This window comes from Rhizobium sp. 42MFCr.1, assembly GCF_000377185.1.
GTDB lineage: Bacteria > Pseudomonadota > Alphaproteobacteria > Rhizobiales > Rhizobiaceae > Rhizobium > Rhizobium altiplani.
Genome location: NZ_KB897829.1, coordinates 56,612 through 144,247 on the forward strand (window position 1 = coordinate 56,612; position 87,636 = coordinate 144,247).

General features: G+C 60.3%; 77 protein-coding genes and 3 pseudogenes (1 of these 80 running past the window's edge). 43 read left to right on the forward strand and 37 right to left on the reverse strand.

The annotated features are described in order from the left end of the window. The 3 genes in view from C934_RS0113970 to C934_RS35150 are tightly spaced (at most 59 nt apart) and all read right to left on the reverse strand, a layout consistent with a single transcriptional unit that may run on beyond the window. Nucleotide 1 carries a 1-nt sliver of a hypothetical protein gene (locus tag C934_RS0113970; RefSeq protein ID WP_018117188.1) on the reverse strand. 194 nt of this gene lie to the left of the window's left edge, so just 1 of its 195 coding nucleotides falls inside the window; the start codon is cut by the window's left edge — 1 of its three bases falls inside, at nt 1; its stop codon lies beyond the left edge, outside the window. 59 nt (nt 2–60) lie between these two features. After that, nucleotides 61–297, reverse strand: a complete 237-nt coding sequence (rpsU, locus tag C934_RS0113975; protein WP_018857293.1) for a 30S ribosomal protein S21 — start codon at nt 295–297, stop codon at nt 61–63. A 33-nt stretch (nt 298–330) separates the two neighbouring features. Next, the gene (locus tag C934_RS35150; RefSeq protein ID WP_167354905.1) at nt 331–480 is read right to left on the reverse strand and encodes a hypothetical protein; all 150 of its coding nucleotides are present in this window, start codon (nt 478–480) and stop codon (nt 331–333) included. A gap of 782 nt (nt 481–1,262) precedes the next feature. Here C934_RS35150 and C934_RS0113980 point away from each other — a divergent pair. Further along, nucleotides 1,263–2,342 (forward strand): DUF3095 family protein, encoded by a 1,080-nt coding sequence (locus tag C934_RS0113980; protein ID WP_018857295.1) that lies wholly within the window; start codon nt 1,263–1,265, stop codon nt 2,340–2,342. Nucleotides 2,343–2,472: 130 nt separating this feature from the next. Here the strand turns inward: C934_RS0113980 and C934_RS0113985 are convergent, their stop codons facing one another. After that, the gene (locus C934_RS0113985) at nt 2,473–2,946 is read right to left on the reverse strand and encodes a VOC family protein (protein ID WP_018857296.1); all 474 of its coding nucleotides are present in this window, start codon (nt 2,944–2,946) and stop codon (nt 2,473–2,475) included. A gap of 202 nt (nt 2,947–3,148) precedes the next feature. Continuing rightward, entirely contained in the window at nt 3,149–3,655 is a 507-nt protein-coding gene (locus C934_RS0113990; RefSeq protein ID WP_018857297.1) for a MarR family winged helix-turn-helix transcriptional regulator, read from the reverse strand. A 153-nt stretch (nt 3,656–3,808) separates the two neighbouring features. Between C934_RS0113990 and C934_RS0113995 the strand changes: the two genes are divergently transcribed. From C934_RS0113995 to fabI, 7 genes are all read left to right on the forward strand, one after another. After that, complete coding sequence (locus tag C934_RS0113995; protein ID WP_018857298.1) at nt 3,809–4,204, forward strand: organic hydroperoxide resistance protein; 396 nt, start codon at nt 3,809–3,811, stop codon at nt 4,202–4,204. A gap of 107 nt (nt 4,205–4,311) precedes the next feature. Next, nucleotides 4,312–4,794, forward strand: a complete 483-nt coding sequence (gene msrB / locus C934_RS0114000) for a peptide-methionine (R)-S-oxide reductase MsrB (RefSeq protein ID WP_018857299.1) — start codon at nt 4,312–4,314, stop codon at nt 4,792–4,794. Between the two features lie 182 nt (nt 4,795–4,976). Next, entirely contained in the window at nt 4,977–5,309 is a 333-nt protein-coding gene (locus tag C934_RS0114005; protein ID WP_018117196.1) for a hypothetical protein, read from the forward strand. Nucleotides 5,310–5,689: 380 nt separating this feature from the next. Continuing rightward, nucleotides 5,690–7,939, forward strand: coding sequence for a DUF3141 domain-containing protein (locus C934_RS0114010; protein WP_018857300.1), 2,250 nt, complete (start codon nt 5,690–5,692; stop codon nt 7,937–7,939). 31 nt (nt 7,940–7,970) lie between these two features. Then, nucleotides 7,971–8,939 carry a phosphate acetyltransferase gene (locus C934_RS0114015; protein WP_245267953.1) on the forward strand — a complete coding sequence of 323 codons (969 nt, stop codon included), beginning with the start codon at nt 7,971–7,973 and terminating at the stop codon, nt 8,937–8,939. 4 nt (nt 8,940–8,943) lie between these two features. Beyond that, complete coding sequence (locus C934_RS0114020) at nt 8,944–10,116, forward strand: acetate/propionate family kinase (protein ID WP_018857302.1); 1,173 nt, start codon at nt 8,944–8,946, stop codon at nt 10,114–10,116. Between the two features lie 38 nt (nt 10,117–10,154). Beyond that, nucleotides 10,155–10,937 carry an enoyl-ACP reductase FabI gene (gene fabI / locus C934_RS0114025; RefSeq protein WP_018857303.1) on the forward strand — a complete coding sequence of 261 codons (783 nt, stop codon included), beginning with the start codon at nt 10,155–10,157 and terminating at the stop codon, nt 10,935–10,937. 101 nt (nt 10,938–11,038) lie between these two features. On the opposite strand, the gene C934_RS0114030 is transcribed toward fabI, so the two are convergent. The 3 genes from C934_RS0114030 to C934_RS0114040 all read right to left on the reverse strand — a co-directional run bounded on the left by C934_RS0114030 (nt 11,039) and on the right by C934_RS0114040 (nt 13,145). Then, nucleotides 11,039–11,278, reverse strand: coding sequence for a tautomerase family protein (locus C934_RS0114030; protein WP_018117200.1), 240 nt, complete (start codon nt 11,276–11,278; stop codon nt 11,039–11,041). A gap of 80 nt (nt 11,279–11,358) precedes the next feature. Beyond that, nucleotides 11,359–12,072, reverse strand: coding sequence for an SDR family NAD(P)-dependent oxidoreductase (locus C934_RS0114035; RefSeq protein ID WP_018857304.1), 714 nt, complete (start codon nt 12,070–12,072; stop codon nt 11,359–11,361). Between the two features lie 140 nt (nt 12,073–12,212). Then, nucleotides 12,213–13,145, reverse strand: coding sequence for a LysR family transcriptional regulator (locus tag C934_RS0114040; protein ID WP_018117202.1), 933 nt, complete (start codon nt 13,143–13,145; stop codon nt 12,213–12,215). Between the two features lie 336 nt (nt 13,146–13,481). Between C934_RS0114040 and C934_RS0114045 the strand changes: the two genes are divergently transcribed. From C934_RS0114045 to C934_RS0114070, 6 genes are all read left to right on the forward strand, one after another. Beyond that, nucleotides 13,482–15,248 (forward strand): cytochrome c biogenesis protein DipZ, encoded by a 1,767-nt coding sequence (locus tag C934_RS0114045; protein WP_018857305.1) that lies wholly within the window; start codon nt 13,482–13,484, stop codon nt 15,246–15,248. Nucleotides 15,249–15,260: 12 nt separating this feature from the next. After that, nucleotides 15,261–16,001: a peptide-methionine (S)-S-oxide reductase MsrA gene (gene msrA / locus C934_RS0114050; protein WP_018857306.1), complete on the forward strand. Its 741-nt coding sequence runs from the start codon at nt 15,261–15,263 to the stop codon at nt 15,999–16,001. 217 nt (nt 16,002–16,218) lie between these two features. Further along, on the forward strand, nt 16,219–16,428 hold the full coding sequence (locus tag C934_RS0114055) for a hypothetical protein (protein WP_018857307.1): 210 nt from the start codon (nt 16,219–16,221) through the stop codon (nt 16,426–16,428). 11 nt (nt 16,429–16,439) lie between these two features. Beyond that, on the forward strand, nt 16,440–17,072 hold the full coding sequence (maiA, locus tag C934_RS0114060; protein WP_018857308.1) for a maleylacetoacetate isomerase: 633 nt from the start codon (nt 16,440–16,442) through the stop codon (nt 17,070–17,072). Nucleotides 17,073–17,436: 364 nt separating this feature from the next. Then, nucleotides 17,437–18,489, forward strand: a complete 1,053-nt coding sequence (locus tag C934_RS0114065; RefSeq protein ID WP_018857309.1) for an alpha/beta fold hydrolase — start codon at nt 17,437–17,439, stop codon at nt 18,487–18,489. A 336-nt stretch (nt 18,490–18,825) separates the two neighbouring features. Beyond that, nucleotides 18,826–19,242, forward strand: coding sequence for an organic hydroperoxide resistance protein (locus C934_RS0114070; protein WP_018117208.1), 417 nt, complete (start codon nt 18,826–18,828; stop codon nt 19,240–19,242). 107 nt (nt 19,243–19,349) lie between these two features. Here the strand turns inward: C934_RS0114070 and C934_RS0114075 are convergent, their stop codons facing one another. Both C934_RS0114075 and C934_RS0114080 read right to left on the reverse strand, forming a co-directional pair. Continuing rightward, nucleotides 19,350–20,684, reverse strand: a complete 1,335-nt coding sequence (locus C934_RS0114075) for a sensor histidine kinase (protein WP_018857310.1) — start codon at nt 20,682–20,684, stop codon at nt 19,350–19,352. Next, nucleotides 20,684–21,421 (reverse strand): response regulator, encoded by a 738-nt coding sequence (locus tag C934_RS0114080; protein WP_018117210.1) that lies wholly within the window; start codon nt 21,419–21,421, stop codon nt 20,684–20,686. Before C934_RS0114080 ends, C934_RS0114075 begins: the two co-directional genes overlap by 1 nt. 474 nt (nt 21,422–21,895) lie before the next feature. Between C934_RS0114080 and C934_RS0114090 the strand changes: the two genes are divergently transcribed. The 3 genes from C934_RS0114090 to C934_RS0114100 all read left to right on the forward strand — a co-directional run bounded on the left by C934_RS0114090 (nt 21,896) and on the right by C934_RS0114100 (nt 25,141). Next, nucleotides 21,896–22,159 (forward strand): hypothetical protein, encoded by a 264-nt coding sequence (locus C934_RS0114090; RefSeq protein WP_409564072.1) that lies wholly within the window; start codon nt 21,896–21,898, stop codon nt 22,157–22,159. A gap of 354 nt (nt 22,160–22,513) precedes the next feature. Then, entirely contained in the window at nt 22,514–23,482 is a 969-nt protein-coding gene (locus C934_RS0114095) for a DMT family transporter (protein ID WP_018857311.1), read from the forward strand. Between the two features lie 324 nt (nt 23,483–23,806). Beyond that, nucleotides 23,807–25,141, forward strand: coding sequence for a solute carrier family 23 protein (locus tag C934_RS0114100; RefSeq protein ID WP_018857312.1), 1,335 nt, complete (start codon nt 23,807–23,809; stop codon nt 25,139–25,141). Nucleotides 25,142–25,334: 193 nt separating this feature from the next. Here the strand turns inward: C934_RS0114100 and C934_RS0114110 are convergent, their stop codons facing one another. From C934_RS0114110 to C934_RS0114120, 3 genes are all read right to left on the reverse strand, one after another. Next, on the reverse strand, nt 25,335–26,126 hold the full coding sequence (locus C934_RS0114110) for an SDR family NAD(P)-dependent oxidoreductase (RefSeq protein ID WP_018857314.1): 792 nt from the start codon (nt 26,124–26,126) through the stop codon (nt 25,335–25,337). 332 nt (nt 26,127–26,458) lie between these two features. Beyond that, entirely contained in the window at nt 26,459–27,964 is a 1,506-nt protein-coding gene (locus C934_RS0114115; RefSeq protein WP_018857315.1) for an acetyl-CoA hydrolase/transferase family protein, read from the reverse strand. A 104-nt stretch (nt 27,965–28,068) separates the two neighbouring features. Beyond that, nucleotides 28,069–28,974 (reverse strand): universal stress protein, encoded by a 906-nt coding sequence (locus tag C934_RS0114120; protein WP_018857316.1) that lies wholly within the window; start codon nt 28,972–28,974, stop codon nt 28,069–28,071. A 242-nt stretch (nt 28,975–29,216) separates the two neighbouring features. Here C934_RS0114120 and C934_RS0114125 point away from each other — a divergent pair, with 242 nt between their 5' ends. Continuing rightward, on the forward strand, nt 29,217–30,245 hold the full coding sequence (locus tag C934_RS0114125; protein ID WP_025660036.1) for a CorA family divalent cation transporter: 1,029 nt from the start codon (nt 29,217–29,219) through the stop codon (nt 30,243–30,245). Between the two features lie 52 nt (nt 30,246–30,297). Here C934_RS0114125 and C934_RS0114130 read toward each other — a convergent pair whose 3' ends face one another. Next, nucleotides 30,298–30,924 carry a hypothetical protein gene (locus C934_RS0114130; protein ID WP_018857318.1) on the reverse strand — a complete coding sequence of 209 codons (627 nt, stop codon included), beginning with the start codon at nt 30,922–30,924 and terminating at the stop codon, nt 30,298–30,300. Nucleotides 30,925–31,208: 284 nt separating this feature from the next. Between C934_RS0114130 and C934_RS0114135 the strand changes: the two genes are divergently transcribed. Beyond that, the gene (locus tag C934_RS0114135; RefSeq protein ID WP_018117220.1) at nt 31,209–31,703 is read left to right on the forward strand and encodes an RrF2 family transcriptional regulator; all 495 of its coding nucleotides are present in this window, start codon (nt 31,209–31,211) and stop codon (nt 31,701–31,703) included. 165 nt (nt 31,704–31,868) lie between these two features. Here the strand turns inward: C934_RS0114135 and C934_RS0114140 are convergent, their stop codons facing one another. Together C934_RS0114140 and C934_RS0114145 are read right to left on the reverse strand one after the other, a co-directional pair. Next, nucleotides 31,869–32,909, reverse strand: coding sequence for a porin (locus C934_RS0114140; protein ID WP_018857319.1), 1,041 nt, complete (start codon nt 32,907–32,909; stop codon nt 31,869–31,871). Nucleotides 32,910–33,270: 361 nt separating this feature from the next. Beyond that, nucleotides 33,271–34,368, reverse strand: coding sequence for an NAD/NADP transhydrogenase subunit alpha (locus C934_RS0114145; protein WP_018857320.1), 1,098 nt, complete (start codon nt 34,366–34,368; stop codon nt 33,271–33,273). Between the two features lie 275 nt (nt 34,369–34,643). On the opposite strand from C934_RS0114145, the gene C934_RS0114150 reads away from it, so the two are divergent. The 3 genes from C934_RS0114150 to C934_RS0114160 all read left to right on the forward strand — a co-directional run bounded on the left by C934_RS0114150 (nt 34,644) and on the right by C934_RS0114160 (nt 37,288). Next, on the forward strand, nt 34,644–36,695 hold the full coding sequence (locus C934_RS0114150; RefSeq protein WP_018857321.1) for an NAD(+) synthase: 2,052 nt from the start codon (nt 34,644–34,646) through the stop codon (nt 36,693–36,695). 73 nt (nt 36,696–36,768) lie between these two features. Continuing rightward, nucleotides 36,769–36,978, forward strand: a complete 210-nt coding sequence (locus C934_RS0114155; RefSeq protein ID WP_018857322.1) for a hypothetical protein — start codon at nt 36,769–36,771, stop codon at nt 36,976–36,978. Between the two features lie 52 nt (nt 36,979–37,030). After that, nucleotides 37,031–37,288, forward strand: coding sequence for a hypothetical protein (locus C934_RS0114160; protein ID WP_245267954.1), 258 nt, complete (start codon nt 37,031–37,033; stop codon nt 37,286–37,288). A gap of 9 nt (nt 37,289–37,297) precedes the next feature. Here the strand turns inward: C934_RS0114160 and C934_RS0114165 are convergent, their stop codons facing one another. Next, nucleotides 37,298–38,200 (reverse strand): LysR family transcriptional regulator, encoded by a 903-nt coding sequence (locus tag C934_RS0114165; RefSeq protein ID WP_018857324.1) that lies wholly within the window; start codon nt 38,198–38,200, stop codon nt 37,298–37,300. Between the two features lie 136 nt (nt 38,201–38,336). Between C934_RS0114165 and C934_RS0114170 the strand changes: the two genes are divergently transcribed. The 4 genes from C934_RS0114170 (at nt 38,337) to C934_RS0114185 (ending at nt 43,057) form a co-directional block, all read left to right on the forward strand. After that, entirely contained in the window at nt 38,337–39,503 is a 1,167-nt protein-coding gene (locus C934_RS0114170) for an HlyD family secretion protein (protein ID WP_018857325.1), read from the forward strand. A 113-nt stretch (nt 39,504–39,616) separates the two neighbouring features. Then, the gene (locus C934_RS0114175) at nt 39,617–41,236 is read left to right on the forward strand and encodes an MDR family MFS transporter (protein ID WP_018857326.1); all 1,620 of its coding nucleotides are present in this window, start codon (nt 39,617–39,619) and stop codon (nt 41,234–41,236) included. Nucleotides 41,237–41,266: 30 nt separating this feature from the next. Continuing rightward, a complete protein-coding gene (locus C934_RS0114180; RefSeq protein WP_018117229.1) occupies nt 41,267–42,508 on the forward strand; it encodes an adenylate/guanylate cyclase domain-containing protein in 1,242 nt (413 codons plus the stop codon). Between the two features lie 84 nt (nt 42,509–42,592). After that, nucleotides 42,593–43,057, forward strand: a complete 465-nt coding sequence (locus C934_RS0114185; protein ID WP_018117230.1) for an RrF2 family transcriptional regulator — start codon at nt 42,593–42,595, stop codon at nt 43,055–43,057. Nucleotides 43,058–43,063: 6 nt separating this feature from the next. Here C934_RS0114185 and C934_RS0114190 read toward each other — a convergent pair whose 3' ends face one another. Then, a complete protein-coding gene (locus C934_RS0114190) occupies nt 43,064–44,164 on the reverse strand; it encodes a monooxygenase (RefSeq protein ID WP_018857327.1) in 1,101 nt (366 codons plus the stop codon). A 158-nt stretch (nt 44,165–44,322) separates the two neighbouring features. On the opposite strand from C934_RS0114190, the gene C934_RS0114195 reads away from it, so the two are divergent. Next, on the forward strand, nt 44,323–45,060 hold the full coding sequence (locus C934_RS0114195) for a metallophosphoesterase (protein WP_018857328.1): 738 nt from the start codon (nt 44,323–44,325) through the stop codon (nt 45,058–45,060). On the opposite strand, the gene C934_RS0114200 is transcribed toward C934_RS0114195, so the two are convergent. The 7 genes and pseudogenes from C934_RS0114200 to C934_RS0114230 all read right to left on the reverse strand — a co-directional run bounded on the left by C934_RS0114200 (nt 45,061) and on the right by C934_RS0114230 (nt 53,467). Further along, on the reverse strand, nt 45,061–47,412 hold the full coding sequence (locus tag C934_RS0114200) for a polysaccharide biosynthesis tyrosine autokinase (RefSeq protein ID WP_018857329.1): 2,352 nt from the start codon (nt 47,410–47,412) through the stop codon (nt 45,061–45,063). 4 nt (nt 47,413–47,416) lie between these two features. Then, nucleotides 47,417–48,424 carry a glycosyltransferase family 2 protein gene (locus C934_RS0114205; RefSeq protein WP_018857330.1) on the reverse strand — a complete coding sequence of 336 codons (1,008 nt, stop codon included), beginning with the start codon at nt 48,422–48,424 and terminating at the stop codon, nt 47,417–47,419. Beyond that, nucleotides 48,421–49,347, reverse strand: coding sequence for a glycosyltransferase (locus tag C934_RS0114210; RefSeq protein ID WP_018857331.1), 927 nt, complete (start codon nt 49,345–49,347; stop codon nt 48,421–48,423). Before C934_RS0114210 ends, C934_RS0114205 begins: the two co-directional genes overlap by 4 nt. Beyond that, a complete protein-coding gene (locus C934_RS35155; protein ID WP_026371804.1) occupies nt 49,344–50,342 on the reverse strand; it encodes a glycosyltransferase family 2 protein in 999 nt (332 codons plus the stop codon). Before C934_RS35155 ends, C934_RS0114210 begins: the two co-directional genes overlap by 4 nt. Before the next feature lie 60 nt (nt 50,343–50,402). Continuing rightward, nucleotides 50,403–51,551, reverse strand: a pseudogene (locus C934_RS36450) (glycosyltransferase); the annotation flags it as partial. A gap of 38 nt (nt 51,552–51,589) precedes the next feature. Continuing rightward, complete coding sequence (locus tag C934_RS0114225; RefSeq protein WP_018857333.1) at nt 51,590–52,384, reverse strand: glycoside hydrolase family 16 protein; 795 nt, start codon at nt 52,382–52,384, stop codon at nt 51,590–51,592. 3 nt (nt 52,385–52,387) lie between these two features. Continuing rightward, nucleotides 52,388–53,467: an acyltransferase family protein gene (locus C934_RS0114230; protein ID WP_245267955.1), complete on the reverse strand. Its 1,080-nt coding sequence runs from the start codon at nt 53,465–53,467 to the stop codon at nt 52,388–52,390. Nucleotides 53,468–54,056: 589 nt separating this feature from the next. Here C934_RS0114230 and C934_RS0114235 point away from each other — a divergent pair. After that, the gene (locus C934_RS0114235; protein ID WP_018857335.1) at nt 54,057–55,016 is read left to right on the forward strand and encodes a glycosyltransferase family 2 protein; all 960 of its coding nucleotides are present in this window, start codon (nt 54,057–54,059) and stop codon (nt 55,014–55,016) included. Nucleotides 55,017–55,026: 10 nt separating this feature from the next. Here the strand turns inward: C934_RS0114235 and C934_RS0114240 are convergent, their stop codons facing one another. Together C934_RS0114240 and C934_RS0114245 are read right to left on the reverse strand one after the other, a co-directional pair. After that, a complete protein-coding gene (locus C934_RS0114240; protein ID WP_018857336.1) occupies nt 55,027–56,028 on the reverse strand; it encodes a glycosyltransferase family 2 protein in 1,002 nt (333 codons plus the stop codon). A gap of 136 nt (nt 56,029–56,164) precedes the next feature. Further along, on the reverse strand, nt 56,165–56,431 hold the full coding sequence (locus C934_RS0114245; protein ID WP_018117241.1) for an exopolysaccharide production repressor protein: 267 nt from the start codon (nt 56,429–56,431) through the stop codon (nt 56,165–56,167). Nucleotides 56,432–57,205: 774 nt separating this feature from the next. Here C934_RS0114245 and C934_RS0114250 point away from each other — a divergent pair. The 4 genes from C934_RS0114250 to C934_RS0114265 all read left to right on the forward strand — a co-directional run bounded on the left by C934_RS0114250 (nt 57,206) and on the right by C934_RS0114265 (nt 61,566). Continuing rightward, complete coding sequence (locus C934_RS0114250; protein WP_018857337.1) at nt 57,206–57,886, forward strand: sugar transferase; 681 nt, start codon at nt 57,206–57,208, stop codon at nt 57,884–57,886. A 76-nt stretch (nt 57,887–57,962) separates the two neighbouring features. After that, nucleotides 57,963–59,234, forward strand: coding sequence for a polysaccharide biosynthesis/export family protein (locus tag C934_RS0114255; RefSeq protein WP_018857338.1), 1,272 nt, complete (start codon nt 57,963–57,965; stop codon nt 59,232–59,234). A 10-nt stretch (nt 59,235–59,244) separates the two neighbouring features. Further along, the gene (locus tag C934_RS0114260; RefSeq protein ID WP_018857339.1) at nt 59,245–60,510 is read left to right on the forward strand and encodes an O-antigen ligase family protein; all 1,266 of its coding nucleotides are present in this window, start codon (nt 59,245–59,247) and stop codon (nt 60,508–60,510) included. Nucleotides 60,511–60,558: 48 nt separating this feature from the next. Further along, nucleotides 60,559–61,566 carry an acyltransferase family protein gene (locus C934_RS0114265; RefSeq protein ID WP_018857340.1) on the forward strand — a complete coding sequence of 336 codons (1,008 nt, stop codon included), beginning with the start codon at nt 60,559–60,561 and terminating at the stop codon, nt 61,564–61,566. On the opposite strand, the gene C934_RS0114270 is transcribed toward C934_RS0114265, so the two are convergent. Together C934_RS0114270 and C934_RS0114275 are read right to left on the reverse strand one after the other, a co-directional pair. Beyond that, complete coding sequence (locus tag C934_RS0114270; RefSeq protein ID WP_018857341.1) at nt 61,561–64,755, reverse strand: efflux RND transporter permease subunit; 3,195 nt, start codon at nt 64,753–64,755, stop codon at nt 61,561–61,563. The two genes, C934_RS0114265 and C934_RS0114270, sit on opposite strands and share 6 nt — an antisense overlap. Next, nucleotides 64,752–65,927 (reverse strand): efflux RND transporter periplasmic adaptor subunit, encoded by a 1,176-nt coding sequence (locus tag C934_RS0114275; RefSeq protein ID WP_018857342.1) that lies wholly within the window; start codon nt 65,925–65,927, stop codon nt 64,752–64,754. Before C934_RS0114275 ends, C934_RS0114270 begins: the two co-directional genes overlap by 4 nt. A gap of 400 nt (nt 65,928–66,327) precedes the next feature. On the opposite strand from C934_RS0114275, the gene C934_RS0114280 reads away from it, so the two are divergent. The 3 genes from C934_RS0114280 to C934_RS0114290 are packed head-to-tail and all read left to right on the forward strand — an operon-like array spanning nt 66,328 to nt 69,545. Next, nucleotides 66,328–66,792, forward strand: a complete 465-nt coding sequence (locus C934_RS0114280; RefSeq protein WP_018857343.1) for a MarR family winged helix-turn-helix transcriptional regulator — start codon at nt 66,328–66,330, stop codon at nt 66,790–66,792. Beyond that, entirely contained in the window at nt 66,785–68,011 is a 1,227-nt protein-coding gene (locus tag C934_RS0114285) for an HlyD family secretion protein (protein WP_018857344.1), read from the forward strand. Before C934_RS0114280 ends, C934_RS0114285 begins: the two co-directional genes overlap by 8 nt. Further along, nucleotides 68,004–69,545, forward strand: a complete 1,542-nt coding sequence (locus tag C934_RS0114290; RefSeq protein WP_018857345.1) for a DHA2 family efflux MFS transporter permease subunit — start codon at nt 68,004–68,006, stop codon at nt 69,543–69,545. The genes C934_RS0114285 and C934_RS0114290 overlap by 8 nt, the downstream gene beginning before the upstream one ends. Before the next feature lie 3 nt (nt 69,546–69,548). On the opposite strand, the gene C934_RS0114295 is transcribed toward C934_RS0114290, so the two are convergent. The 3 genes from C934_RS0114295 to C934_RS0114305 are packed head-to-tail and all read right to left on the reverse strand — an operon-like array spanning nt 69,549 to nt 71,425. Next, complete coding sequence (locus C934_RS0114295; RefSeq protein WP_018857346.1) at nt 69,549–70,139, reverse strand: DNA-3-methyladenine glycosylase; 591 nt, start codon at nt 70,137–70,139, stop codon at nt 69,549–69,551. Between the two features lie 28 nt (nt 70,140–70,167). Further along, nucleotides 70,168–70,488, reverse strand: a complete 321-nt coding sequence (locus C934_RS0114300; RefSeq protein WP_018857347.1) for a hypothetical protein — start codon at nt 70,486–70,488, stop codon at nt 70,168–70,170. A 46-nt stretch (nt 70,489–70,534) separates the two neighbouring features. Continuing rightward, nucleotides 70,535–71,425, reverse strand: a complete 891-nt coding sequence (locus tag C934_RS0114305) for a LysR family transcriptional regulator (protein ID WP_018857348.1) — start codon at nt 71,423–71,425, stop codon at nt 70,535–70,537. A gap of 121 nt (nt 71,426–71,546) precedes the next feature. Here C934_RS0114305 and C934_RS0114310 point away from each other — a divergent pair, with 121 nt between their 5' ends. Together C934_RS0114310 and C934_RS33665 are read left to right on the forward strand one after the other, a co-directional pair. Continuing rightward, a complete protein-coding gene (locus C934_RS0114310; RefSeq protein ID WP_018857349.1) occupies nt 71,547–72,284 on the forward strand; it encodes an SDR family oxidoreductase in 738 nt (245 codons plus the stop codon). A 34-nt stretch (nt 72,285–72,318) separates the two neighbouring features. Beyond that, nucleotides 72,319–72,515: pseudogene (locus C934_RS33665) on the forward strand (oxidoreductase); the annotation flags it as partial. 239 nt (nt 72,516–72,754) lie between these two features. Here the strand turns inward: C934_RS33665 and C934_RS0114320 are convergent. Beyond that, complete coding sequence (locus C934_RS0114320; protein WP_018857351.1) at nt 72,755–73,666, reverse strand: LysR family transcriptional regulator; 912 nt, start codon at nt 73,664–73,666, stop codon at nt 72,755–72,757. Between the two features lie 168 nt (nt 73,667–73,834). Between C934_RS0114320 and C934_RS0114325 the strand changes: the two genes are divergently transcribed. The 6 genes from C934_RS0114325 (at nt 73,835) to C934_RS0114350 (ending at nt 83,195) form a co-directional block, all read left to right on the forward strand. Next, a complete protein-coding gene (locus C934_RS0114325) occupies nt 73,835–74,656 on the forward strand; it encodes an alpha/beta hydrolase fold domain-containing protein (protein WP_018857352.1) in 822 nt (273 codons plus the stop codon). Nucleotides 74,657–74,697: 41 nt separating this feature from the next. Continuing rightward, the gene (locus C934_RS0114330; RefSeq protein WP_018857353.1) at nt 74,698–75,888 is read left to right on the forward strand and encodes an efflux RND transporter periplasmic adaptor subunit; all 1,191 of its coding nucleotides are present in this window, start codon (nt 74,698–74,700) and stop codon (nt 75,886–75,888) included. A 123-nt stretch (nt 75,889–76,011) separates the two neighbouring features. After that, on the forward strand, nt 76,012–79,212 hold the full coding sequence (locus C934_RS0114335; protein WP_018857354.1) for an efflux RND transporter permease subunit: 3,201 nt from the start codon (nt 76,012–76,014) through the stop codon (nt 79,210–79,212). 141 nt (nt 79,213–79,353) lie between these two features. Beyond that, a complete protein-coding gene (gene denD / locus C934_RS0114340) occupies nt 79,354–80,337 on the forward strand; it encodes a D-erythronate dehydrogenase (RefSeq protein ID WP_018857355.1) in 984 nt (327 codons plus the stop codon). After that, entirely contained in the window at nt 80,334–81,230 is an 897-nt protein-coding gene (locus tag C934_RS0114345) for an NAD(P)-dependent oxidoreductase (RefSeq protein WP_018857356.1), read from the forward strand. Before denD ends, C934_RS0114345 begins: the two co-directional genes overlap by 4 nt. Nucleotides 81,231–81,413: 183 nt before the next feature. Continuing rightward, the gene (locus C934_RS0114350; protein ID WP_018857357.1) at nt 81,414–83,195 is read left to right on the forward strand and encodes a putative bifunctional diguanylate cyclase/phosphodiesterase; all 1,782 of its coding nucleotides are present in this window, start codon (nt 81,414–81,416) and stop codon (nt 83,193–83,195) included. Nucleotides 83,196–83,212: 17 nt separating this feature from the next. Here the strand turns inward: C934_RS0114350 and C934_RS0114355 are convergent, their stop codons facing one another. From C934_RS0114355 to C934_RS0114370, 4 genes and pseudogenes are all read right to left on the reverse strand, one after another. Further along, on the reverse strand, nt 83,213–84,229 hold the full coding sequence (locus C934_RS0114355; protein ID WP_018857358.1) for an NAD-dependent epimerase/dehydratase family protein: 1,017 nt from the start codon (nt 84,227–84,229) through the stop codon (nt 83,213–83,215). 2 nt (nt 84,230–84,231) lie between these two features. Next, the gene (locus C934_RS0114360) at nt 84,232–85,548 is read right to left on the reverse strand and encodes a UDP-glucose dehydrogenase family protein (protein ID WP_018857359.1); all 1,317 of its coding nucleotides are present in this window, start codon (nt 85,546–85,548) and stop codon (nt 84,232–84,234) included. Between the two features lie 95 nt (nt 85,549–85,643). After that, nucleotides 85,644–87,071 carry a mannose-1-phosphate guanylyltransferase/mannose-6-phosphate isomerase gene (locus tag C934_RS0114365; protein WP_018857360.1) on the reverse strand — a complete coding sequence of 476 codons (1,428 nt, stop codon included), beginning with the start codon at nt 87,069–87,071 and terminating at the stop codon, nt 85,644–85,646. 37 nt (nt 87,072–87,108) lie between these two features. Beyond that, nucleotides 87,109–87,636, reverse strand: a pseudogene (locus tag C934_RS0114370) (phosphomannomutase); the annotation flags it as partial.

Here is an 87,636-nt window from a genome sequence, read left to right on the forward strand (position 1 = left end):
TAATCGACCCTTTCTTGGGGTGGAATGCCGCCGAGGACTCCCGGCGGTCATCTTATAAAGTTATCGGCCCGATGAGCGGCGCTTGGGCGAGGCCAGGAGACCTTCGCGCTGCAACTTCTTGCGGTTGGCCTTGCGTTGTCTGGCGATCGCCTGTGCTCGTTCGCGCACGCGTCGCTCCGATGGCTTCTCGTAAGCCCGGCGTTCCTTCATTTCGCGGAAAACACCCTCGCGCTGCATCTTCTTTTTCAATGCGCGCATGGCCTGTTCGACGTTGTTGTCTCTGACAATGACCTGCATCTTTTTCTCCTTGTTGTTGCGATTGAGTGCCTCTCAGCCAAGCTGCTCGGCGATCAGCTCCTGCAGCTCACGACGGGTGAGAAGGCAGGGGTAAGGTTTCCAGTTCTTGTCCGGGCGGCGAGCGGCGTCATCGCGCTCGCGCGGACTCGCCGCTGGGGCGGCGGCGGTAATGGGTTTGTTCAATTGAAGTCCTTTGCCGCACTGGCGGCATGCTCGACATGGCGACCTTTGTTTCCATCACGCAGACCGGAGGAAACGCAGTGAGATGGGACGCACGATGCGTCGACCATGTCAGGTTCGAATTTTTCGGGTGACCGCCATAAGATGGGAACGCGAGCGATGCGTTGCAAGGCTTCGTTGCGTCATACGCCCGTCGCCTACGCCGTCGACGCTGCTTGCTCTATGTTGCGGGCGACATTGCGGCCAAACTCTGAGAGGGCGTCTCTAAGCGTCGGTCCGCTGAGATTTTGGTTGGGATTTTGGCGAGGTCACCGCAAAACAGACGATGTGAGTTTTGCAGTGACCTCTTGATGACTAGGAAATGTAATCATCCAAGCACATGCTACCTGAAGTATGGAAATAGGGAATTTATCACATACGGTAATCCACATGAACTTTGGGAGCTGTCACCTGTTTCGCGGATGTCCGCTATGAACCTTTCGGGGAATGCCGGGCTCGAATGGTGATCCGCCGTTCGTAGCCGACCCCAATTCGGATGATGCTCTTTCCGCTGCGGGTCAGGATGTCCCAGGTCCGAATTTTCGAAGAAAGCCGCGGCGACTGTCTCGGTCCTACTGGCGCCGAGTGATCTTCGCAATTTTCCGCGACGCATACATCGCATCCGATTAAATCGCAAATGTATTGACCTCGCGATCCTGTTTGTGTACTTAAAGCGCATCCGAGTTATTCGTGTACGAAGTAAATCAACAGAAAGGGACTTTGCTATGAGGCAAGGGAAAAGGTTCATGGAGCCAGCCGTCGATGCCGTGCAAACCGATGAACGCGCGATGGGCGGCCAACACCCAAACGCGCCCCAGGCCTATAGTGAGTTTTCGCGAGTGCTTGACCCGTCTATCTATGAGGCGCTGCCCGACGATTGGCTGGTCGGCATAACAGACGTCGTCGGTTCGACGTCCGCGATCAAGTCCGGGCGCTATGAAGACGTCAACTATGCCGGCGCATCGGTGATTGCCGCGGTTGGGAATGCCTGGGGCGACTTTGATTTCCCCTTTGTGTTTCGCGGAGACGGTGCGGCATTCGCGCTGCCACCGCAGGGGATCATGACCGCGACATCAGCGTTGCGGCAGGTTGTCGCCTTTGCCAAGACCAATCTCAACCTTGCTCTCCGGGCCGGCCACCTGTCCGTGGGCGAGATACGTGCCAACGGACGCGACGTGCGCGTCGCGCGCTACGCCGCCTCTGAAGACGCGACTTACGCGATGTTTGCCGGCGGCGGTCTCAAGTGGGCAGAGCGGCAAATCAAGAACGGCCGATATCTGGTGAAGCCAGGCAGCTACACAACCGAGCCCGATCTGACCGGCCTGAGCTGCGATTGGGAGCCGTTTCCGAGCCAGAGGGGCGAGATCCTGTCGCTACTGGTCGAGCCATCCGAGGGCCGGAGCCCCGAAGCCTTCGCGGCATTGGCGAAGTGCGTGCTTTCCGTTCTCGACGCCGGCACGCGGCAAGCCCATCCCCTGTCGCGGGATACCGCCATCACCAAGGACAGGGCGAGGTCGGTCAACCTCGAAACCTGGTTGGCGGTCGCCTCCAACTCAGACTTCCGCAAATTTGACGATGGCCTGCGTCTAACGTTGGATTGCACACGCGAACAGATTGAAGCGGTCGAAGCCATCCTGGTTGCAGCAAAGGCGCGGGGTGAGGTCAACTTCGGACTGCATCGCCAATCTCACGCGCTCATGACCTGCTTCGTGCCTTCGGGCAAACCAGATTCGCATCTGCACTTTCTGGACGGCAGGGGTGGCGGATACGCCAAGGCGGCCGAGATGATGGAGGCAAATGAGCTTCCGATGGTGTCAGCTCGCTAGGGTAAACGCTGCCCGACGCGCGTCCCATTCAGGAGAATTGCCGGCGTACTGCCACTGCAGCCCCTAACCGTGGCTGCGCGCTAGATGGACGTTCGGGCGGAGAGAGGATGTGGCGCGCCGCGCTGGCACCTCAACCACGCCGGGCGGCTTCGATCACCGCAACGTCAATCTTCTTCATGGTCATCATCGCATCAAAAGCACGCTTTGCCTGATCACCGCCTGCCGCAAGCGCGTCGGTCAGGATGCGCGGTATGATCTGCCAGGACACACCCCACTTGTCCTTGCACCAGCCACACTCGCTCTCTTGACCGCCATTGCCGACAATGGCGTTCCAATAGCGGTCGGTCTCCGCCTGATCCTCCGTTGCGATCTGAAATGAGAAGGCTTCGGTCTGCTTGAATACTGGACCGCCATTCAAGGCGATGCACGGAATGCCCGCAACCGTGAATTCGACAACCAATACATCTCCCTGCTTGCCGTCTGGATAGTCTCCAGGTGCGCGAATGACGGCGTCCACTGCGCTATCGGGAAAAGTTTCGGCGTAAAACCGGGCGGCAGCCTCACCATCTTTGTCGTACCACAGGCAGATCGTGTTCTTTGCCATTGCGCGGGTCCTTTCGGTCTCCGTTTCGGATCTCCTTCCTCAGATAAGGGGCAACCCGTCTTTCTCCACCCTATGCAGGCGATTTCACGCGCGCAGTTGCCAAGCGCCATGCCAATCGCCGGGATGGAAGTTCTCCTTGGTGGCATCTGCACCTGAGGCGGCGGAGCGCCGAATACATCGACGCTCACGGGCGCAGTAGAGATCAATCCTTTGCCGATCCGTCCTGCGTTGCCTTCAGGAGGTTGTTGCGCAGGCGTACCACGGATTTCTGCACGACTGGGAAGTCCTCTCCGAGGCCGGTCGCATCGACCAATGGCGCGCCGGGATCCGCAGCGACAAGGTCGCGTCCAGCCGCCGTCAGGCTCAATCGTACCTGCCGCTCATCAGCGGGATCGCGTTTGCGGCGGATATAGCCCAGAGATTCAAGTTTTTTGAGCATGGGGGTCAGCGTGTTCGATTCCAGGAATAGCTTTTCGCCCAGTGTTCCGACCGTCTGGTCGTCTTTATCGGAGAGGGCAACCAGCGCGATGTATTGAGTGTAGGTCAGGTTCAGCTGGTCCAGGATCGGCTTGTACGCACGGCCGAAGGCCAGGTTTGCGGAATAGACCGCGAAGCATAGGAAGTTCGAAAGCTTGTTGTTCTTGCTGTCGGCCTCGCCGGAAACGGGCGCCTCTGTCTCCAGGGTTTTGGCGGTTTTGGATGCGGACATGGGAGATCCTACTCGGTTGCTTTTCGCTTCTCTCTATATAAATCGCATCCGATTAAATCGCAATGGTATTGACGACACCTTTCGAGCAACATATTTAGATCGTATTCGATTAAAGCGGATGCGAATGAAAAGCTGACCCGAAAGGATTTTACGATGACTGAGAAGCTCCTCTTTACCGGCAAGACCCATAACAAGGGTGGTCGCGACGGTTTCACACGCAGCAGCGATGGCGAGCTGGATCTTCGCCTGTCGCAGCCGCACCCGGCTGCCGAACGCCTTTTTGGCGCCGCATGGTCTGCTTGTTTCATTGGCGCCATCGAGCTCGCTGCAGCCCAGAGAAAGATCAAGCTGCCCGTCGAGCCCGAGATCGACACGGAAATCGATCTGAACGCCGACGGCGGATCCTTTTTTCTGCGCGCGCGGCTCAACGTCAGCCTGCAGGGCATCGACCGAGATGTCGCAGAGGAACTGATCCACGCAGCGCACGAGATCTGCCCGTACTCCAAGGCAACGCGCGGCAATATCGACGTGGCGCTCAATCTCATCTGAACGGATGAAGAACGCGCCCGGCGCAGCGCTACATCGGCGCCGGCCCTGCTGAGGTAAACTCATGTGACGTTCCGGCAATCCGCCGGAGCACCCAAGGAGAAACAGGAATGCGTGATGTCGTCGAATTGCAGTTCGATCTCACCCCTCCCACACAAGAACAGATGCAGCAGCTTGTGGCGGATCTCAGTGAGGACGACCGTCATCTGCTCTTGGAGCATGGCGAGGAGGCGCCGTTTTGTGGCGTCTTCCTCCACGAGCGACGCGAGGGGCTCTATACTTGCCGCCTCTGCGGTCTTCCCCTGTTCAAGGCCGTTTCCAAATTCGAAAGCGGGACAGGCTGGCCGAGCTTCACTGCGCCTGCCGCCAAGGATCACCTGCGGCGCATTCGCGATACCCGCTACGGCATGGTCAGAACAGAGATCGTTTGCGCACGCTGCGGCGCGCATCAGGGGCACGTCTTTCTCGACGGCCCGCCTCCGACAGGCGAGCGCTTCTGCATAAATTCAGGGTCGCTCGAGTTCACGCCGAAAGGGCAGCCGCTCCCTGACAAGCTTGGACGCGGTCGTCCCGAGGGCGAGCTTGCGCGGTAGTTGCGGGTTCGATAACTCAGACGATCGGCGCCAGCGTTAGGCGGTTATTAACGCTGGCGCACGACTTCACCTTCATTTGCGAGCAAATGGAGCGCGGGTCCGCCCACTGGTGATTGCGCTATGCGCAGGTCCGTCTATCTTGGCCCTGAGTGCTCAAGCGCAGTGCAACCGGGGCAGGGATCATGAAAGCCGCCTTCCACAAGACCTTGATGATCCTCGTCGCTTTAGCGCCGTCGGTGGCCTCAGCTCAGTCAGGCGGCTGGCAATCCGACGGCAGAGGGACGAGCACCTGGCAAGTGTCGCCATCGGAAGGCACCTGCAACGTCAGCCAAGCGCAAAACAGGGCACGGCGAGCAGGTATCCGTCGGACTGACCTGGTCTATCGCGACGAGAACGTCGTGACGCTGAGAGGGCTGACCGAGTGGGGTGAACGCCGCGATATCACCTTTGCCAACATTCGAGGATGTCCTGAGATCGGCTTTCAGGATCTGCAACCGAGCCAACCCAGGCGCTGAGGTTAACCACGACCGTTGACCGGACGCCGGTCCCTCGAGGTAATTGAGCGCGACGGTTCCTCAGGCTGGGTAACGCTGTAGCCATGCTGCCAGCCTATAAAATGCTTGTGACCTGATGTTGGGGCAGCAAATAATCTTCGTGACGCGCTGCGGTCGTTTTGCACGTCGCTCCATCGCGGTCTCGCCCGACCTGCGTCGAATTCCGTATGCTACCGTAAAATACGTTGGTGCCGTGGACCGAATGGACTTATGCTGCATGTGCGAACAAAGCGCATGAATGACGGTGCGGTTAACTATTCACAGTGCAGACGCAGATCGCGAATACACTCCGAGCATAAGTCTTTGACCTCTCGCCGAGAGGGTGAACGAGGAGATTTGGCATGCGGTACCCTTCGTATCTTCCGACAGCTGATTTCGCCACTCACTTCGGTCCTGCGGGCTTCTTTTTCGACTATGCCATGGATGCCACGCAGCGCAGCGTGCTGTTCTGGGATGTCATGCGAAAGCGCGGCAACCAATATCGGGCTCACGCCGAAGCGACGGCGCCGCATGTACTGAGCTTCACGCCGGAGATCGTCATTGATGGACGTTCCCTCCCGAGACCCGTCAACTACGCGCTGGTTCGGATCGTCCCGCCCAAGGGGATCGAGGTTGACGACACGCGCCGGCCGTTCGTTGTCGTCGATCCGAGAGCCGGACACGGGCCCGGCATCGGCGGCTTCAAGGCGGACAGCGAGATCGGTGTCGCGCTCAAGGCTGGGCATCCTTGCTATTTCATCGGCTTCCTCCCACAGCCAGTGCCGGGGCAGACGATCGAAGACATTGCGCAGGCCGAGGCTGCTTTTCTTGTAAAGGTGATTTCCCTGCATCCTCAGGCGGACGCCAAGCCCTGTGTGATTGGAAATTGCCAGGCCGGATGGGCCGTCATGATGCTGGCCGCCATGCGCCCGGAACTGTTCGGCTCGGTCATCATTGCCGGCGCGCCGCTGTCCTATTGGGCCGGCGAACGCGGCAAATACCCGATGCGCTACTCGGGTGGGTTGCTCGGCGGCAGCTGGCTGACGGCGCTTACCAGCGACCTCGGACACGGGCAGTTCGACGGCGTATGGCTGGTGCAGAATTTCGAGAACCAGAACCCGGCCAACACGCTCTGGACCAAGCAGTACAACCTCTACTCCAAGATCGACACCGAGGCGCCGCGCTATCTCGGCTTCGAAGAGTGGTGGGGCGGGCACGTCAGCCTGAATGCCGAAGAGATCCAATTCATCGTGGACGAGCTCTTCGTCGGCAATAATCTGGCGGCGGGCCGCATAAAGACATCGAATGGCGAGGCGATCGACCTACGCAATATTCGCGCGCCGATCGTCGTCTTCTGCTCGAAAGGGGACAACATCACGCCGCCCGCGCAGGCGCTCGGCTGGGTGCTGGACCTCTACGACGATGTGAACGAGATACGTTCGCACGGGCAGACGATCGTCTACACGGTACATGAAACGATCGGCCATCTCGGGATCTTCGTGTCTGCGAGCGTTGCCCGCAAGGAGCACGGCGAGTTCTCCAGCAATATCGACCTGATCGATGCGCTGCCGCCCGGTCTCTACGAAGCGACCTTCGAAGCAAGGACAGACGAGACCATCGGCGGAGACCTGGTCGAGGGCGATTGGATCATGCGATGCGAGGCAAGAACGCTCGACGATATCCGTGAGCTCGGTTGCAATGACGCCGAGGACGATCGCCGCTTTGCGACCGTCGCAAAGGTCTCGGACATCAACCTGTCGCTCTACAAGACGTTCCTCCAGCCTTTCGTCCGCGCCATGGTGCCCGACTGGGCGGCGGAACAATTGCGGGCAACGCACCCGCTGCGGCTGCAATATGAGCTCTTCTCCGACGTTAATCCCTGGATGGCGCCGATTGCGGATCTCGCTGTCGAGGTGGCGGACGAACGTCGTCCGGTTCCTGCGGACAATCCGTTTCTGGCCATGGAGCAGGCCGTCTCGCGCCAGATGGTAGCGGGGCTGGACGCCTGGCGCGAGGGGATGGAGGCGCTGAGTGAGGCGACCTTTCTCACTGTTTATGGGTCTCCGCTGCTGCAGGCGGCTGTCGGTATCGATCCGTCCGATGCAACGCCACATCGGCGCGCGGCCAAGACCGGCATGCATGTCCAGATGCTCAAGGCGAGGATCGAGGAACTCAAGGCGCAAATCGGCAACGGCGGGCTTCGGGAGGGCATGGCGCGCAGCCTGCTTTACGTCGCGATGGCGAGTGGCGCAGCCGATGAGCGTGGCTTTGCCGCCATCCGCCGGATGCGGCGCGCCGAGGACGGAATGCCGGCAATGACGCTCAGCGAATTCAAGGCGTTAATCCGCGATCAGTTCTTCATGCTGCTGATCGATGAGGAAGACGCCGTGAACGCGATCCCCCGCCTGCTGCCGGCGGAGGAGGGCGTTCGCCGCCAAGCATTGGATTCGCTTCGGCAGGTTCTGAATGCGCGGGGTCCGCTTTCGGAAGAAGCCGAGAAGCGGTGGCAGAGGATCATCGGGCTCTTCGACGTTGGCAGCGAGACCGTCGCCGAGCCCGTAACGCCGCCGATGAAGCCCACCCCGGTCAAGGCTGTCAGACGCGGGGCTTGAACCCGGTCTTTTCAACATGGAGCAGACGCAGATGCCGGATCTGAACAACGCCAGGGAAGAAGCCGAGAGTCATGAGAAATACGAGCGGCTGATCGCTAAAGCAAAGCAGGTTCCGCGGATGCGAACGGTCGTCGTCCATCCTTGCGATGAGACGTCGCTGCGCGGCGCTGTCGAAGCAGCCGAGGTCGGGCTGATGCATCCGATCCTTGTCGGGCCGGTGGAAAAGGTGCGTGCGGTCGCAAAGTCGCACGGCCTCGATATCTCGCCGTTCGAACTGATCGACACGCCGCACAGCGACGCGGCCGCGGCAAAGGCAGTGGAAATCATCCGCGAAGGCGGTGCTGAACTGCTGATGAAGGGCAGCCTGCACACGGACGAGCTCATGCGGGCCGTGACCTCATCAGCCACAGGACTGAGGACAGCGCGGCGGATCAGCCATGTCTTCGTCATGGACGTCCCGCATCATGCGGAAACGCTCTTCATCACCGACGCAGCCATCAACATCGCGCCGGATCTCGACGCCAAGCGGGACATTATCCAGAACGCCATCGACCTTTTCACGCAGATCGGCCTTGGCACGCCGCGGGTGGCGATCCTTTCGGCCGTCGAGACGGTCACGTCGAAGATCCCTTCGACAATCGACGCCGCCGCGCTCTGCAAGATGGCCGAGCGCGGACAGATTACCGGCGGTATTCTCGACGGACCGCTTGCCTTCGACAATGCAATCGACCCGGAAGCGGCGAGGATAAAGGGTATCCACTCTCCGGTTGCCGGCCACGCCGAAATCCTCGTCGTTCCCAATCTGGAAGCCGGCAACATGTTGGCGAAGAACCTCACCTTCCTGGCAAGGGCAGATGCAGCTGGCATCGTGCTCGGTGCGCGCGTGCCGATCATCCTGACATCGCGGGCAGATTCGGTGCGGGCCCGTCTTGCCTCTTGCGCCGTCGGCGTCTTGCTTGCCGATGCGCGCCGCCGCACGGCACCGATACAGGGTGGTTGAGGCCATGGACACCATCCTCGTCGTGAATGCCGGTTCGTCCAGCCTGAAGTTCGAGGTATTTTCGGTCGCGGACTCGTTGGAGCGGCTGATCAAGGGGCAGATGGAGGGGATCGGCACCGCGCCGCACCTGACCGTCAAGAGCGCCGGCGGCGAGCGGCTGGAGAACGAAAATCATCCACCCGAAACCGTTCCCGATCTGCCGGCGGCGATGCGGCTGGTGGGGGAGTGGTTGCGTCAGAGGCAGCAGGGCCGGTTGGTTGCTGTCGGCCACCGGGTTGTTCATGGCGGTCCGAACCATTCACGTCCAGCGCGCATCAATGAGGAGTTGCTCCGCGAATTGGAGCAATACACGCCGCTGGCGCCCTTGCACCAGCCCAACAACCTCGCGCCGATCCGTGTGTTGCTGGAACGCCAGCCGCAGCTTGCACAGGTCGCCTGCTTCGACACCGCCTTTCATCGCGGCCATGACCCAATGACGGACCACTATGCCATTCCGGCGCACTATTTCGACGAGGGTATCCGGCGCTATGGTTTTCACGGGCTGTCCTACGAATATGTGGCCGGACGCCTGGCCGAGATCGCGCCTGACGTTGGCAACGGACGGGTCATCGTCGCGCATCTCGGGAGCGGCGCATCCATGTGCGCGCTGTATAAGGGGCTAAGCGTCGAGAGCACGCTCGGATTCACGGCGCTCGACGGGTTGCCGATGGGCACGCGATGCGGGCAGATCGATCCTGGTGTACTTCTCTACCTGCTCCAGCAGCATGGAATGACGGCACCGCAGTTGCAGGATCTCCTCTACAAGGAGTCGGGCTTCAAGGGGCTTTCCGGCATCAGCAACGACGTGCGCGACCTGCTTGCCAGCGACGACGCCGGCGCGAGGCTCGCGCTCGACCATTTCGTGCATCGCATCGGCCTCAATGCCGGCGCGCTGGTTGCGGCCCTCGGCGGGCTGGACGCCTTCGTGTTTACGGCGGGTGTCGGTGAAAATTCAGCGGTGATGCGCGCCCGGATTGCCAAAAAACTTGGCTGGCTTGGAGCGTCGCTCGACCCAGCACGAAACGAGGCCAGTGAGTTGCTCGTCTCGAGCGACGACAGCAAGGTCGCTCTTTATGTGGTGCCGACCGACGAGGAACTGATGATCGCACGGCATACGTTCGCGCTTATCGCTGCATAGGCGCCTGCCACACCTATTGAGCTGAAGAGAGGGCTGACATGATTCCCGAGGTAAAGGCCAAGCTTCTCGAAGGAAAGCGCGGACTGGTGGTCGGCATTGCCAATGACCAGTCGATTGCCTGGGGTTGCGCAAGGTCATTTCGCGCCTTGGGCGCGGAGCTTGCAGTGACCTATCTCAACGACAAGGCCAGGCCTCATGTCGAGCCACTGGCCGAGGCGCTGAAAGCGCCGATCTTCATGCCGCTCGACGTCGCGGTCCCGGGACAATTGGAGGCGGTGTTCGACCGCGTCGCGGAGCAATGGGGCGAACTCGATTTTCTCGTGCATTCGATCGCCTTTTCGCCGAAGGATACGCTGCAGGGACGCGTCGTGGATGTGCCGCAGGAGGGGTTTTTGAAGACGATGGACATTTCCTGCTGGTCGTTCATTCGCATGGCGCATCTTGCCGAACCGCTGATGAAACGCGGCGGCAGCCTGTTCACGATGACCTACTACGGCAGCCAGATGGTCGTGAAGAACTACAACGTCATGGGGGTCGCCAAGGCGGCGCTGGAAAGCGCCGTTCGGTACATTGCCGCGGAACTCGGACCCAAAGGCATCCGCGTGCATGCGATCTCGCCGGGCCCGCTGGCAACGCGGGCAGCCTCGGGCATTCCCGAGTTCGACGAACTCCTGAACAAGGCCCAGGAAACGGCCCCGGCGCGCAGCCTCGTATCGATTGACGATGTCGGCATGGCGACTGCCTTCTTGGCGCATGACGCGGCGCGATTGATGACGGGCGATACCATCTACATCGATGGCGGCTATCACATCATAGATTGATCCCGACAAGGGGTGGCGCCATCGGAAGTATCGTCGCTAAAACAAGCCGAACCCGACGCTCAGAGTGCGAGCGACGGGTTCGGTCGAGGTTTCGGAGAGTGTCAGGATTTGGCTGCCGCGGCGCGCTGTTTGCGGTATTGCACGGTCGGCAGACCGCCCCAGCCCCAATTGTCGAGATCGACTTCTTCGATCACCACATAGGTCGATTCAAGCGGCTTGTTGAGGACGTCGAGCAGAACCTGGCTGACGCCCTCGATGATTGCGGCCTTCTCTTCGGCCGTGACCGAATTGCGATCAGGCGTGGTTCCTTCGCGGGTAACCTGTACAGTGACGATAGGCATTTCCGTCTCCAATGAAAGAGGGTTGGTTGCGTCATTGACGGCAGTCGCGCTGTTGCAGCGCAGCCGCTCCATAGTGCTGGCTACCAGCGGCCTGCGTTCGAGCCGCCGTCGACATGGAGAATCTCGCCGGTGATGAAGCCCGCGGTCTCCAGATAGAGAACGGCGTCGACGACATCGCGAATGTCGCCCATGCGGCCGACCGGATTCAGCCCGGCCAGTGCCGAGTGCTTTTCAACCGCATGCATCGGCGTCTTGATAATCCCTGGAGAAACCGCGTTTACACGAATGCCGCTCTTCGAGAACTCCATCGCCAGCGACCGGGTGGCCGCGTTCAGACCGCCCTTGGTCAGGGAAGCAAGCACAGAGGGCACGCCAGCGATTGGCTGGTCGACGAGGCTGGTGGTAATGTTGACGATGTGCCCCGAACCGTGCTTCAGCATCTCCGTGGCGGCGCGCTGGGTGATGTGGAAGAAACCAGCCACATTGACACCGAGGTTATGGTCGTAGTCTTCCTGGGTCATTTCGACGAACGGCTTGGCCAGGAAAACGCCTGCATTGTTCACCAGTGTGTCGATGCGGCCGAAGCGCTCGAGCGTTTCGCGCACGATCCGCTCCGCGGTCTCCGGTTTGCCGATATCGCCTGCGACGTCAATAATGTCCGCATCGACGCTGGGCTTGATCGACCGGGAGGTGGCGACGACGCGATAGTTCCGGTCGCGGTAGGCCCGCACCAATTCTGCGCCGATGCCTTGCGATGCGCCGGTGATGATGGCGACCTTCTGTTGCGTGCTCATGATGTGATCCTTTCAATTGCCGCGGCCGTTTCAGGTGAGGCCGCCCTCCGCCCTCGGCGTTGGTGCAATTTATTTAGATCCATTCGACATTTGAGAGAATTGTCGCTGTTCGGACAACAATCAACCGAATGTCGGCATAATCAGGCGAGAGTGCCTGCTGCCGCTGCCATATTCGCGAATTCGGAACGGAGGCGAGGTGTCGCGAAATCGACAAAGGCGCGAACCTTCGGCACCGACATCCGGCCCTGCGGCGCGAGCAGGTGCACCGGAAGTGGCGGGTGTTCGGCGTCGGCGAGCACGATCTTCAGGCGTTCATCGCGCACATAAGATGCCACATGGTAGGAGTAGAGCCTCGTCAAGCCGCCGCCTGCAGCAGCGGATGCCGCTGCTGCACGAACGCTGTTGACGATGCAGCGCGGTGTGAAGTGAACCGTGCGCGGAATGGACGAGCCCTTCGCCGGCGTGAAGCTCCAGGAATCCAGGCCGAAGTTGCTGAACGCGACAATCTGATGTTTCGCCAGGTCGGCGGGTTCGACGATACGAGGATGGTTGGCCAGATAGCGAGGGGAGGCGACGACGACGCGTCGCACGTCGCCACCGAGACGGGTGGAGACATGCGAGGAGTCCGGCAGGTGACCAATGCGCACGGTAAGGTCGACGCCCTCATCAACCAGGTTCACCAACCGATCCAGCATAAGAAACCGGACAGAGACCGTCGGGTGAAGTTCGAGGAAGTCGTCCACTATGGGGCGCAACACCTCTTCTCCCAGGATCGGCGGCGCCGAAATTGTCAGCGTTCCGCGCGGTGCCGCGCGCTCGCCGCCGGCAAGCATGTCGGCTTCCTCGAGATCCACCAGCACACGCCGACAGGCCGCCGCATACCGTTGACCTGCCTCGCTCAGCTTCAGCGTCCGGGTCGTCCGGTGGAGCAGTTCGACACCGACATGCGCCTCCAGGAAGCTCAGAGCGCGGCTGACTGCCGTTGGCGATCGTTTGAGATTACGGGCGGCTCCGGCGAGACTGCCCTCGTCAATTGCCGTCACAAACACCTTCATTGCGTCGATGCGATCCATTCTGCCGCCTCGCGGAATAGTGATTGTTCGGCGGCGAGTATTCACCCGAAGTCGGTGGGAAGTAAATACGCATGGGCCGGGAGCAACTGCCTTCTGGTAAGTATACCAATCCAAGTGGCGCAAGGAGATTGGCAGCGGGAAGTGACTACCGCCATTTGGCAATTGGCGCGGGCCAAGTTGGGCGGCTTTCGCCGTTGATCGGCGGCTGCTGAGGTCGCTTGCATTCTGATACAATTCGGGGGGAATGCGACACATCCGGGATACTTCGGACCGGTCCTATGCAGGCACCATCAACGACCAGTGTGTGAGCATCGGTCAACTGCAGGGGATGACGACATGATCCTATTCCTGATTGCTTATCTCGCAGGGGCGCTGACCATCGTCAGCCCTTGCATTCTCCCGGTCCTGCCATTCGTCCTGTCGCGGGCAGGTCAGCCGTTTACACGAAGCATCCTGCCGATGTTACTCGGTATGATCGTGACCTTTGCCGGCGTGGCAACGCTTGCTGCGGTCGGCGGAAGCTGGGCTGTGCATGCCAACGAAATTGGTCGATACGCTGCCGTCGCCCTGATCGCCGGCTTTGGCGTGACGCTGCTTTCGCCGCGTATCGCCGCGGTGGTAACGCGGCCCGCGGTGGCCCTGGGCAGCCGCCTGTCACAGCAGGCGAGCGGCAAGAAGGGGAGCGTGGGCACGTCCTTCCTTCTCGGCGTCGCAACCGGCCTTCTCTGGGCGCCCTGCGCCGGTCCGATCCTCGGGCTCGTCCTGACTGGCGCCGCACTGCAAGGGGCAAACGTTCAGACGACGCTCCTGCTGACGGCCTACGCTGCGGGTGCTGCTACCTCGCTAGCAATGGCTGTCCTTGCCGGGGAGAAGGTCTTTGCCGCGATGAAGCGATCGCTCGGCATTGGGGAACGTCTGCGGCAGGCGCTTGGCATCGCCGTGCTGGCCGGTGTCACGGCAATTGCGCTCGGGCTCGATACCGGCCTGTTGTCGCGCCTTTCCTATGCGAGTAGTACCCGCATCGAGCAGTCGTTGCTCGACAGGCTGCATAACGCAAGCGATACGGCCGGAAAGCCGTCGGGCAGTGCGATGCAGCTCGCCGCGAACGATGCGCGCAAGGGATACCAAAGCGATCTGCCTGTGCTCGGCCGCTTCGTGTCGCTTGACGGTGCCGTGGAATGGTTGAATTCGAAGCCGCTTACGGCTGAAGAATTGCGCGGCAAGGTCGTTCTGGTCGATTTCTGGACCTACTCCTGCATCAACTGCATCCGGACGATCCCCTACGTTCGGGCCTGGGCAGAGAAGTACCGGGATCAGGGCCTCGTCGTGATCGGAGTCCATTCGCCCGAATTTGCCTTCGAGAAGCGTGTTGATAACGTCCGTCAGGCGATCGACAAGTTCCAGATTGGCTATCCCGTTGCGATCGACAACGACTTCAAGATCTGGCGGTCATTCGCCAACAACTACTGGCCCGCCCACTACTTCATCGATGCCAAGGGCCAGATCCGGCACACCCAGTTCGGCGAGGGAGACTACGAACAGTCCGAACGGGTGATCCAGGACTTGCTGGCGGAAGCCGCTGGAAGCAAGAAGGTCGACGCAGCTACCGTCACGCTCGATGCCAAGGGCGCCGAGGCGGCGCCCGACTTCGCGCAGCTGCAATCCGGCGAATCCTATATCGGCTACCTCCGCGCCGCCAACTTCATCTCACCGGAAGGCGTCGGAGCAGACGCTGCACGCGACTATACGGTGGGAAAGCCCGATCTCAACGAATGGGGTCTGACAGGCAAGTGGACCGTGGGCGGTGAGCAGGCCTCGCTGGATCAGGCCGGCGGCGGCATCACCTATCGGTTCAGCGCACGGGATTTGCACCTCGTGCTTGGGCCAGGCGCTGACGGCAAGAAGATCCGCTTTCAGGTGAAGGTGGATGGCGTGGCGCCCGGCGCGGACCACGGTTCGGATATCGACGCTGAGGGAAACGGTACCGTTTCGGAAACCCGGCTCTATCAACTGGTGCGACAATCGGGAGAGGTTCGGGAACGGACGTTCGAGATCCGCTTCCTCGATCCTGGTGTCGAGGCATTCGTCTTTACCTTCGGATGAAAGGGCAGAACAATGAAAAATCGACGGAAAGACCCTTCGGCCTCATTCCGCGCCATTGCACGCCTCGGCCTTGTGGCGCTGGCGGTGATCGGTGGCGGCGGCGTGGCGCTGAGTTTGAATGGCGGTTCGAAGCCCGAGGAAGCCAAGCACGTTCCTCCGGCTCTGCATGACGTGGCAGCGACGCCCGGAAAGCAATCGCTGGTGCTTGCCGGCGGTTGCTTCTGGGGCGTCCAAGGTGCGTTTCAGCACGTTGCCGGCGTCGTGAGTGCCACGGCGGGGTATGCCGGCGGAAGTGCCTCGACCGCAACCTACGAGATGACCGAGACAGGGCAGACCGGTCATGCTGAAGCCGTGGAGATCGTCTACAATCCGAAGCAAGTCACCTACGGCCAGTTGCTGCAGATCTTCTTCTCTGTGGTTCACGATCCGACACAGGTGGATCAGCAAGGGCCTGACGTCGGCAAGCAATATAGGTCGGCGATCTTTCCGCTGAACGACGAGCAGGCCAAGGTCGCCTCCGACTACATCGCGCAACTCGGCAAGGAAGGCGCGTTCGGTCGCCCGATTGCGACGTCGATCGAAGTTGGGAAAACGTTCTATCGCGCCGAGGCCTTTCATCAGGACTACGTCTACAACAATCCCAGCCAGCCCTATGTCTACATCTACGAGCAGCCGAAGATCGAAGCTCTGAAGCGGCTTTTCCCGGAGCAGTATCGCGAGCGACCAGTGCTCGTCGCGGACCAGTCACGCTGACGCTAGCCGCGCGACGCGGCGCGTGGCCAGGAATGGTCAATACAGATCGGATCGGGTTCCGCCCGATCCCGAGCCTTACACAGAGGTACAGTTCTCAGCACATTCGAACACATTCACGATACGCGCTGCCGTCACGCTGAATTCAACCCGCTGACGAGCAATCTGAGTTTTTCGGCCGCTGGCCCGAACAGACCGAGCAATCGAGGAGAAAGAAAAAATGCGCATACTGGTCATCACTTATGCCGTGCTTGCGTTGGCAGCTGTGCCATGCGCCTGGGATAGCGCTCCGGGCGAGCCGCCCCCGATCGCGGCACTGTTCTCGCTGTTGTCGCCGGCGGCGGATGCCGGCTCGCAGGAGCCCGCGCAGATTGCAAAGGCTTCCTTCGTGACGTCTGATAACCTATTGCTCCAACACGCGAACTATTGAGGAAATCAACAATGAAACTCTTCCAGGACAAGATCTCGTCGGCTGCGTCCCGTGTCAGGATCGCACTTGCGCTGAAGGGTCTGGACGTCGAGCGCGAGGCGATCGGAATTCTTGGGCCGGATGCACTCAACCGGAAGCCGGAGTATCTGCAACTCAATCCGCAGGGGCTCGTTCCGGCTTTGCTGACGGATGAAGGCGTATTGCTGACGCAGTCTCTCGCCATCATCGAATATCTCGACGAGCGTTACCCCGAACCTCCACTCCTGCCCGGCAAGCTTGAAGATCGCGCCTTTGCGCGGACCGTCGCCCTGGCGATCGCCGCGGATATCCATCCGCTTCTTCCGCCCCGGGTGGCCGCGCACCTGGGAACGATCGGCGTCAAGGCCGAGGACATCGCGGAATGGAGCCGCCACTGGATCCGTGTCGGCCTGACGGCAGTGGAAGAATTGCTCGCGCGGCGGCAGACAGGTCAGTATGTAGCCGGCGATGCGCCGTCGATGGCCGACATCTGCCTCTTCCCACAGGCGATCAATGCGGAGCGGACTGGGCTTCCGCTCGACCAGTGGCCCCGAATTGCAGCGGTTGTCGCCAGGCTTCGAGAGATCCCCGCCTTTGCCGACAATGGTCCGGCGCCCCGAAGCTGAGATTCTTGCTGTTCAACCAGTACCGCTGCCGGATTCTTAGCCTTGATGGCTCGCAGTGCGGCCGAATGCCGCGCCGCTTGATTGTCGCCACATCGGGTCGTCCGCACAGGGAATCTAGGATATTCAACCGCTGGGTGCTTCAGCCCTCGAGGTCGGGTCACGCGTTGGCCCGGCCTTGCTGATTTTCGCGCGCGTGAGTTGTTGTAGGTTGTGCTGGGAGCGGACAAAAGCAGTGCAATGTATACCAATGTATCTCTCAACAAACGTATCTACATTGGGTTTCAATTCCAGCCAGCGGACACACAAACGATACACATCGATCATGCTTAATATCGGTGTCTTTAACAAAGTCTGGAGAGTAGCGATGGCAGAGGAAGTCAATCAACAACGGCGGCGGTTCATGGGCGTGGCGGCACTGACCGTCGCAGCCGCACAATTAGGGGGCATCGGGACGAGCCTTGCCCAGGCGGCGACGCCGGCTGCTGCCCGCATTCCTGCCATCGCGCCAGGCACCAACACGTCGTTCGGCACAATCAAGCAGATCGATGCAGGCATGCTTAACGTCGGCTACGCCGAACTTGGAGCGAGCGACGCGCCTCCGGTCATTCTCCTGCATGGCTGGCCCTATGACATCCACACCTATGTCGACGTCGCGCCACTGCTGGCCGCCGCCGGCTATCGCGTCATCGTGCCTTATCTGCGTGGCTACGGCACTACGCGTTTCCTCTCCGACAAGACGATGCGCAACGGTCAGCAGGCTGCGATTGCTGCCGATATCGTGGCGTTCATGGATGTCCTGAAGATCGAGAAGGCGCTGATCGCCGGTTGCGACTGGGGCGCTCGGACGGCCGACATCATCGCGGCGCTTTGGCCGCAGCGCTGCAAGGCCCTGGTTTCCGTCAGCGGTTACCTCATTGGCAGCCAGGAAGCCAACAAGGCGCCGCTACCGCCGAAGGCGGAGCTAGCCTGGTGGTATCAGTTCTACTTCGCGACCGAACGCGGTCGCAAAGGCTATGAGCAATACCGGAGCGAGTTTGCCAAGCTCATCTGGCAACTCGCGTCCCCCAAGTGGAATTTCGACGACGCAACCTTCAACCGCAGCGCCGCCGCCTTTGAAAATCCCGATCACGTCGACATCACCATTCACAACTACCGCTGGCGTATCAGTGCGGCCAAGGGCGAGCGGAAGTATGACAAGTTCGAAGCACAGCTTGCCAAGTTCCCGTTTATCGGCGTGCCGACAATTACGTTAGAAGGTGACGCCAATGGTGCGCCTCATCCGCAGCCGGAGGCCTATGCCAAGAAGTTCTCGGGCAAGTATGAGCATCGGCTGATCACCGGCGGCATTGGTCACAATCTGCCGCAAGAAGCGCCTCAAGCCTTTGCACAGGCCGTGGTCGACGTCGACCGGTTCTGATCGCTCTACCGGTGGATAGCCGCGGCTTTTCCGGTTTGGCCTTTGGAATTCTGAACCTGGCGGAGAGCGTTTTCGGCGTTCACGCCGGGTTTTTTCATGGGTACGCGTGTGAAGCGATCTCATCAGTCGCAATCTGCGTCCGGCAATTGGTTGAGATATCGGCCTTTCGCCTGTGGTTCGTATCGCAGTGTATCGGCCCCACGTCTGTGGGGGAGTTGGTTACATTTCAGCGTGACGGCGAAACATTCCAGACACGTGCGGAGCGCCATCTGTGTTCGACCGCAAGCGAGGCAATCGGGCCTCGGCGGCGTCCATTTCGTCGAAAGGAAGAACAGTATGAGTGAGAACCAGAAAGTCATCTACACTGGTAAGACACACACGACCGGCGGCCGCGATGGAGCATCGCACAGCTCCGACGGTCGCCTTGACGTCAAGCTGTCCTCGCCGGGCAGCACGGGGCAGGGGACGAACCCCGAGCAGCTTTTTGCCGCCGGCTGGTCGGCCTGCTTCATTGGCGCAATGGGCTTTGCCGCCGGCAGCCTGAAGGTCGCGCTTCCGGCCAACCTTGCGGTTGATACCGAGGTGGACCTTTGCAGCAGCACCGGCGGCTACTCTCTTCAGGCACGCCTCAACGTCAGCCTGCCGGGCATTGATCAGGAAACTGCGCGGGCCATTGTCGACGCGGCACACCAGACCTGCCCGTATTCCAAGGCAACACGCGGCAATATCAACGTCACCATAAACCTCGTCTGACGAGATAAGAAAAACGGTCCTCCCCGTCAGATCGGGTGTGTGATGTTGAGGAGCGGCAGCCGTCACGGCTGCCGCTCTTTTTATTGGAGAGTGTGCCCGGCGGCGGGTTAAGCCGCGGTTTTGTTGATGGCGATTTCCGCCACGAGGCCACCGCCGTCGCGGTTGCGCAGCGTCAGCGACCCACCGATTGCCGCGGCCAGCTGCACGGCAATAGCAAGGCCAAGTCCGGTTCCGCCGGTGTCGCGATTGCGCGACTGTTCCAGCCGGAAGAAAGGCTTGAGGACGGCTTCCAACTGATCATCCGGAATGCCGGGGCCGTGATCGAGCACGCTGATCACGATGCCCTCATCGGAGCGGCGTTTCACCTCGATCTCGGCGCTGCCGCCGAACTTCAGTGCATTGTCGATGAGGTTGGTCAAAACGCGCCTCAAGGCATGCGGCCGCGTCATGATCGCGCCGCCGCTCATCTCCTTGATAGCAACGGCCTTGCCGGTGTCCTGGTAGTCGTAGACAAGGCTCTCGATGAACGAGGACAAGTCGATGCGCGAAGGTTTTTCGACATTGCCGTGGGCGCTACGAGCATAGGCGACGCCTTCCTTGATGAGACGTTCGATCTCGCCGAGATCCTGCATCAACTTGTCCCGATCGCCGAAATCCTCGGCCATTTCTGCCCGGAGCTTCATGCGCGTGATCGGCGTCTGCAGATCATGCGATATGGCTGCAAGTATCTGGACGCGCTCCTCTAGATATTGAGCGATGCGCTCGCGCATTGCGTTGAAGGCGGTTGCGGCATAGGCGACTTCGCTTGGTCCCGTCTCACTCAGGCGAAGGGCCTTCACGTTCGGATCAAGTGTGTCAGCCGCTTTTGCGAGATTGACGAGAGGACGAATGGCCTGACGCACGGCAAACCAGCTGCAGAGGACCAACAAAGCCAGTTGCGCGGCGAGTACATAGGGCAGCCAGTCGGCGAGGGGCATAATGCCCGCGGGATTGACGTCTATCGTCAGGGGCGTTCCATCGCTGAGGGCGAGATGCGCCTGAAGGCGGAAATTCGGACCGGGGATGGTTTCGACCGTGATCGGAAATTTCGGCCCGATCGCCGCCCGTACCTTGGCGGCAAATTCGGTGCCGCGTGCATCGAGCGCCGGTTTTCCTGGCAGGCCCGGCCCCAGAACAAACCTGTAGCTTCCCCGGTCAAGGCGATCGAGCCAGTCGGCGCGCTCGTCTGGCGGGAGGCGATCGAGGATGGCGATCGAGGTCGAAACATCGTTTTCGAGGGTGTTGAACATCACCGATCTGGCGGCCGTGTAGCGCTCGAAAAACAGCACGGTGAACGACATGGCATGGGCGACCGCCAGGCCCGCAAGCAGAATAAGAAATAGCCGCGCTCCGAGGGTGCGCGGCCACAGACGAAATCCATTCAGAAGGGCGTGCGTCGCCATCAGCGGGCCTCGGTGATCTCGATCGGCATGGAGAAGACATAGCCTTCGCTGCGGACGGTCTTGATGTAGGTCGGTTCGCGGGCATCGTCGCCAAGCCGCTGGCGGACACGGCTGACCAGAAGGTCGATCGAGCGGTCGAAAAGCTCGGCGTCGCGGCCCTGTGTCAGGTTGAGAAGCTGATCGCGGTTCAGCACCCGTTGGGGGTGGTCGATAAAGACGCGCAGAAGGCGATATTCGGCGCCGCTGAGTGCGATGACCGTTCCGTCGGAATCGACAAGATGGCGTGCTGTCGTATCGAGCTTCCACTTGCCGAAGCTCAGCAGTTGGCCGGCTTCCGACACCTGCAGATTGGGCGGCAGCATGCGGGTACGCCGGAGCACGGCCTTGATGCGCGCCAACAATTCGCGTGCCGAAAATGGTTTGGCCAGGTAGTCGTCTGCGCCCATCTCGAGACCGATGATGCGATCCATCTCGTCGGTGCGCGCTGTCAGCATGACGATCGGAACGGCCTTGTGTCGTCCGGCCCGCAACTCGCGGCTCAGAACGAGGCCATCGTCGCCGGGCATCATGACATCGAGGATGATGAGATCGACCGAGTTCGCGTCGAGGAATGCGCGCATTTGCCGGCCGTCGGCGACGGCGGTGACACGCAGGCCGTTTTTCTTCAGGTAGCTCGACACGAGCTCCCTGATTTCGCGATCGTCATCGACGATCAGGATGTGGTCGATGTGCTCCATCGCGCGATCTCCATTATTGCACTGCTAGCGACGCCCCTGATGTATCCGCCGTATGTTTACGGCCTGCGGGCTTGCATGTCTCTGTATCCAACGGATCTTTGGATACATTGCGATACAATGTCCACACCTTGAATTCCTCCGATAAGTCATGGAAATCGTTTTGTTCATTCCGATGGCATTGGGCCGGCAGCTGTCCGGTGACAAGCTGCTCGCGGCGCGCCGTTCGCATTGAGATGGCGGTCACGCCAGGGCGAACATTTCCGCGGTTCTGGGTGCGAGGGGCGCATTGCGCCTATGCAGCAGCAGAGCAAACAATCTGGATCGCTCAGGCCTTAGGCAGCCTCAAGCGTCCGATCGCTTTCTGCGACAAACACATCGAGAAATAAGGTACACCATTGATCGGCGGTGACTACATGTGCGAGAATCTGACTATAACCTGGGGGCCTGAGGATGATCCAAATAGTAGCGGCGGCGATGATGGCAGTTCTTGTTGCGGGTTGCGCGGTCACGTCGGTTTCCTATTCGGGGGAAGGATATGCGCCTATTCCCGGCAGCATAACCTATGGCGGCCAGCCTCGAACGAAGCTGACAAAGGCGCCGATCGGCTCTTCGTTCCCCCATACGTTCACGGATCAGACGGGGCGTGAGGTCGAGGAGATCTATGTCATCCAGCCCGATCGAACTCTGCTTATAGTCCAGCGACACTATCGGCCGTTCTTGGCCTGGAGCAGAAGGTAAGGCAGGGCTGAGAGCCCATGCCCCGATCGACCCTCGGGAAAACTTTGAGGTTCGTTTGGCGAATCCGGCTGGCTGCAGAAGATCAATCACGTCCGGATCGCGCCAGATAAGTCAATTTGCCCTTCGTCCTGGAATGCGTCGGCACCTCGGCACCCGCGACCTAAGGTACATTCCGGTACAAATCGACGCTCAACAAACACACGCCGTATACATTCGGCCGCTCTAATCCGACGCGATGTTGGGCAAGTCCAACGCGCGCGCAAACGCTCGGTTGCTCAACGCCGATTTTGGAAGATCGTCGACAGGGCAGCAGCCAAGGATGTACCGGTGTTTGGAAGACCAGAGGGCAGGACGATGGAAAAAGGCTTCTACATAGGCGTACTTGCCGCACTCTTCGCGGCTTTTGCCTTTTCGCTCAACTTCGTTGTGCCCTTCATAATTGGTGGCTATTCGACCCTTGATTTTGCCCTTGTCCGCCATGTAGCCTCCGCATTGGTCGGCTTGTGCGTTCTGTTTTCGAATAAGGGGGCGGTACAATATCTCACGCTCCGAAACGTGCTTTCCACGATCTGGCTCTCCTTCATTGGCTATGTCGGTTACTTCCTGACGGTAACGGGAGCTGCCATTTTTGCGGGGCCAGTAATTGCTCCCGCCTTTCTTGGTCTGGTTCCAATCGCTCTGATGGTCATCGGCAATCAACGGCAGGCATCATTGCCATGGCGGTTTCTGCTGATGCCCCTCATGTTGGTCCTGGTCGGTCTAATGTTGGTCAATGGTACGGTATTCACGGCCGAAGGATTGGATTCTGTCCGTTCATTCTGGATCGGCGTTCCATTGGCGCTTGCAGCGGTCGCGTTGTGGGTCTGGTTCGCGATTTCCAACCAGGCCGCACTGGCCGCCCGGCCTGACATGCCATCTGGTGTGTGGTCCGCTCTTATTCTCGTCGGTGGAGGCGTCTTGATGCTTGCCTTCTACCCGGCCGGAGCTGCAATGGGTCTCTTCCAGCTTCCCAAGCTCGGCTTCGGCTGGCATTCCGCCGGCTCGCTCTATGTTTGGGGCGTATCGTTCGCACTACTGGCAACGGTATGCGGCGTGTGGGCCTGGAACATTGCCTCAAGAAACTTGCCTGTCGCACTGGCCGCGCAATTGATCGTTTCGGAAACCGCGTTTGGTGTCATCGGCGGGCTGGCAGTCCATGTGCGATGGCCGAGAGCTGTAGAAACCGCAGGAGTCGCCATTCTTATTGCTGGGGTAGTCCTGTCAGTCCGGATCTTCTACGAAACACAGTTTCGACCGGGCAATCCGGTGCTGGCATCGGAATGAGTGCTCTGCCGCCAGGTGGTCGACGCTCGCCCAAAAGACAGCTTCGGCCGGGATGCACCGCAAGCGGTCATTCGGCCGACAGGTATTGTCCGACAGCTTATTCCTCGCCTGAATCATTCAGCGGGTCGATGTTGTGGGAAAGTGTTCCGACCCCATGACAGCGGCGGCCGATATCAGTATCGAAGCATCGGGTAAGCCGGTACAAGAAGTCTAAGCCTAGCGACGGTTGAGTATTCGGATGACCGATAACTCTATTTAGCGCCTCCGACCCATCTCAAAATTCTTCAAGGTCGCTTGGCGAAATCGAACGGAACGGGGCGAGCGATGCGCGACACAAATGGCTATTTTCCGCGTTGGCGGCTGAAGACGGAGGGGCGCATTCTGCCCGACGAGCGGCTGCCCACAGGGCAGACGATGGTGCTGGGCCTCCAGCATGTCGTGGCAATGTTTGGCTCAACGGTGCTTGCTCCGATAATCATGGGTTTCGACCCCAACGTCTCGATTCTGTTTTCCGGCCTTTCGACGTTGATTTTCTTTGTCGCCGTAGGCGGGCGCGTGCCGAGCTATCTCGGCTCGTCCTTCGCCTTCATCGGTCCCGTTCTTGCTGCAACGGGGGCGGTCGCCGGGGCACCCAACCCGAACATCGCGCTGGCGCTCGGTGGCATCATCGCCGCGGGGGCGATTTATGCGCTGATCGGCGTCGCGGTCGCGCTCGCCGGTCATCGCTGGATTGAACGGCTAATGCCACCAGTCCTCACCGGCGCAATCGTCGCCGCAATCGGGCTTGTGCTCGCGCCGATCGCCATATCCAGCGCCTCGGGCATTGGCCCTGCCAACCCTGAGGGCGACCAGCTCTCGCGCTGGGTCGCAATTCTGACGTTCGCCGCCGTCGGCCTGGTCGCGGTCTACGCGCCGGGCATTGCCCGCCGCCTGCCGATTCTTCTCGGCGGCGCGCTCGCCTATCTCGCCTATTTCTTTGTCGCGAACGGTTTGGGCCACGGCGCGCCGATCAATTTTTCCGGCGTCGCGGCGGCCCCTTGGTTCGGTTGGCCTCACTTCACGGCGCCGGTCTTTTCCGGCTCCGCGATCACGCTGATCGCCCCAGTCGTCGTTATCCTCATTGCCGAAAATCTTGGGCACATCAAAGCAATCGGGGCAATGACGGGGCGCAATCTCGACCCCTATCTCGGCCGCGCCTTCATCGGCGACGGTATCGCGACCATGGTTTCGGGTGCCTTCGGCGGTACCGGCATGACGACCTATGCCGAAAACATGGGGGTGATGGCGGTAACGCGCATCTTCTCCACGCTCGTCTTCCTCGTTGCGGCCGCGGTCGCCATCCTGCTCGGGTTCTCGCCGAAATTCGGCGCCCTTATCCAGACGATCCCCGGACCTGTTATCGGCGGGCTTTCGATCGTCGTTTTCGGTCTCATCGCGGCGACTGCAGGCCGCATATGGGTCGAGAACAAGGTCGACTTCGCCGAGCCGCGCAACCTCATCACGGTTGGCGTCGCGCTTGTGCTGGGTGCGGGCAACTTCAAGCTCGCGGTCGGGGGATTTACGCTTGACGGAATTGGTACCGCGACGATCGGAGCGATTATCCTCTACCACGCACTCGGATGGGCGAACCTGCCCAAGGGGTCAGACCAGAACGCTTAGCGCCCGTCGCCATCGCGCGGGACGAGTTCCCGCGCCTTTGCGTCCTGCTCTGCGCTCTGCCGGCTGCCACGAGGCAGCCATCGGAGGCGCGGCACGCAGAGATCAACGACCATGGAGTCGCGGTTCACCGGCGTGAGAGCTGCTCTTCCCGAGTAGTGGCTCCAGGCCGGTCGAACCCGGCAAAAGTCTGCTGTCAGAGAGTGTCGATGACCCCACCGTCCACGCGAACGGACGCGCCCGTGGTCGCGGAAGCGAACGGCGACGCAAGATAGGTCACCAAGTTGGCGACTTCCTCGACGGTGGCGGCACGTTGAATGATCGAGCTGCTGCGATGCTGCTTGACGAAGGCGGCAGCGACCTCCTCCAGCGGCAGTCCGGTTCTAGCTTGCTCTTCGGCAAGCATCGTTTCTACGCCTTCGGAAAGCGTGGGCCCAGGGAGGACGGAGTTCACTGTGATGCCCGTGCCGGCCATGCGCTTGGCGAGACCACGGGCAACCGCGATGTCGGCGGTCTTGCTGACGCCATAGTGGATCATCTCGACCGGAATGTTGAAACCGGATTCGGAGGCCAGGAATATCACGCGGCCCCAGTTTAACTTCTGCATGCCTGGGAGATAGGCGCGGGAGAGCCTGACGGTGGACATGACGTTGACCTGCCAGTGTCGATCCCAGACCTCGTCCTCGGCGTCGAAAAAGTCGATTGGCTGGAAGATGCCCGCGTTGTTAATCAGGATGTCTACCTGAGGAATTTGGGCGACAAGCGCTGCACACCCCTCGGCGGTTGAGAGGTCGGCGGCAGCAGACTTGACTTTGCCACCGGGACCTTCGCTCTTGAGCCGTGCGGCGGCCTTTGCGGTTTTGTCTTCGGACCGGCCGTTGACAACGACATCCGCTCCAGCCCTTGACAGCTGGCGGGCAATTGCGTAGCCGATGCCTTCCGTTGATCCTGTGACCAGCGCCCTCTTACCAGTAAGATCAATTTGCATTTTCCGCTCCCGTCGAGGTTGGATGACGAAACGTATAGTCAGTTCTGCAGTCTCGCAACGGTCTGACCGCCGAGGATCCGGCGATCTTTCACACAACATCGTCAGTCAGCACGAATGCGGCAACCTCCGGACCGAGGAGAAATCAGACCTTACGGCGTCGATCGCTTCATAAAGGGCGGCCGGCGAATTCTCTCCTGCCAACACCCGATTCAACGGCAACACCCATCGCGGAACGGAACGCGTCCGCTTGGGGCGATCATTGGCAACTGACGGCTTTGCGCAGACAGCGGCCACCAGCGTACAACAATGGCTTGGATGGCAACCTGGCTCCGTCACAACATCGAGCCGGTATCGATAAAGCGCTGGTGCCACGACAAGGCTTCCTTCGGCAAGGTTGGGGTTTGTAAACCGTAAGAGCCGGCAAGCGCGCGCTCGAAATAGTCAAGAAGAGCGGGCCGGTAGGTGGGATGGGAACAGTTGTCGATGATCGTCCGCGCGCGTTGCTTCGGCGAAAGCCCGCGCAGATCCGCAAGGCCCTGTTCCGTCACCAGCACCTGGACGTCCTGGTTGATGTGATCGACACGACTTGCCTGCGGCACAATCGCAGAAATCTTGCTGCCCTTGGCAGTCGATGGAGTCATGAAAATGGAGATATAGGCATTGCGCGCAAAATCCCCGGAGCCGCCGATACCGTTCTGGATGCGCGAGCCCATGATGTGGGTCGAGTTAACATTGCCGTAGATATCAGCCTCGATCAGGCCATTCATCGCAAGACAGCCAAGACGGCGGATCAGTTCGGGATGATTGCTGATCTCCTGCGGCCGCAGCACCATCCTGTCACGATAGGTTGGCATGTTCTCGTTAAGACGACGTGCCGCCTCCGGGCTGAGTGAGAAGGCGGTCGCGGAAGCCATCCTGAGCTTACCGGCATCGAGCAGGTCGAGCATGCCGTCCTGGATGACCTCGGTAAATGCCGTCATGTTCTCGAAAGGGCTGTCGATCAAGCCAGTCAGCACGGCATTGGCGATATTGCCGACGCCGGACTGGATTGGCAGAAGCGAAGCCTGCAAACGCCCCTTGGCAACTTCGTGACCGAAGAATTCCAGCAGGTGGCCGGCAATGGCCTTGGCGGCGTCGTCCGGCGGCGTAAAGGGCAAGTTGCGATCCGGCGCATCGGTCTCGACAATAGCGACGATCTTGTCGGGATCGCAGCGGAACGCCGTTTCGCCGATCCGGTCATCCGGCCGAACCAACGGTATCGGGACCCGGTGCGGCGGCAGTGCCGTGCCATAATAGATGTCGTGCATGCCTTCGAGCGCCGGACTCTGCCAACGATTGACCTCGAGTATGACCTTCTCTGCGCGGTCGAGCCAGGTCTTGTTGTTGCCGACCGAGGAGGACGGAATAAGCGAGCCATCGGCGCGAATGCCGGAGACTTCGACAATCGCGGTATCAAGGGGGCCGAGAAAGCCCTGCCAGGCCATGGGCGCGACCTGAGAAAGATGCATATCGAAGTATTCCATTTCGCCTCGGTTGATCTTTTCGCGGGCGTATGGATCAGAGTTGTAGGGCAGTCGAAACTCGATGCCGTTCACTCGGGCGAGCGCGCCGTCGAGTTCGGGACCGGTGGAGGCGCCAGTCCAGACACGAAGATGGAAAGGATTGCCCCCCGCATGCTCTGCTTCGATCTTGGCCGCAAGTGCAAGCGGTACTGATTTCGGATAACCCGATCCGGTAAAGCCGCTCATCCCCACCGTCGAGCCGCTGGTTATCAGCGATGCCGCGTCCTCGGCCGTCATGATCCGTGAACGCAAATTTTCATTGAATATTCGGGACATATTCGCCTCCTAGCTGTCTGCGTGAACAGGCGGTTTGACCCGCACGAAGCGTTCCGCGCCTTGTCGCGCGCGGCGTCGATCAAGCGCCGGTCTAGTCGGCTCCATCAATGGCTCATAAGTAGAGGAATAGTGGCATGGGACAGCAGGCGATAGGTGACGCGGCCGAGAAGCAGCTCGAGCAGATAACCGTGCTTGAACGCACCGATCAGAATGCAGGTGGCGTTCGTCGACGTGCCAAAGTCGAGGATGGTGTTGCCGACCGAGCGGCCCGATGACGAGGTAACGACAATCTCGGCATCCAGCCCCAGCTGATGGCAGATTTCCCTGGCCGACTTCTCGTAGTGCCTGTTCGGTTTGTCATCGACGCAGAGCACCGTGATGCGGTTGGCGGCGGCAAGCCAGGGCCTTGCGGCGACCATTGTCCGTCGTGCGTGGTCATGCGGCTTCCAGCCAACGAGGACGTGGTCCAGCAGGTGCCCCCGATAGCCACTGGCTGGGGGGACCAGCACCAGCTTGCCTTCATGAAAGAGGACATCGTGAAAGGCATCACGAGCGTCGAGATTGCCTCTGTAGGGCGTTACGACAAGCGATGCATTCCGGCAGACAGTGCTGACGCAGCGGCGCAGATCGCCCTGGCAATCGCCGAGCATCAGGTCTTGCCGGTGAGGCGCATGCAATTTCCACTCCTCGAACAGCTGCCTGACGTGTTCGTACCGCTCGTGCGTCGAACCTTCCTCCAGGTCGCGCATCATTTGCAGTTCGATTTCCTCGGCGGATACGAGCATCGACAGTGGATCGGCACCGATGTGCACGGCGGCAATGTTGTCCTGCACGGCATCGGCCGCGTCGTCGGCCAGATCGAGGCAGGTTTGTGCCGAGGCTGGATCGGGCAGCAGCACGACAATATCGGCATGGCTGGTGAGATCACGAACGTTGCGTGGAGCGGCACCATCGTGAGATGCGCTGAAGCCTTGTGACCAGTTGCGGTCGTCGGTGGTTGTCGTGATCAATCTGGCCCTCCTTCATGGATCGGCCCGCACGGTTGCACTGGAATAATACGCTAATCTGACCGGCGTTGAAATCGCCTTGGCAGAGGAAGGCGACCTATTTTAAGCACCGAAGCCGGTGGCTGCCGAATCCCGGTGCCGATTCCGCCGGTCTTGCGCCTTAATCGCGACCTGCTAGAATCTCCGGTGCCAAGCTTTTGTGTCGGCTGCATTTTTTGGTTCCCTCTAGCTATATGCGGGGCGCGATGGAGACGGCAGTTACCTCTAAGCTGACCTATGGCGCGGAGCCGGGATTACGCTTCGCCTTGCTCTTGGACGGGTGTGGCGGCTGCACGCAGTTGGACATTGCCCGGGCGCAAATGTGGAAGCCGGAAGATGGGATCATCTGGCTGCACCTCGAGCGCGACCATGCGGCGGCGGCCAATTGGGTCAACCGGGAAAGCGGTCTCGATAGCTTCGTGACCGAAGCTCTTCTCGAAGAGGAAACACGGCCTCGCGTCGAGCCAGTCAACGATGGCCTGCTGATCATCCTTCGCGGCGTCTGTGCGACTGCGCCGGACGAAGCGTCGGAAAAGCAGACCGACATCGATCTCGTGCCGCTCCATATGTGGGTCGATGCGAACAAGGTGATTTCGCTGCGGGACAGCGGTCACTACATTACCGCCCTTCGCGACATTCGCCAGGCGCTCCAGAAAGGCAAGGGCCCGCTACGCACCGGTGACCTGCTGGCGTTGATCGGCGACAAGCTTGTGCGCGACCTGGAGCCAGTGCTCGACTCCATGGACGAGGAGGTGGACGAGCTTGACGAGATGATCTTTCACGGCGAGGCAGGCCAAGTGCGCGAACGCCTCAAGCTGCTGCGTCGGCGTTCCGTCCAGCTTCGCCGCTATCTGGCGCCGCAGCGCGATGCGTTGAACCGCATCGAGCATGATGATGCGCCATGGCTGCTGGAGCGCGACAAGCTGCGGATGCGCGAGGTGATCGACAAGCTGATGCGCTTCATCGAGTACCTCGATGCCATCCGCGACCGTACGGGTATTCTGCACGACGACCTTTCGACGGTGATCAGCGAGCGCATCGCGCGCAATTCCAACCGGCTGGCGGCGCTGGCGGCGTTGCTACTGCCTCCGAGTGTCGTGGCCGGCTTGTTCGGAATGAATGTCGGAGGCATTCCGGGGGTCAACGACACCTGGGCTTTCATCATCATTGTCGTATTCGTGACGATCACATCCGTTGCGACGCTCTGGGTGCTTCGGCGTATCGGCTGGCTTTAGAGCACGGCATCGTCCCAGACTACGAGCCTTGAATGCGCTGTCCTCTATGCGATCAATTCGCTGCGAAGCAGTAGAACAGGCCGTCGCCACCAGTCCCATTGAAGGCTTTGACGGTGCAGCCGCCGCGTGTCGGGTGCGAGGAGTTCCACGACTTCGCTTGGGCGGAGTCATCAAGGCCTGTTCGGTCGCTGTGGCCGACGATCGCGACACCTTCAGCGCCGCCCATCGTCCAGTTGCCGCATGTCTCCGGCGCCGCAGTGCCATCGGCTTTCGAACCGGTGAGCATGTCGTGCCGGTTCGGCGTGTCGCCTCGGCCGTTGATGATTTCGCCCTTCTCATTGAGCGCGGTCTGCTTGGTCAGGTTGTTCTTGTCGCTGTGCAGAGAGGCCACGTCGTCGGCGATCTTTTCGCCTTTGGCGTTATACCAGGGCCCAGAGCCAATGCGGTCCTTTGCATTTTCGGCGTCGGTGGAAAGATAGGCTTTCCAGGTCTTGCCCGTCGAGCCAGCGGCCGTGGCAAGCGTGTTGCAATAGGCGTCCGCACCGGCGAGACCACCGAGATCGCCACCCTTGCCTGGATTTACACTGGTCACGAAGAAACTCATGGCGGTGTCCTGAGCATGGACCCCGACCGCTGAAAAGGCCAAAGCGGCCGCGATATAGGCAAACCTGCGTCTCATGGCGTCTCTCCCCGGTTGAAATTTCTAGCGGAAGGAAGCGTATTGCAGGTAAGTCTCGGCGTAAAATCGAAATCACGTGATGGGACCTCGGGAGGAGTCTGAAGGGTGCGGCCCCCGCGGCCCGGCTTTTGGCTCATTTCGCAGTACACATCGTACGGTGGTCGTACACGCGCCTGTCGAGGTTTCAGTCAAGTTGGCGTGATTTCAACCACGCGTTCTTGACAATGAGTTTTAGCGGTAAATATCTGTGCTCTCCGGCTTCCGACGCAAGGCCTCAGCTCAGTATGATCGACACGCGCTTTTCGACCGCTTTACAGATTGTCATCAGCGTTGCCGTCAATGAAGAGGCCAATCTCCGCACCACGAGCCAATCACTTGCGCAAGGGCTCGATACAAGCGCAAGCTTTGTCCGCAAGCTGTTGCTTCCGCTCAATGAGAACGGAATTCTTGCTACCTCCCAGGGCGGCAAGGGGGGCATTCGTTTGGCACGACCACGTGACCAGATTTTGCTCAGCCAGATCTATGCCGCCGTGACCGGTGACAAGAAGATCTGGGCGACTCGGCACGATATTCCGCATGAGGGACTCGTGGGTGAGAATATCGGCGACCTTTCGGAGTTTCTGTGTGATCGAGCGGAGCAGGCTGTCGTCGACATGCTTGGTTCGGTGACCATCGAGGACAGTGTGGCGGAGCTGCGTCGACTCGAGGCCGAGAAATCTGCCGGACATCAGCACTCGGCGGATGCTAGCCTCGTGCGCGATCGCCACCCCGCCGAATAATTTCATCCTTAAACTGGAAAGGGGCGGCCGGGCAGGGAACCCGTGCCACCCCTCCTAACTGATCGGAGGTCAATCTGATCAGAACTCTTAAAGCGCGGCGCCGCGCTGCCTTTCCCCGTGACTTTAGCAACGGAGAGAGGCGGAAACGCGGCGCCGCTTTTTTAGTTAGAATGCGCGCTGGAGGCGGAAGAAGCCCGTCGTGACGTCGTCAGCCTTGTCCGAGTCGAAGTAATTGACGGTTGCCTTGGCGTAGAGGTTGTCGACGATCTGATAATCAACTGTGACACCGACCTTCCAGGCGTCGTTGTTGTCGTCGAAGTCGCCCGCGACGATGCCGTAGTTGCCGTAGTACTGAGCGGCCGGGGTGATCTTCAGCTTGTCGGTCGCCTTGATGGCGTACTCAGCCGCGACAACCCATTCGGCGGTCTGATAGTAGGAGTTCGGGCCGCTGGAGTAGATCGCTGCGAGGCCGAGGGTGCCCGGGCCGACGGCAACGGTACCCATGGCGCGAACGGCACCTTCTTCGTTATCTGTGTCGTAGCCGGCCGTGATCTGGTAGCTGAAGATGCCAGCCTTGCCGCCGATGCCGACTGCTACGCCGACGTTGTTCGGGTTTTCACCAGCGCTGAAGTAGCCGTCTTCCAGCTCGTCAACGCTGATGCCAGCGTAGAAGTTTTCAGCTTCGTACTGATAACGGATGGAGTTGTGTAGCGTGACCTTGCTGCCGATGTCGTCCGTTTCGCCCGAGAGACCATCGTCCCACCAGCTGTAGAACAGACCTGCGCGGAAGCCAGCGATGTCGATGTAAGCGGAGTCAAGCAAAGATGCCTGCGACTTAGAGTTGTCGGCATTCGTCTGCAGGACGATAACACCGGTGAGCGGGCCGTATTCGGTGTCGCTCTTGGCGGTGAACTGGACCTGACCACGGGTGTAGGCATCCCAGTCGGAGTCATTCGCAACATAGGTACCGTTGCCAGTGGTTGCGCTGGCATTCGGGCCGGCGTTAACCTGGAAACGGATGTAACCGCTGATCTTCAGGCAGGTTTCGGTGCCCGGGATGTAGAAGTAGCCGCTGCCGTAAGCGTCGCAAACGCGGACGTATTCAACTGGTTCCGGCTCAGCAGCAACGATGGCGTCAGCAGCCTGGGCGCTCGTAAAGGCAGCCAGGGCCGCCGCCGAGCTCATAAGGATCATCTTAATGTTCATTCTCAGTCCAATCTTTTGTCGATTGGGCACAGGTCATCACTGCCGAAACCGGCTCTACCTACCCCAAATTGTTTCGTACAAGCCCTTGCGGGAAACGCGGTACGTCCGCAGCGCCAAATTACATTTCCCGTTAAATGTATCAATAATAGATACAGTCAAAAATTGGGTTTTGCTGCAAAGCGAAATCGGGGTGTTGCGCAATCGCAACTGTCACTTTCTGCGCAAGAAGAGGGTGCTAATGCAACCTGTAACAGTTTGGTATTCAAAGGGTTTTTTATATGGATGTCATCCGGATAATATTGTTGCATCGCAGCATTTGCATCGCCCTGCGGCTCATCCTTTTGTCAACGCTGGGCCTGAATCACGATGACGCGCGCGTCGTTTTGGCCACTTCTTTCAGCAGCGCGGCAGCGGTGGGATCGGATGGATCGAGCCTAAGAACACCATCCGTGTTGATCAGGTGTTCCAGCAGGTTTCTCACACCCTCACTGAAATGCCGGCTCGCTTCGGCAGCCTCGTGGCTCGCAAGTGTCGTGGAGCCGATGATCCGCACGCCGAAGACGTTGATGACTTCGTCGGCTCGCGTCAGTGCGCAATTTCCGCCGTTTTCTGCGGCAAGGTCGACAATGACCGTTCCAGGACTCAGCCGCGAAAGCATGTCTTCGTCGAGGAGGAGAGGGGCAGTTTGACCGGGTATCACGGCGTTTGTGGTGATCAATTGCATCTTCGAGAGGGGATCCGAAAGCTCTCGGCGAAGCCGTGCCAGTTGTTGCTCCGGCAATGCGCGGGGAAAGGGCATCGGAGCTAGGGTCGTGCCGAGAAATCTGGCCCCGAGCCGTTCGATCTTGTCCTGCGAATCCTTGGCAAGGCCAAAGCCATGAGTCAGTGCGCCGAGGCGACGGGCGGTCGCCAATGCCTGCAGGCTTGCAGCATCGCCGCCCAAGGCAGCCATTCTCACCGGCCGCACGAAGCTGCCGTCCACCATCAACATTGGGTGCGAAATGCCGAACTGCCTGGCGGCCTCAAGGACGGCGGCGTGGCCGGTGATTGCCGCTTGTCTCGATGAGATGTCGGCGCCCTTGACCCCCTGCACACAGGAGAGGCGGGCGATGTCGAGGTGGAGCGGTCGCGCTCCGCTGGGAAGACGGGTGGCCAGGGGTGCGTGCGAACCAAGGAAAACGAGGGTCGCGGTCGCTGGAAATACCCGCGTGGTTGCCGGCTGCCGCACGCTCACGAATATGTCCGAGGAGGGCACCATATCAGCGAACTCGGCCGGTTCGCCGCCGGCGACGACATAGGCCTCATCAACGTGGCCCGCGCCGACACCGCAACCGCGCTCGAAACGAACCGACACACGCTTGGAAAGCCGCCGCACGTCCTCCGGCGTCAACGCAACGCGACGCTCACCGGGATGTGTTTCCCGAAGCAGCCCGGCGCGGACGCGGATAAAGTTGGACATTGATCGCTCTGGAAGAGGGTAAATCGAAGTGTGCGCGCGAGCGATATAGGCTGTCTCTTCCATAGTTTTATGACAGTTTGGTAATTTTATTCTGGGCAGTGATGTTGATTTTCACATTGTCACAACTGTCGATAAGCCATTCATTTTAAACGATACTATTTACCGCTTGCATGAGCGATGTCGAATAAGATTGCCGGGTGGGCGAGATCAGGTTTTGCCCGGAGGCATTTGGATGTAATGGTCAGTCATAAGGCGCGTGACTGCTGGAGGCATTGGTGAATTTCTATTCGGTTTACGATCAAGGTTTTGTCCGTGTCGCGGCCTGCACCCCGAATTGCGAGATCGGCGATCCCGATTTCAACGCGCAGGCAACGTTGGAACTGGCGCGGCAGGGACACGCCGAAGGTGTTGGCCTCATGGTGTTCCCCGAACTCGGGATTTCCAGCTACGCGATCGACGACCTTTTGGGGCAGGATGCGCTTCTCAGGGGTGTGGATGCTGCAATCGGCGATATCGTCCGGGCAAGTCGCGACCTGACGCCGGTACTTCTTGTCGGCGCGCCGCTGCAGAGTGGCGGTCGGCTCTATAACTGCGCGGTCGCCATTCACGCTGGTCGTATTCTCGGCGTCGTTCCGAAGATGCATCTCCCGAACTATCGCGAATTCTACGAGAAGCGCTGGTTCGCGTCGGGACGAGACGTACGAGGCGAGAGCATTCGTGCCGCCGGCGAGGTGGTGCCATTCGGCACGGATCTCGTCTTCGCCGCCGAGGACATGGATGATTTCATCTTCCATATCGAGATCTGCGAAGACCTCTGGGCTCCGGCGCCGCCGAGCGATTTCGGCGCGTTGGCCGGCGCATTGATTCTCGCAAATCTCTCGGCCAGCAACATAACGGTCGGAAAGGCTGAGACCCGCAAGCTTTTGTGCTCGGCACAATCGGCGCGCAGCTTGTCGGCTTATGTCTATTCGGCGGCCGGCCCCGGCGAATCGACGACGGACCTCGCCTGGGACGGCCAGGCCTGCATCTATGAGCTCGGCAGCCTGCTTGCCGAAACCGACCGCTTCCCAATTTCGTCGCAAATGTGCGTTGCGGACATCGATGTCGAGAGACTGCGGCTGGAGCGGCTGCGAACGGGCACGTTCAATGATGCGGCGATGCTCACTCTTACCGCCGGTCGCGAATTCCGGCGAGTAGGGTTCCAGTTCAAGAAGCCGAAGGGCGACATTGGCCTCAAACGCCATGTTGCGCGCTTCCCCTTCGTGCCGGCTGACGAAAGCCGCCTCGATCTGGATTGCTATGAGACGTTCAACATCCAGGTGCAGGGACTGATGAAGCGGCTGCGCTCGACCGGCATCAAGCGGCTTTGCATTGGCATTTCGGGTGGGCTCGATTCCACCCATGCGCTACTCGTCGCGGCGCGTGCCTTCGACCAGCTCGGCTGGCCGCGCTCGGATATTCTTTGCTTCACCATGCCGGGATTTGCGACGGGCGACGCCACCAAGTCGAACGCCTGGGCCTTGATGCGCAGCATGGGCGTCACGGCGGAGGAGGTCGATATCAGGCCGTTGGCGCTACAGTTGCTAAAGGATCTGAAGCATCCCTTCGCAGGCGGCGAGCCGTTCTACGATACGACCTTCGAAAACGTCCAGGCCGGCCTGCGCACGGACTTCCTGTTCCGTGCGGCAAACCAGCGAAACGCGCTGGTGCTGGGAACCGGAGACCTGTCGGAAATCGGCCTCGGCTGGTCGACCTACGGCGTTGGCGACCAGATGAGCCACTACAACGTCAACGCATCGGTGCCCAAGACCTTGATCCAGCACCTGATCCGCTGGGTGATCCGCTCAGGGGATTTCAACGAGGAAGCCAATGCGACATTGGAAAGCGTTCTTGGCACGCTGATTTCGCCGGAACTGGTGCCTGCCGATGAAAATGGCGTCATGCAGAGCACGGAGGACAAGATCGGCCCATACGATCTGCACGACTTCGCACTCTACTACACGACTCGTTTCGGGCTTCGCCCGTCGAAAATCGCCTTCCTTGCCTACAATGCCTGGCGGGACGCCGAGGTCGGCGTCTGGCCGCCGCATTTCCCCGCCGACAAGCGCCGCAGTTTCGATCTGCCTGTCATCAAGCACTGGATGGAGGTCTTCCTCTTTCGGTTCTTCACGATCAGCCAGTTCAAGCGGTCGGCATCGCCGAACGGCCCGAAGGTGACGTCGGGTGGTTCCCTGTCTCCCCGCGGAGATTGGCGCGCGCCGTCGGACGGCAACGCCCGGATATGGCTCAAGGAATTGAAAGCGAACGTTCCGGATGTAAAGGCGTAGGCAGAGATGCCTTGCAAAAGCCATGCATCGCGCCAGATGTGGCCCAGGAGCACTCTGAGGTAGCGGTAAGAACGTGACAGATGAAGCTTGTCCATCCGAGGATCTTCCCCGTTACGAAATCCGTCAGGAGCCGCGTGGCAGGTGGACGATCGTCGATACCTTGACGTCCTTGCCGGCGGCAACGGACGGAAGGGATTTCGTCGGCCTTAGCAAGAGGGACGCGGAGGACATCGCCCGCGAACTGAACCTCGCCGTTGCCGAAGGACGGGATCCTCTGATCTGATCTCTTGGAACTTGGCGAACGCCGCCGGCGTTTCGTTGCCAGAGGTGCAATGATGACCGCCAATGACAACAGGCCGGACAATCATTCCAGCGATCGGCAAACTGCTTACGAAGCGCAGGAAACGGCGCTGTCCCGAGAAGGGCGCAGCCTGTCCGCCTGGGCGTTGCTGGGCGCTGTCGCCTTCGTGGTTGCCGCGGTCCTCTTGGCGTTCAGCGTTTGGACGGGCGGTGGCACCAGCCCTGCACCGAGAGCACCGGCAGGGGCAAGCAGCCCCAGCACCGCACCGCCGCCGACGCAGAACACGAACTGACCAAGGCCCTCACGTCATCCATTTCCGGTGCTCCGCGAAGCGCTCCGCGAGGAGGGCGATGAACAGGCGAACTTTCGTCGGCAAGTGGTTGCGGTTCGGATAGATGGCATTGATGCTGAACTCGACGGCGCGATAGTCGCGCATGACCCGGACAAATCGTCCGGAGGCGATGTCATCAAACACAACGAAACTTGGTGCCAGGAATATGCCCTGGCCCGTCGTCGTGAGGTGCCGCAGGGTCTCGGCACTGTTGGATACGACGTTGCCGCCAATCTTCACACTCATCTGGGCGCCATCTGCATCTTCGAAGCGCCATTCGTCTCCGTAGGGGTAATACGTATATTGGAGGCAGTTGTGATTTGCCAAATCCGCCGGGACCTGTGGCGCCGGATGGTTCTCAAGGTAGTTCGGCGAGCAGACCAGGATATGGCGCCATGGCGTCAACTTCCTGACAACAAGGCTCGAATCCGGTGGCGGCACGGTGCGGATCACGAGGTCGTAACCTTCCTCGACCATATCGATCATCCTCTCCCCAACACTCAGGTCGAGCGCGATCGAGGGATATAGCTCAAGATACTCGCTGACGACGGGCAGCAGGAAGCGGACGATGGCCGCGCTGGTATAGACCTTGAGCGTGCCGCGCGGTGTCGAGCTCATTGCACCGGCCGTGCTGTCGGCTTCCTCGAGATCGGCAAGTATCTGAGCCGAGCGTTCGTAGTAGTACTTGCCGGTTTCCGTGAGGCTGACCTTGCGCGTGGTGCGGTTGAGCAACCTGACGCCCAGCCTGTCCTCGAGGGACTGCACGTGGTTGCCGACCATCGTCACCGACATGTTGAGACGGCGCGCGGCCGCTGAAAAGCCGCCGCACTCCACCACGCGACCAAAGACTGTGAGGCTCGTCAGCCGATCCATTGCACCCCCTAGATTATCCGCTCTGAGTTGATGATCCTTCCCGATTTAAGCAGATTATCAGATCGCGCGTAACGACGCATTGTCTGTCTCATCGAATTTAGCCTCGCCTGACGAGGCAAACCACTGGAGAAGGACAATGGTCGAATTACCCCGCAAGGAAGCCTTCGAGGCGGCCGGCGAGCCCGAGGTTGCAAGGGTCACCGAAGCCCCGGCTGCACCGGCAGCGGACGTTGCCTCTGCCGTCGAAGCCAAAGGCAAGAAGGGTCGCAAGCTCGTTAAGCGGACGATCTTGGCTGCCGCGTTTCTTGCCGGTGCCGCCTTTGTGGCGGACTACGGCCATCACTATTGGACGGTTGGCCGTTTCATCGAATCCACTGATGATGCCTATGTGAAGGCCGACTATACGACCGTTGCACCGAAGGTCTCGGGCTATGTCGCCGCAGTCCTTGTCGGTGATAACGATGCAGTCAAGGCTGGGCAGGTGCTCGCCAAGATCGACGATCGCGACCATCAGGCCGCATTGTCCCAGGTCAAGGCCGACGTCAAGGCCGCAACTGCAGCCATCACAAATCTCGATGCGCAGATCGAACTGCAGCAGTCGATCATCGGCCAGGCCAGGGCGACGATCGATGCATCACTGGCGACGCTGGATTTTGCTCGCTCCGATGCGGCCCGTTCGCAACGGCTGATCACCAATGGTGCCGGTACGCAGTCGCGGGCGGAACAGAGCCAATCACTTCGCGATCAGGCGCAGGCGGCACTTGAACGGGATCGGGCCGCGCTGGTCGCCGCGGAAAAGAAGGTGCCCGTTCTTCAGACACAGCGCGAGCAGGCTGTCGCGCAGCGTGAGCGCGCCGCCGCCGCCCAGCATCAGGCTGAACTTAACCTTTCCTATACACAGATCATCGCTCCGGTCGACGGCACCGTCGGCGCCCGCACCATTCGAGTCGGACAGTTCGTAACCTCGGGGACGCAGTTGATGGCGGTCGTGCCGCTGCATTCCGTCTATGTCGTCGCCAACTTCAAGGAAACACAGCTCACTCATGTACGCGCCGGGCAGCCTGTCGAGGTCAAGGTGGACAGTTTCCCCGACGTGGAAATCAAGGGCCATGTCGACAGTATTTCACCAGCGAGCGGGCTGGAGTTCTCACTGCTACCCCCTGACAATGCGACCGGCAACTTCACCAAGATCGTCCAGCGCATCCCGGTAAAGATCGTCATCGACGACGAGAAAGTGAGCGGTTTGCTTCGCGCCGGAATGTCCGTCGAGCCTGAGATCGATACCAAAGCGGCCGTCAGGTAGGTGGTACCGGGAAGGATTATCCAGCCTGACTGGATGATCCTTCCCTCCTTTCCCGAATTATCAGCCGAACCTCGTCATGAGATTGTTTCCGCATAGCCGGAAGGAGAGACGTCATGGCTACACTTCAGATCGTCGCCAACAATTCCAGCCCGCGTCCAGTGGACGCTGCGGCTCCGAAGCCCGCAGCTGCGATGAGCGCCTTTCGCATGTGGAGCGCCGTCGTCGGTTCGACGCTCGGCGCGTTCATGGCCGTCCTCAATATCCAGATCGTCAACGCTTCGCTCGCGGATATCCAGGGTGCGATCGGCGCGGGCAAGGACGACGGTGGCTGGATTTCGACCTCCTACCTGATTGCGGAGATCGTGGTCATCCCTCTCAGCGGTTGGCTTGCTCAGGTCTTTTCCGTCCGCAAGTATCTCCTGACCAACGCCATTTTGTTCCTGCTATTTTCCGTCGCCTGTGCTTTCGCGGCGAACCTCCAGCAGATGATCGTGCTGCGCGCCGTTCAGGGCTTTGCGGGCGGCGTGCTGATCCCCATGGCGTTCACCATCATCATCACGCTTCTGCCGAAGCCCAAGCAGCCGATCGGTCTGGCCCTCTTTGCCCTCTCGGCGACCTTTGCTCCTGCCATCGGGCCTACCATCGGCGGATATCTGACCGAGAACTACGGCTGGGAGTTCATCTTCTACGTCAATCTGGTTCCCGGTTTGCTCATGGTGGGAATGCTCTGGGCGTCGCTCGATCGCGCTCCGATGAAACTCGGTCTGCTCGCCAAGGGCGATTGGCCGGGCATCATCACCATGGCAATCGGCCTTGCCGCCCTGCAGACGGTGTTGGAAGAGGGGAACAAGGAGGACTGGTTCGGATCGGATTTCATCGTCCGCCTGTCGATCATCGCTGTCGTGTCGTTGACGCTGTTCCTCATTATCGAGCTGAAGACCGCCCATCCGCTGCTAAACCTCAGGCTCCTCGTCCGTCGCAACTTCGGCTTCGGGATTGTGGCGAACGTCCTGCTTGGGATCGCCCTTTATGGCTCTGCCTTCGTTCTTCCAATCTATCTGTCGCGCATCCAGGGCTACAATTCCGAGCAGATCGGCATGGTCCTCGCCTGGACGGGCATTCCGCAGCTGCTGTTGATCCCGCTGGTGCCCCGCCTGATGAAGCGTTTTGACGTTCGCTTACTGATCGCCTTCGGTTTTGCGCTGTTTGCCGCTTCGAATTTCATGAATGTCTACATGACCGCCGACTATGCGAGTGACCAGCTCTTCTGGCCAAACGTCATCCGCGCCGTCGGGCAGGCGCTTGTCTTCGCGCCGCTCTCGGCCGTCGCAACAGCGGGCATCGAACAGGAAAATGCAGGTTCCGCATCCGCGCTCTTCAACATGATGCGTAACCTCGGAGGCGCCGTCGGCATCGCAAGCCTGCAGACCTTTCTGAGCAAGCGCGAGCAATTCCATTCGAATATCCTGACGAATTCGATCTCGGTCTTCGAAGAAGCCACTCGGGATCGTGTAGCGAAACTGACCGCCTACTTCATGAGTCACGGTGTCAGCGATCAGGCCGTTGCCACCAACAAGGCCGTCGTCGCCATCGCGCTCAAGCTGCGCAAGCAGGCCAACATCATGGCCTTCAGCGACACATTCTTCGTGCTCGGTGCTGCATTGCTCGTCGCACTGCTCGCAACGCTGCTGCTGAAGAAGCCGGGTCATCTGTCCGGGGGCGGCGCTCACTAGCGCCTCACTCCGCCACCAGGGAGAAACGCCATGAACCGCATCCTCCAAATCGAAACCGAGACCCGCCCCTCAAAGACAGATCGCGTAGCAGGCAATACAAACTCGCTGCTGTCGTTGATCGAGTGGCTCTCCGGCGATGAATGCCATGCGCTCGATGAGCCCGGCCTGATCTCCACCCTCGGCCGCCGCCTACTGGCACTCGGACTGCCTATCGATCGCATGACGCTTCATCTCATGACGCTTCATCCGGAACTGATTGGCCGTACGCTTGCCTGGGCTCCGGGCGATCCGGTCGAGATCCACGATCGCGAACACAGCGCGCGCCAGACCTTTGCCAGCAGTCCTTTGCGCAAGGTCATGGACAGCCGCGAGCCGCTGGTTGTCGGGCTGGGTGACAGCATGCACGGCCGCTGGCAGGATATCGATATCTTTGCAGGCCGTGGCCTCGTGCAATTGATGATCGCGCCTCTTTGCAATGCCGACGGGCCGGTGAGCGCGGCTGCCTTCGGGACCCGGCGGCCCGGCGGCTTTACACCTGCCGAAATCCAGGCTCTCGAGCGGATCCTCCCGGCGTTGCGCAACACCTGCGAATTGCGGGTGATGCGTCAAGTCGAACTCAGCCTGCTCGACACCTATATCGGTCCGCTCACAGCGCAGCGCATCCTTGCCGGGCGAGTCCGGCAGGGCGAGATCGAGTCCATTGAGGCGGCTCTTCTGCTTTGCGATCTGCGCGGGTTCACGGAGATATCCAACAGGCTGCCAAGCAACAGCGTGCTCGAGTTGCTCAACGCCTATTTCGACAAGGTCATTCCCGCCATCACGCGCGAAGGCGGCGAAGTTCTGAAATTTATGGGCGATGCCGTCCTTGCGTTCTTTCCTGGCTATGATCCGGCCCGCAGTAGCGCTTCGGCATTGATCGCCGCCAAGGACATTCTGCGTGAGATCGATAAATTCGAGTTCGGCGATATCGCTCTCAACGTCGGGATCGCCCTGCACCATGGCGAAGTCAGCTACGGCAATATCGGATCCGGTCGCCGCCTCGATTTCACGTTGATCGGTCCCGACGTGAATCTGGTCAGCCGCATCCAAACGGCATGCGGAGATCTTCGCGTCCCGCTCCTGATGTCCGATGCATTCCGGTGCGAGGCTCAGGCCGAGGCCGTCTCGGTGGGCTGGCACGCGCTCAAGGGCTTCTCGGAGAAGGTCGAGCTCTTTCGCCTTCCGGAGTCGTTCCCGGGGCGAGCAGAAGGCGAATATAAACTATATAAATAATAGCTATTTGTTGTGTGTTCACGGTTTTGGCGTTATTTGCTGAATAATGGGGATGGAGAGTACGGGGGCGTAAGGCAACAAGAAATGCTGACGAAAAAGGGAAAGTATGGGCTGAAGGCGCTGGTTGACTTGGCGCGGCTTGCGCCGGGGGAAACCGCCTTCATCAATGACGTTGCTTCGCGCAACAACATTCCGAAGAAATTCCTGGATACGATTCTTCTCGAATTGCGAAATGTCGGCATTCTTCGGTCGAAAAAGGGCCCCGGTGGCGGGTACTCGCTGTCGCGTCCGGCGTCTGAAATTCGCATTGGCCACGTCATCCGCACGCTTGACGGGCCTTTGGCGCCTATTCGCTGTGCGAGCCGTACAGCTTACGAAGCCTGCGACGACTGTTCCGATCCCGAAAACTGTCAGGTGCGGCGCTCCATGACCGAGGTCCGCGATGCGATCGCAGACATTCTTGACAATATGACGCTTGAGCAGTTCGTCGCGTCGGGCAGCAAGCTGGACGATGCGGACGAGGAAGTCGCTATCTCGGTTGCCAACTAAGCAGCATCAGCTACCGCCAAAATAATGCTCTGCTGCCGCCCGGTAAAGATCGTCGTCGGCCGCATCATTCGCGCGAATTCGCGCATTTCTCCAATGTCGATCGAGATTCCGGCCGATGCTTGTCGCGCCGGAGCCCGACAGCTCGAACAGTGCGTTGGCGACTTCCAGGGCCGTCCTGCTTGCCATGATCTTGGCAGCTGAAGCGGAGAAGAACGCGAGTTCGACCGCGCCGGTCGATGGGCCGACCTGGGAAAAATCGAGTTTGTTGCCGGCGCTTTCCAGGAGCGCTGCAGTCGCCTGCACGGAAAGGGCAAGCTTGCCGATGCTGGCTGAGAGCGGCGCCTCCCGGAGGTTGGCGAGCGCGGCCCGGGCAATGCCGAGGTCCGTGCCTGCATGGAGTAGGGCGGCCAGCGCCGAACTGGTCGAGTGGCGTTGCCGTTGATTGTCCGTCTCTTCGGCGTTCCCGGTGACACCTTGGGCGACAGCGGTTCCGGCGCCATTCGTCCGTTGCCCGAAACCATCCCAGTCATCGATGATCTGCAGGCCCGCGGCTTCGCGGGGAAGGTAGAAGCGAACCGATTGCCCTTGCGTGTCAGTCGCGTCGACAGCGATCCAATCGGCAAAGAGGATGCCGGGCGCACGCAAGCTCCGGCCGCTTAATTGATAATGGAGGCCGGAGGGAACAGCCGCACCGGCTTCGGGAAAAGCTGCTGCGACGAAATGATCGCCGGCAAGGACGTGAGCGAAGAAGAGTGCCTTTCGCTCTTCATTCTGTTCACTCCGGAGTTCCTCGAGCACCGTGAAATGGCGTTCGAGGCACTCCCCGATGGAAGAATCGCCTTCAGCGATTATGGCAACGATCTCGCCGAGAAGCGCATTGCCGACGTCCAGCCCCTCGTTCTCAGGCGGCACGGTCACGGCCGTCAGTCCCGACTGGAAAAGGGCGTCGAGCTCCGCGCGAGGAAACACCCGGTTGATGTCACGCTCGCTCGCCTGCAGCGCAAAGTCCGCGGCAAGGCGGCGCGCGGTGGCTATCGCCTCTTCCTCGCTTTCGATACGGTGCGCGGCTGGTCTTGTCCGGTCTTGAAACCGCGATACGGTTCCCATCGCTTCTCCTATCAGTTGCGCCTCTAGGATTGCTGGATCGCGGGTGCAATGATAAGGCGCGTTTTTCTACGAATGCACGAGCGATTGAATTTTATTGTCGCTTGATTGCACTAATGCGAAGCGTGCGACGCTTCGCTGTCCGCAATGAGAGGTTCAACATGCCTTCAACAGTCCATGAGCGGCTGAAACTGGATCCCGGCGACATTCCGATCTACGCCATCGGTGACATTCATGGCAGGTACGACCTGCTGCTGAAGGCGGAGCAGGCCATCATTGACGACGCTGCCGTGATCCCGGGGCGCAAGCTTATCATCACGCTCGGTGACTACATTGATCGCGGCCCCTCATCGGCACAGGTGATCTCGCACCTGATGATGCCTCCAGCGGCGAATTTCGACCGCATCTGCCTGACCGGGAACCACGAGACCACGATGCTCGACTATCTCGACGGTCTGGTTTCCTTCTCGGATTGGATGCGGATGGGGTCGGATGCGCTGCTACGCTCCTACGGGCTCGATCCGGAACAACTGCCGCTGGTTTTTCCGAACGCCGCCAAGCTCGTGGGCTACATCAAGCAGTCAATACCGAAGCCGCACATAGATTTCCTGCGATCCCTGCCGATCTTCGTCGACACGCCGAATGTTCTGTTCGTTCATGCCGGCATCGATCCGATGCTGCCGATCGATGCGCAAAGCGACGAGGATCTCGTTTTCATCCGCCATCGCTTTTTCGAGAGCAGCCGGCCGCTGCCGAAAGTGATCGTTCATGGCCATACGCCGAACGATGAGCCCGAGGTCCTGCCGATGAGGCTCAACCTTGATACAGGCGCCTTCCACAGCGGCAGACTTACGGTTGCCAGACTGTGGAGAGGGCGCGTGCATCTCTTCCAGACGTGATCAGGCGCCGGCTTCTGCGGGCTCCCGCTTCCTTGACGTCTCTTCGGTGTAGTAGCTCACATATTTGTGGCGGTAGCGTTCAGTGCCGCCGAAGTTGGTGAACTTGCCGAGTTCCGTCATGTCGGTCTTGTTGAGGATCACACCCAGAATCTTCGACTTGATCTGCGGCTCGGAATTCAGAAGGTCGCGCACGACTGATGTCGGTGTCGAGCCCCATTCGGTCACAAACAGGAAGCCGTCTACCTGCGGAGCAAACGCCTTGGCGTCGATAACAGGGCCGAGCGGTGCAAGGTCGACCACGATGTAGTCGAACATCTTGCGGGCATTTTCCATCAGATTGAACATGCCCTGCGAAGCAAGCAGTTCGCTCGTGTGCATAAGGTGATCGTTCGGCAGAACCGGCAGGATCGCGAGCTTCGTTATCGGATCGATCTTGACGGCACTCGCCCACGGAACCTCACCGAGGACAGCTTCGACAAGACCCTGTTGCGGTGGGTTCCGCAGCATACGGGTCAGGCCCGGATTGCGCAGGTCGGCGTCAATCAGCAGCGTGCGCTTGCCGCTGGAGGCAAGAAGTGCTGCGAAATTGGCCGCCGTGGTCGACTTGCCTTCTCCCGGCATCGCCGAGACGACTCCGATGACGCGGTCCGACTTGCCCAGGAACATGACGTCGCTTGCAAGCTTCGCGTTGCGCAGCGTTTCGGCGAAGACCGAGCGTGGGGCCTCGAGGACGACGCGCATGATGCGTTCGAAGGTTGCATCCGACTCTGCTTCGGCGGCTTCGACCGGCGGATTGGTGCGCGGCCGGAAGATCTTACCCTCCCGCGGCGCCTTGCCGATGAGCGGCAGGTAGCCGAGGAACTTGAGGCCAAGGATCGTCCTGACATCGCCTTCGACACGGAAGAACCGTTCACGGAATTCCTGGAACGCCGTAAGTCCACCCCCGGCCATCAGGCCGAGAACGATGGCGAGGCCAAGCGTCATGGTCTTTTTCGGGCTGGACGGCGATGCCGGCACGCCGGCTTCAGAGATGACGCGAGCCTTGGCGATCGGGAAGGACTGTTGCTGCGAGGCTTCCTCGTATTTGCCGAGGTAGGATTCATAAAGGGTCTTCAGGGCGGTCGCGCGCTGCTCGAGATCGTTGAGTTGGACGAGCGACCTGTCGGCCTCCGAATTCTTGCCAGTCAGGTGTTCGATGTTCTGGCGGAGCGAGGCCTCGCGTACGCGCGCGACTTCGGATTCGTTGTGGTAGCTGGCCGTCAGTTGCTGCAGTTCCTGATAGATCTGGCGGGTCAGGTCCTGCTTTTCGGCACGCAAAGCGACGGCCTGCGGATGGTCTTCCCCGAAGTTGGTTGTAACCTCCTGCTCGCGCTTGTTCACCGCGGCGTAACGCGTGCGCAAATCCTTGATCACGGTATTATCCGCTTGGCCTGACGAGATCGCGGCGTTGTTCACAGCGCTCTCCGGACCAAGGTCGATGATCGATTTGAACTGGCTGTAGCGGGCCGACGCGCTGGCACTGTCTGCCTGGGCGACGATCAGTTGCTTGTTCAGGTCGGCAAGCTGCTGTTCAGACATCAGTTCGCCATTGGCCGACGTGAGGCCGTTGTCGGACTTGAACTTCGCGACATCGAGGGCAGCCTGCTGCGACCGCTCGCGAAGATCCGCAAGGCGCTGCTGCAGCCACACCGAGGCGCTTTCCGTGGCGTCGAAGTTGGCGTTCAGCTGATCGTTCAGGTAGGCGGTGGCGTACGCCTTGGTGATCCGTTGTGCCAGAAGCTTGTCGGTCGAACGGAAGGAAACCGCGAGAACGGAGCTGCGATTGACCCGCGATACCGCCACGGCCTCCTGCAGCAGGGCGGCCGCCTTCTGGCGGCGGCCGTTGCGCGCATCGTCTTCCGTTACCGGCGGACCGCCGGGCGCCAAGGCGCTGACGATCAGCTTCACGCCGGACTTGACTAGCTCAACTGGCGACTTCGAAGGGTCAAGGATTGTCGAATTGTCCTGAAGTTTCTCGGCATCGACGACGCGAAGCGCAAGTTCGTTCGACTTGAGAATTTCGACGGCGCTGGCGATCTGCATGTCGACCTGCTGCGAGCTGGCGGCCGGCGTCGGATCCTGCGCGTATTTCGCGATGTCGTCATCGAGCAGGATCTGCGTCATCGACGTATATTGCGGGGTCGCGAGGAGCAGAAAGATGACGGCGAGCGTCACGGTTGCGGCAACGCAGAGCGCGATTGATCCGGCGCGCCGGATCAGGATGGCAATCAGGCGATCGATGTCGATGAAGGAATCGGAATCGTCGGCCGCTTTGGGCAGAGTGCTGTGCAAGGTCAGGTTCCGTTGGTTCATGGCTCTATCCTTTGCGGGAGCGGGTCACGCCATCGATGGCTGTAAGGTCGGTCCGAGGGCTTACCAAGTGGCGAAGCGGCGCGAGTGCGCGATTGATCCGAATGGCGATTGGCATCCTGAGATGGGCCAACGCCGACGGATTGCTCCAGGCCGTCTTGATCGCTCCGGAGATCGACCGGTCTTTGATGTTCTGTACGAGGATGAGGAATGCGCGGCCCCGGCGGAGGCTTTGTTCGCGAAACTCCTGTGCGGCCGCCGCCTCCGCATCCAGCGTGTGATCTCGAAGGAAGGCCTTATCACCCTCGATCATGGCATCGATGTGATGAAGGGCAAGAACGCGTGAAATCGATCCCTCACGAATCTGATAGTCGTAGCCAGGGATAGGCTCGATCACGCAACGCCCACCAAGCGCCATGGCCGAGGCGAGAAACAGATAGTCCTCACCGACCTTGAGGGCTTCGTTGAAGCGAAGTCCATGCTGTTCGATAAAGGCGCGCTGAAAGATCGGCTTGAGATAACCAAAGTTATGCGTTGTCTGAAAAAGGGCATTCGATCGTATGAATATCGGAAGCGTCAGCTCAGGTGTCTCGGCCAACGACTGCTGGATAAACATCGTCTCCGGCGGCGTGCCGTCGGCGCGAATGACACGGAGATTGTCGACGGCAATCTGGGCACCGGCATTCTCTGCGCGCTTGATCATGCGCTGCAAACGCTGCGGCTCGACCGTGTCGTCGGAGTCGAGCACTGCAAGCCACCGCCCGGTTGCAGCCGACAACGCGGCATTGCGCGCTGCCGCCGGCCCACCATTGCGCCCAAGCGCCAGGAGCTTCACGCCCTTGTTCGCGTAACTTTCCGCAATGGTTCTCGTCTCGTCCGTTGAGCAGTCATCGGCGACGATCACCTCAACCGACACGCCCTCTTGTGCAAGGGCGCTGTCGATCGCCTTGGCGAGCGTCTCCTCGGCATTGTAGGCAGCGACGATGAAGCTGACGTCGGGCTGGGTTTGCGTCATGCAGCCTCCGCCGTTCCATACTGACGAATCTCACGAACGCCGAGCAGGCCACTCACCACGCCGGTATGCATGAGGCCGCGAAGGGCGTAGCGATACCGCGGAACCGGAGAAAAGACGCAGGCAAGCGCGGCGGCATAGCAGAAGACCGCCTTGGCAGCGGCCATGCCGATCTGCTTTAGCCGCTGCAGGCCGGCGTTCTTTTCCTGGAGCAGCCGCCCATGCGTCTGGCCGAAGCGGAAGCGGCGCTTGGCAAGCCAGGACAGGCCAGCGCGGCTTTCGGTCACCGGTTCATAAACATAGGCCTCGGGTGCAAAGGCAATCCCGCCGCCATCGGCATGCATGTGGCTGAAGAACTCCGTGTCCTCGCCGCCGGTGCGCCCAAGTGCAAGGTTGAAGCGGCGCCCGACCACATGGGGCGAATCGAGGCGAAGAAGGACGTTGCAGGTGTAACCGGTGCGGATTTCACCGCAGACCCATACGGGCAGGGTCGAGTGGAAGTCGCCCTCGCGCATCCAGTTCGGCGCCGTGGGCGAGTAGACGCTGCGGACGGGGCCAAGCACCGCATCCGCCTTGGTCTTCCTGGCAACGGCAAGCAATTCCACCAGCCATTCCTCACTGGCATCCTCATCATCGTCGATGAAGGCAAGGAAATCGCCTGTCGCATTTTCCAGGCATGCATTGCGGGCAATCGAAATGTTCGATGCCGGGCAGTGCACATAGGCAATTTCATGCGGAATGGTCGGACGAAGCGCATCGACCCGTTCCTTGGCGCTCGGAACCTTGTCGTTGTCGGCGACGATGATCCGCAGCGTTGCTCCATCGGGCACCGCGAGGACCGCAAGCGAAAGCAGCGCTTCGTCAAGCGAAGCGCGGCGGTAAGTGCAAATGCCGATATCGATCTGCAGGGGGGGCATGTCGTTCATGAAGAGACCTTTCTGCCGCGGAAGCTCAGAAGCTCCATCCAGAAACCGGCAGACCAGGCGAAGTGCATCACCATTGCCGAAACAGCGGCAAGCGGGCCGTATGGATTCTTGTGGCCGATGGCCATCCAGAAGCCGTAGCCGACGCATGCGACGGCCCAGAGGCTGAATGGGATAACGGCCGCCCAGTTCAGAACGGCAAGAAATGCGCCGATAAAGACCGGAACGACGAGAAGCGGGAGCATCTGCCGAAGATTGGGCATGCTGCCGTGCTTCAGGATGTTCTTCGCGCGACCTCTGCCATAGCCAAGATATTGGCGGAACAACGTCGAAATGGTCGAGCGCGGATAGTAGGTCATTCGCGTCTTGTCGGTCATCCAGATGCCGAAGCCCGCCTGCTTCAGGCGGTAGTCGAGCTCCGCATCCTCGTTGTGGCTGAAGGTTTCATCGTAGCCGCCGACCGCGTCGAAGGCCGCGATGCGCATCAGCGCGTGATGGCCGTGATTGGTCCAATGCCCCTTGGCGCCCTCGCGATGCTTGGAACCGCCATTCCCGAGTTTGGAATTCTGAGCAAAGGCAGTTGCCTTCTGGAAGACGCCGAAGCCGACCGTTTCCATGGCGACCACGACGGAGTCCGCCTGGGTGAGCACGGCCTCCTGAACGAGGCGTCGGCAGTAATCGGCGGGGTAATCGCCGTGTGCGTCGATCCGGATCAGGTAGTCGTAGTCACGGCCAAAGGTCTGAACCGCGAGATTGACCGCCGCACTCTGGATCCGTCGGGGATTGTGCAAGAGCACGATCCGCGGATCGGCAGCGCTGATGCGGGCGACGATGTCGCGTGTCGCATCCGTGCTGCCGCCGTCGGCGACGACGATCCGGGCATCCATGTGATCGATTTCGAGGCTCAATTTGGCGAGCAACGCCTCGATATGCTTCTCTTCGTTCAGGCAGGGAATGATGATGAGACTGGAGACGCTGGCACCGACATCAGGCTTCATGGTTGTCCACCCTTCTGGAGACACGCTTGTTGGAATGATTGCGCCGGCACCGCCCCTCTCTGCGGTTGCCGGGACAAGGCGGGAAAGGCTTGCGACGAGGGCCGCGCAATCGCTGCGGTCGGCAAGCCAGATCTTGCGATCCTTGGCGGCGACGGCCTCGCTCAATGCGCGGTGCCGCTCGCCTGTCATGGTTTCGAACAACTCTGCGAGCTGCGAAACGTTGGCTTCGGAAAGCTCTAGGCCGATGTCGCGTGACTGGAGGAAGCGCGCGGTCTCCGTGCCTTCGAGGGCAATCGGCACGGCGCCATACAGGCATCCCTCATAGAGCCGGTTCGGCAGGAGCCAGCTCGAATTGAGGCCGTCCTCGAAGAAATCGATCGCCCAGGAGAAATGGACGTCGTCGTAGATCGCCCGCAAATCCTCGGGATTGCGATAGGGGCCTTCGAAACGAAGATAGGGCTCGTCGCGCACGAAGGCATCGAAATCCTCGAACTCCGAGTAGGCGGGGCGACCACGCAGAACGATCTCGACCTTGCCTTCCATGCGGCGCGAGAATTCGGCAAGAAGGCCGAGCGACTTGCGGCAGCGAAGCGCACCGAACCAGCCGATCTTCCACGGCTCGCCCGGTTGCTGCAGGGGACGGCCAAATGCCGGCTCGATAGCGGCTTCGTCAAGGGCGATGACCTTGTTCTCGATCAGAAGCATCTCGGCTTTGACGCCGGAGCGAGGATTGAAATAGTTCTCGATGAAAGCCGGAGAGCTGGTCAGAATGAGCTTGGCATTCCTGCCGAAATGCGCCTCTGCGCGGCGGATCGCCTTGCCGACCACGTCGTCGCGCAGCAGAAGGCGATGGATATCCAGGCATTCGTAGACAACGGGAACGCTGCCACCGAAAAGCGTGTTGGCTTTGTGCGCGACGGCCAGTGCCTCCAGATTGCGGCCGATGATGAGATCGGGCTTCTCTACGTTCTTCAACAGAGCCTTGAGGCCGGTCATCGCCTTTGCGACGGCGCTCATGCGCTGCGCAAATTTGGCATCGGCCGTGCGTCCAAGCTCGATCGGCGTGACGCCATGCACTTCCGCAAGCCGGTTCTCGCCGCGGCGGAAACCGGCAAGCACGACCTCGGCGCCGCCCTCGCGCAGCATCAGCACCCGCCGTCTGACGGCCGGATCTGCCAGGTCGTGCACGAGGTAGAGCACTTTGAGCATCGACGTTCCTTTTGCTGTATGGGCTTGGCCCGCGCTGGTCAGTTGAGCGTGCATGCGATCGATTCAGGGAACTGGCACTTGTCGCCGAGCGCGGTGAAGGCCACGCGGTCAACGCTGAGAGTGGTTGGCTTCGTGTAGTTGAAGCGCCCCATCCAGTTCGAAAGTGTGTCGGAACCCCATAGGCTGAAGAAGATCTTCTGCGGGTTGGACGGTATCTTCGACGGATCAGTAACGTCCTGAACAAGCTTGCCGTTCAGGTAGTAACGCAGTCGATCCTTTTCCCAGATAAAGGCATAGTCATTGAAGCCCTCATCGGCTTTGTTGCCGACCGGAACGAGTTTCTCGTTGCCACCCTTGGCCTGCACATACTGGTTCACCTGCACCTCGCCGGTGTTCTTGCCCAGCACTTCGAAGTCGATCTCATCGTGCTTCTGCTTGTCGGCTGGACCGATATAGGTGAAGAAAGCGGAGTTCAGCCCCGAGCCTGTTCCAGCCTTGATGCGGGCTTCGTAGGTGCCGTAGCTGTAACGCTTGGTCGTCTGGATCTCACCACACAAGTAGTTGCGGTCGTTCGATTTTCCGTCGGCGAACGAAAGCTGAAGGGCGCCGTCCTCGGCCTTCGCGTTGTTCTTCGACCAGGTGCAATTCTGGTGGGCGCCGTTGTTCCAGCCGTCAGAAACGTACCAGAAGCCATGGTTGATCTTGTCGAAATCGTCGACGAAGGACTTTCCGGATGCCTGCTGTGCTGAAGCCGGCAGCGCTGAAGCGCAGGCTGCCGTAATGGCGATCAGGCCGAGGCAAAGTTTTCGCGCATGGGCGATTTGGGTCGTCATGTGTCACCTTTGCTGTGTAGCAAGTTCGGGGGAGACGTCGTGCGGCGACGTCGGTTTTGCGGACCGTTTGGTTCTGCCACCCGTCAGGATTGCGTAGAGCCGCGGAAAATTCTTCCGGCAGAGCCCGTTCGAGAACGTGAGAAACGGAAACAGCAGCGCGAAAGACAGAACGAAGAAGAGCGGGTAGAAGCTCAGGTCCGACTTGCCCCATAGGATCCAGAAAAAGACGAGTAGCGGATAGTGGGCGCAGAAGATCCAGAAGCTCAGGCTTCCCGTTTTCGCGAGCCGTTGGCCGAGTTGCGTCTTGATCAGCGGCGCCGATAGCAGCCAGAAGCCAAGAGCGCCGACGATTGCTAGCGCGTTGCGAAACAATTGCACCCAGTCCGGCAAGGACGGGCCCGTGAAGAAGATCGCCGTTGCGAGGAGCGCCGAGGCGGCGAGCAAGAGAAAGACGCCAACCGGCGCAAAGCGATCGAGAGCCTTCAAGTCGAACTGCTGCAGGGCAATGAAGATGCCGAGACTGAAGCTGAAGAGGATCGAGCGCTTGAGAACGATGTAGATCGACAGCTCCGGAATCAGCGCGATCACCAGCAAGGCGGTCAACGTCAAAATCGGCGCACGGCTGATCGGCCACGCGAGGATCGGTGAAAGCAGGATGCAGACGAAGAGATCGCGGAGGAAGTAGAGCGGCACATTGTCAGGAAAATTCTCCACTGCCAGCACTTGCGTCATGAGATCGCGGCCGGACGCGTTCAGCGGATCAGGCAGATAGCCGTCACCGATGCCGACACTGGTCGCCAGAATGATCGCTGCAATGAACGCGCAGTTCCAGAGCAAGTATGGCAGGAACACCGTCTGCACTTTCGTGCGCACGGTTTTCCTGTAGCTGAAGTTTTCCTGTCCGCCGCGAAACAGCAGATAGCCCGAGATCGCGCTCAGGCAGGGAACGCCGACGCGAAAGAGCGCCTCCGTCAGGAAAACCCGAATCCAGTCAAATGCGCCGTAGGTCCCGTCGTAGGGACTGCTGGCGGCATCGAACGGTATGTGAACAAACACAATGCCCGAAATGAGCACGATGCGCATCAGATTGATCCGCGACGATACATTCGCATCAACATTCACGTTATCAGTCACCCCTTTTGGGCCGCACCTCCCCTTGCGACCGTTTTCAATCAGAGCAGACTCGAGCCCGCGCCGAGAAAGCTACGGCGGATTCCCGGAAGAAAATATGGCACTGCAGCAAAAAGTGATCGGCGGTCCCACTTCGTAACAGTCGTTCTGTCCTGGCTCAGTATGGGAAAACGCCTACGCAGGGGTCTGCCGAATCGAGCTCAACGTCAACGTGAGCAGTGCATTTCATAACATGATGATATTCATCAATTTCTGGGTTCTTTATGCGCCGCGGGGCCTGAAAGTTTTTGTTGACTAGTGAACGATTGTTACAACGCGAGGCTGACGAATTGCTCCGATCGTGGCCGAATTGCGGCTTGGGACTGAACGGCCGTTTCGTTCCGATACAGTTTGGGACGACCCGCTCAGATCACCCGCTTTGACAAACTTCGGCCGAAATGAACGTCATCATTTTGCAGTGCAGCAGACTTGCTGCGCTTTCATTCACCCCTAGATGCGTCAGGGGCGGAAAACATCACTTCGCGTATCTCAAGGAGAGCGTATGGCGACCTTCACGATCATCATCCCCTTCTACCAGCGTCAGGACGGCATTCTCAGCCGCGCCCTGGCGTCGGTCTTCTCGCAAAGCTTCAAGGATGTTGATGTCATCGTCGTCGACGACCAGTCGCCATGCTCTCCTCATGCGGACCTAGCGTCGCTGTCGGAGGAGGATAGGGCGCGTGTCACGGTGATCGCCCAGCCGAATGCCGGACCGGGCGGTGCCCGGAACACGGGACTCGATCATGTGCCGGAGGCGACGCGATATGTTGCCTTTCTCGACTCCGACGATGTCTGGACGCCCAATCATTTGGCCAATGCAGCCAAGGCGATGGAGGCTTTCGGTGGCGACTGCTACTGGGCGTCCATCGAAGGGGGCGAGGAGTTCGACTACCATTTTGGTATCGCCGCTCTCGAGAAAGAGGAGGGGGCGCGGCGTCTCCTGAGCAAGCCGCTAATCCTCGACGTGCCTGACCTCGCGGGCGTCATGCTGAAGAACTGGGCCTTCCTGCACATGTCCTGCATGGTCATCGGCCAGCCGCTGTTCGAGAAGGTTCGTTTCGACGCGGCCCTGCGCTTGGCGGCCGAGGACGTTCTGTTCTTTTGCGATTGCATCATTGCCGCGAAACAGGTGCTGCTCTGCGGCGAGCCTGGGGCGCTGCGCGGCGAGGGCATCAACATCTTCCACGGTGTCGACAACGCCTCGCCGGAGTTTCTCAAGCAGCAGTTCATCACCTGGATGGCGCTCGACCAGCTGGAGAGCCGCTTCTCTCGCCGACCGCGGGAGGTGGAGACGATCAAGGAGCACAAGAACACCGCCCGAAAGCAGGCGATCTGGAGCCAGATCGGCCTTCTGCGTCGCCGCAAGAAGCCGGATTTCCGGCTGCTCGCACGCTGGGCGGCACGCGATCCCCGATTGCTTCAGAGCGCGCTGCAGCTGGCGGCGGCCAAGTTTTCCAGATAGTCGAACCCGGCTACTTGGCTGGGGCGCTCAGAAGATATCGCAAGCCATCGCCTTGCGCGGTGACGGAAACGCCACCCGGATTTCGCAGGCGCTCGGTCTTGTCCATCAGGATGCCCGTCGCAATGGGCGGGAAGGCGGTTGGGTGCGTTGCGATATAGGCGATGGCCGCCAGCGGGCCCGATTGTGATTTGATGTCGAGGAACCGCCGCAGCTCATATTTGCCGCGCACGTGCCGCTCGTGCCGACGCACAGCATCGGCGGCCTCAGGCGGCAATCTTGACGATGCCAGCAGCACGCGATCGGCCTCGTAGAGGCGACGAAGATCTTCGGTGCGGTGTCGACCGCTGAGCGAATTTCCGCGCACGACCGCCCCGTAGCCGCAGCTGTGGATCACCTTGTAGCGCGCGCCGAGCGCCAGCGCCCTGATGTAGAGGTCGTAATCCTCTCCAAGCCGCATCTCCTCGCGGTAACGCAGGCCGTACTTGTCCAGGAAGGCGCGTCGCATGATCGGCTTAAGGAAGCCAATCTCGCCGCGCCGAACGCCACGCTTGGAAATGTTGCCGTCGACAAAGGTGGACAGGTCGAGGAAGAGCGGGCTTGCGGCAAATTGCTGTAGGCGCTGGGGCGCCTGGCTTGCTGTATCGGCATCGACAAAGGCGATGTTGTCGGCAACGAACTCCCAGTCGTCCTCCACAAGCATCTGGCGAAAGCGGCCCTCGAAGAAGAAGTCGTCCGCATCGAGGATTGCGATCAGGGGTGCCGAAGAGATGTCGATGGCGTGGTTGCGGGCGGCAGAGGGGCCCTTGTTCTGATCGAATCTGACGACATTCAGCCTTCCGCTGGTGTCGTCCGCACGTCTCGCGGCCCCTGCCGTGCCGTCGCTGGAGCCGTCATCGACGACCACCACTTCGGTCACTTCGGGCTCCCGAAGCGCCGATCTTACGGCGGTTTCTATCGTGTCCGCCGCGTTCTTGGCTGCGATGATGACGCAAATGCTTGCCGTTTCTGCCACGCGTAGCCTCCGTTGTTTTCGCTCAACAACTAGGACGTCAAAGTGTGGCGGACAACGGGCGGCCGTTCAAATGATGTTACGGGGTGAGGATGCCTTCCATGCCGGACAGGCACGGCCGCGGTACGAATTGCGATGCTTAGCGATTGAACGGCTCGGAGCCCTTGAAGGGCGACACAGGCATTTTTTCCGCTTCTTCGCGCTTTACGGCGGGGCGAATCGTGCGGCTCCTGGATTCCTTCCAGACAAGGTAAAGCACGCCGCCAAAGTAGCCGGCCTGAAGCAGGACGGCGCAAATTGCGGTCTTGATCGCGGTGCCAGCGAGGGAACCGCTCAGCCAATACGTCGCCACAGCAAATACGGCCAATGCGCCGAGCATGCTGAAGATAACGCGAGGTGCATACATCTGTTGCCTCCTCCATCGGAGCTTCTTCAACGAACAATTATCGAAGACGAAAGCGCCACCGGGATCCTTCCTAGGATAATGTTTTACAGGACTTCCTGTTTCAACTGAAGGTCTGGAGACGTTTTTTGCGCCTGCGAAATGCGTAGTACAGCGACGATCTTAAAGGTTTCTTCCGGCTATTGGTAAAAATGCCACGCGCTGTCACCCTTCGCGGGCTTTTGCGAAAGATGATTAAAGAAGATTACATCGATCTTTGGTTGCGCCTAATTTGGCAATACACGTAAGCATTAGTGCCACAATGTCGGTCACAACGGGTGCGTTGGAGGGGTTGTGCGTTCAACTTTTATTACAAAGTTTTTAATTTTAATCGGTTTGCTAGTGCAGTGCAAAACTGATGGTGCAATGCAATAGAGAGCTCTTTCGACAAATAGAATCCATTGCTTTGCGAGAAGCCGCCAGTGCAAACCACCAATTGCTCCCACCATGCCGGAACGACCTAGACTTCAGTATCTTTGGCTCCGATAGCAATGGCCCAGACTTTTATTGGTACACGCATAGATTATTTCGAGATCGCCAGAGAATTGTATGACTATTTCAGCGGATTCTTAAAAACAGAAAATCTGAACGGCGGCCGGGAAAACACGTCGTAAAGCGTCAGTCGTAAAATTGTGGCTTAAAAAAACAAAATCACCTCATACACTTCGAATTCGTCAGGGCCAGCTAAGCGGCCTGAGCCTACCCGACCAAACGGCAAACATAAGTGGAGTTACCTCTATGAAGTCTGCGACGAGATCGGACAGTTCGCCATTTTATGGCGCAGTTCATCAGAGCGTGTTTCCGCCGACTGGCGGGATCGCAAAACGGGCATTCGATGTGTCCGCCGCCTGCCTCGGGCTCATCTTTCTGAGCCCGCTTTTTTTGATGGTGATGTTGCTTGTGAAGCTCTCCGACAGGGGGCCGATCTTCTACGGACATCGCCGCATCGGCCACAATGGCCAGGAGTTCCGTTGCCTGAAGTTTCGGACAATGGTCACCAATGGTGACAAGGTTCTGCAGGAGCACCTGCGAGTCAATCCGAAGGCCATGGAAGAGTGGCGTGAAACGCGCAAGCTGCAGGATGACCCCCGGGTTACTGCCGTTGGTGCCGTTCTACGCAAATTGAGCCTTGATGAGCTGCCCCAGCTCTTCAATATCATCCGCGGCGAAATGAGCGTCGTCGGTCCGCGTCCCGTTGTTCGAGACGAACTCGAAAAATACGAGAATGCGGCCGTCTATTATCTGCAAGCTCGCCCTGGCCTGACAGGCCTCTGGCAGATCAGCGGACGCAATGACGTTTCTTACGCCACCCGCGTCGCCTTCGACACGCACTATGTCGAAAACTGGTCGCTGGTTCGGGATGTCGTGATCATCGCACGCACAATCCCGGCGGTATGCGCTCAACGCGGCAGCTACTAAGCCGCATCTCAAAACCCAAAACAGTACTGCGCGGCGACGCCTTGCGGCTTGTCGTGCTGAGACACGGGGAAGGTTCATGGAAAGACGCTTTCTTGACGGCAAGGCCCGACGATTTCGTTCGCTAAGGTCCGGTATTGTTGTCGCAGCCGGACTTGCTGCTTTATTGGCGTCCTCATCGCTTGCCAGTGCAGACGACTATCGTCTCGGAACGATGGACAAGCTGAGGATTCGGGTGGCCGAGTGGCAGACCGCGGATGGCAGCATCCGCGACTGGTCGGTTATCAGTGGGGACTATACGGTCGGGCCTTCAGGAAGCATTTCCCTGCCTTTCGTCGGTGACATGCCCGCATCAGGCAAGACGACGGATGCGATCGCCCAGGAGATCGGTTCGGCTCTGCAGAAGCAATTTGCTCTGAAAGACCGACCTTCTGCCTCGGTGGAACTGTCGGAATTCCGGCCGGTCTATCTCTCCGGTGACGTTGAAAAGCCCGGTGAATATCCGTTCGCGCCCAATCTCACGATCGTCAAGGCCGTGAGCCTCGCGGGTGGCCTGCGCCGCGCGGACGCCGGGCAACGCTTCGCCCGCGACTTCATCAACGCCAAGGGTGACGCGGTCGTCTACATGGCCGACCGTGCACGCCTGCTGGTGAAGCAGGCTCGGTTGCGCGCGGAGATCGCGAACCAGGATACGATCGAAATGCCGAAGGAGCTGCAAGACAAGCCGGAGGCGAAGCCCCTGCTTGACAGCGAAACGGCTCTCATGAACACGCGCAAGAAGCGGCTGACGCTGCAGCTTCAGGCTCTTGCTGACCTCAAGCAACTGCTGCAAAGCGAGGTCGAGACCCTCGCCAAAAAGAGCGAAACGCAGACTCGGCAATTGCAGCTTGCGACCGCGGACCGCGACAAGGTCGAGGATCTTGCGGAGAAGGGTCTGGCACTCAGCGCCCGCAAGATGGCCGCCGAGCAGCGCGCTGCCGATACCGAGGCGACGCTTCTCGATATCGACACAAATTCGCTGAAGGCCAAGCAGGATATCAGCAAGGCCGATCAGGACGAGATCACGCTTCGGAACGACTGGGATGCGCAGCTTGCCCAGGAACTTCAGAATGCCGAAGCTCAACTAGACGAACTCCATCTTAAGCTCGAAACCAGCAATTCGCTGATGGCGGAGGCATTGACGCAATCCACCGATGCCGCCCGTTTTGACACCAGCACCGGGGCTGCGAGCATCGCCTACTCGATCGTCCGCGATGTCGACGGCAAGGCGAAGGAGATTCCGGTTCAGGAAAATACGGCACTGCAGCCCGGCGACCTGATCAAGGTCACCGCCGGATTGGCAATGAGATAACGAGGCCGCAATGCGGATCGCAAAATCTGTGCTCATTCAGCCAGGCAGGAATGCGAATTTCGCCATCCCTGCCGTGGCGCTGTCACTTTTTTGCTTCGCCTACTCGATTAAGTTCGGGCAGGTGGCGATCCTGCTTTACTATGCGCTCTGGTTGCCGCTGATTGCCGTGGACTACAAGAAGGTGCTCGGCAGCCATGGTCGCTATCTCTGGATCTATGCCTTCGCAGCACTTGCCTTCCTGTCGGTCTTCTGGTCGGCGGTTCCGAGCATTTCGCTGCGTGCCAGCATCCAGTACCTGACTCAGGTCATCTGTGCCCTGATTGCAGTCCGCGTGGTGGACGTCAGAAGCCTGACGGTGGGCATGATCGCCGGTGTGGGGATCGTTCTCGTCTATTCGCTGCTGTTCGGCTACTACGAGTACGACCCGCTGGACGGCACCTTCAGTTTCGTTGGGGCCTTCGCCTCGAAGAACCAGCTTGGCTTCTATGCGTCGCTTGGGTTGATCGTTTCCTTCGCGGCCGTCTTTATCTTCGGTGAGAGACGCCTCTGGATGGCGGCGTCGGGAATAGTCGGGCTGCTATCGGCCTACTGCCTCATCGCCTGCCAGTCTGCGACGTCCGTTTTGACGACTGCCGTCGTGATTGCCCTCATGATGGGGCTGCGTGTCGTGCTCGCACTGACCCCCGACCACCGCAAGCTGCTGGTCGTCGGCGGTGGCGTCGCCGTCATCATTCTCGCCGTTGCTGGCGTCTATCTCGGCGCGGTCGATGCCGTTCTCGGCATCTTCGGCAAGGATTCCACGCTGACCGGGCGTACCTATCTCTGGCAGCAGGGGATCGAGGCGGCAAAGCAGAATCCGGTCTTCGGCATCGGCTACCAGGCCTATTGGGTTCAGGGCTTCTCGGAGCCGGAGCGCCTGTGGGAAGAGTTCTTCATCGGATCGCGGAGCGGCTTCCACTTCCACAACACCTACATCGAAACGGCCGTCGAGCTGGGCCTCGCGGGCGTGGTCGTTCTTGCAGGAATGCTGTTGCGGATTTTGTGGGGGCACTTGCGCCGCGTCATCGAGGATTTCAGGAACGACGAATCCTATCTGCTGTTCTCGATCGCCGTGCTGCTGACGATCCGCTCCTTCGTCGAGATCGATATTCTGACACCGTACAACGTCGGGACGTTTCTTTTCTATTTCGCCGCCGGAAAGCTGGCGACAGCGCGCCGCCAACCAGCGGTGAGCTCATGGCAACAGCACGCGTCGCCTGAGCCTCTCCCTCAATAATGTCATTGCATTTTCGACCGGGCTTGGTCCGGTTCTCCGAGGAAACGGATGAAGACACTTTACGGCATCCAATATCTGCGCGCCTTCGCGGCACTTGCCGTCGTGGTCTTCCACGCGGCCGAAAGAACCGGTGAGCATTTCGCCATTGGTGCCGCCGGCGTCGATGTTTTCTTCGTCATCAGCGGTTTCATCATGTGGGTCATCAGCGACCGCCGCCCAATGACGCCACAGGGGTTCCTGCTTGATCGCATTCGCCGCATTGCGCCTTCCTACTGGCTGGTCACGAGCGTGATGATCGCCGGCGCCCTCGTCGGTCTGTTTCCAAACCTGAAGCTGACCGGCGCCCATATCTTGTCCTCGCTTTTCTTCATTCCTGCCCACTCGCCGAGCACTGGCGAGATCTGGCCGGTCCTCGTCCAAGGCTGGACGCTGAATTTCGAGATGTTCTTCTACATACTGTTTGCCGGCGCGCTCTTCCTGCCGCGTCGCTGGAGACTGGTCTATCTGACGGCCATTTTCGGGAGCTTCTTCCTGATCGGCCTGGTGTTCAAGCCTGCATCGCCCGTGCTGAACACCTATACCCGGTCGATCATCCTCGAATTCCTCGGGGGAGTGCTGCTCGCCGAATTGTGGATCCGGCGCTGGATTGCAGGCACCAGTCTCGGCCTTGCATTCGTTGGCGCATCACTCGTCGGCTTCGCCATGATCTTTCTGATCGAAGCCGATTTCAATGAAACGATCTGTGGGCCGCTGGCCATCGCTTTGGTCTACGGCATGGTGTCGCTCGAGGCGGACGGCAGCATTGGCCGCGTACCGCTTCTCACCTATCTCGGCGATGCATCCTATTCGATATACCTCTGGCACACGCTGGCAATCTCCGTGATCGTCAAGGCTGCCGGCGCGGCCGGGCTGTCGGCAACGCCGACGATCGCAATTGCCGTCATTGGCGGCACGATCCTCGGAACGGCAGCCTATGAGTTTGTCGAAAAGCCGCTCCGGAAGATCCTTTCGTCAGACCTGTTCAAACCGAGCGCGGTCGAGCGGCGCCCTTCATGAAGAAGTCTCAGTGGCAGCCTCCTCGGCGGGCGGGGCGGGCTCGGCCTGCGCAACAGGCTTTCGCCGGCGCCCGCGCAACACGACGTAAAAGACGGGTGTCAGGAACAGGCCGAAAATCGTTACGCCGAGCATCCCTGAGAAAACGGCCGTTCCGAGCGATTGGCGCATTTCGGCGCCGGGGCCGGTGGCGATCATTAGCGGCACGACACCGAAGATGAACGCGAAGGCCGTCATCAGAATCGGCCGCAGCCGCAGGTGACTGGCCTCGATGGCGGCCTCGGTTGCCGACTTGCCTTCGTCCTGTGCCTGTCTCGCGAATTCCACGATCAGGATGGCGTTCTTGGCCGCCAGCCCGATCAGAACGATCAAGCCGATCTGCGTCAGGATGTTGTTGTCCATTCCGCGCAGATGGACCCCAAGCAAGGCTCCCAGGATCGCAAGGGGGACGATGAGGATGATGGCTAGCGGCAGAACCCAGCTTTCATATTGCGCCGACAGGGCCAGGAACACGAAGACCACCGACAGGGCGAAGATGTAGATTGCGGTATTGCCGGTGTTCCTCTCCTGGAAGGCGATTTCCGTCCACTCGAAGGTCGTTCCTGCCGGCAGGATCTGCTTGGCGAGGCCTTCCATCTTGTCGAGTGCGGTGCCCGTCGAAACGCCAGGGGCGGCATTACCCTGCACGGGGACGGACACATACATATTGTAATGCTGGACGAGGGATGGGCCGCTGGTATCACGGATGTCGACCAGCGTGCCAAGCGGGACGAGTGCACCCGTCGCAGATCTTACCTTGAGGGCGAGGATGTCGTCACGCTCGACGCGATACTGCTGGTCGGCTTGCGCGCGCACTTGGTAGACACGCCCGAAGGCATTGAAATCGTTGACATAGGATGTGCCGAGATTGATCGACAGCGTGTCGAATATGTTGGTGATCGGTACGTTCAGCGTGCGCGCCTTGTCGCGGTCGATTTCGAGGAAATATTGTGGACTGTTGGCGGAAAACGTCGTGAAGACACCCGTCAGACCCTCGGTCTGGTTCGCCATGCCCATCAGCTGATAGGCGACGCCGAGGACGCGGCGCATATCGGAGCTCTCGCGATCCATCAGCTGGATCTTGAAGCCGCCGGCATTGCCGATGCCGGAGATCGGCGGCGGCGGAATGGCGATGATGAAGGCTTCCTGGATCGCCTGCAGGCTCCCATAGAGCTGGCCGATGATCTTCGTGGCCGTCTCGCCATGCTCCAAACGATTTTCGAAGGTGTCGAAGGCGGCAAAGACCACGCCGGCGTTAGAAGCGTTGGTAAACGTTGCGCCGCTGAAGCCCGAGAAGGCAACAGCATTCTTGACGCCAGGCGTGTTGCGGATGATCTCCGAAGCGCGCTCGACGACCGCGTCGGTGCGTGAAAGCGCTGCACCGTCAGGGAGTTGCACGACGACGATGGCGTACCCCTGGTCCATGACCGGGACGAAGCCGCCGGGAACGATCCTGCTCATATAGTATGTGGCGCCGAGCAGGCCGACAAAGATCAGCAGTGCGACGCAGAGAGCTGCGACTGTCTGCACCGTATGACGGACGATCCATGAATAGCCGGCACTGAGCCTGTCGAACCCATTGTTGAATCCATTCGCAAGCGCGCTTCCGAAACGCGCGATCGGATTGCGCCGCTTCTCGTGCTCCTCGTGTGGCTTGAGCACCAGTGCTGCGAGCGCTGGCGAGAGGGTCAGGGAATTCAATGCCGAGATCGCGGTTGCGACCGCGATCGTCACGGCGAACTGACGATAAAACTGGCCTGATATGCCGGGGATAAAGGCCGTTGGGACAAACACGGCGATCAGCACGAGAGAGATGGCGACGACTGCCGTTCCGACTTCGTTCATCGTCACATGCGCCGCCTCTCGCGGCGTCATTCCCTTTGCCAGGTTGCGCTCGACATTTTCGACCACGACGATGGCGTCGTCGACGACGATGCCGATCGCCAGTACGAGGCCAAACAGCGTCAACATGTTGAGCGAAAACCCGAAGGCAAGCAGAAACGCGAAGGTGCCGATCAGCGAGACCGGGATGGCAACGATGGGGATGATTGCCGTTCGCCACGACTGTAGGAAGATGAGAACCACGATGGCGACGAGGAGGGCGGCTTCAGCGATCGTCTTGTAGACCTCGTTGATCGACTCCGCGATGAATTCGGTCGGGTTGTAGACGATGTCGTAGCTAAGGCCCTGCGGGAAATCCTGGGCGACTGTGTCCATCGTCTTCTTGATTTCGGCCGCGGCTGCAAGCGCGTTGGTGCCGGGACGCGCGAAAATGCCGAGCGCGACCGCCGGCTTGCCGTTCAGATAGCTATTGGTGACATAGTCCTTGGCGCCGAGTTCGATGCGGGCGATATCCTGCAACTGGACGAGACGCCCCTCGGAGGTCGCTTTGACGATGACGTATCGGAACTGTCGGGCATCCGAAAAACGTCCTTGCGTCGTCACCGTATATTGGAAGGCGTTGGTGCCGGCGGCCGGCGGCCCGCCGATCGAGCCGCCGGAGACCTGCACGTTTTGTTCGCGCAGCGCGTCGACGACATCGCTGGCGGTCATGCCATAAGCCGACAGTTTCTGCGGGTCGAGCCAGATGCGCAGCGAATACTCGCGTTCACCGAACAGGATGACGTCGCCAACGCCGTCAAGACGAACCAGGGTGTCGCGGATACGGGTGCGTGCGTAGTTGGAGACATAAAGTTGGTCGTATCGGGAATTCGGCGACAGCAGATGCACCACCATCATCAGGTCGGGCGAGCTTTTTGCCGTCGTGATGCCAATGCGCCGCACTTCTTCGGGAAGGCGTGGCTCGGCGATGGCAACGCGGTTCTGGACAAGCACTTGTGCCTTGTCGAGGTCCGTACCGAGCTTGAAAGTCACGGTCAGCGCCATGGAGCCATCGGCCGTCGAATAGGAAGACATGTAGAGCATGTCCTCGACGCCGTTGACCTCTTGCTCGATCGGCGTCGCCACGGTGTTGGCGATCGTCTCGGCGTCAGCGCCGGGATAGGAGGTGCGGATGACGATGGTCGGCGGTGCAATCTCCGGGTATTGCGCCACGGGCAACTGGAAATAGGCAATGCCGCCGACAATCAGCAGCACAATAGAGAGCACCGACGCGAAGATCGGGCGGTCGACGAAGAAGTGTGCAAATCTCATCGGCTGAGCTCCAGGCCGGCGGCTTCTGGCGCAATCTCCTCGCGGCTTTGCGGTAGCTCGACGACCTGCGGCGTGACCTTGGAGCCGGGGCGGGCTCGCAGCAGGCCATTGATGACGATCGTCTCGTTGCCGTCCATGCCCTCGCGGATGACGCGATAGCCGTAGAGGCGCGGGCCCGGGCGGACGGGCTTTGCAGTGACCATCCCATCCTCTCCAACGACATAGACGACGCGCTGGTTCTGGTCGGACCCGATTGCTTCGTCGGGGACAAGGATCGCCTTGTAAACATTTGATGCCTCGACAGAAACGCGACCGAACAGCCCCGGCTGGAGCACGTAGTTCGGATTGTCGAAGCGCGCGCGTATGCGCTTCGTGCCGGTCTCGCTGTCGATCCTGTTTTCAGCGAAGTCCAGCTTGCCCTTGAATGGCTTCTCGGTCGAATCCGTGATCCTGACCTCGACCTCCACGCCGCCACCGCCTTGCTGCAGATCGACCCCGCGGTCGCGGGCAGTCTGCGCGAAGTTGAGAAGGCGGCGTTCATCGACGTCGAAATAGAAGTCGATGGGATCCACCGAGACAATGGTCGTCAGAATCGATTGGTCAGCCTGAACAAGGTTGCCGACGGAGATCAGCCGGCGGTCGATGCGGCCGCTGATCGGCGCTGTGATCTTAGTATATTCGAGGTCGAGTGCCGCGCGATCGGCCGTTGCTTGCGCTCCACGGACGTTTGCCTGTGCCGAAACCCATTCGCGCCGGCGGTCGTCAAGGATCGATATCGACTGGCTACCACTCGTCGCAAGGCTCTCGGCCCGCTTGAATTGCGCTTCGGCATAGACGAGCGTCGACTTGGCCACCTCCAGTGCCGCATTCGCCTCGTTCAGGGCAGTGACGAATGGCCTCTGGTCGATGACGAAGAGCAGGTCACCCTGCTTGACGAGCGCGCCGTCGGTGAAGTGAACCTCCTGAAGGTAGCCGCCAATGCGCGAGCGCACCGATACCTGATCGACCGGCTCGAAGCGTCCAATGAACTCATCGTTGTCGACGACATCGCGCACGACAGGTTTGGCGACAGAGACGGGAGGGGGAGAGCCTGGCTGCTGCGCCACCGCCGAAGCGAACGGCAGGAAAGTCAGGGTGCCAATAGTCAGCAGTCGTCGAAGGGAGGAAGGCATGGCGGTTTCCTTATCCGGACGGCCGCAAACGCTGCCGTCGCTTATGCTGATGTGATGCGATTCATGTCTTGATGTCTCTGAACAAAGGCTCTGCCCTCATTCACCTATGCCATTGTAAATTCACGATCACCGCGTTCGGCCGCGTTCCGGCCCTACCATCGAGAAAAATGGGTCGGCCGCCGGTAACCCTCTGGATTTCTACTTTAAACGGCTGCCGCTCGAAATTGCAAATGCCACACGGTTGCAATTTGCGAAAGCCCTCAGAAATCTCTGCGCGTATTCTCATGCGGCATTTTGGCCGCAGATGCGGAATCTGGAGAAGCGCCTATTGTGCTATGCACACGCTTAATATATCTGAGCGTATTATAAGTGTGCTTATTAATTATCGGCACTGGCTTCCATGAACAGCAATCCTACCCTCGGCTTCCTATTGCACGACGTCGCACGGCTGCTTCGCAAGCGGTTTGAGCAGCGTGCGCGCTGCCTTGGGCTGACGCGGTCGCAGTGGCAGACCCTGGCATATCTGCGCAGCAATGAGGGGATCCACCAGAGCGGACTTGCCGAGATCCTGGAAATCGAGCCGATCACGCTTGTCCGCATTCTCGACAAACTCGCCGATCGCGGTCTCATCGAGCGCCGGCAGCATCCGACCGATCGCCGTATCTGGCTTCTCTATGTGCGCGAGGAAGCCCATCCGCTTCTGGCCGAGATGCGCGAGCTTGGTGACCTGACACGCGGCGAGGCATTCGCCGGCATCCCTTCCGAGCAGCGCGATCAGCTGTTCGACATTCTAACCGAAATGAAGACGAACCTGGTGCAGGCCTGCCGATCCCCGGTAGCCGAGAATGAGACAAAACATGGCTGAGAAGTCCTCCCTGCGCGTCGTTACAGACGCAAATGCCAAGAACCCAGTTGAAGAAAAGGATGTTTCTCCTCGTGAGGAACCGGTAGCCGAGGCGCCTTCATCCAATTCAGCGCCCGCTACTGCTGTGGCTGCGCCTGGCGGCACTCAGGTCCGCCGCCGGCGCAGTCTCACGCGCCCCGTTCTGTTCACGCTGCTGCCCGTCGCGCTCGTCGTTGGCGGCTACTACTACGTCAATGGCGGACAGATCATGTCGACCGACAATGCCTATATCCAGGCTGACATGGTGGGGCTGACGACAGACGTTTCCGGTATCGTCGACCAGATTAACGTGCATGAGAACGAAGCCGTGAAGAAGGGCCAGGTGCTCTTCAGCCTGCGGCAGGATTCCTTCAAGATTGCTCTCGACGGTGCGGAGGCGCAGCTCGGCGCCGTCCGAAACCAGATCCTCAATCTGAAGGCTAGCTATCAGCAGTCGCTTGCCGAGATCACGCAGGCCGAAGCTGATATTCCGTACTATCAGACCGAATTCGACCGTCAGCAGAACTTGCTGAACAGCTCGGCCGCGACGCGCACTGCTTATGATCAGGCCAAGCACAATCTCGATGCGGGCCATCAGAAGGTCGCCGTCGCAAAGGCCGAAGCGGCAGCAACATTGGCCCAGCTCGGCGGCAATGCCGATCAGCCGGTTGAGCAGAACCCGCTCTATCTCGAAGCCAAGGCGAAGGTGGACGACGCGCAGCGCGAACTCGACCACAGCGTCGTCAAGGCGCCGTTCCATGGTATCGTGACGAACGTCAACTCGCTGCAGCCGGGCTCCTACCTGCAGGCGTCCACGCAGGCCTTCTCGCTGGTTTCGGACAATAACCTCTGGATTTCCGCGAGCCCGAAGGAAACGGAACTGACCTATGTGAAGCCGGGCCAGCCGGTGACGATCTATGTCGACACCTATCCGGGCGTGGAGTGGAAGGGCAAGGTCGAGAGCATCAGCCCGGCCTCCGGCTCCAGCTTCTCGCTGCTGCCGGCGCAGAACACGACGGGCAACTGGGTCAAGGTCGTGCAGCGCATTCCGATGCGCGTCAGCATCGATCACGCGGCAGGCAAGCCGCCGCTTCGTGTCGGCATGAGCACGGTCGTCGATGTCGATACGGGCCGCGCCCGTGGCCTTCCGGATTTCGTTTCCAAGCTTTTGGGCCGCTCTGGCGGCAAGGACCATGAGTAACGCTGCATCATCACCGGCCACCCTGGTTGCCAACAGGGGCGCGATCACGGCTTGCGTCATCCTGGCAGTGATCATGCAGGCGCTGGACACGACGATCGCCAACGTCGCGCTGCCCTATATCCAGGGCAGCGTCTCGGCGAGCGCCGACCAGATCAACTGGGTCCTGACCTCCTACATCGTGGCGGCCGCGATCATGACGCCGCCATCAGGCTTTCTGGCCGCCAAGTTCGGTCGCAAACGGGTGCTTTTGGCGGCAATCGCCGGCTTCGTCGCGGCTTCCGTTCTTTGCGGCCTTGCGCAATCGCTGAACCAGATTGTTGCCTTCCGCCTGTTGCAGGGCCTGTTCGGCGCGTCTCTGGTTCCCCTCTCTCAGGGCATCCTCCTCGACATTTACACTGCTGAGGAGCGAGGCTCGGCCATGGCCTTATTTGGCGTCTCGGTCATGGTCGGGCCGGTCCTGGGACCCGTCATCGGCGGCTGGCTGACCGATAATATCAGCTGGCGTTGGGTGTTCTACATCAACGTGCCGATCGGCGCGCTGGCGTTTGCCGGCATCGTGATCTACGTCACGGAGACGAAGCTCGATGCGCTGGCGAAGCTCGACTGGTTCGGGTTCGGGATGATGAGTCTCGGCATCGCGTCGCTGCAGCTCTTTCTCGATCGCGGCGAACAGCTGAACTGGTTCGCGTCCGGCGAGATCATGATCGAGGCGATCGTCTGTGCCGCTGCCTTCTATCTGTTGATCGTGCATACGCTGACGGCCGAAAAGTCGTTCGTGAATCCGAAGCTGTTCCTCGATCGGAACTTCTCGGTGAGCATGCTCTTCATCTTCGTGATCGGCATCACCTACCTCGCCTCGCTGGCGCTGATGACGCCCTATCTGCAGACGCTGATGGGATATCCCGTCATCACCGCGGGCATCGTCATGGGGCCGCGTGGGCTCGGCACGATGCTTTGCATGTTTATCGTCGGCAAGCTGATCGGGAAAGTTGACTCGCGGCTGCTCTTGGTGACCGGACTCGGGCTGACGGCCTGGGCGATGTATGACATGACCGGTTGGACGCCCGATGTCTCGCAGTGGACGATCGTGTCCGTCGGCTTCATTCAGGGCGCCGGGCTCGGCTTCCTGTTCGTGCCGCTGACGACGATCGCCTTTTCGACGCTGCCCGCTCACATGCGCGGCGACGGCACCGGCCTCTACAACCTGTCGCGCAACATCGGCTCGAGCGTCGGCATTTCGATCGTTTCGGCGCTTCTCGTCGAGAACGCCCAGGTGAACCACGAGAGCATCGCTGCCTATGTGACGCCGTTCAACCGGGCCTTCGAGGCGACGGCGGCACAGGGGCTGAATCCGCTGACTGCGGCCGGTCGTGCGGCTCTCAACGAAGTGATCACCCTGCAGTCGACGATCATCGCCTATATAGACGACTTCAAGCTGCTGATGCTCATGTCGCTGGCGGTCATTCCGCTCGCGCTGCTGCTGCGCAAGCCGAAAGTGGCACCTGCCATGGATCACAGCGCCGTCATGGAATGAGCCTCAGCGGAACGGTTTGCTGAGATAGCGAGATCCTGAGATGCCGAAGCGCCATGGCGCTTCGGCATTTTTCGTTATGCCGATCCGCTGGCCGGCGACAATTTCGACGGGAGCCGAAGGAGCGATCGAGAAGGGCGACCGGTCGAGCAACCTGTCGTTCAGGGAGAGATCGACGCCGAGCGCTTGGCAGAGCTTGCCGGGGCCGCTGCAGAGCTGCGTCAGCGCATGGTTGCTGCGGCGTTCGATCATCGTCGCGATGCCGGCTTCCGGCTCGATTGCGCGGATCAGCACGGCCGCGCCGGGGGTGCACACGAAATTCAGGCACCAGTGTATCCCGTAGATGCGATAAATGTAGACATTGCCAGGTCGACCGAACATGGCGCGGTTGCGCGGCGTGGGACCGCGGAAGGCGTGCGAGGCTTCGTCGTCAGGGAAGTAGGCTTCAGTCTCGGTTATGCGGCCGCCGACATCGCCGACGCGCAGATGGGAGCCCAGCAGATCCTGGGCGACGGCAATCGCATCGCGCTCGAAAAAGCGCGTGAGATCAGGGCCGGCGAGGGGAGTGGCGCCGATCGCACCGACGCCATGTGTCATCTGTTTCAGGCTTCCGGTCCATGAGGCACTAATGACCGACCTTTGGGTCATGAGCAGAAATGGAGGATCCGGTCACCGAGACGGGATCGCTTGCCGGAAAAGTATCCTCGAGGCCTTCTTCCAGTTCTTCTTCGAGAAGCGCGGCATCCTTGCCGCGTGTGCCATCGGCTTGCGAACTCTGCAGTGTTGTTGCGAGCAACGCCCTCGCGCGGGTAATCGCATTATCGCTCGTTAGCCCGGGAGAGGCGGCGGCATAGAGCGTGACCGATATGATGTTGCCGGACTGATCCGTGAAGATGACGACAAAACAGCCGTCCTTCGGATGCACGGTGACGTCTGTGATGGTCATGAAAATTCTCCAGCTCTGACAGTCACTGTAAGTGAAACGCTTTTCGCTAGGATTGTCGAGCAAAGACCTTCACCAGCCAGTCGATGAAAACGCGAACGCGGGGCGAGAGCTGCCGGTTGGGCGGATAGAGCAGGGAGACCGGTGTTTCGGTCAGCGGGAAATCCGGCAGGACGTGAATGAGCGTGCCGGCCGCGAGATCCGCTTCGGCGTGATAACGTGGCACCTGTATCAAGCCGAGGCCGAGCCTGGCAGCCGACATGAAGCTCTCGGCGGCGTTCACCGTCACCGTCGCGGGCAGGTTGACATTACGGATGCTGCCGCCGACGATGAATTCCAGTGGTAGCACGCCGCCCGTCGCCGTCGAGCGGAAACCGACCATGCGGTGGCCATCGAGCCTGTCCGGATGTTCGGGGAGGCCGTGTTTCTCGACATAGGCGGGAGCTGCAAGGGTAACTTCCTCCAACATTGCGACGCGTCTTGCTACCATGTCGCTGTCCTGGGGCGTGCCGACGCGTAACACGCAATCGATGCCCTCGCGAACGAGGTCGACCAGCCGGTCGCCTTCGCTCATGTAGAACTCGATATCAGGATAAGTTTCGAGGAAATGCGGAAGGCTCGGCAGCACAAAATGCCGGGCAAGCGTGCCATGCACGTCCACACGCAGCATGCCTTTCGGCATGGCGTCGGCAAAGGCGCCTTCCGCGTCTTCGATGTCGGCGAGGATCGAAAGGCAGCGTTGGTAATAGGCTTCGCCGTCCAGTGTCGGGCTGACATGGCGCGTGGTCCGCTGCAGCAGCCGCACGCCGAGGCGTGCTTCGAGTTGTTTGACGGCATCCGTCACCGTGGAGCGCGGCAGGCCGATGTCCTCTGCGGCAAGTGTGAAGCTCCGGCGCTCCACGATGCGGGAGAAGACCCGCATGGCATCGAATCTGTCCATCTTATTTGTTCGCATTATTCGGATAGTGATGCCAGATAGTGATTGATTATCCGCAAACTGAAAAGTGGCATCTTCTCCCCATCAGAAACGTGCTGAGCAAAACGAAAGAAGAAGAGAGGCAATGGGCAATGAGAACAAGGTTGCGCTGGTTACTGGTGCATCGAGAGGCATCGGCGCCGCAATCGCGGAGCGTCTGGCCAGAGACGGTTTCACCGTCGTCGTCAACTACTCAGGAAACGTCGCACTCGCCGAGGAGCTTGTGCAGAAGATCGAGCGCGACGGCGGCAAGGCTCTGACGGCGCAGGCCGACGTCAGCAATGCCGAGGCTGTCAGCCGGATGTTCGATGCGGCAGAAGCAGCCTTCGGCGGCATCGATGTGCTCGTCAACAATGCCGGTATCATGCAGCTTTCGTCGATTGCCGATGCTGACGATGCCCATTTCGATCGCCATGTCACCGTGAACCTCAAGGGCACGTTCAATACATTGCGCGAGGCCGCAAAGCGCCTCCGCAACGGCGGTCGCATCATCAATCTGTCAACGAGTATCGTTGGCCTGAAGCTGGAAACTTACGGCGTCTACGCCGCGACCAAGGCCGCCGTCGAAGCCCTGACGGCGATCATGTCGAAGGAAATGCGCGGCCGTAACATCACCGTCAACGCCGTGGCTCCCGGGCCGACAGCAACCGACCTTTTCCTTGATGGGAAATCGGAGGAACTGATCGCCCGCATGGCCAAGATGAACCCGCTGGAGCGCCTGGGCACGCCCGAAGATATCGCCGCCTCCGTCTCGTTCCTTGCAGGTCCCGACGGCGCCTGGATCAACGGCCAGGTGTTGCGTGCCAACGGTGGCATCATCTGATCTCCGGCTCCCGCGGCGGGTTTGGCCCGCCGCCGCCGATGCCGATGCGGGCACGGTTGCGATGGCAACGCCGAGGCTATCCTCATGCCGTTCGGCACGCGTCGGTTCCGTACGCATATCGATCCGTCAGAGGACGGTGCCGAGATCGTCGTTGGCGTCGCTGATCGGGTCCGCGCCGAAATGTTCCGGCGGATCGGCTTGGAGGATCTTCTCAAACCGGCCGTTCACTAAACCGTGATACCGGCCATTGTTCCGGTTTTGCGAACCTGCTGTGCATAAATCAGTACTTAACAAACGGCAAAAAGCAGGCTTATATTATTTGCGTAAAGGCGACTGGGAAGACCTCCAACTCGGGCGCCACCTCAGATACCGGCCGAGCCATTTCCCTGGTGACGCGGCAGGGTCTGAAAGGAATTCGATGATCGACAGTTGCGGCCCGTCGAAGGGACTCCTTCCGGGCCGCAATTGCGTCAGGCATCATTCAGCTTGGCATCCGAGAGCAATTTCACCAGCCAGTCGACGAAGACACGGACCTTGTTGCTGAGGTGGCGGTTCGGCGGATAGACGATAAAGAGCGGCAGCGGTTCGCGGCTCCATTCCGGCAAGATCTCCACCAGGTCGCCCTTGGCCAGCGCATCGCGGATCATGAAGCGCGGCAGTTGGGCAATACCGAGCCCGTTCAGCGCCGCATTGACGAAGGTTCGGCTGTCATTGACCGACAGCAGGTAGCGCGGATTGATCTCCAGTTCCTCATTGTCCTTGCGGAATTCGAAGGGAAGTGTCCGGTTCGTCTGAGCGCGGAAGTAACTCACTGAATAATGGTCGTTTTCCAGCTCCTCGGGGCGAGTCGGAATGCCGAATTTCTCGATGTAGAGCGGTGCCGCGCAGGTGAGCATTTCGACCTCCGAGACACGTCTTGCGATCAGCGACTGGTCGGCCGGCGTGCCGGCGCGAAGCGCGCAGTCGACGTTCTCCGCGAGGTAGTCGACGGTGCGGTCGCCCACACCCAGGTCTACCCTGATGTCTGGATACTTCTGGTAAAAATCGCAAAGCGCCGGGACGACAATCCAGTCGGCGAAAGCGCCGGCCATTTCGACGCGCAAGCGGCCGGTCGGCAGGCCTTGCGAGTTCGAAAGGCTGCCGTCGAGTTCCTCGAGCTCGGAGACGATCTGCGCCGCCCGCTCGTAGTAGAGCGCGCCGTCGGTCGTCACCATGACGCGTCGTGTGGTGCGATTGAGAAGTTTGGTATGCAGATGTGCTTCAAGCCCCTGAATGAGATTGGTCACCGTCGCCTTGGGCATGGCGAGCGTGTCGGCGGCCCGTGTGAAATTGCCCGTCTCTACGACGCGGATGAAGGCGCGCATTGCCGAGAGCTGGTCCATCGGAAAATCACCTAAGCAGATTGCACTGCGGTATTGTTCGAAATTCGGAACAGTGTAATCGCTCTATGGCTTCTTATTCCGACAATGGAATAACAATATCTTTTCTTCACAAATTGCAAGCCATCTCGGCTCGCAATACGTTATGTGGGTCGAACGCGAGCCGGAGCCATGGTGGTGCATGTGAAAGACATAGTGTTGGAGAAGGTGGCCACCGGGCCCGTTTCCGCGCGCGTCTATCAGGGTGCCGAGTTCGGCAAGGGTTCACCCATCGTACTGTTTTTCCACGGCGGCGCATTTCTGCAGTCGGGCGTCAAGGACAGCGTGGTTGCCGAAAGCCTGGCGAAGGCTGGCGCGATCGTCGCTGTACCTGACTATAATGCGCCGCTTGGCAACGTCTTTCCTAAGCCGCTCGAAGTGGGTTACTCGATCTTTTCCTATCTCGCCAACAAGCGCGCGTCCGGTATTGGCGACCGCAATTCGCTGCTGATCGTGGCTGGCGAAGAGGCGGGCGGCAATATTGCTGCCGGCGTCGCCTTCAAGGCGCGCGACCATTTTGCGGATGCGCTCAATGGCCAGGTTCTGATTTCGCCGCTGCTTGATCCTTTCATGGGCACGTCGTCGATCCGCAAGGCGGATGGCATAGGCATGCGTCAGCGCTGGGCCGAGGGCTGGAGCCAATATCTCAGCGGCGGCGGCTGTCATCCCTATGCCGCGCCGTGTCTGTGTTCCCGCATTTCGGGGGTCGCGCCGGCACTCGTTCTGACGGCGGAGGATGATCCGCTTCGCGACGAGACGCTCGGTTACGCCGATCGCCTCAAACAGGCTGGTGTGCCAGTTCGCCGGAATGTCCTTCCCGCCGGGGCAGGCTGGCCGATGCTTTATGGCGGGAAATGCGAACAGGCACCGAATTGGCAACAGACGATCACGGACCAATTCGAAAGCTTCGTTCGGGATATTAGCAGCCAACCTATTGCATTGAAGACGAACTGATTGAATTCGGCCACTGAGAGAGGGCCGTAAGGAGAGTACCAATGACGTCCAGTAAGAAGCGCTGGGCCCTTGTGGGCGCCGGCTTGGGACTTGTTGCGTCCGTTTCGGCCGCAGCCATGTTTTTCGAACTGCCGATGAGCACGACTGCCACGGCGGCTTCCGCACCTGCGCAGGCTCCCGCTGTGCCGGTGACGGTGGCCGTCGTCGCCGGCCGTGACGTCACGACATGGCAGGAGTTCTCGGGACGGCTTGAAGCCGTCGACCGCGTGCAGGTCCGTTCACGTGTGGCCGGCGCTGTCCAGTCCGTGCACTTCCGCGAAGGCGCGCTGGTAAAGGCCGGCGATCTGCTCTTCACCATCGATCCGGAGCCCTACCAGGCGGCGGTTTCGCAGGCTGAAGGACAGACTGCCTCGGCCGAGGCCAAGGTCAATCTTGCTCAGATCGAGCTGGAGCGTGGCCGCAGGCTTTCCGACAACAAGACGATTTCGCAGAGCGATTTCGACCAACGGCAGAATGCCTTCACCGAGGCTCAGGCCGGTCTTCGCACCGCTCAGGCTGCACTTCGCTCGGCCCAGCTTGAGCTCGGCTACACCGAGGTCCGCGCGCCGGTCGCCGGCCGCGTCGGCAAGATCGAGATTACCGTCGGTAATCTTGTTGCCGAAGGCAGTTCATCTCCCGCCCTGACGACGCTGGTGTCGGTCGATCCGATCTATGCCAGCTTCAACGCCAGCGAGGAGATGGTCACCAAGGCGCTTTCCGAGTTGCCGGCTGGCGATGGCGCCGTTCCCGCTGTCGAGCAGATCCCGGTCGAGGTTGGTACGCTCGCCGATCAGGGCACGCCGATCAAGGGCAAGCTGCAGCTGATCGACAACCAGGTTGACGCGGCCAGCGGTACGATCGGCGTTCGCGCCGTCTTCGACAATCCCGGCGGCAAGCTGATCCCAGGCCAGTTCGTTCGCGTCCGTATGGGCGAGCCGAAGGCCGAAAACAAAATCCTGGTCAGCGACCGTGCAATCGGCACCGACCAGGACAAGAAGTTCGTGTTCGTCGTCGATGCCGAAAACAAGGTCAGCTACCGGCCGGTGCAGCTTGGTCCGATAGCGGATGGCCAGCGCATCGTCGAAAGCGGTCTTGTTGTCGGCGACAAGATCGTCGTCAACGGCCTGCAGCGTATTCGTCCCGGCGCAGTGGTTGCGCCGCAGGCGGAAGAAAAAGTCGCGACGGCTCAGTAAGCCGAAGCATGCGGAGCGTCTCGGCGCTGCGCGGAAATTCCGAAACGACCTGATCCACCGGCGGCCTCCCAACCGCCGGAGCGGGTCGTTGCATCCCGATTTCATCCCGGAGAGGGCTTTGAAATGAATTTCTCCAGATTTTTTGTCGACCGTCCGGTGTTTGCCGGAGTCCTGTCGGTCCTCATCGTCGTCGCCGGTCTGCTTGGACTGCGCGCACTGCCGATTTCCGAATATCCCGAAGTCGTGCCGCCATCGATCGTCGTGCGCGCCACCTATCCGGGCGCCAACCCCGAGGTCATCGCGCAGACGGTTGCGACCCCGCTCGAAGAGCAGATCAACGGCGTCGAGGGCATGCTCTACATGTCGAGCCAGGCGACCTCGGACGGCGTCATGACGCTGACGGTCACCTTCAAACTCGGCACCGACCCCGACAAGGCACAGCAGCTCGTCCAGAACCGCGTGTCGCAGGCCGAACCGCGTCTGCCGGAGGAAGTGAAGACCATCGGCATCACGACGGTCAAGAGCTCTCCCGATCTGATGATGGTCGTCAACCTGATCTCGCCCGACAACCGCTACGACATCACCTATCTGCGCAACTACGGCGTCCTCAACATCAAGGACCGGCTGGCGCGCATCGACGGTGTCGGCCAGGTACAGGTGTTTGGTTCCGGCGACTACTCGATGCGCGTCTGGATCGACCCGCAGAAGGCCGCCGAGCACGGCCTTGCCGCCAGCGATGTCACCAACGCGATCCGTGGCCAGAACGTCCAGGCCGCAGCCGGCACAATCGGCGCCTCGCCGAGCCTGTCGGGTGTCGACCTGCAGCTGAACGTCAATGCGCAGGGCCGTCTCCAGACGCCTGAGCAGTTCGGCAACATCATCGTCAAGACCGGCACGAACGGCGAGATCACCCGCCTGCGCGACGTCGCCCGCATCGAGCTCGGTGCGGCCGACTACTCGCTGCGCTCGATCCTCGACGGCAAGCCGGCGGTCGCCATCCCGGTCTTCCAGTCCCCGGGGTCCAATGCCATCACCATCTCGGACGAAGTCCAGAAGACGATGGAAGAGCTGAAGACCGCGATGCCTGACGGTGTCAGCTACGAGATCGTCTATGACACGACGAAGTTCGTCCGTTCGTCGATCGAGAAGGTCGTCGACACGCTGCTCGAAGCGATCGCGCTCGTCGTCATCGTCGTCATTCTGTTCCTGCAGACATGGCGCGCGTCGATCATCCCGCTGATTGCCGTTCCGGTCTCGATCATCGGCACCTTCGCGGTGATGTATGTCTTCGGCTTCTCGATCAACGCGCTCAGCCTGTTCGGCCTCGTGCTGGCGATCGGTATCGTGGTGGACGACGCGATCGTCGTTGTCGAAAACGTCGAGAGAAACATCGAAAATGGTCTCAGCCCGCGGGCTGCCACCTACAAGGCGATGAAGGAAGTCTCGGGCCCGATCATCGCGATCGCGCTGGTGCTCGTCGCGGTGTTCGTGCCGCTCGCCTTCATCACCGGTCTGTCCGGACAGTTCTATCGCCAGTTCGCGCTGACGATCGCGATCTCGACTGTCATTTCGGCCTTCAACTCGCTGACGTTGTCTCCGGCTCTGGCCTCGCTCTTGCTGCAGGATCACCATGCCAAGCGTGACTGGCTGACGCGCGCCATGGACGCGGCCTTTGGCTGGTTCTTCCGTGGCTTCAACAGGGCGTTCGGTGCTGCCTCCAAGGGCTACGGCAAGGGTGTCGGCGGCCTCGTGTCGCGCAAGAGCATCGTCATGCTGGTGTATCTGGTGCTGGCCGGCGCCACCTACGGCCTCTTCAATGCGGTGCCGGGCGGCTTCGTGCCGGCGCAGGACAAGCAGTATCTGATCGGCTTTGCCCAGCTGCCGGATGCCGCGAGCCTCGACCGCACCGAAGACGTCATCAAGCGGATGAGCGACATCGCCATGGCCGAGCCCGGCGTTGCCCATGCGATCGCCTTCCCGGGCCTGTCGATCAACGGCTTCACCAATTCCTCGAACGCCGGCATCGTCTTCGTGACGTTGAAGGATTTCGAGGAACGCAAGTCGCCGGCGCTTTCGGGCGGCGCGATCGCCATGTCCCTGAACCAGAAGTTCGGGGCGATCCAGGATGCCTTCATCGCGATGTTCCCGCCGCCGCCGGTCAATGGTCTCGGCACGACGGGCGGCTTCAAGATGCAACTCGAAGACCGCGCCGGTCTCGGCTATCAGGTGCTCGACGAAGCCAACAAGGCGATAATCGCCAAGGCCTACCAGACGCCTGAGCTGACGGGCATCTTCTCTGCCTATCAGATCAATGTTCCGCAGCTCTATGCCGATCTCGACCGTGAGAAGGCGGAACAGCTTGGCGTCCCGGTAACCGACGTGTTCGAGACGCTGCAGATCTATCTCGGTTCGCTCTATGTCAACGACTTCAACGCCTTCGGCCGTACCTACAGCGTGCGCGTCCAGGCCGATGCCAAGTTCCGGGCGCAGCCCGAGGATATTGGCAAGCTGAAGGTTCGTTCGGCATCGGGCCAGATGATCCCGCTGTCTGCGCTCCTGAAGGTGAACGCGACAACCGGGCCGGAGCGGACCAACCGTTATAACGGTTTCCTCTCCGCCGATATCAACGGCGGTCCTGCTCCGGGCTTCTCCTCCGGCCAGGCTCAGGCAGCGATCGAAAAGATCGCCGACGAGACCTTGCCGAAGGGCATCAGCTTCGAATGGACGGATCTGACCTATCAGCAGATCCTGGCGGGCAACTCCGGCGTGATCGTCTTCCCACTGGCGCTGCTGCTGGTGTTCCTGGTGCTCGCTGCCCAGTATGAGAGCCTGGCGCTGCCGATCGCGATCATCATGATCGTGCCGATGGGCGTGCTGGCGGCGCTGACGGGCGTCTGGCTGACCGGTGGAGACAACAACATCTTCACGCAGATCGGTCTGGTCGTCCTTGTCGGCCTCTCGGCGAAGAACGCGATCCTGATCGTGGAATTCGCCCGCGAGCTGGAATTCGAAGGGCGGACTCCGGTCCAGGCTGCCATCGAGGCAAGCCGCCTGCGTCTGCGCCCGATCCTGATGACCTCGATGGCCTTCATCATGGGTGTCGTGCCGCTCGTCGTCTCGACCGGTGCCGGTGCCGAGATGCGCGCCGCCATGGGTGTGGCGGTGTTCTCAGGCATGATCGGCGTCACCTTCTTCGGCATCTTCATGACGCCCGTCTTCTACGTGCTGGTCCGCAAGCTCTCGGGCAATCGCCCGCTGATCCAACACAAGGAGCACGAGCACGACGCGGAGGAAGCCGAAATCATCCGGCTCGCTGCCGAATAACCCCCACTCAGCGGCGAGACGTGGAAAGGCGGAGCACTGCTCCGCCTTTCCTGTTTTCATGAGCCGGCCAGACGGTTATGTCTCGAAGGGCATGCACGGGCGAGGGGAGTCGCACGCTGCAAGGTTTGATGGAGGCAGCCAATGCATATCGCGATTATCGGCGCAGCGGGAATGATCGGGCGCAAGTTGACCGCGCGGCTCGTTGCGGACGGGCGGCTGGCGGGTCAGGCCATCAATCGCCTATCGCTTGTCGACGTCATCACGCCGGCTGCCCCTGAAGGCTTTACAGGGCGTGTGGAGACGAGCGCGGTCGACGTTTCCGCTCCAGGGCAGGCCGCACGGATTGTCGCCTCGCGCCCGGATGTAGTGTTTCATCTGGCCGCGATCGTATCCGGCGAGGCTGAGCTGGATTTCGAAAAAGGCTACGGCATCAATCTCGAAGGCACGCGCGCGCTTCTTGAGGCGATCCGCGCCGCTCATCTGCAAGACGGGTACCGGCCTTGTGTCGTCTTCACCTCGTCCATTGCGGTCTTTGGAGCGCCTTTCCCCCAGGTCATTCCTGATGATTTCAATCTCACGCCCCTGACAAGCTACGGCACGCAAAAGGCGATGGGTGAATTGCTGTTGGCGGATTACACGCGCCGCGGCTTCATCGACGGCATCGGAATCCGGTTGCCGACGATCTGCATCCGTCCCGGCAAGCCGAACAAGGCTGCTTCCGGCTTCTTCTCCGGCATCGTTCGTGAGCCGTTGGCCGGGCAGGAGGCGACCCTGCCGGTCCCGGAAACTGTTCGCCATTGGCACGCGTCGCCGCGTTCGGCCGTCGGGTTTCTGGTCCATGCCGCCAGCATCGACCTGCAGCCGCTCGGCGCGCGCCGCAGCCTGACGATGCCCGGTGTCAGCGCCACCGTCGGAGAGCAGATCGAGGCGTTGCGCAAGATCGCAGGGGACAAGGTCGTCAGCCTGATCCGACGCGAACCCGACGAGCTGGTCATGAAGATCGTATCGGGTTGGCCACAGGCATTCGAGGCCGAGCGCGCGAAGGAGCTGGGTTTTGTCGCCGATGCTTCGTTCGAGGACATTATTCGAGTGCACATCGAGGATGAATTGGGAGGACAGCTATGACTATCGGCAAATCACGCAGCATTGCGTTTCTGGGAACTGGGCTGATGGGCGCGCCGATGGCTCGCAGGCTGTTGCAGTCCGGCTTTGCCGTCACGGTCTGGAACCGCAATCGCGAGAAGGCGGAAGGCCTCGTTCCGGATGGCGCGGTCCTGGCGGATACGCCCGCTGCCGCCGTCAAAGGGGCATCGGTCGTGTTCACCATGCTGACCGACGGAAAGGCAGTGGAGGACGTGCTCTTCACGCAAGGTGCTTCGGAGGCGCTTGATGTCGGCGCGGTGGTCATCGATTCCAGTTCCATTACCCCTGACGCGGCCCGGCAGCATGCGTCAAAGCTCGCCGGGCGTGGCATCCGCCATCTCGATGCGCCGGTCTCCGGCGGTGTGGTGGGGGCGGCTGCCGGTACACTTGCGATCATGGCAGGCGGCGATGGCGCTTTGGTCGAAGAACTGGCCGACGTCTTTGCACCACTTGGCCGCGTGACGCATGTTGGACCAAGCGGTTGCGGTCAGCTCGCGAAGCTCGGGAACCAGCAGATCGTCGCCATCACGATCGGCGCCGTTGCCGAAGCGATGCTGCTCTTCGAGGCAGGGGGCGGTTCACGCGAGGCGTTCCGCCGGGCGATCCGGGGAGGCTTCGCCGAAAGCCGCATTCTCGACGTTCACGGCCAGCGGATGGTCAATCGCGATTTTGGGACCGCCGGCCCTTCGAAATTGCAGCTCAAGGACCTAAACAATATCGTCGCAACGGCGGAAGGTCTCGCTTTGACGCTGCCTCTGACGGAGACGGTCCGTGCCGAGTTCGCCGAGTTTGTCGAACATGGTGGCGGTGAGACCGATCACAGTGGCCTGCTGCTGCAGCTCGAAGAAAAGAACCGCCGTTCGTCGAAAGGCTGAATTGCCTAGACACTCGAGTCTCTGAGAAGATCGATGATGCATTCGGCTTGCAATTGTTGATGGATTTTTAGTGCATCCTAATTAATCTCTCGCCAAAAGGTTGGTTCTGCACCCATAATGGGCTTCCTCCTTGGAGGCCTGACACCATACTGTTACTCGAAGCTGCATGAGGCTTGAACGGCGTTGGCATCGAGCAGTCCCACACGGTCCGAACGAGAGTTTCAGGACATCCTGCGGCGCCTTGAGCTTGCACTCGACGCGTCACAGATCGGTGTTTGGGAGCACAACCTCGATCGGCATGAAATCTCCTGGGACGTTCAGATGCACCGGATCTACCAGACCGGAAGAGGCAGCGGGCCGGTCGCCGCTACAATCTGGTCGGATGCGATTCACCCCGACGACCGCGAGCGTGCCGAACTGGAGTTCGAGGACGCCATTGCCAGACGCGGGCAGTATAATTCGGAGTTTCGGATCCTCTGGCCGAACGGCGAGATACGGCACATCCGCTCGCGGGCTCATTTCTATGTCAGCGAGGAAGGGTCACCCTCTTTCATCGGCGCGGAGTGGGACGTCACTTCGGACGTGCTTCTTGCCAACGAAGCGGCACGTCAGCGCGCCGTCGCGGAGGCACGGGCCCTCGCTTTGGAGGAGAGCAGTGCCCACATCGAATATGCTGCGGAACACGATTATTTGACGGGCCTTCCCAACCGCCGGCTTTTCGACAAGCGCCTGGCGGAACTGGCCGAGGATGCCTCAGTCTCGACGCTCGCAGTCCTGCATCTCGACCTTGACGAGTTCAAGCAGATCAACGACAGCCATGGCCATGCGGCGGGCGACACCGTATTGCGTGCCGCAGCTTTGCGGATCGAGGCCGCCATTCCGAAAGCTACGATGGTGGCACGCATCGGTGGCGACGAATTCGTTATCCTGCTCGTCAATTTCGGAGGGCTGACGGAACTGAACCGCATGGCGCGTGAGGTGCAGCGGCGCTTGAAGAAGAAGGTCCGTTTCGGCCACGAAATGCTGCAAAGTGGAGCGTCGATCGGCATTTCCTGGTCGGCAGATCGCTCCGGCTCCAATCTGCTCGCCGAGTCCGATATCGCGGTATATCAGGCAAAGACATCGGGCCGCGATCGTATCGAGTTCTTCTCGCAGCAGCTCAAGGACGATCTGATGGGCAAGCGGCGTCTTGCCGAAGAGCTGAAGCTTGCACTGGAACAGGGCGATATCATTCCATTCTACCAATTGCAGCTCGATGCCCACACCCGCGACATCGTTGGCATCGAGGCCCTGGCGCGCTGGCATCACAGCGAGCGCGGCACCCTCTCGCCTGGCATATTCCTGAAGATCGCCGATGAGTTCGGCTTGTCTTCGGAGATCGATGCTTCGATCCTGCGACGCGTGCTCGCCGACCGTGTGACATGGGAGCAGCACGGCACAACCCTGCCACGGGTCTCGGTCAACATTTCGGGGCAGCGCCTCTACGATCCGCAGTTGATTGATGATCTGGAGACACTCGAGATACCGCGTGGCGCCCTGGTTTTCGAATTGGTCGAGACGATCTTTCTGGACGACTGCGACGACGAGCTTCTGCAGACGGTTGACCGCATCAAGCAGATGGGTATCGAAATCGAGATCGATGATTTCGGCTCGGGCCACGCGTCGCTGATCGGTCTCGTGCGGTTGCGCCCGGCTCGGCTGAAGATCGATCGGCAACTGGTAAGCGAGGTGGATACCTCCTCCGAGCAGCGCCGTGTCGTCAAATCGATTGTCGAGATCGGCAAGGCCCTCGGCGTCGATGTGATCGCAGAGGGCGTCGAGACGGAAAACCATGCCGTGGCGCTTGCCAAGCTCGGCTGTCATACGCTGCAAGGTTTTGCGCTCGGCCATCCGCTGCCGGCATCAGAGATCGATGATATTTTCGCTTCGAAAAAGGCGACGCAGGCGGCCCACCTCCGACGCTAGCCTAACGGTGGGGCCTCCTAAGGCTCGAGTTCGCCGCGTGCTTCCAGATACCAGTCGACGAAAGCCTTCACACCGACATCCAGTGTCGTCTCCGGCTTGTAGCCTGTCAAAGCCGCCAGCAGATCGGGGCTCGCAAAGGTGCGTGGCACATCGCCCTTCTGCATCGGCAGCATCTTGCGCTTTGCCGGCTGGCCGAGGACCCTTTCGACCGTCTCGACGAAGGTCATCAGGTTCTCCGGCTGGCCGCCGCCGATATTGACGACGCGGAATGGCGCCTGATGCGAGAGCGTCTCCACCCGTTCGTCGGCCACGCGGTTGGCCTCCGACGGGGCGACGGACGACAGGCGGACGATCGCCTCCACGAGGTCATCGATATAGGTGAAGTCGCGGCTCATCCGGCCTTCGCCGTAGATCTCGATCGGTTGATCCTCCAGCATGTTCTTGACGAACTTGAAGAGGGCCATGTCGGGACGGCCCCAGGGGCCGTAGACGGTGAAGAAACGGAAGGCGGTTGTCGGGATCTTGTGGAGATGCGCGTAGCTGTGCGCCATCAGTTCCATTGACTTCTTCGTCGCCGCATAAAAGGTCAGCGGCTCGTCGGCCCGGTCTGTCTCACGGAAGGGAATGGACGGATTGGCGCCGTAGATCGACGATGTCGAGGCCAGCATGAGATGGTTGACGCCAACATCCTTGGCGATATCGAGGATGTTCCAGGAGCCTTCGAGGTTCGATGTGAGATAGGCTTTCGGGTTTTCCAGGCTGTAGCGGACGCCGGCCTGTGCTGCGAGATGCACCATCACATCAGGCGCCGCGCTGGCCACGGCCTCTTCCAGAGCTTTGCGATCTTCGAGCATCGCTGTCACCGGGCGGAAGGCCGGAAACTGCGCCAGCGCCGCATTGCGCATGTGCTTGAGCTTGATGTTGTAGTAGTGCGTCATGCCGTCGAAGCCGACGACTTCGTGGCCATCCTGCAGCAAGCGGCGGGCAAGATGAAAGCCGATGAAGCCAGCAGTGCCGGTGATGAAATAGCGCATCTCTACTTCTTCTCGTTCTTCTTTCCGATGGCGAAATAGCTGAAGCCATGCTTGGTGACTTCGGCGACGGGATAGATGTTGCGCAGGTCAACGATGGTCGGGGTCTTCACCAGCGACTTCATCCTCTTGAAATCAAGCGCTCGGAACTCGTCCCATTCCGTGACGATGACGATGGCATCCGCGCCTTCTGCAATCTCGTACGGGTCGCGGCCGTAGGTGATGGGGCCGATAACCTCCTTCGCCATTTCCATGCCTTCTGGATCATAGGCGTGAACGTTGGCGCCGCCATCCAGCAAGGCCTGGATGATGGTGATCGATGGCGCGTCGCGCATGTCGTCGGTGTTCGGCTTGAAGGTCAGGCCGAGGACTGCAATCTTCTTGCCGCGGACATTGCCGTCGCAGGCGGCGATGACCTTGCGGCCCATGGCGCGCTTGCGGTTGTCGTTGATCGCAACCGTGGTTTCGATAAGGCGAACCGGGCTGTCATGATCCTGTGCGGTCTTGACCAGCGCCAGCGTATCCTTGGGAAAGCACGAACCGCCGTAGCCCGGACCTGCATGCAGGAACTTGTCGCCGATGCGCTTGTCCATGCCGATGCCCTTGGCGACCTTCTGGACGTCGGCGCCGATCTGCTCGCAGAGATCGGCGATCTCGTTGATGAAGGTGATCTTCATGGCGAGGAAGGCGTTGGCGGCGTACTTGATCAGCTCGGAGGTGCGGCGTTCGCAAAAATAGAGTGGTGCTTCGTTGAGGTAGAGCGGCCGGTAAACCTCGCGCATGATTTCGATTGCGCGCGGCTCCTCAGTGCCGAGAACAATGCGATCGGGGCGCTTGAAGTCCGTGATTGCCGCGCCTTCGCGCAGAAATTCCGGGTTGGAAACGACGGAAATGTCCTTCTCGGGGAATTCTTCGCGGAAAATGCGCTCGATCTCATCGCCAGTGCCAACAGGAACCGTGGACTTGGTAACGACAACGGTGAACCCGGACACGGCGGCCGCTATCTCGCGAGCGGCGGCATAGACATAGCTCAGGTCGGCGTGGCCATCGCCACGACGTGACGGCGTGCCGACGGCGATGAAGACTACGTCCGCGTCGGCAACGGAAGGCGCCAGCTCCTTCGAAAAATCCAGGCGACCGGCGGTGCGGTTGTGGTCGATGATCGTGTCAAGGCCCGGTTCGAAGATCGGAACCTTACCGGCTTCCAATGCATCGATCTTCGCGGCCGACTTATCGACGCAGGTGACATGGTGGCCGAAATCGGCGAGGCAGGCACCGGAGACGAGGCCGACATAGCCCGAGCCAATCATCACAATACGCATGGAATCATTCCCTAAGACAACGATCGCGGCCCCGCCAATTGGCGGGGTCGCGATGGTGTTACAGGGGGAAGTTTATAAGTTCAAGACAACAGTGATCAGCTGCGGCCGAACTCATCGACGATGCGGATGATATCGTCTTCGCCGAGATAGGATCCGGTCTGCACTTCGATTAGTTCGAGCAAGATCTTGCCAGGATTGGCGAGACGGTGGACTTCACCGAGCGGGATGTAGACGGACTCGTTTTCCCTCAGCATCTGCACGTTTTCGCCGATCGTCACCTCTGCCGTGCCCTTGACGACGATCCAGTGCTCGGAGCGGTGATGATGCTTCTGAAGCGACAGCTTCTTGCCCGGAGTGACGAAGATGCGCTTCACCTGGAAGCGGTCGCCATTCAGCACCGATGTGTAGCCGCCCCAAGGCCGGTAAGAGGTCGGGTGCGTCTCGGTCAGTTGCGATGTCGTGGGGGCGGCGGCGAGCATCTTCACGAGGTTCCCGACGTCCTGGCTATCCTGCAGCCGCCCAACATAAACGGCATCCTCGCTGGCGATGACAGCGATGTCGTCCATGCCCTGGACGGCGAGGTGTACGCCATGGGTCATGATGAGCGAGTTCTTGGTGTTGACGACCGTCGTGTTGCCGGCTGCCACATTGCCATTTTCGTCGCGGCTGCCGCTCTTCCAGACGGAATCCCAGCTGCCGAGATCGGACCACTTGAAGGGCGAGGGGACGACGGCGGCGTTGCTCGTCTTTTCCATGATGGCATAATCGATCGAGATGTTCGGGCTGGTTGCGAACGCTGCCTTGTCGAGGCGGATGAAGTCGAGATCTCTGACACCTTTTGCAATGGCGTCGGCCGCAGCCTTGAGGACCGGCGCAGCATAGCTTCGCATCTCGGCAAGCACGCCTGAGACCGAGAACATGAACATCCCGGAGTTCCAGTAAAAACCTCCAGTCGCGACCATGTCTTCGGCCTTGGCGAGCGGCGGTTTCTCAATGAAGCGCGCGACCGTTCGTGCGCCCGTCGGGAGTGTCTTCCCACCTTCGATGTAGCCGTAGCCGGTTGCTGGCTCGGTAGGCTGGATGCCGAAGGTTACCAGCTTGCCCTGGGCGGCGGTGGCGGCAGCGATGCGAACGCACTCAAAATAGGTGTCGTCAGCGACGATCTCGTAGTCGGAGCCAAGCACATGCATGACTGTGTCTTCATCAAAGCGATCACGCACGAGCGTTGCGGCCGCCGCAACTGCCGCCGCGGTGTTTCGAGCAACCGGTTCGAGCAGGATTGCCGCAAGGCCGATGTCCAACTCACGCGCCTGCTCGGCAACGAGGAAGCGAAACTCCTCGTTGGTCAGGATGACGGGTGCTTCGTAAAGCGCGGGATCGGACACGCGCAGCAGCGTTTCCTGGAACAATGTCTTGTCGCCGATAAAGCGGATGAACTGCTTAGGCGCTGCGGCGCGTGACAGCGGCCAGAGACGAGTGCCCTTGCCACCAGCCATTATCACGGGAACGATCTTCTGTGTCATATGGAGTGTCCTCGAATCTCTAATCTTGCTTCGCCCATCAACCCACCTGCGCCCACCAGCGGATTCTCTCCAGGCCAGTGTGCAGCAACGTCGCGGCGGCTTCTTCGGTTTCCGCCTCGGCGTAGCAGCGCATTTCGGGGGCATTGCCGGACGGGCGGAAATGGATGATGCGGCGATCCGCCAGCGTAACACGAAGGCCGTCAATATCGCTGGCGCTGCCAACCTCGCCGATCGGCTGCAGGAACGCCGCGAGATTGGCGGGTGCGGCGCGAAGATCGGCCATCAACCGGGCACTGATCTCAACCGGAAAATTCTCAAGCCGGTCGGCCGCGGCAAATGGCAGATTGAAGGACGCGGCGACCACCGAAAGAGGCTGCCGTTTGGAGGCAGCAAGGGAAAGCGCCGCCAGGATGGGGACGAAGCAGTCGCGTGTCGGCAGGGCCTTCAGCGTGTGACCGTTGACCTCGAATTCACTCGCGGTGAGCAGGCCGCCGTTCGCTTCGAAGCCTGCCACGCGAGTCCGGCCAGCCGCGAGTGCTTCTTGCATCCCTGATATGACGAACGG

Bases quoted from the DNA above. Each gene is read 5' to 3' on its own strand.
- rpsU (WP_018857293.1), bottom strand. From the start codon at position 297: ATGCAGGTCATTGTCAGAGACAACAACGTCGAACAGGCCATGCGCGCA.
- C934_RS0113980 (WP_018857295.1), top strand. From the start codon at position 1,263: ATGGAGCCAGCCGTCGATGCCGTGCAAACCGATGAACGCGCGATGGGC.
- C934_RS0113985 (WP_018857296.1), bottom strand. From the start codon at position 2,946: ATGGCAAAGAACACGATCTGCCTGTGGTACGACAAAGATGGTGAGGCT.
- C934_RS0113990 (WP_018857297.1), bottom strand. From the start codon at position 3,655: ATGTCCGCATCCAAAACCGCCAAAACCCTGGAGACAGAGGCGCCCGTT.
- C934_RS0113995 (WP_018857298.1), top strand. From the start codon at position 3,809: ATGACTGAGAAGCTCCTCTTTACCGGCAAGACCCATAACAAGGGTGGT.
- msrB (WP_018857299.1), top strand. From the start codon at position 4,312: ATGCGTGATGTCGTCGAATTGCAGTTCGATCTCACCCCTCCCACACAA.
- C934_RS0114005 (WP_018117196.1), top strand. From the start codon at position 4,977: ATGAAAGCCGCCTTCCACAAGACCTTGATGATCCTCGTCGCTTTAGCG.
- C934_RS0114010 (WP_018857300.1), top strand. From the start codon at position 5,690: ATGCGGTACCCTTCGTATCTTCCGACAGCTGATTTCGCCACTCACTTC.
- C934_RS0114015 (WP_245267953.1), top strand. From the start codon at position 7,971: ATGCCGGATCTGAACAACGCCAGGGAAGAAGCCGAGAGTCATGAGAAA.
- C934_RS0114020 (WP_018857302.1), top strand. From the start codon at position 8,944: ATGGACACCATCCTCGTCGTGAATGCCGGTTCGTCCAGCCTGAAGTTC.
- fabI (WP_018857303.1), top strand. From the start codon at position 10,155: ATGATTCCCGAGGTAAAGGCCAAGCTTCTCGAAGGAAAGCGCGGACTG.
- C934_RS0114030 (WP_018117200.1), bottom strand. From the start codon at position 11,278: ATGCCTATCGTCACTGTACAGGTTACCCGCGAAGGAACCACGCCTGAT.
- C934_RS0114035 (WP_018857304.1), bottom strand. From the start codon at position 12,072: ATGAGCACGCAACAGAAGGTCGCCATCATCACCGGCGCATCGCAAGGC.
- C934_RS0114040 (WP_018117202.1), bottom strand. From the start codon at position 13,145: ATGGATCGCATCGACGCAATGAAGGTGTTTGTGACGGCAATTGACGAG.
- C934_RS0114045 (WP_018857305.1), top strand. From the start codon at position 13,482: ATGATCCTATTCCTGATTGCTTATCTCGCAGGGGCGCTGACCATCGTC.
- msrA (WP_018857306.1), top strand. From the start codon at position 15,261: ATGAAAAATCGACGGAAAGACCCTTCGGCCTCATTCCGCGCCATTGCA.
- C934_RS0114055 (WP_018857307.1), top strand. From the start codon at position 16,219: ATGCGCATACTGGTCATCACTTATGCCGTGCTTGCGTTGGCAGCTGTG.
- maiA (WP_018857308.1), top strand. From the start codon at position 16,440: ATGAAACTCTTCCAGGACAAGATCTCGTCGGCTGCGTCCCGTGTCAGG.
- C934_RS0114065 (WP_018857309.1), top strand. From the start codon at position 17,437: ATGGCAGAGGAAGTCAATCAACAACGGCGGCGGTTCATGGGCGTGGCG.
- C934_RS0114070 (WP_018117208.1), top strand. From the start codon at position 18,826: ATGAGTGAGAACCAGAAAGTCATCTACACTGGTAAGACACACACGACC.
- C934_RS0114075 (WP_018857310.1), bottom strand. From the start codon at position 20,684: ATGGCGACGCACGCCCTTCTGAATGGATTTCGTCTGTGGCCGCGCACC.
- C934_RS0114080 (WP_018117210.1), bottom strand. From the start codon at position 21,421: ATGGAGCACATCGACCACATCCTGATCGTCGATGACGATCGCGAAATC.
- C934_RS0114090 (WP_409564072.1), top strand. From the start codon at position 21,896: ATGATGGCAGTTCTTGTTGCGGGTTGCGCGGTCACGTCGGTTTCCTAT.
- C934_RS0114095 (WP_018857311.1), top strand. From the start codon at position 22,514: ATGGAAAAAGGCTTCTACATAGGCGTACTTGCCGCACTCTTCGCGGCT.
- C934_RS0114100 (WP_018857312.1), top strand. From the start codon at position 23,807: ATGCGCGACACAAATGGCTATTTTCCGCGTTGGCGGCTGAAGACGGAG.
- C934_RS0114110 (WP_018857314.1), bottom strand. From the start codon at position 26,126: ATGCAAATTGATCTTACTGGTAAGAGGGCGCTGGTCACAGGATCAACG.
- C934_RS0114115 (WP_018857315.1), bottom strand. From the start codon at position 27,964: ATGTCCCGAATATTCAATGAAAATTTGCGTTCACGGATCATGACGGCC.
- C934_RS0114125 (WP_025660036.1), top strand. From the start codon at position 29,217: ATGGAGACGGCAGTTACCTCTAAGCTGACCTATGGCGCGGAGCCGGGA.
- C934_RS0114130 (WP_018857318.1), bottom strand. From the start codon at position 30,924: ATGAGACGCAGGTTTGCCTATATCGCGGCCGCTTTGGCCTTTTCAGCG.
- C934_RS0114135 (WP_018117220.1), top strand. From the start codon at position 31,209: ATGATCGACACGCGCTTTTCGACCGCTTTACAGATTGTCATCAGCGTT.
- C934_RS0114140 (WP_018857319.1), bottom strand. From the start codon at position 32,909: ATGAACATTAAGATGATCCTTATGAGCTCGGCGGCGGCCCTGGCTGCC.
- C934_RS0114145 (WP_018857320.1), bottom strand. From the start codon at position 34,368: ATGTCCAACTTTATCCGCGTCCGCGCCGGGCTGCTTCGGGAAACACAT.
- C934_RS0114160 (WP_245267954.1), top strand. From the start codon at position 37,031: ATGACCGCCAATGACAACAGGCCGGACAATCATTCCAGCGATCGGCAA.
- C934_RS0114165 (WP_018857324.1), bottom strand. From the start codon at position 38,200: ATGGATCGGCTGACGAGCCTCACAGTCTTTGGTCGCGTGGTGGAGTGC.
- C934_RS0114170 (WP_018857325.1), top strand. From the start codon at position 38,337: ATGGTCGAATTACCCCGCAAGGAAGCCTTCGAGGCGGCCGGCGAGCCC.
- C934_RS0114175 (WP_018857326.1), top strand. From the start codon at position 39,617: ATGGCTACACTTCAGATCGTCGCCAACAATTCCAGCCCGCGTCCAGTG.
- C934_RS0114180 (WP_018117229.1), top strand. From the start codon at position 41,267: ATGAACCGCATCCTCCAAATCGAAACCGAGACCCGCCCCTCAAAGACA.
- C934_RS0114185 (WP_018117230.1), top strand. From the start codon at position 42,593: ATGCTGACGAAAAAGGGAAAGTATGGGCTGAAGGCGCTGGTTGACTTG.
- C934_RS0114190 (WP_018857327.1), bottom strand. From the start codon at position 44,164: ATGGGAACCGTATCGCGGTTTCAAGACCGGACAAGACCAGCCGCGCAC.
- C934_RS0114195 (WP_018857328.1), top strand. From the start codon at position 44,323: ATGCCTTCAACAGTCCATGAGCGGCTGAAACTGGATCCCGGCGACATT.
- C934_RS0114200 (WP_018857329.1), bottom strand. From the start codon at position 47,412: ATGAACCAACGGAACCTGACCTTGCACAGCACTCTGCCCAAAGCGGCC.
- C934_RS0114205 (WP_018857330.1), bottom strand. From the start codon at position 48,424: ATGACGCAAACCCAGCCCGACGTCAGCTTCATCGTCGCTGCCTACAAT.
- C934_RS0114210 (WP_018857331.1), bottom strand. From the start codon at position 49,347: ATGAACGACATGCCCCCCCTGCAGATCGATATCGGCATTTGCACTTAC.
- C934_RS35155 (WP_026371804.1), bottom strand. From the start codon at position 50,342: ATGAAGCCTGATGTCGGTGCCAGCGTCTCCAGTCTCATCATCATTCCC.
- C934_RS0114225 (WP_018857333.1), bottom strand. From the start codon at position 52,384: ATGACGACCCAAATCGCCCATGCGCGAAAACTTTGCCTCGGCCTGATC.
- C934_RS0114230 (WP_245267955.1), bottom strand. From the start codon at position 53,467: ATGCGCATCGTGCTCATTTCGGGCATTGTGTTTGTTCACATACCGTTC.
- C934_RS0114235 (WP_018857335.1), top strand. From the start codon at position 54,057: ATGGCGACCTTCACGATCATCATCCCCTTCTACCAGCGTCAGGACGGC.
- C934_RS0114245 (WP_018117241.1), bottom strand. From the start codon at position 56,431: ATGTATGCACCTCGCGTTATCTTCAGCATGCTCGGCGCATTGGCCGTA.
- C934_RS0114250 (WP_018857337.1), top strand. From the start codon at position 57,206: ATGAAGTCTGCGACGAGATCGGACAGTTCGCCATTTTATGGCGCAGTT.
- C934_RS0114255 (WP_018857338.1), top strand. From the start codon at position 57,963: ATGGAAAGACGCTTTCTTGACGGCAAGGCCCGACGATTTCGTTCGCTA.
- C934_RS0114260 (WP_018857339.1), top strand. From the start codon at position 59,245: ATGCGGATCGCAAAATCTGTGCTCATTCAGCCAGGCAGGAATGCGAAT.
- C934_RS0114265 (WP_018857340.1), top strand. From the start codon at position 60,559: ATGAAGACACTTTACGGCATCCAATATCTGCGCGCCTTCGCGGCACTT.
- C934_RS0114270 (WP_018857341.1), bottom strand. From the start codon at position 64,755: ATGAGATTTGCACACTTCTTCGTCGACCGCCCGATCTTCGCGTCGGTG.
- C934_RS0114275 (WP_018857342.1), bottom strand. From the start codon at position 65,927: ATGCCTTCCTCCCTTCGACGACTGCTGACTATTGGCACCCTGACTTTC.
- C934_RS0114280 (WP_018857343.1), top strand. From the start codon at position 66,328: ATGAACAGCAATCCTACCCTCGGCTTCCTATTGCACGACGTCGCACGG.
- C934_RS0114285 (WP_018857344.1), top strand. From the start codon at position 66,785: ATGGCTGAGAAGTCCTCCCTGCGCGTCGTTACAGACGCAAATGCCAAG.
- C934_RS0114290 (WP_018857345.1), top strand. From the start codon at position 68,004: ATGAGTAACGCTGCATCATCACCGGCCACCCTGGTTGCCAACAGGGGC.
- C934_RS0114295 (WP_018857346.1), bottom strand. From the start codon at position 70,139: ATGACACATGGCGTCGGTGCGATCGGCGCCACTCCCCTCGCCGGCCCT.
- C934_RS0114300 (WP_018857347.1), bottom strand. From the start codon at position 70,488: ATGACCATCACAGACGTCACCGTGCATCCGAAGGACGGCTGTTTTGTC.
- C934_RS0114305 (WP_018857348.1), bottom strand. From the start codon at position 71,425: ATGGACAGATTCGATGCCATGCGGGTCTTCTCCCGCATCGTGGAGCGC.
- C934_RS0114310 (WP_018857349.1), top strand. From the start codon at position 71,547: ATGGGCAATGAGAACAAGGTTGCGCTGGTTACTGGTGCATCGAGAGGC.
- C934_RS0114320 (WP_018857351.1), bottom strand. From the start codon at position 73,666: ATGGACCAGCTCTCGGCAATGCGCGCCTTCATCCGCGTCGTAGAGACG.
- C934_RS0114325 (WP_018857352.1), top strand. From the start codon at position 73,835: ATGGTGGTGCATGTGAAAGACATAGTGTTGGAGAAGGTGGCCACCGGG.
- C934_RS0114330 (WP_018857353.1), top strand. From the start codon at position 74,698: ATGACGTCCAGTAAGAAGCGCTGGGCCCTTGTGGGCGCCGGCTTGGGA.
- C934_RS0114335 (WP_018857354.1), top strand. From the start codon at position 76,012: ATGAATTTCTCCAGATTTTTTGTCGACCGTCCGGTGTTTGCCGGAGTC.
- denD (WP_018857355.1), top strand. From the start codon at position 79,354: ATGCATATCGCGATTATCGGCGCAGCGGGAATGATCGGGCGCAAGTTG.
- C934_RS0114345 (WP_018857356.1), top strand. From the start codon at position 80,334: ATGACTATCGGCAAATCACGCAGCATTGCGTTTCTGGGAACTGGGCTG.
- C934_RS0114355 (WP_018857358.1), bottom strand. From the start codon at position 84,229: ATGCGCTATTTCATCACCGGCACTGCTGGCTTCATCGGCTTTCATCTT.
- C934_RS0114360 (WP_018857359.1), bottom strand. From the start codon at position 85,548: ATGCGTATTGTGATGATTGGCTCGGGCTATGTCGGCCTCGTCTCCGGT.
- C934_RS0114365 (WP_018857360.1), bottom strand. From the start codon at position 87,071: ATGACACAGAAGATCGTTCCCGTGATAATGGCTGGTGGCAAGGGCACT.